This window comes from Sphingobacterium ginsenosidimutans (assembly GCF_039536865.1).
Taxonomy (GTDB): domain Bacteria; phylum Bacteroidota; class Bacteroidia; order Sphingobacteriales; family Sphingobacteriaceae; genus Sphingobacterium; species Sphingobacterium detergens.
Genome location: NZ_BAAAZK010000005.1, coordinates 96,521 through 211,863, shown reverse-complemented (window position 1 = coordinate 211,863; position 115,343 = coordinate 96,521). Strand labels below are relative to the sequence as shown.

86 protein-coding genes and 1 other RNA gene (2 of these 87 running past the window's edge) are annotated in these 115,343 nt (G+C 40.4%); 38 read left to right on the top strand and 49 right to left on the bottom strand.

From position 1 onward, the window contains the following. Positions 1-97, top strand: the final stretch of a protein-coding gene (gltB, locus tag ABFX33_RS09855; protein ID WP_346085828.1) for a glutamate synthase large subunit. Its footprint begins 4,418 nt before the window's first position; only the last 97 of its 4,515 coding nucleotides appear in the window; its start codon lies beyond the left edge, outside the window; it ends in the stop codon at positions 95-97. Between the two features lie 17 nt (positions 98-114). Further along, positions 115-1,575, top strand: a complete 1,461-nt coding sequence (locus ABFX33_RS09850) for a glutamate synthase subunit beta (RefSeq protein WP_346085827.1) — start codon at positions 115-117, stop codon at positions 1,573-1,575. Positions 1,576-1,718: 143 nt separating this feature from the next. On the opposite strand, the gene ABFX33_RS09845 is transcribed toward ABFX33_RS09850, so the two are convergent. Then, the gene (locus ABFX33_RS09845) at positions 1,719-3,011 is read right to left on the bottom strand and encodes an esterase-like activity of phytase family protein (RefSeq protein ID WP_346085825.1); all 1,293 of its coding nucleotides are present in this window, start codon (positions 3,009-3,011) and stop codon (positions 1,719-1,721) included. A 245-nt stretch (positions 3,012-3,256) separates the two neighbouring features. Here ABFX33_RS09845 and ABFX33_RS09840 point away from each other — a divergent pair, with 245 nt between their 5' ends. Next, positions 3,257-6,304: a VIT domain-containing protein gene (locus tag ABFX33_RS09840; RefSeq protein WP_346085823.1), complete on the top strand. Its 3,048-nt coding sequence runs from the start codon at positions 3,257-3,259 to the stop codon at positions 6,302-6,304. 141 nt (positions 6,305-6,445) lie between these two features. On the opposite strand, the gene ABFX33_RS09835 is transcribed toward ABFX33_RS09840, so the two are convergent. The 3 genes from ABFX33_RS09835 to tgt form a co-directional block, all read right to left on the bottom strand. Next, a complete protein-coding gene (locus ABFX33_RS09835; RefSeq protein ID WP_346085821.1) occupies positions 6,446-7,357 on the bottom strand; it encodes a DMT family transporter in 912 nt (303 codons plus the stop codon). A gap of 108 nt (positions 7,358-7,465) precedes the next feature. Continuing rightward, entirely contained in the window at positions 7,466-8,545 is a 1,080-nt protein-coding gene (locus tag ABFX33_RS09830) for an LptF/LptG family permease (protein ID WP_346085819.1), read from the bottom strand. 101 nt (positions 8,546-8,646) lie between these two features. Beyond that, the gene (tgt, locus tag ABFX33_RS09825; RefSeq protein WP_346085817.1) at positions 8,647-9,777 is read right to left on the bottom strand and encodes a tRNA guanosine(34) transglycosylase Tgt; all 1,131 of its coding nucleotides are present in this window, start codon (positions 9,775-9,777) and stop codon (positions 8,647-8,649) included. Positions 9,778-9,999: 222 nt separating this feature from the next. Between tgt and ABFX33_RS09820 the strand changes: the two genes are divergently transcribed. Together ABFX33_RS09820 and rsmG are read left to right on the top strand one after the other, a co-directional pair. Beyond that, positions 10,000-11,163 (top strand): glycosyltransferase, encoded by a 1,164-nt coding sequence (locus ABFX33_RS09820; RefSeq protein WP_346085815.1) that lies wholly within the window; start codon positions 10,000-10,002, stop codon positions 11,161-11,163. 22 nt (positions 11,164-11,185) lie between these two features. Continuing rightward, on the top strand, positions 11,186-11,821 hold the full coding sequence (gene rsmG / locus ABFX33_RS09815; RefSeq protein ID WP_120261509.1) for a 16S rRNA (guanine(527)-N(7))-methyltransferase RsmG: 636 nt from the start codon (positions 11,186-11,188) through the stop codon (positions 11,819-11,821). Here the strand turns inward: rsmG and ABFX33_RS09810 are convergent, their stop codons facing one another. Beyond that, positions 11,822-12,412 (bottom strand): hypothetical protein, encoded by a 591-nt coding sequence (locus ABFX33_RS09810; protein ID WP_346085813.1) that lies wholly within the window; start codon positions 12,410-12,412, stop codon positions 11,822-11,824. Between the two features lie 77 nt (positions 12,413-12,489). Beyond that, entirely contained in the window at positions 12,490-12,723 is a 234-nt protein-coding gene (locus tag ABFX33_RS09805; RefSeq protein WP_346085811.1) for a hypothetical protein, read from the bottom strand. A gap of 372 nt (positions 12,724-13,095) precedes the next feature. Between ABFX33_RS09805 and dprA the strand changes: the two genes are divergently transcribed. The 5 genes from dprA (at position 13,096) to accD (ending at position 17,340) form a co-directional block, all read left to right on the top strand. Then, positions 13,096-14,217, top strand: a complete 1,122-nt coding sequence (gene dprA / locus ABFX33_RS09800) for a DNA-processing protein DprA (RefSeq protein ID WP_346085810.1) — start codon at positions 13,096-13,098, stop codon at positions 14,215-14,217. Between the two features lie 85 nt (positions 14,218-14,302). Next, a complete protein-coding gene (locus ABFX33_RS09795) occupies positions 14,303-15,805 on the top strand; it encodes an MFS transporter (protein ID WP_346085808.1) in 1,503 nt (500 codons plus the stop codon). Continuing rightward, positions 15,798-16,025, top strand: coding sequence for a DUF6814 family protein (locus ABFX33_RS09790; RefSeq protein ID WP_104384975.1), 228 nt, complete (start codon positions 15,798-15,800; stop codon positions 16,023-16,025). Before ABFX33_RS09795 ends, ABFX33_RS09790 begins: the two co-directional genes overlap by 8 nt. A 150-nt stretch (positions 16,026-16,175) precedes the next feature. Further along, positions 16,176-16,273, top strand: an RNA gene (gene ffs / locus ABFX33_RS09785) — signal recognition particle sRNA small type. A 224-nt stretch (positions 16,274-16,497) separates the two neighbouring features. Beyond that, positions 16,498-17,340, top strand: a complete 843-nt coding sequence (accD, locus tag ABFX33_RS09780; RefSeq protein WP_120261504.1) for an acetyl-CoA carboxylase, carboxyltransferase subunit beta — start codon at positions 16,498-16,500, stop codon at positions 17,338-17,340. A 91-nt stretch (positions 17,341-17,431) separates the two neighbouring features. Here accD and ABFX33_RS09775 read toward each other — a convergent pair whose 3' ends face one another. Further along, a complete protein-coding gene (locus ABFX33_RS09775) occupies positions 17,432-17,767 on the bottom strand; it encodes a hypothetical protein (RefSeq protein WP_346085806.1) in 336 nt (111 codons plus the stop codon). A gap of 296 nt (positions 17,768-18,063) precedes the next feature. Here ABFX33_RS09775 and ABFX33_RS09770 point away from each other — a divergent pair, with 296 nt between their 5' ends. Together ABFX33_RS09770 and ABFX33_RS09765 are read left to right on the top strand one after the other, a co-directional pair. After that, positions 18,064-18,399 (top strand): MerR family transcriptional regulator, encoded by a 336-nt coding sequence (locus ABFX33_RS09770; RefSeq protein ID WP_077437903.1) that lies wholly within the window; start codon positions 18,064-18,066, stop codon positions 18,397-18,399. A 160-nt stretch (positions 18,400-18,559) separates the two neighbouring features. Beyond that, complete coding sequence (locus tag ABFX33_RS09765; protein ID WP_346085804.1) at positions 18,560-18,919, top strand: DUF488 domain-containing protein; 360 nt, start codon at positions 18,560-18,562, stop codon at positions 18,917-18,919. Positions 18,920-19,017: 98 nt separating this feature from the next. Here the strand turns inward: ABFX33_RS09765 and ABFX33_RS09760 are convergent, their stop codons facing one another. Together ABFX33_RS09760 and ABFX33_RS09755 are read right to left on the bottom strand one after the other, a co-directional pair. Continuing rightward, positions 19,018-19,512, bottom strand: a complete 495-nt coding sequence (locus tag ABFX33_RS09760; RefSeq protein ID WP_346085802.1) for a metallophosphoesterase family protein — start codon at positions 19,510-19,512, stop codon at positions 19,018-19,020. 3 nt (positions 19,513-19,515) lie between these two features. Next, positions 19,516-20,223 carry a tRNA1(Val) (adenine(37)-N6)-methyltransferase gene (locus ABFX33_RS09755; protein WP_346085800.1) on the bottom strand — a complete coding sequence of 236 codons (708 nt, stop codon included), beginning with the start codon at positions 20,221-20,223 and terminating at the stop codon, positions 19,516-19,518. 95 nt (positions 20,224-20,318) lie between these two features. Here ABFX33_RS09755 and ABFX33_RS09750 point away from each other — a divergent pair, with 95 nt between their 5' ends. Continuing rightward, positions 20,319-21,476 carry a hypothetical protein gene (locus tag ABFX33_RS09750; protein WP_346085799.1) on the top strand — a complete coding sequence of 386 codons (1,158 nt, stop codon included), beginning with the start codon at positions 20,319-20,321 and terminating at the stop codon, positions 21,474-21,476. A gap of 219 nt (positions 21,477-21,695) precedes the next feature. Here the strand turns inward: ABFX33_RS09750 and mutS are convergent, their stop codons facing one another. Further along, the gene (mutS, locus tag ABFX33_RS09745) at positions 21,696-24,302 is read right to left on the bottom strand and encodes a DNA mismatch repair protein MutS (RefSeq protein ID WP_346085797.1); all 2,607 of its coding nucleotides are present in this window, start codon (positions 24,300-24,302) and stop codon (positions 21,696-21,698) included. A 144-nt stretch (positions 24,303-24,446) separates the two neighbouring features. Between mutS and ABFX33_RS09740 the strand changes: the two genes are divergently transcribed. Together ABFX33_RS09740 and mtgA are read left to right on the top strand one after the other, a co-directional pair. Then, positions 24,447-25,973: a TlpA family protein disulfide reductase gene (locus ABFX33_RS09740; RefSeq protein ID WP_346085795.1), complete on the top strand. Its 1,527-nt coding sequence runs from the start codon at positions 24,447-24,449 to the stop codon at positions 25,971-25,973. Positions 25,974-26,025: 52 nt separating this feature from the next. Continuing rightward, the gene (gene mtgA / locus ABFX33_RS09735) at positions 26,026-26,790 is read left to right on the top strand and encodes a monofunctional biosynthetic peptidoglycan transglycosylase (protein WP_346085793.1); all 765 of its coding nucleotides are present in this window, start codon (positions 26,026-26,028) and stop codon (positions 26,788-26,790) included. Between the two features lie 169 nt (positions 26,791-26,959). On the opposite strand, the gene ABFX33_RS09730 is transcribed toward mtgA, so the two are convergent. The 16 genes from ABFX33_RS09730 to ABFX33_RS09655 form a co-directional block, all read right to left on the bottom strand. Further along, entirely contained in the window at positions 26,960-27,415 is a 456-nt protein-coding gene (locus tag ABFX33_RS09730) for an ABC transporter ATPase (RefSeq protein ID WP_257094063.1), read from the bottom strand. A 25-nt stretch (positions 27,416-27,440) separates the two neighbouring features. Next, complete coding sequence (locus ABFX33_RS09725) at positions 27,441-27,986, bottom strand: DUF420 domain-containing protein (RefSeq protein WP_120261494.1); 546 nt, start codon at positions 27,984-27,986, stop codon at positions 27,441-27,443. A gap of 8 nt (positions 27,987-27,994) precedes the next feature. After that, positions 27,995-28,723: an SCO family protein gene (locus ABFX33_RS09720; protein WP_346085790.1), complete on the bottom strand. Its 729-nt coding sequence runs from the start codon at positions 28,721-28,723 to the stop codon at positions 27,995-27,997. 12 nt (positions 28,724-28,735) lie between these two features. Next, entirely contained in the window at positions 28,736-29,113 is a 378-nt protein-coding gene (locus ABFX33_RS09715) for a cytochrome C oxidase subunit IV family protein (protein ID WP_120261492.1), read from the bottom strand. A 27-nt stretch (positions 29,114-29,140) separates the two neighbouring features. Next, complete coding sequence (locus tag ABFX33_RS09710) at positions 29,141-29,875, bottom strand: cytochrome c oxidase subunit 3 (RefSeq protein ID WP_120261491.1); 735 nt, start codon at positions 29,873-29,875, stop codon at positions 29,141-29,143. A gap of 9 nt (positions 29,876-29,884) precedes the next feature. Beyond that, positions 29,885-30,466 carry a cytochrome c oxidase subunit 3 gene (locus tag ABFX33_RS09705; RefSeq protein ID WP_120261490.1) on the bottom strand — a complete coding sequence of 194 codons (582 nt, stop codon included), beginning with the start codon at positions 30,464-30,466 and terminating at the stop codon, positions 29,885-29,887. After that, entirely contained in the window at positions 30,466-31,371 is a 906-nt protein-coding gene (cyoE, locus tag ABFX33_RS09700; RefSeq protein ID WP_120261489.1) for a heme o synthase, read from the bottom strand. Before cyoE ends, ABFX33_RS09705 begins: the two co-directional genes overlap by 1 nt. A 73-nt stretch (positions 31,372-31,444) precedes the next feature. Then, positions 31,445-32,488 (bottom strand): COX15/CtaA family protein, encoded by a 1,044-nt coding sequence (locus ABFX33_RS09695; protein WP_346085788.1) that lies wholly within the window; start codon positions 32,486-32,488, stop codon positions 31,445-31,447. An 80-nt stretch (positions 32,489-32,568) separates the two neighbouring features. After that, on the bottom strand, positions 32,569-34,440 hold the full coding sequence (locus tag ABFX33_RS09690) for a cytochrome c oxidase subunit I (RefSeq protein WP_346085786.1): 1,872 nt from the start codon (positions 34,438-34,440) through the stop codon (positions 32,569-32,571). A 28-nt stretch (positions 34,441-34,468) separates the two neighbouring features. Then, positions 34,469-35,806, bottom strand: a complete 1,338-nt coding sequence (locus ABFX33_RS09685) for a cytochrome c oxidase subunit II (protein ID WP_346085784.1) — start codon at positions 35,804-35,806, stop codon at positions 34,469-34,471. 43 nt (positions 35,807-35,849) lie between these two features. Then, positions 35,850-37,085 carry a quinol:cytochrome C oxidoreductase gene (locus tag ABFX33_RS09680; protein WP_346085782.1) on the bottom strand — a complete coding sequence of 412 codons (1,236 nt, stop codon included), beginning with the start codon at positions 37,083-37,085 and terminating at the stop codon, positions 35,850-35,852. Positions 37,086-37,104: 19 nt separating this feature from the next. Continuing rightward, complete coding sequence (locus ABFX33_RS09675) at positions 37,105-37,743, bottom strand: c-type cytochrome (RefSeq protein WP_404479136.1); 639 nt, start codon at positions 37,741-37,743, stop codon at positions 37,105-37,107. Continuing rightward, positions 37,727-38,263: a DUF3341 domain-containing protein gene (locus ABFX33_RS09670; RefSeq protein ID WP_223583837.1), complete on the bottom strand. Its 537-nt coding sequence runs from the start codon at positions 38,261-38,263 to the stop codon at positions 37,727-37,729. The genes ABFX33_RS09675 and ABFX33_RS09670 overlap by 17 nt, the downstream gene beginning before the upstream one ends. 6 nt (positions 38,264-38,269) lie before the next feature. Next, complete coding sequence (nrfD, locus tag ABFX33_RS09665) at positions 38,270-39,754, bottom strand: NrfD/PsrC family molybdoenzyme membrane anchor subunit (protein WP_077437920.1); 1,485 nt, start codon at positions 39,752-39,754, stop codon at positions 38,270-38,272. Positions 39,755-39,783: 29 nt separating this feature from the next. Then, positions 39,784-42,798: a TAT-variant-translocated molybdopterin oxidoreductase gene (locus ABFX33_RS09660; RefSeq protein ID WP_346085780.1), complete on the bottom strand. Its 3,015-nt coding sequence runs from the start codon at positions 42,796-42,798 to the stop codon at positions 39,784-39,786. Positions 42,799-42,835: 37 nt separating this feature from the next. Further along, positions 42,836-44,098, bottom strand: a complete 1,263-nt coding sequence (locus ABFX33_RS09655) for a cytochrome c3 family protein (protein WP_428835644.1) — start codon at positions 44,096-44,098, stop codon at positions 42,836-42,838. Between the two features lie 339 nt (positions 44,099-44,437). Here ABFX33_RS09655 and ABFX33_RS09650 point away from each other — a divergent pair, with 339 nt between their 5' ends. Beyond that, on the top strand, positions 44,438-44,914 hold the full coding sequence (locus ABFX33_RS09650) for a methionine-R-sulfoxide reductase (protein WP_428835643.1): 477 nt from the start codon (positions 44,438-44,440) through the stop codon (positions 44,912-44,914). On the opposite strand, the gene ABFX33_RS09645 is transcribed toward ABFX33_RS09650, so the two are convergent. Beyond that, entirely contained in the window at positions 44,904-45,914 is a 1,011-nt protein-coding gene (locus tag ABFX33_RS09645; RefSeq protein ID WP_346085778.1) for a LacI family DNA-binding transcriptional regulator, read from the bottom strand. The genes ABFX33_RS09650 and ABFX33_RS09645 overlap by 11 nt on opposite strands. A gap of 143 nt (positions 45,915-46,057) precedes the next feature. Here ABFX33_RS09645 and ABFX33_RS09640 point away from each other — a divergent pair, with 143 nt between their 5' ends. After that, entirely contained in the window at positions 46,058-48,340 is a 2,283-nt protein-coding gene (locus ABFX33_RS09640) for a GH92 family glycosyl hydrolase (RefSeq protein ID WP_346085776.1), read from the top strand. A 77-nt stretch (positions 48,341-48,417) separates the two neighbouring features. Then, a complete protein-coding gene (locus ABFX33_RS09635) occupies positions 48,418-48,744 on the top strand; it encodes a DUF493 domain-containing protein (RefSeq protein ID WP_120261478.1) in 327 nt (108 codons plus the stop codon). A 38-nt stretch (positions 48,745-48,782) separates the two neighbouring features. On the opposite strand, the gene ABFX33_RS09630 is transcribed toward ABFX33_RS09635, so the two are convergent. The 8 genes from ABFX33_RS09630 to ABFX33_RS09595 all read right to left on the bottom strand — a co-directional run bounded on the left by ABFX33_RS09630 (position 48,783) and on the right by ABFX33_RS09595 (position 61,186). Beyond that, positions 48,783-49,238 (bottom strand): hypothetical protein, encoded by a 456-nt coding sequence (locus tag ABFX33_RS09630; protein WP_346085775.1) that lies wholly within the window; start codon positions 49,236-49,238, stop codon positions 48,783-48,785. Between the two features lie 89 nt (positions 49,239-49,327). Continuing rightward, on the bottom strand, positions 49,328-51,514 hold the full coding sequence (pnp, locus tag ABFX33_RS09625) for a polyribonucleotide nucleotidyltransferase (RefSeq protein ID WP_346085773.1): 2,187 nt from the start codon (positions 51,512-51,514) through the stop codon (positions 49,328-49,330). Positions 51,515-52,231: 717 nt separating this feature from the next. Beyond that, positions 52,232-53,551, bottom strand: a complete 1,320-nt coding sequence (locus ABFX33_RS09620; RefSeq protein WP_346085771.1) for a cytochrome c — start codon at positions 53,549-53,551, stop codon at positions 52,232-52,234. Beyond that, positions 53,548-54,144, bottom strand: coding sequence for a redoxin domain-containing protein (locus ABFX33_RS09615; RefSeq protein WP_346085769.1), 597 nt, complete (start codon positions 54,142-54,144; stop codon positions 53,548-53,550). The genes ABFX33_RS09620 and ABFX33_RS09615 overlap by 4 nt, the downstream gene beginning before the upstream one ends. Before the next feature lie 18 nt (positions 54,145-54,162). Then, the gene (locus ABFX33_RS09610; RefSeq protein WP_346085767.1) at positions 54,163-55,839 is read right to left on the bottom strand and encodes a SusD/RagB family nutrient-binding outer membrane lipoprotein; all 1,677 of its coding nucleotides are present in this window, start codon (positions 55,837-55,839) and stop codon (positions 54,163-54,165) included. A gap of 25 nt (positions 55,840-55,864) precedes the next feature. Then, positions 55,865-59,209, bottom strand: coding sequence for a SusC/RagA family TonB-linked outer membrane protein (locus ABFX33_RS09605; protein ID WP_346085765.1), 3,345 nt, complete (start codon positions 59,207-59,209; stop codon positions 55,865-55,867). A gap of 381 nt (positions 59,210-59,590) precedes the next feature. Further along, positions 59,591-59,869 (bottom strand): 30S ribosomal protein S15, encoded by a 279-nt coding sequence (gene rpsO / locus ABFX33_RS09600; protein ID WP_346085763.1) that lies wholly within the window; start codon positions 59,867-59,869, stop codon positions 59,591-59,593. A 102-nt stretch (positions 59,870-59,971) separates the two neighbouring features. Further along, on the bottom strand, positions 59,972-61,186 hold the full coding sequence (locus ABFX33_RS09595; protein WP_346085762.1) for an acyltransferase family protein: 1,215 nt from the start codon (positions 61,184-61,186) through the stop codon (positions 59,972-59,974). Between the two features lie 215 nt (positions 61,187-61,401). Here ABFX33_RS09595 and ABFX33_RS09590 point away from each other — a divergent pair, with 215 nt between their 5' ends. From ABFX33_RS09590 to ABFX33_RS09565, 6 genes are all read left to right on the top strand, one after another. Continuing rightward, positions 61,402-62,565, top strand: coding sequence for an ROK family transcriptional regulator (locus tag ABFX33_RS09590; RefSeq protein ID WP_346085760.1), 1,164 nt, complete (start codon positions 61,402-61,404; stop codon positions 62,563-62,565). 26 nt (positions 62,566-62,591) lie between these two features. Further along, on the top strand, positions 62,592-65,963 hold the full coding sequence (locus ABFX33_RS09585; protein WP_346085758.1) for a SusC/RagA family TonB-linked outer membrane protein: 3,372 nt from the start codon (positions 62,592-62,594) through the stop codon (positions 65,961-65,963). A gap of 12 nt (positions 65,964-65,975) precedes the next feature. Continuing rightward, positions 65,976-67,574: a SusD/RagB family nutrient-binding outer membrane lipoprotein gene (locus ABFX33_RS09580; RefSeq protein ID WP_346085756.1), complete on the top strand. Its 1,599-nt coding sequence runs from the start codon at positions 65,976-65,978 to the stop codon at positions 67,572-67,574. A gap of 199 nt (positions 67,575-67,773) precedes the next feature. Next, entirely contained in the window at positions 67,774-68,940 is a 1,167-nt protein-coding gene (locus ABFX33_RS09575; protein WP_346085754.1) for an ROK family protein, read from the top strand. A gap of 24 nt (positions 68,941-68,964) precedes the next feature. Then, positions 68,965-72,060: a SusC/RagA family TonB-linked outer membrane protein gene (locus ABFX33_RS09570; RefSeq protein WP_346085752.1), complete on the top strand. Its 3,096-nt coding sequence runs from the start codon at positions 68,965-68,967 to the stop codon at positions 72,058-72,060. 19 nt (positions 72,061-72,079) lie between these two features. Beyond that, a complete protein-coding gene (locus ABFX33_RS09565) occupies positions 72,080-73,978 on the top strand; it encodes a SusD/RagB family nutrient-binding outer membrane lipoprotein (RefSeq protein ID WP_346085750.1) in 1,899 nt (632 codons plus the stop codon). 188 nt (positions 73,979-74,166) lie between these two features. Here the strand turns inward: ABFX33_RS09565 and ABFX33_RS09560 are convergent, their stop codons facing one another. Beyond that, the gene (locus tag ABFX33_RS09560) at positions 74,167-74,610 is read right to left on the bottom strand and encodes a hypothetical protein (RefSeq protein WP_346085748.1); all 444 of its coding nucleotides are present in this window, start codon (positions 74,608-74,610) and stop codon (positions 74,167-74,169) included. Positions 74,611-74,995: 385 nt separating this feature from the next. Between ABFX33_RS09560 and ABFX33_RS09555 the strand changes: the two genes are divergently transcribed. The 6 genes from ABFX33_RS09555 (at position 74,996) to ABFX33_RS09530 (ending at position 84,182) form a co-directional block, all read left to right on the top strand. Beyond that, positions 74,996-76,120, top strand: a complete 1,125-nt coding sequence (locus ABFX33_RS09555; RefSeq protein WP_346085746.1) for an ROK family protein — start codon at positions 74,996-74,998, stop codon at positions 76,118-76,120. 23 nt (positions 76,121-76,143) lie between these two features. Continuing rightward, on the top strand, positions 76,144-79,368 hold the full coding sequence (locus tag ABFX33_RS09550; protein ID WP_346085744.1) for a SusC/RagA family TonB-linked outer membrane protein: 3,225 nt from the start codon (positions 76,144-76,146) through the stop codon (positions 79,366-79,368). Positions 79,369-79,386: 18 nt separating this feature from the next. Continuing rightward, positions 79,387-80,967 (top strand): SusD/RagB family nutrient-binding outer membrane lipoprotein, encoded by a 1,581-nt coding sequence (locus tag ABFX33_RS09545; protein WP_346085742.1) that lies wholly within the window; start codon positions 79,387-79,389, stop codon positions 80,965-80,967. Between the two features lie 73 nt (positions 80,968-81,040). Continuing rightward, complete coding sequence (locus tag ABFX33_RS09540) at positions 81,041-82,477, top strand: alpha-L-fucosidase (protein WP_346085741.1); 1,437 nt, start codon at positions 81,041-81,043, stop codon at positions 82,475-82,477. A 207-nt stretch (positions 82,478-82,684) separates the two neighbouring features. Continuing rightward, on the top strand, positions 82,685-83,719 hold the full coding sequence (locus tag ABFX33_RS09535; RefSeq protein WP_346085739.1) for a sialidase family protein: 1,035 nt from the start codon (positions 82,685-82,687) through the stop codon (positions 83,717-83,719). Positions 83,720-83,774: 55 nt separating this feature from the next. Then, entirely contained in the window at positions 83,775-84,182 is a 408-nt protein-coding gene (locus ABFX33_RS09530) for a hypothetical protein (RefSeq protein WP_346085737.1), read from the top strand. On the opposite strand, the gene ABFX33_RS09525 is transcribed toward ABFX33_RS09530, so the two are convergent. Continuing rightward, positions 84,183-86,546, bottom strand: a complete 2,364-nt coding sequence (locus tag ABFX33_RS09525) for a glycoside hydrolase family 3 N-terminal domain-containing protein (protein WP_346085736.1) — start codon at positions 86,544-86,546, stop codon at positions 84,183-84,185. 382 nt (positions 86,547-86,928) lie between these two features. Continuing rightward, positions 86,929-87,429 (bottom strand): hypothetical protein, encoded by a 501-nt coding sequence (locus tag ABFX33_RS09520; RefSeq protein ID WP_257094204.1) that lies wholly within the window; start codon positions 87,427-87,429, stop codon positions 86,929-86,931. Positions 87,430-87,824: 395 nt separating this feature from the next. On the opposite strand from ABFX33_RS09520, the gene ABFX33_RS09515 reads away from it, so the two are divergent. The 6 genes from ABFX33_RS09515 to ABFX33_RS09490 all read left to right on the top strand — a co-directional run bounded on the left by ABFX33_RS09515 (position 87,825) and on the right by ABFX33_RS09490 (position 100,096). Continuing rightward, positions 87,825-90,215, top strand: a complete 2,391-nt coding sequence (locus ABFX33_RS09515) for a TonB-dependent receptor (RefSeq protein ID WP_346085734.1) — start codon at positions 87,825-87,827, stop codon at positions 90,213-90,215. Positions 90,216-90,490: 275 nt separating this feature from the next. Continuing rightward, a complete protein-coding gene (locus ABFX33_RS09510) occupies positions 90,491-93,712 on the top strand; it encodes a SusC/RagA family TonB-linked outer membrane protein (RefSeq protein WP_346085732.1) in 3,222 nt (1,073 codons plus the stop codon). A 13-nt stretch (positions 93,713-93,725) separates the two neighbouring features. Continuing rightward, complete coding sequence (locus tag ABFX33_RS09505; protein WP_346085730.1) at positions 93,726-95,429, top strand: RagB/SusD family nutrient uptake outer membrane protein; 1,704 nt, start codon at positions 93,726-93,728, stop codon at positions 95,427-95,429. Positions 95,430-95,431: 2 nt separating this feature from the next. Next, a complete protein-coding gene (locus tag ABFX33_RS09500) occupies positions 95,432-97,354 on the top strand; it encodes a heparinase II/III domain-containing protein (protein WP_346085728.1) in 1,923 nt (640 codons plus the stop codon). Next, a complete protein-coding gene (locus tag ABFX33_RS09495; RefSeq protein ID WP_346085727.1) occupies positions 97,351-98,613 on the top strand; it encodes a DUF2264 domain-containing protein in 1,263 nt (420 codons plus the stop codon). The genes ABFX33_RS09500 and ABFX33_RS09495 overlap by 4 nt, the downstream gene beginning before the upstream one ends. A gap of 226 nt (positions 98,614-98,839) precedes the next feature. Next, complete coding sequence (locus tag ABFX33_RS09490; RefSeq protein WP_346085725.1) at positions 98,840-100,096, top strand: glycoside hydrolase family 88 protein; 1,257 nt, start codon at positions 98,840-98,842, stop codon at positions 100,094-100,096. 151 nt (positions 100,097-100,247) lie between these two features. On the opposite strand, the gene ABFX33_RS09485 is transcribed toward ABFX33_RS09490, so the two are convergent. After that, the gene (locus ABFX33_RS09485; RefSeq protein ID WP_257094228.1) at positions 100,248-102,347 is read right to left on the bottom strand and encodes a polysaccharide lyase 8 family protein; all 2,100 of its coding nucleotides are present in this window, start codon (positions 102,345-102,347) and stop codon (positions 100,248-100,250) included. Between the two features lie 22 nt (positions 102,348-102,369). Beyond that, positions 102,370-103,779, bottom strand: a complete 1,410-nt coding sequence (locus ABFX33_RS09480; RefSeq protein ID WP_346085722.1) for a sulfatase-like hydrolase/transferase — start codon at positions 103,777-103,779, stop codon at positions 102,370-102,372. A 122-nt stretch (positions 103,780-103,901) separates the two neighbouring features. Between ABFX33_RS09480 and ABFX33_RS09475 the strand changes: the two genes are divergently transcribed. Beyond that, positions 103,902-104,513 (top strand): barstar family protein, encoded by a 612-nt coding sequence (locus ABFX33_RS09475; RefSeq protein WP_346085721.1) that lies wholly within the window; start codon positions 103,902-103,904, stop codon positions 104,511-104,513. A 51-nt stretch (positions 104,514-104,564) separates the two neighbouring features. Further along, positions 104,565-105,650, top strand: a complete 1,086-nt coding sequence (locus tag ABFX33_RS09470; RefSeq protein ID WP_346085719.1) for a Gfo/Idh/MocA family protein — start codon at positions 104,565-104,567, stop codon at positions 105,648-105,650. A 126-nt stretch (positions 105,651-105,776) separates the two neighbouring features. On the opposite strand, the gene ABFX33_RS09465 is transcribed toward ABFX33_RS09470, so the two are convergent. The 9 genes from ABFX33_RS09465 to ABFX33_RS09425 all read right to left on the bottom strand — a co-directional run. After that, positions 105,777-107,021 carry a YdcF family protein gene (locus ABFX33_RS09465; RefSeq protein ID WP_346085718.1) on the bottom strand — a complete coding sequence of 415 codons (1,245 nt, stop codon included), beginning with the start codon at positions 107,019-107,021 and terminating at the stop codon, positions 105,777-105,779. Positions 107,022-107,032: 11 nt separating this feature from the next. Continuing rightward, positions 107,033-108,553: a RagB/SusD family nutrient uptake outer membrane protein gene (locus tag ABFX33_RS09460; protein ID WP_346085716.1), complete on the bottom strand. Its 1,521-nt coding sequence runs from the start codon at positions 108,551-108,553 to the stop codon at positions 107,033-107,035. A gap of 75 nt (positions 108,554-108,628) precedes the next feature. Beyond that, positions 108,629-111,883 carry a SusC/RagA family TonB-linked outer membrane protein gene (locus ABFX33_RS09455; protein WP_346085714.1) on the bottom strand — a complete coding sequence of 1,085 codons (3,255 nt, stop codon included), beginning with the start codon at positions 111,881-111,883 and terminating at the stop codon, positions 108,629-108,631. Between the two features lie 138 nt (positions 111,884-112,021). Continuing rightward, a complete protein-coding gene (locus tag ABFX33_RS09450; protein ID WP_257094260.1) occupies positions 112,022-112,339 on the bottom strand; it encodes a hypothetical protein in 318 nt (105 codons plus the stop codon). A 35-nt stretch (positions 112,340-112,374) separates the two neighbouring features. Continuing rightward, positions 112,375-113,079 carry a hypothetical protein gene (locus tag ABFX33_RS09445; RefSeq protein WP_257094262.1) on the bottom strand — a complete coding sequence of 235 codons (705 nt, stop codon included), beginning with the start codon at positions 113,077-113,079 and terminating at the stop codon, positions 112,375-112,377. A 1-nt stretch (position 113,080) separates the two neighbouring features. After that, positions 113,081-113,452 carry a hypothetical protein gene (locus tag ABFX33_RS09440; protein WP_346085712.1) on the bottom strand — a complete coding sequence of 124 codons (372 nt, stop codon included), beginning with the start codon at positions 113,450-113,452 and terminating at the stop codon, positions 113,081-113,083. Between the two features lie 7 nt (positions 113,453-113,459). Continuing rightward, positions 113,460-114,221, bottom strand: coding sequence for a hypothetical protein (locus ABFX33_RS09435; protein WP_346085711.1), 762 nt, complete (start codon positions 114,219-114,221; stop codon positions 113,460-113,462). 4 nt (positions 114,222-114,225) lie between these two features. Then, on the bottom strand, positions 114,226-114,879 hold the full coding sequence (locus ABFX33_RS09430; protein ID WP_346085709.1) for a hypothetical protein: 654 nt from the start codon (positions 114,877-114,879) through the stop codon (positions 114,226-114,228). A 6-nt stretch (positions 114,880-114,885) separates the two neighbouring features. After that, on the bottom strand, positions 114,886-115,343 hold the 3' portion of the coding sequence (locus ABFX33_RS09425; RefSeq protein ID WP_346085707.1) for a hypothetical protein. The gene runs 1,324 nt beyond the window's last position; the window shows 458 of its 1,782 coding nt (coding positions 1,325-1,782); its start codon lies beyond the right edge, outside the window — the gene reads right to left on this strand; the stop codon is at positions 114,886-114,888.

Sequence of the window (115,343 nt, the reverse complement as noted above, 5' to 3'; positions counted from 1 at the left end):
CATCTTACAGAACTGGGCCCGGGAGAAAAGTAAATTTATAAAAGTGTTCCCTAGGGAATACAAAAATGTCATTCGTCAAAAATTAGTTGAAGCATAAAATAGGAAGCACAGATCATGGGAAAAATTACAGGTTTTAAAGAATTTGAGCGCGTGCTTCCAACAAAAGAAGCTGTTGAAGGCCGTGTACAGCACTTCAAAGAATTTAACAAAGGATATTCTGAGAATGAGCTAAATAAGCAGGCTGCACGTTGTATGGATTGCGGTATTCCGTTTTGCCATTCAGGCTGTCCACTGGGCAATGTTATTCCTGAATTCAATGATGCGGTATATGACGGAAAATGGGAAGAGGCATACCAGATCCTGACCTCAACCAATAATTTTCCAGAATTTACAGGTAGAATATGTCCAGCACCCTGCGAATCTGCGTGCGTACTAGGCATTCATAGCACTCCGATCACAATCGAAGAAATTGAAAAGCATATCATTGAGATTGCATTCAAAAAAGGCTATGTTAAAGCCCATAAGAGCTATTTAAAAACAGGCAAGCGTATTGCTGTAGTCGGTTCCGGTCCCGCTGGACTAGCTGCTGCGGCACAGCTGAATAAAGCTGGTCACGATGTCATTGTTTTTGAACGTGACGATCAGGTCGGTGGTTTGCTCCGCTATGGTATTCCGGATTTCAAACTGGAGAAGTCTGTTATCGACCGCCGGATTAATTTAATGAAAGAGTCAGGAATTGAATTTAAAGTAAATACAGAGGTCGGAAAAGACATAAGCTTCTACGAATTGAAAGCTTATGATGCCGTAGTATTGGCTACTGGATCTACTGTCCCTTGGCATATGCAACTACCGGGCCATGAAGCTAAAGGAATTCACTTCGCTATGGACTTTTTGAAACAGCAGAATAAAGAAGTAAGTGGCATCGACATTGATCAAGAACGCATTTTAGCCACAGATAAACATGTGGTCGTTATTGGTGACGGTGATACAGGTTCAGACTGCATTGGTACCTCCAACCGTCATCGGGCCAAGAGTATTACCCAAATTGCCCGTAAACCAACACCTGCGAAAGAACGTTTAAAAAATAATCCATGGCCAATGGACAAAGTGACATTTGGCACTTCCTCTTCACAGGAGGAAGGCTGTGAACGACTTTGGGCAACTGAAACACAAGAATTCATTCACGACGAAAATGGACATATCAAAGCCGTAAAAATTAAAGAAGTTCAATACGAGGTGGATGAATTTGGGCGTCGTACAAGATTGGGCGAATCTGAAGTTAGGGAAATTCCGGCCGATCTTGTTTTATTGGCAATCGGGTACAAACATACCGAGCAAAGACTGTTGGAGCAGCTTGGTGTGCGCGTTGACGAAAAAGGAAATATTCTAGCCAATGATAAAGATTACCAAACCTCTGTGGAAAATATCTTCACCGCAGGTGACTGTCGTAAAGGGCAATCATTGGTGGTCTGGGCGATTTCTGAAGGCCGGGAGTGCGCACGGAAAGTAGATGAATACCTTATGGGTTATTCCGAACTTGAAAGCAAAGATTTCCTAGCGGCCCAAAATGCTTAGCTATTGCTAATCTAATATATCCTTCTGCACAATGGGATTGTAAACCCATTGGCGAGAGTCGATGCTTTAGATTTTTCAATCAAATACAAAAACGCCTGCTGATTTATCAACAGGCGTTTTCTCGATACAACTAAAATAAATAATTACTTCAATGGAGTCTTTAATTTAATAAAATAGATGCTATTCTTATCAACGGTACTTATCGCTGGTAATATTTTAGATTTATAAATTCCCTCTCCCGTAACCCCAAAATCATCATCGTTACAAACTGCGATAAGTGATGAATTGATAACCGCCAAACCCTCTGCTTTGTCGTGTGGATATAATTCTTTGATATCCGTCATTAAATTGGCTACCAAAGTTTTGGTCACAGGTTTAATATTATATTTAGCCAAAGTAGTGACATCTTTTAATTCTTCAACGCTCTTACCATCAAACAGTCTCCCCTTATCGCCATTACTAGGGTCAGAAATATCTGTTGCTCCCGCAAGGTCTATATGGTAGATTTTTTTGAACACTTCACCACGTGTTGCCTCTGTTGCATATTTATCATCACGTTCCAACACAATAAAAGTTGAATTAGACACCGCAGCAATTTCACTTACCGCCTGCAAATCGGCACCTTCCATCATATACACATACTGCTTGGTGTTTCCTGTAGCGATATCCATCGTTACAATACGGATAACCAAAGAGTTTTTCACCGCATCTTTGGAAGGATTATAAAGAGGAAATTGCATAATACCGACCAAGGTCTTACCATCTGGCGTAATCGTTAGACCTTCCATTCCACGATTTGGGCGTCGCTTGGCAAATACCAATGGTAATTTCTTTCCCGTTGTCCAAGGATTAATCCGCTCAATCTCCTTTCCAGAAGCATCAAAGTGAACAATATGTGGGCCATACTCATCACTTACCCACCAGGAGCCATCGGCAGCTCTCACCAATCCTTCCGAATCAATACCGTCTTCACTTGGAGCCAATTTCTGACCGTCTGTCCCCCATGCCGTTTCTCCCGAACCACCTTTACCTTCAGGGTTCGGTAAGCCGTTCAATTTTACGCCGTTTTTATTCTTTAATTCAATTGCTGATTCAAAAACCAGCACATTATCCTTTAATCGAAATTTACCGATCTGAGGGGTAAACATCGGGTTAGCAAAAACTTTACTATTTTTTTCTGTACCATCGATATTCGGTCCCCGATCCGTTAATAGATAAAAGACTGTTTTATCATTCGGATCCTGAACCATAGAAGATCCATATCCACCATTATATACCTTTACTTCACCAACCGTACCCAATACTTTTGGATCTGTGGCTACGGCCTTATCCGGATAAATTAAATTGACAATTGGATCAATAATCTTTGACACATCGTCCTTACTACAGGAAGCACACAAAAGAGCAATCCCCAATGCACTGTATAATTTTCTCATAATTTGTTCTATTATCCCGCAAACATAAACCTCACATATTAGGCAATCATTAACAAATGTTTAAATAACTTACATCCACTGACCAAATCATAATGGTAAATAAAAATAGGTTGCCGTTATGGAATTTGCGTTTTCACTGCATCAAAGGAAAAATAGGCAGAGGAATTAGGGGACGAACAGTATTGACCATTGTCAAACACCAGCCCCTAATTCTGATGGAAACAAGCAGATAAACAATGATTCAAATGAAAAAGACAATATTAGCCCTCCTCACCCTTTTGGTATTTTCCAATGTGGATACAAAGTCTCAAATAAAACCCAGTCGTGAGGTACCCAGCTTAAAAATAAAAAATGAGCAACGTGTAGATGCAGTAAAACTCGTCGACCTAAAAGTGGCTGTCAGTATTTTTGGAAATATTGCCAAAACATCAATGACTATGACTTTCGAAAACACGACAAATCGGGATCTCGAAGGGGAACTTACTTTCCCGATGCCTGAAGGTGTTTCCGTTAGCGGTTATGCCCTGGATATCAATGGAAAACTACGCCAGGCGGCACCAGTGGACAAAAATAAAGGCACCGAAGTTTTTGAAAGTATAGAAACACGACGAGTAGACCCCGGATTGCTTGAAAAAGTAGAAGGAAACAACTTCCGAAGCCGAATCTATCCCCTACCCTCAAAAGGACGACGTACGATCCAGATTAGTTATTCGGAAAACCTAACACCAGAATCCGATCAGGCATTATATTATTATCTGCCTTTGAACTATAATTCCATTATTGAAAACGTCGAGCTGAGCATCAACGTATACCAAGGCAATAAAAAACCAAGCTTTACTGAGCAGCCTGATGGTTCCTTGGCATTTTCTGAACAAAACCATAACTACACTGCTACATTACACAAGCAACAGTTTAAATCCTCAAAAAATCTCGCGATTAAACTCCCTTTAAACGAAAACGCCGTCTCAGGATTAAAACAATTCAACCAAGATGGCAGTTTTTACTTTCTAGCCAATGCAAAATTGGAAATACCTAAACAAACGCAAAAAAAATGGGGCAACAGCATAGCCATTATTTGGGATCGTTCATTAAGTTCAAAAAATAGAGATCTAGAAAAAGAGTTCAGTCTCTTGGATCAGTTTTTCAATGAAAATCAGAATATATCAGTGGATCTAGGTTATTTAGATATTCGTTTCAGCAAAGCAAGGACATTTCAGATCAGTCAGGGAAACTGGGAAGAGTTGAGAAATCAGCTGAAACAAACAGTTTATGATGGTGGAACCGATTATAGCCAAGTAAAGAGCGGAGTACTGCATGGTGCAAATTATCTCTTTTTCAGTGACGGACTTTCTACATTTGGCCAGGGCAAAATTGTGCTTGATCAGCCTACTTATTGTATCACCTCTTCAACCAGCTCAGACTATGCTAATCTCAAACAAATTGCCCAGACTCATTATGGGAAAATGGTCAATTTGACAAATACAACGATCACTCAAGCCTATAACGCGTTAAATTCAATCGACCTGCTCTTTTTGGGAGTAAAAGAACAATATGCTTTTACGGAAATCTATCCGGAGAAAGGCTCACCTGTTCAATCCTATTTTTCTGTCTCGGGGCTTGGCAAAGACAGTGGGGCAAAAGAAATCACACTTTTAGTCGGTGATGGAGCACGGATAATTAAAGAGATCAAAGTTCCATTAAAACCCGACAATGGAGAGATCGATCTGCAACAGATCTGGGCACAAAAGAAAATAAATGCACTGGACATCCAATACGACGACCATCGGGATGAAATCGAAGCAATCGGAAAACAATTTGGCATTGTGACACGGAACACCAGTTTAATTGTTTTGGAAAATGTGGAAGATTATATACGTTATGCAATCACGCCACCAGCTGAGTTGCTTCCCGAATTCAATCGACTCATAAAAGAAGAGCGCATAGAAAAGGAAGAACGCGTAGCGGATTTATTGACACAGGCCCAGAATATCACTGAGCAACTTCAATCTTGGTGGAATACCGACTTTCAGCAAAAAACGAAATATCCACAACGGGATCGGTCAGGTCGGTCTACTGATACAGCTATTGCCCAAGACGCTCCCACTGTAAATATCGCTGTTCCCCCAATGCCATCCCGTCCCTCTGCAAGTCCAGTGTCCACACCGCCGGCCGTGGAATACAGATCAGCAGAAAGGGCTAGTGACGAGCGCGTGTATGCGGCAGCCAATTCAAGAGTTGCCAACGCAACATCCAGCGAAGTGGTACTAGAGGATATCTCATCCAACGACGCACTTAAAGAATCCGTTACTGTAAATGCTGTTCAAGCACTAGAAGGACGCGTTGCTGGAGTACAGCCCACCAGTACCCTCGGCAGCACAACCGGCAAAATAAGTATTCCCGAAATTAAGGAAGACAATGCTTACCTAAAGGAGCTCAATCAATCCAAAGATCCTTACAAAAGCTATCTTCAGCTACGGGATCAGTATATGGGAACACCTACCTTCTATTTCGATGTTGCCAACTTCTTTTTCAAAAAGGGAGATAGGCAAAAGGCCTTACTTATCCTAAGTGCGTTGGCAGACCTGCAAATTGAAAATGCAGATCTTTACAAGACCATTTCCTACAAGCTCCGGGAATGGGGAGATGTTGACAATGCGTTATATATAACCGCTAAAGTACTAAAATGGCGTCCAATGGATCCGCAAAGTCATCGTGATTATGCCCTGGCTTTACAGGATAAAGGTCAGTACAAAGAAGCCCTAGAACAACTTTATGGCATTTTGACACAAAGTTATTCACCCGAGGCCGCCAATCGGGACGATGGCATCGAGGAAATCCTTGTGATGGAGATCAACAACCTTATCAAACTCCAGAAAAGTGCAACAGCTAAAGCTGCTGTGGAAAAGAAACTTGTCGCTGACCTACCTGTTGACATACGGGTAGTCCTCAATTGGAATTCCCAAAATACCGATATTGATCTCTGGGTCACAGATCCAAATGGAGAAAAATGCTTTTACAGCAACCCCGCAACAGCAATTGGAGGTCGATTAAGCAATGACTTTACGGGAGGTTACGGTCCAGAACAATTCTTATTAAAAAAAGCATTGAAAGGGAAATATAAAATAGAAGCTGATTTCTATAACGATAGCTCCTTGACTCTGGCTGGCCCTGCGGCTGTCTTAGCTGAAATCTTCACCTATTATAGTTCAGGAAGACAGGAACGTAAACTCACCACAATCTACCTTGACCGTGACAAAGAAAGAAATATATTAGTGGGCGAATTTGTGTTTTAGTTCACCCGAAAGAAAGGATTACTGAGAGATTCAAAAAGAGCAAACCCTCTCCGAATTGAATAGTTGAAATAGAACTGCAAGAGAGTACGAGCAGAGTGAAAGAAAAAAGGTGTCCAGCTTTGCTGGACACCTCAGTAATCTTTAGTGCAATTTGCGGATGATAAGCTCTTTTTGTCTTTTCTCCAGTTTCGTCTTCACATAAGGATAGGTAAACACAGCACCAAGAACGATACAAGCTCCTAGATAAAATCCACCACTCATCGTTTCCTTCTGGCCAAAGATCAACATGGCTAAAAGTATACCATATACAGGCTCCAGATTAGTGGTTAATGCAACAGTAAAAGCGGATAATTCCTTCATGACTGCGACCCCCATCACATAGGCAACCGCTGTACAAACTACGCCTAATAATAATAAATAAATCAGATCCTGCTGTCCCAACTTCATCTCAGCGTTAAAATCTCCTGTAAACAACATAAGTATACTGATCCAAAAACATGCTCCTAGCATTTCATAAAATGTGATCAGCGTTGGACTGGATTTCTTGACCATTCTTGCATTGGCAATAGAAAATATACTTGCACAGAAAGCGCAACCGAGGCCAGCCAATAAACCAACCAGATAATGTGTCTCAAACGAAAATATGGTATAAATCCCTACAATAATCACCAGACCGACGACAATATCCAGTAATGCAATACGTTTTTTATTGACAATAGGTTCCAATATGGCTGTAAACAATGTCACCGAAGATAATGTGACCAGCGTTACCGAGACGGTAGATACCTTAATGGAATAGAAAAACAAAACCCAGTGTAAACCGACAACCGCCCCCACCATAAAAAACTGAAGAAACTGTTTTCTAGAAACCAATATCGATTGTTTAGTCAACAGAAAATAGACCAACAAGGAAATAGATGCAATCGCCACGCGATACCATACCAGATGAATAGCAGAAACAGAAATGAGACTACCCAAGATCCCTGTAAACCCCCAAATAAGGATTGTTAAATGCAGAATTAGAATATTCCGATTTAGTTGAATTTTAGACATATTCAATAGAATATAAATTATTTTGTAATGGCAATGAAACGTTTAGGAGCAGCACTTATTTTTCCCTTTGTTATAAACTGCTTAAGCTAATAATGATATGAATAGGAATTATTTTGGAGCTTTTATCGTCAGATAAATTGCCACTAACAAGAAAGTCACATTAGGGATCAATACCGCAACCAATGGCGGTAATCCTCCTTTCAGCGAAAACATGGTCGCAAATTGAATAAAAACAATATATGTAAAACTTAAGCCGATTCCGATACCCAAACTTAAACCAATCCCCCCTCTAACCTTTTTGGAAGAAAGAGCCACACCCATTAAGGTTAAAACAAAAGCGGAGAATGGATAAACATAACGTTTATATTTCTCCAGCAGCAGATCATTCATCACCCCAGTCCCCCTTGTTTCCTCTTTATGAATACGAATATTGAGTTCACGGGTATCCATTGCAGTAAACATATTATCCCGTAATTCAAAATCCGATGGTTTCATGTCCAAAGTCGTATCTTTGACCGTTCCTTTGTCCATTCGCTCATGTAGTCCGTTAATAACACGATTGGTGTATCCCTCAATTTTCCATTTTGTCGCTACGGAATCCCATGTGATACGGTCAGCCATCATCTTTTCCTTCAATGTATCCCCTTTGAAAATCTCCAATACAAAACCATAACCAGTCTTGGTTGTATTATCAAAATTATCAATATACACATAGCTGTTTTTATCCAGTTGCATATGCGTTGAGACACGAGAATTATCTTTCAATGGCTTCACATAGATGTTCTCAAAATCCACCTTCATTTTATTGGTATGCGGAATAATGAAGATATTGAACACCAAAGAAACGATAAAGATCAATGTTGCAGCTATCATATAAGGCCGTAGCAAACGGTTGAAACTGTATCCCGCACTTAATATCGGAACAATCTCCGTCTGATCCGCCATTTTTGAGGTAAAAAAGATAACCGCAATAAAATTGATCAGTGGACAGAGAAAATTAAGGTAGAATGGAATAAATCCAGCATAATACTCAAAGATAATCTTATCTAAAGGTGCCTTGTATTTCAGAAAGTCATCCAATCTTTCGGACACATCGAAAACAACCATAACCACGGTGAATATGGCCATCGTGAACACAAATGTTGTCAGGTACTTTTTGATGATGTAACGATCGATTAACGAAAGCATATTTTTAGATTTGAGTATTAAGATATGAGATTTGAGACTCTACTTCTGCAAGCCCAGACTCACATACTTTATCTATAATTTTATTTTTTTATGTGACTCTATTACAAACGTTGATCCAAAATTTTCACCATTTTATTTTTCCAGTCATAGAATGTACCAGCTATGATTTTCTCACGGGCTTGATTGACCAACCAAAGATAAAAATGTAAATTGTGTAATGAAGCAATTTGCGCTCCCAAAATTTCCTGTGATTTTATCAGATGTCTTAAATAAGCCTTTGAATAGAATTGATCGCTATGTAAATCACTTTCTGCTTCTATAGGAGAAAAATCATCCTTCCATTTTTCATTTTTAATGTTGATGATACCATTTTGTGTAAACAACATACCATTACGCGCATTACGCGTTGGCATTACACAGTCAAACATATCAACCCCTAAAGCGATATTTTCCAGGATATTTACAGGAGTACCTACCCCCATTAAATAACGTGGTTTTTCTTGCGGTAAAATATCACAAACCACTTCGGTCATCGCGTACATTTCCTCTGCCGGTTCACCCACGGATAATCCACCAATTGCATTTCCATCGCGATTAAAGGATGCTATTGTCTCTGCGGATTTTATCCTTAAATCTTTATAAACTGATCCCTGCACAATAGGAAATAATGTCTGATCATATCCATAAAGGGGATCAGTGCTATCAAAACGATCTACACAGCGTTTCAACCAGCGATGGGTCATATCCAAAGAACGACGTGCATAACCATAATCACATGGATAAGGTGTACATTCATCAAATGCCATAATGATATCCGCACCAATAATACGCTGCGTATCCATCACATTTTCTGGAGTAAAAAGATGTTTTGAACCATCAATGTGCGAACGGAAAGTAACTCCCTCTTCCTTAATCTTACGCACCTCTGTCAATGAGTATACTTGATAACCGCCAGAATCTGTCAAGATCGGACGATCCCAACCATTAAACTTATGTAACCCTCCGGCCTTATTCAGTACATCCAATCCCGGGCGCAGATAAAGATGATAGGTATTACCTAAAATAATCTGTGCTTCAATATCATTTTTCAACTCATGCTGATGAATGGCTTTCACCGTACCAGCGGTGCCAACAGGCATAAAGATTGGAGTTTGAATGGGACCATGTGCAGTTTCGACAACACCCGCACGTGCTTTTGATAGTGTATCTTGTGCTTGTAGCGTAAATTTCATTAATATTTTCCTCTGTGACTAATTATATTCCAGTAGACAGATTTTTGCGCATGTCTTTCATAACGCCAGTAAGACTGTTTTTCGTAACGGAAATAAGGTTCCGCTTACGGATATGTTTACGCCCGTCTTTTCCTAAAATATGTTGCAAAAATACTATAAAAAGATTTGCAAACAGGATGTTTCAGGAATAAATTATCATTTTCCTTTATAAAAAGATTGTGAATGCGCTTATCTTTGTGGGCTATGCTTGACCTACATGTATTTTTGGCCAATCTTCCATATATCATATTTGGGATATTAGGTCTTTTCCTATTGGCACAATTATATTACATCTTATTTGTTTACAGCAAATTGAGCAGGTATCAAATTGAACCGAATCAAACGGAAACCGATCTTCCTCCATTATCTGTCATTATCTGCGCGCATAATGAACAGGACAATCTTAGGGAATTTCTGCCCAGTATCCTCAATCAAGATTATACCAATTTCGAGGTTATTGTCGTAAATGATTTTTCCACGGACGAAACCCCTTGGGTACTTCAGGAATTTGATGAGCAATATGCCCATTTAAAGATTGTCGATATCAAAGAGCATATCCGGTTGAAACATGGTAAAAAATTCGCTGTGAGCATGGGGATCAAAGCTTCGAAATATGAGACTTTGGTCTTTACCGATGCGGATTGCGCACCTCAATCTGATCAATGGTTGAAAGAGATTGCTTCTGCCTTTAGACCAGAGACCGAAATCGTATTGGGCTATTCCCCCTATTTTAAGAAAAGAGGTTTACTCAACCTCTTAATCCGGTTTGAGACAAGCCATACCGCGATGAGCTACCTCTCCTATGCACTCAAAGGAGATGCCTATATGGGCGTTGGTCGAAACATGGCCTACAAAAAAGATCTCTTCTTTCGAAATAAAGGATTTGCAGCACACATGCATATTAAATCTGGTGATGACGATCTTTTTGTCAATCAAAATGCAACAGCAATAAATGTCAATATCGCCCTTGCACCAGCGGCTATTGTTTACTCAGCTCCCAAAACAACCTGGAAAAGTTATTATAAACAAAAAGCGAGACATTCTGGGGCATCCACCATCTATAAAAAACGCCATCAACGCATGTTGGGAACGCAACTGGTTTCTGCGGTATTATTTTACCTGACCCTGATTGCTACTACTATTGCATTTCCTGCTTTTTGGTACCTTCCCCTTACAGCTTACTTGCTGAGACTATTCGCCCAATGGGCCGTTTTTACATCTATTTACAAGAAACTTGAAGTGAAAGAGCTGATTTGGTGGCTTCCTTTGGTAGACTTCATCTACTATTTCTATATTTGCATCAATGGTTTGTTCAGCCGAAAAAAGAAAAAAATAAGCTGGAAATAATTCACCTTTAAAACATCACATTTTGAATCCTACAGTCGATATCATCTACGCCTACTTTCCGAAATTAACGGATATACAGAAAGAACAGTTTGCCAAACTTGCAGACCTCTACACTTTATGGAATAGCCAGATCAATGTAATTTCACGTAAGGACATCGATAGTCTATACCTTCATCATGTATTACATTCATTGGGTATTGCCAAATTTGTGCAGGAGTTAGCTCCAGGAACGCAGGTTTTAGACGTCGGAACTGGCGGTGGTTTTCCAGGTATTCCCATGGCGATCCTGTTTCCAGAAGTTAAGTTTCATTTGGTGGATTCGATCGGAAAAAAAATCAAAGTAGTTCGTGAGGTTGCAGCAGCATTAGGACTTAAAAATGTAGAAGCCGATCATATTCGTGCCGAACAATTAGACGACAAATACGACTTCGTTATTTCACGGGCTGTAACCAGACTCGGAGATTTTACACCTTGGATCCGAAACAAATTTGCAAAAAAAGACAAAAACGGAATTCCAAACGGGATCCTCTACCTCAAAGGTGGCGATCTAAGTGAAGAAATCAAAGAATCCAAATTAAAAGCTGAATTGCACCCACTCTCGAGTTACTTTAAGGAAGACTTCTTCGATACAAAATATTTGGTATACGTACCGATGTAGTTAAAGTTTTGCATTATCCATAGGAAACTGAAGTCGCCTATGGATAATGTCTACAGAATCTAGATAATATGTTAAGCACTTATGTATATAAGCGATCTTCTCATACCGATCATGCTCACGGAACCACTTTATAGCGGGTTCATAATATATTCTAAATTTGCGCAACGAATCTCCTGACAACTTACTGTATTCCTTCGTCAGCGGATACCATTCTTCCCGAATCAGATCCTGTTGGTATTCCTTTTCAAACTGTCGCTGAAGCTTTCTCGCATTCCGCCCTTTTCGACTTAACTTATTATAAAGCTTATTAATACTAAGCCCTACCCCACCTTTCTTGGGCAAGTTAACCATCTCCTTGCTATCCCCTAAGGCGTAAATGGATTTATAGCTTTCTTTTTTTTCGTTAAGCTTGTCCTCTGCCAGGCTATTTTTACGCTTAACCTGGATTGTATCTAATCGGAGTGTATCCTTTCCATTTTTCTTTTTTACGGTATCCTGCAAAACGAATTCAATAGGTTGAGCAAAAACCGGCCGATCAGAAGCCAAATAAACACAAAAAGCGATTAAAAACAGGAAACAAATACGTGCCATATCTATAATTGATTACCCGAAGATAATCAACAGGAAATAAGGCCGAAATGACTTTAACGATCTTTAACTTATACGACTTATTGCCCCAGTTCTTTTTTGATCTCCTCACCGATCAGGTTAACCTCTTCGTCCATGCCGAACATTGGCAACTCAGTTTCAGGATTCAGTTTCAACCAAGTGGTATCTGTATCCTTAATAATTTTCACATATTCCGTTCCATCTTTAAAGACAACATAGGTATCTTCCTCTTCCGGAAAAATAGAATAAATCACATCACCTAACTCGATATCAAAAGGTTCTTTCATTTCCATGCTAAAAATATTGTTAATCAAGCAAAGCTACCAAATACAGTACATTTTTTCCAAACAGGACCTCAATTTCTTCCCCATAAAAGAAAGTTCACATATTATTATTATCCCAACTGCAATAAGACAAATGAGCAATCCTGCTCAAAAAATCATCAGCCAGCGGCGATGATATGAAAGGTGCGGTACAGAAACTATGCACGACCTACCATCTCGTCGGTACAACAAAACCCAAGGGATGTCATGATCCAGCCTATTTCTGTAATGCTTTCATCTAATTAAAGATATTGTTAAAAACAACCTTCAAAACGAATTGCTTATTCTAATGAAAAGTCATACAAGATTTACAATTTTTCACTATATTTAAAGTACCCAATTATGAAACTAATCTATCCCATAGCTTTGACTAAGATCAAGGGCATTGGCCCTAGAACAGCCCGTAGTATCATAGCCCATAGTGATAGCTTAGCTGATTTCTTTTCTTATTCAAAAAAAGATCTGATGCAAATCCCCGGAGTACGGGAATCAATTGCAGACGCAATACGCAACAAAACATACCTCGAAGCCTGTGAAAAAGAACTGGCTTTTATTGATAAACATCGTATCAAAGCCTTATGGATCGAAGATAAGGACTACCCCGATCGACTCAAACAATGTGATGATGCTCCCCTCATGTTATATTACAAGGGACATGCCGCACTCAACTCAACAAAAGTGATCAGTATCGTTGGGACGCGGCATGCAACACATTATGGGCAGCAGCTATGCGAAGACTTTATGCAGGGCTTAAATGAAAATCAGGATCTACTGATTGTCAGTGGTCTCGCATATGGCATTGATGCATTGGCACATCGCAACGCCCTAAAGAAGAATCTACCAACGGTTGCTGTGCTCGGACATGGATTAGATCGGATATACCCTGCCTCGCACCGTGAGCTAGCATCAAAGATGCTCGAACACGGTGGCCTATTGACCGAATTTACATCCGAAACCATACCTGAGCGGGTTAATTTCCCGATGCGTAATCGCATTATCGCTGGAATGGCTGATGTTACGATTGTGGTAGAAGCAGCAATCAAAGGCGGAGCTTTGATTACCGCCGAGATAGCAAACAGCTATAATAGAGATGTATGTGCCTTTCCGGGATCCATTTACGAAAAGAGCAGTGAAGGAACCAACTATCTGATCAAAACAAATCGGGCACATATGATCAGGCATGTTCAGGATCTCGAATATCTGATGAATTGGGAAATCAGTAAAAAAAATGAAGCCAACCAACAATTAGCACTTCCTTTTAAGCTGGATAAGGATCAAGAGCGTCTTTTTAACCTCATTCATGCAACAGGACAACTGGAACTTAATCAGATGATCGATCAGCTTCAATGGCCACAGAGTAAATTGGCTTTGGTCTTATTGGAATTGGAAATGCAGTCACTGATCCATTCACTACCGGGAAAAGTCTATAAATCGCATGGACAACCACTCGTGGCAACCAAATAAATTATCTGGAGCTTACACAACAAGATTTTAAATAATACATATAATATTTCTAGAGTAAACAAACATAACACTAAACCAATTATTAATGAACGACAACAGTACAAAGAGCATCTGGAAAGTCATCGGTGCCTCTTCCATGGGGACACTCATTGAATGGTATGATTTTTTTATTTTCGGAAGTCTCTCCATCGTAATCTCAACGAAGTTTTTCCCTTCAGACAACCCGACAGCAGCTTTTCTATCTACATTGGCCACTTTTGCCGCTGGATTTGTCGTACGCCCTTTTGGCGCGTTATTTTTTGGTCGATTAGGTGATATTATAGGACGCAAATACACCTTTATGGTGACACTGATGCTCATGGGTGGTGCAACATTTTTGATCGGCTGTATCCCAAGCTATGCAAGCATTGGTTTTTGGGCGCCATTAATTGTACTGATCCTGCGTCTTTTACAAGGACTCGCTTTGGGGGGTGAATATGGTGGCGCAGCCACTTATGTCGCAGAACATGCACCAGTGGGACAACGCGGTTATTGGACATCCTGGATACAGACAACAGCGACATTTGGTCTATTTATATCCCTTGTAGTGATTCTTTTGACCAAAAACTTTCTGAGTGAAACACAGTTTGACAGTTGGGGATGGCGCGTCCCTTTTCTGCTCTCTCTAGTTATGGTCTACGTATCATATCTCATCCGTAAGAAGATGAAGGAATCACCCGAATTTAGCAAAGCCAAAGCTGAAGGGAAGACAAGTACAAATCCATTAAAAGAGAGCTTCGGAAATCGCTATAACCTCAAGTTTGTGTTATTAGCCCTATTTGGTGCAGCGATGGGACAAGGTGTCGTTTGGTACACCGGTCAATTCTATTCCATGAGTTTCATGAAAACAGTCATGCATCTCCAGTCCGACCAGGCTGATACCATTTTAGGTATTGCACTGCTGCTAGGCACACCTTTCTTTGTCGTCTTTGGATGGCTTAGTGACAAAGTCGGCCGTAAATGGATCATGTTGGGCGGCATGCTCCTTGCCGTGCTGACCTACCGTCCAATCTACGAATCCATGTACCAGCTATCGAATGTTCAACAGAAAACAAAATTAAACGAAACAACAGCATCGGGCACCGAACAAAATTCAGCCATTGTTACCGTCACCAAAAGTCAATATGACGATGGAACAGAAATGACCCGTTCAAAAATACAGCATCAGACAGGAGAGCTTAAAGGAAAAGAAACGATTAAAACAACCACCCATTTGGCCGGTAAAAATTATATCCTACTCATTGCCCTTATATTTATTCAGGTGATCTATATTACGATGGTATATGGACCTATAGCGGCATTTTTGGTCGAACTATTTCCCGTAAAAATCAGATATACGTCTATGTCCTTGCCCTACCACGTCGGTAATGGTATATTCGGAGGGCTCCTACCCGCAGTTTCCACTTACCTCACCACTAATGCTGAAGCTTCCAATACCCCACAATTCTATTTAGCGGGATTAGGATATCCCATCATTATAGCCGCTGTCTGCTTTATCATTGGCAGTCTATATATCAACAACAAATCAACACCTCCAAACCATGAATAATCTAAAAAAGCTTCTTGGTATTGTATGGATCCTTTTGGCCATATACACCGCATACTTTTCCATTTTTGAACTGGCATTACCCAAGATTTCAACAGGGCACCAAGAGGATCTGGTCTTTGGTATTATTATACTCTGTATTTTAACGCCGATCATTTCCCTCGGTTTGGGTCTGTTTGGATACTATTCTTTGTTGGGCGAGTATGACAGAAAGAAGATGTAGCGCGTTAAAAAATACTTTATGGCCATCTTAATGGATTATTTATGCCGGCAAGATGGCCCTCCGAACAATTTATTCTAATGAGAATCAGCACCCTAGAATAAAAAGGCATTTTTTCTTTCCTAAAACTATTTTTTTTTCTACTTTTGTGGCGGGTAAGTCTTCTACGACCAGCTCCCATTGACTCCCCCAGGTTGGGAACAAAGCAAGGGTATTTGGTTGAGCGGTGCGATAGGAGTAGCTTACCCTTTTTTTGTGCCCAAATTTTTGGTTCAATCCTCCTTCTTAACCTGACTTCAGCCCTTTTTTAACAAAACAATTTGCGTTCTAAACTGGTCTATTATTATACATCGGAATATTAACAAGTAAGCTTTTTTGACAAATCTATTGATTTACTGCCATTTACATTCAACACAATTATAATTGTATATAAAAGCATTTTTATCTAAGTTTGTAATCGAATAAGAACTATCGTATGAGTTGGTTTAAAAGAGAAAAAGCTGGTATTAGCACAGCTACCGCTAATAAAAAAGAAGCACCAGATGGCATGTGGAACAAGTGTCCCACTTGTAAAAAGCCGTTGTTGCATCTTGAACAAGTAGAAAACGACTATGTTTGTCAATATTGTGACCATCATTTAAGAATTGGCTCCAAAGAATATTTTTCAATTTTATTTGACAATAACGAATTTACTGAACTATTCCCTAATCTAAATTCTGGTGATCCACTGGAATTCTTCGATTCAAAACCATATCCTGAACGCTTAAAAGAAAGTCAAGCAAAAACAGGTCTGAAAGATGCGATACGCTCAGGTCACGGAAAAATGAATGGCAAAGACATCGTGATCGCTTGTATGGACTTTAGCTTCATTGGTGGATCAATGGGATCTGTTGTAGGAGAAAAAATTGCACGTTCGATTGATTACTGTATTGAACATAAAATTCCCTTTATGTTGATCTCAAAATCAGGTGGTGCGCGTATGATGGAAGCTGCATTCTCTTTGATGCAAATGGCAAAAACTTCAGCTAAATTAGCTTTATTGGCGCAAGCAGGACTTCCTTATGTTTGTCTATTGACGGATCCAACAACAGGTGGTGTCACTGCATCCTATGCGATGCTAGGCGATGTAAACATTGCTGAACCGGGCGCATTGATCGGATTTGCTGGCCCTCGTGTTATTAAAGAAACAATCAAAAAAGATCTTCCAAAAGGGTTCCAAACATCCGAGTTTGTCCTTGAACATGGATTTTTGGACTTTATTGTTGACCGTAGACAATTAAAAGACAAAGTAGCTACTTATCTCAAATTGGTCGGATAAAACGGACAAAAGGAAAGCTAAATATAAAAAAGCTCTTAAAATATATTTTAAGAGCTTTTTTATGCTCTAATTATTTCCAGATCCAAAATATTTATAAGTGATGCCAAAATGCCCAGATCTTCCTCTTTGACAAGTAATCGGGATCATCTTCGTGACGATAAGCTTCTCGCTCAAAAGAAATATGGAGATAGGCCTCATCAAAATCGCGCAAGCGAACAAAACGGATCGCAAATTCACACAAATACCAAAGGTAGAAAAACACAACCCCCAATTCCAATGCCTGGCGCAGATGGATGCGCTCATGGCGGATTAAAGCCCTATTATCTTTAAAAAAGCCGTATTTTAGAAATATAATAGGAAAGATAGTAATCGCATTAGCTTTACCAAAAGAGAATAAATTTGTCCAAAACTTGCTAACTATAATCATACGATCAATCAAAATAGGCTTCAAACCTATCCAAACTTAACTAATTTAGCCTTCATTTACAATGCAAACCATCCTGTACAAATAGCAACAGCATAGACTCAAGGTCTACAGCCCCTGCAATAAGGCATACAGGAGATGTTCATCACTTTTAAAAATCTGTTTGGAATCAGACAACAATTCGCTATTACCGACTCATTTTCATAGCTCTATTTCCTCCTGAGCTAAAATAAGAGGTCGCAAAATTTCTTTTTGAACTGGAATTTTTATTAAGTTTGCTATAGATTAATTGCGAAGATATGCCGTACAAAGAGCGTGAAATAAATAAATTGTATTATACAATGGGAGAAGTGACAGAGATGTTTGATGTAAATGCATCCCAGATACGTTTTTATGAGCGTGAATTTGATATTCTTCAACCCAAGAAAAATAAAAAGGGCAATCGTCTCTTTACGCAGGAGGATATCGCAAACCTCAAAATCATCTTCAATTTAGTAAAAGAAAAAGGATATACCCTACAAGGTGCAAGAGACTATCTCCGTGACAATAAATCCGAGGCAAAAGAAAATCAACGCGTAGTGGACTCTTTAGAGCGTTTAAAAAGCTTTCTTCTGGAAGTACGTGATTCCTTATAAGCAATCAAAGATACGCTGCCCTACGACTGACTACTGTATCCCAAAGATTGATTACTATCAAGAAAGAACACGAAATAAAACGACTTCTGCTTTTCACTTAAAATCATATATTTATAGTATTGTAATCCATTGTGTAATATAATCTATAAAAAGCAAGCCTATGAAGATCGTTATAAAAAGAATTTACGATCTACCGTCACCCGATGATGGTTATCGTATGCTTATTGACAGGCTTTGGCCACGTGGAATGACCAAAGAAAAAGCCAGTTTGTCTGAATGGAATAAAGACCTATCCCCCTCCTCAGAGCTCCGTATTTGGTTTCACCAAAACCCAGATCTATGGCATGATTTTGCAAAAAAATATAGAGAAGAACTGGACCAGCAGGGCTTTGGAAAAAAATGGCTGGAAGCCCATAGGCAACAAACCGTCACCACATTGCTGTATGCAGCTAACAACAAAATACACACACATGCCACAGTTTTGCAGCAATATCTACAGGACCTTCAATTGACGATGTAATCGATATGCTTACGGATTGCTGCATTGGGCTAACGGCAGCAATTTTTCTGGCAAATAAAATCTGATCTATAGCAGTCTATAAATAGCTCTTTTATTGGCTATCTCTCCTTGAGTTCAATAACTTCTAGGTTATCGATCTTATCTTTATTGATCTCAAAGCGCATGAGTGTTCTTACTTTATGCCAACCATGTTTTCCTGCAGCTCCCGGATTGAGATGAAGACAACTGATTTTCGGGTCAAACACAACTTTAAGAATATGGGAGTGTCCTGTGATAAACAACTTAGGTGGATTTGCTATTAACTCCGCCTTTATCCGTGCTGCATACTTGCCAGGGTAACCACCTATATGGGTCATAAAAACCTCTACCTCCTCACATGTAAACCGCAAATCTTCGGGAAAACGTAACCGCAGATCTCTTCCATCTATGTTTCCATATACCCCACGCAAAGGCTTAAAAGCTTCCAATTGATCTGCTACATTAGCCTCGCCAAAATCCCCTGCATGCCAAATTTCATCACAATCAGCAAAGTATTTGAATACAGATTCATCTAAATAAGAATGTGTATCCGAAAGAAGTCCAATTTTTGTCATAGTTTAGAAAGCTAAAAAATAAGGCGCCAAGGCATTTTTGTATGATTCCGAGTAAACACCCTTAGATTGATAAATCACAAATTCAGCTTGATCAATCGCTGTGGTTTGCAGACGCCCAAAGGTCACAATCTTCCGAATAACAGGAGCCCCATCAAATGATCTTATCTGAATTTCAGCAGTACAATGCAATCCATGATCAATCGCCAATGCGGTTAGGGTTTCTGCAAGTTGTGTAGGGAGAATCAAAACAAGTTTACCCCCGGAAGTTAAATGCAACGACGCGAAGTGCAGCAATTCACGGAAAAAATCCAGATCACTGTGTCGGGCCAATTTCTTCCGCGCATCTGGATTATGCAACGAATCTGTATAAAAAGGAGGATTCGATACAATTAGATCATAGTGTTCGCCTGTTTGCAATTGTTGAAATGACTTGGCATGCAATACAAGACGGCTCTGAAAAATCGAATTACTGAAGTTTCTGCTCGCCATCTCCGCGGCCAATGCATCTATTTCTACAGCCTCTATGTGGCTATCTATCAAGCGCTGAGCCAACATGAGAGCAATCACGCCAGTACCGGTACCTACATCCAACACACGCTTTGCACCCTTTGTATCAACCAATGATGCCAGCAATACCCCATCCGTATTGATCTTCATCGCACAATTGGATTGATCAACTTCAAATTGTTTAAATCGAAATATTGACGCCATGAGCCAAAGATAAAACTTTTGGAATGTTTGCTGCAAAATAACGGCGGCATCATACAATTAATTTGTTAATTTAGTCTCTGATAAATCCATAAGCCATGATGATCCGTCAGTTCATTTTTGCAGTATTCCTATTAATCTGTTTCCCTGCGACACAAAAGGTACGGGCACAAGAAACATGTGAAAAACACACCGCAGAAATCCTCCCCTTCCTAACAAATTCGCTGAACAGTAACGAATTCGACAAAATCGAACCATTATTAAATACACTACAAGCCAGTTGTGGTGTAACAGAATTTGGCCAACGTTTGCGGATTCTTCTGCTTATTATCGAAAAAAAGAATAGTTCCGCTGAAATTGAACGTTATATCAACAATCAATTGGATAAGAGATTTGTTCAACGCTTAGATGCAGCCGACCAGGATGACTTTATGGCTCAGTATGAACAAAATAAAGAAAAATACAATTTCTATCCCTTGCGACATCCCTTGGATAATTTAATCAAGATCAGAGCCAAGGCACTTTTATCATCAGACAATTATACCCTCAATAATGATGAAATAGATATTCTTCACCTATTTGCTGACACGGACACTCCGGAAAATGGGCAAGCAGATCAAAATTATTCCCAAAATGTGGAAAGACCTGTTAGCCCTCCTAAAACCTATGGGAACAGAAATAAATCCAAATTAGGTTATGTCCCTTTGGTCGGTGTAATGAGCCCCTTAGGTGGTTCAAATAAGATCTTTGGCAGTAATGTCACCTTCGGGTTTATGTTCATGAGTTCATTGGAACGTAAATTTATCTTCGAGGGCGGTTTCAAAGTACGGATCAATGCAAATGATAGAAATATCGACTATAATTATGAAGGATCCAATGTTACAGTCAATTCTTCCGCAACGGGATTTATAGGTGGTGCTGTTGGATACAAAATTTTTGATAATGAAAAATGTATTCTGATTCCCAAGGGGATAATAGGAATAGATATTACAGATACTGGTATTACCGAAAGTATTTATTCAGACGGATATTATGACCCAGACGGTTACTATTATGAAGGAGGCTACAACGATCGCATGGTAACCATTAACAATGTACACTTGGGATTAGGTTTTGCTTCTCTTTTTCAGATGAAGAATAAGAAATATATCGGTATTGAACTTGGTTATCACTATGCACCTTATGACGCGAGCAGCAAGGTCCTGACACCGATACAATCAAATTATGGAAGTGTAGAAGTCTTTTTCAGATTTTAGTCTAAAATAAAATGATCGTACTGTCACGAGACCCACAACAATGAAAATTTACTGAGAGTTCTTTCTGGTCAATAAACCGGACATAGCGAGTTCATTGATACCTTAATGAAAAATACGAATCAATAAAAAAAAGACAATTCGAAAAAAATACCATTCATTTAGCGACAACAATGGTTCTTGCTAAATGAATGGTATTTACTCAAGCGGCTATATCACTCCTTAATTTTTTAACAAACGCTGGATTTCATCCAGTTTCATCAATGCTTCCACAGGAGTCAGTGAGTTAACATCCAGGTTATTCAACATATCGCGGATTTTATTTAAAACAGGATCATCAATAGAGAACATCTGCAATTGGTAAGCCTGTTTCTGAATCTTACGCATACTATCTTTGATCTGCTCCCCACCAGTACGCTCCTGTTCCAATCGTTTTAAAATCTGATTGGCACGGTTCAACAACTTTGGCGGCATCCCCGCCAGCTTGGCAACATGGATACCAAAACTATGTTCAGATCCCCCTGGTACCAGTTTACGCAAAAAGATCACTTTATTATTGACCTCCTTTACGGTTACATTATAATTTTTGATACGGTCAAGCGAAGTTGACAGCTCATTCAATTCATGGTAGTGTGTCGCAAAGAGAGTTTTCGCTTTAGCAGCAGGATGATTATGCAAATATTCTGCTATTGCCCAAGCGATTGAAATTCCATCATAAGTACTTGTTCCACGTCCAATTTCGTCCAAAAGGATCAAACTCCGATCAGAAAGATTGTTCATGATACTGGCCGTTTCATTCATCTCCACCATAAATGTAGATTCACCGGAAGAAAGGTTATCTGAGGCCCCTACACGGGTGAATATCTTATCCACTAAGCCTATTTTAGCTTCCTTGGCTGGCACAAAACAACCGATCTGCGCCATCAATACGATCAAACCAGTCTGGCGGAGCAAAGCCGATTTACCGGCCATATTGGGACCAGTAATAATAATAATCTGCTGCGCTTTCGGATCAAGATAAGTATCGTTGGTAATATAGTCCTCCCCTATGGGTAGATTTTTTTCGATTACAGGATGACGTCCGCCCTTGATATCCAAAATCTTACTATCGCTAATTACCGGTTTAACGTAGTAGTTTTTCTCGGCGACGATAGCAAAGTTGAGTAAAACATCCAACTTAGCGATAAGTTGAGCATTTAGCTGAATAGGTTTGATATATTCTGCAATCGCAACCAATAGCTCGGCATACAATCTATTTTCCAATGCCTGAATCTTTTCCTCCGCTCCAAGAATCTGCTCCTCATATTCTTTGAGTTCCTCTGTGATATATCGTTCGGCATTCACCAAAGTCTGCTTACGTATCCACGTTGTTGGAACTTTGTCTTTATGCGTATTGGTTACTTCAAGATAATAACCAAAGACATTGTTGAATGCGATTTTTAAAGATGGGATACCCGTCAGTTCAGCTTCCCTTTTTTGAATTTCCAGCAAATAGTCCTTACCACCAAAAGAAATCTTACGGAGGCGATCCAATTCAGCATCAACTCCCGCAGCGATTACATTACCTTTATTGATTGCAACTGGAGGTTCAGCCTGTATTTGTTGTTCTATTCGTTCACGAATCGCCACGCAGGCGTCCAATTGATCAGAAATTAGGGCCAAAGACTGGGCGTCTTTACGGTCAGTCAATTCCTTCAGTTTTTCAATGGCATACAAGGCGCGTTTCAATTGGACGATCTCTCTAGGATTGGCCTTTTGGAGTCCAATTTTTGATATCAACCGTTCCAGGTCACCAACTTGCTTGATCTGGCCGATCAGGTCGTCACGCAGTTCAGGGTTGTTAAAAAAGAAATCCACGACATCCAAACGTTCCTGAATACCCTTTTTATCTTTCAATGGCATGACAATCCAGCGCTTGAGTAGCCGTGCGCCCATTGGACTGGCTGTATGATCGAGGACATCTGATAGCGTAACAGCATTTTCATTCATGGAACCGATCAGTTCCAGGTTACGGATCGTAAATCGATCGAGCCACATAAACCGGTCCTCTTCGATCCGTGAAAGCGTAGAGATATGTTGTAGATTGCGATGCTCCGTCTCATTGAGGTAATGTAGCGCAACCCCAGCAGCAACGATGCCAGCCGGCATCCGGTCCACACCAAAGCCTTTCAGCGAAGCGACTTCAAAGTGCTTTAGCAACGCTTCGGCAGCATAATCTCCGGTATAAGGCCACTCATCCAAAAAATAAGTGTAATAATGTGCCCCGAATTGCTCGATAAAATCCTTGCTCTGTTTCTTCGGCAAAATAATTTCAGTAGGTTTGAAGCCTTGAAGTAATTTATCAATATAAGATGTACTTCCCTGAGCAACCAGAAATTCACCCGTCGAAATATCCAAAAAAGCAATTCCGATCTTATCCTTATCCGTAAAAATAGAAGCGAGATAGTTATTCGATTTCTGTTGAACAATATTATCATTGTAAGAGACACCCGGAGTAACCAATTCGGTGACACCACGTTTAACGATTGTCTTGGTCGTTTTGGGATCCTCCAGCTGATCACAGATTGCTACCCGTTGACCTGCACGCACCAATTTAGGGAGATAAGTCTCCAGAGAATGATGCGGAAACCCCGCTAAAGCTGTTTCTGATTCCGAACCATTCCCTCGCTTGGTCAAAACGATACCCAAAATCTGAGCCGCCTTGATCGCATCCTCACCAAATGTCTCGTAAAAATCGCCAACACGGAACAACAATAACGCTCCAGGATACTTGATCTTGATCGCATTATACTGCTGCATTAACGGAGTTACTTTCTTTTCTTTTGCCAACTTCTAAAATCAAATTTGTGAAGCGTAAAAATAGGATAATATCGTCGCTTTGACAAATTACTATATCGAACAAATTTTAACATTAATTAAGAGGACTCGATTTTTTTAAATTAATATATTTGACTTACATATAAACCACTTGTTATGAAAGTCTATATTATTGCTTTATTGCTTCCACTATGGCTGCCATGTATGCTTTATGCACAAAAGAATCTCGAGCCACTTTCTCTAACGGATAAATCCTATGACCAATTGAATAAGAAGCAACCGGCGAAAGTGACCGGTAAAATCTTAAATGCAAGTCAGGAAGATCTATCCAAAATCCAAATCCAGTACAGTATCGTCAATTTAATAGGACCTCATCAAAGCAAAGCAACGATACCAGTCAACGCTGATGGCACATTCGAATTTAGACAAACGCATAACCTTCCCTATCAGCAGGTTTGGTTTAGCTTGGGTGACTACGTTTATACTTGTCTTTATCTTCACGAGGATTTAGAACTCATCTTTGATTTAGAGAAGCTGAAGAAGAAAAATGTTTACATGATCGGTGATGGTATTTCCTTCGCTGGAAAAGATGCAGAAGTCAATCGACAGATGAATGAGTATATTTTATTCGATAAGAAAAATAATCCCGATTTTTATAAACCCCTACAAAAGCTTGAAGCAAAGGACCCGCGCTTTCAGCAAAAATTAGACTCATTATTTACAATTCAAAGAAATACAAATACCGCCTTTTATAAAGCGTATAATACAACCTGTAAGCCGTTAATTGATGCAGCGACCAATGCAGAGTATACGTACAAGCTGTTGAGTTATTATTTAAGCAATAGAATCAGAAAAGATACTATTGAGGAAATACTAGTACCGATCTATTCTGTGTCGAATGAAACCGGCAACTATCTTCACATATTAAATACCTATACCAGAGCTTTACTCTATTCTGACAACAAAAGTCGTGGCGATTTTGCTAAAGTATCCGAATATATTGTCAAAACTTTTCCAGAAAACTATGCAGATATCCTCAACCTAAGATTCCAAGATGGAGATATTCAAACGCAAAATGCTATCTATAGTATCATCCTACCAAAATTAAAGAGTACATGGGCCAGGGAAAACCTCCGTATTGAAATCGGAAATTTAACTGCTAAACAGGCAAAACTGAAAGATATATTAGACTCCAGTCCTACCGAATTAAAGCAGACCTCTTTTGGCTCATTAATTAAAGAGCTCCCTTTCGATGCATCATTACTATTGAACAATACGAAAACAGGTGCCGAGCTTCTTCAAACCATCAAAGCAAAATATCCAAACAAACTAGTTTTATTAGATATATGGGCGACATGGTGTGGGCCCTGTCTTGATCAGATGCCCTATGGCAAAAAGCTACATCACCAAGCAAAAGAGGCAAAACTTCCTGTAGAATTTATTTATCTATGTACCGACGCTTCCTCTGATCAACAGAAATGGGTCAACAAAGTAGCAGAACTAGAACAGCCGGGTACACATCTGTTTGTCGGAAATACTGTGATTAGTGAACTATTCACTTTATTTAATCGTTCCGGATTTCCAACATATGTTGTTATAAAACCAAATGGCGAAATAGATACAAAAGCTATATCCTGGATGAGTGCTGTGACTTTAGAAAAATTAAAAGAAATGATGAATTAACGCATGGAAGTATAAACTTTTGATGTTATGTTTGCACAAATATTGTAGTGATATGGCCATCAAAAGATCTGGTAAGCAAAATACAGCCAGTAAACAAAAAAATACCTTTAAGAAAGTTTCCTTCAACCCGTTGAAGTCTATCAAATCACCTATTCTCCGCATCATAAGTAGAGTTGTTCTTTATTTTATCGGTATTAGTCTTTTTTGGGTGATTAGCTTACGCTTCATTAATCCGCCTATTACCTGGTTAATGATTCAACGTGGTTTTGAACTTAAGGAACAGGGAAAAGGGTTTAAACTGGAAAAAAACTGGTTGAGTTACGACGAACTTTCGGACAATTTAAAACTAGCGGCCATTGCGGGTGAAGATGCCCATTTTATGACGCATTGGGGTTTTGACCTCAAAGGCATTCAAAATGCCATTAAGAAAAATGCACAGGGTAAAAAACTGCGCGGCGGAAGTACAATCAGCCAACAGGTCGCTAAGAACGTCTTTCTATGGCCAGGACGCTCCTGGTTAAGAAAAGGTTTCGAGACTTACTTTACCGTTTTAATTGAAACATTTTGGAGTAAAAAACGTATTCTTGAAGTCTATCTCAATGTCATTGAAATGGGACAGGGAGTTTATGGAGCAGATGCAGCTGCAGCATATTACTTTAGCAAAACAGGAAGCAATCTTTCCAAAAAACAGGCCGCACTGATTATTGCGATCTTGCCAAATCCCCGCGAATGGGATGCCCGTAATCCTTCTGCCTATGTAAACAGAAGAGCAAATGCAATCGCAAAATATATGCATCATTATACCATTCCGGAATAGTAAAACCCGTATTGGATCCTAGCGTTAAATATGGAGATTTCAGTGATTTGGCGCAGCAGAAGATAGAATGTAGATCACTTCCTTTATCAAACAGTTTATTGCTATCTCCTAACAACATAAAAAAAACGCCATTGATGAAATGGCGTTTTTTTTATGTTGTTATTTTCTGCTATGCAAATAATCTTTTGTGCCAGCTCTCCTTAAAAGGAATCACCCAGGCATTATCCAATTGGTGCTCATAAGTAATTGTATTATCAAACACAAGCGTATTATCATTTATCTCACCTGTCGCCAATAACCTTTCAAAACCCGAACGGTTGACTACCGCCACGCCGCTCGCCGATTTATAGGCAAATTGCATGCGATCGAAGAGTTGTACCCTGAACTTTTCTTCTATACCTTTCAGAAAACGAACAGAGCTGTCTACAGAGCAACCCGAAGCAGCGGCAATATCCTCGTCAACCTTTAGGATAATAAAAAGATGATCACGGAGCTCAGCAGAAGCAGACAAAGGCTTTCCATGAACTTTCCACTGCTCAGCAAAAGTGGCTAGCTCCACCGAAATTTGCTTTCCTTCTTCAACCGAAAGTATACGGTCAGCCTGATAAATCCAAATACGTTTCATGAGTACACTCCTTTCCTTTGTTAAATTAACCGATATAATAAGGTGAAATCATCAAATAAACAATGACACCTGTCACGGCGACATAAAGCCACATGGGATAAGTAATCCGTGCCAACTTTTTGTGTCGCGCATAAGATCCCGAAATACCTCTTACAAAAGTAAAAAGAACAAACGGTATGATTATAATAGACAAGAGAATATGTGTGATCAATATAAAGAAATAGATTGGTCTCAAAATTCCCTCACCCCCATATTTTGTTTCAATAGACGTCATGTGATAAGCCACGTACATCGCCAAAAAAGCCAAGGAACAGGCGATACAACATTTGATCAAACGTTCATGCAGCGCTTTGTTACCTTTCTTTATTGCAGCTACTGCCCAAAACAACAAAATTGCAGTAACACCATTGATGGTCGCATAAATGGGTGGCAAAAACGTCAATGGCTTCACATCATAACCTAATTTTTGTAGATTGACAGTAAATAATACAGCCACGACAACTGGTATCACAACAGAAAGCACCCAAATCCACTTACTGTATTTTTTTTCTTTGATAAGACTCTCTTCCATGTTTCTAACTATCTCTTTTGTTCTATCGTAGCGGGATGATTTCGGATCTCCTCCACCAACAATAATTTAATTTCATCTTCCAATCGATCAATATCCGTCTTGACATTGATATCATAGATACCTCTGATCCGTCCCTTTGTGTCAAGCAAAAGATAGTTGGATCCGATGATAAAAGGTTTTGCTTTGTCGTTACTTACGATTGCATCCTGCAATAAACTCTCTTTGGCAAATTTAAAGATATCAACAGCAGGATCTGTCACAAAAAACCAAGATTTAGTCCAGGGTTTGTAAACTTTAGCATATTTCGCAAGTACTTCTGGTGTATCGTATGCGGTATCCACTGTAATGGAATACAGCTTTACCTTTTTGTTATGAATAAAACGATTGGCAATCTGATCCAATCTTTTAATCATCGTTCTCGACAGCGATGCGTCCCGCGAATACATCAGGTGAACCACTGAAAGTGTCGTATCATTATCCAATAAATGTACAGGCTTACGATCGTAATTAACAAAATTGACCGAAGGCACAGTATGATAAATCGTATCAGGGATATCCCGTCCCCATTTACGGTGCGTTGTTCCAGGAACTTCCTTCTTCCCAAAAATAGGTAGGGAAACGTAATTATTGGAACCACTTTTATTTAGTATAAAATATAAAAATCCTGGCAATAAAAGAATTACTGCCAGGATCAATATAGTTTTAATACCTTTCTTTTGTCCAGTATTATTATCCATTATTCACTTTATCTATTTATTTGGAAACAATTGATGCTCTTGAAAAGCACCAGCCAAGAAACCTCCCTCAACTAACATCAGGACGATAAAATAAATAATAAAAATAAAGACTATTGCTACGGTAACGATGAAACTCGATTTTTCGAATTTCAAGTGCATAAAGAATGCAACGATATAATATGCTTTAACCAAAGTTAAAACGATATAAATGGTATTTACCAACGCACCTTTGGCTAAAATTTGCCAGTGGTGAACAAAACCTAATGCAATTAAGAACTCTAGACAAGTAAGCGCCAAAAGTACGCCAAATACTCTCCAGATGGCCTTCTTATCCATCCCACCTTCGTGAGCATGCTCTCCGTGAGCGATATTATCTTGATATTGTGACATAGCGATCTAAAATTATTAATTCAGTGATTAGATTAAGTAGAAGAATGTAAATACGAATACCCACACCAAATCCACAAAGTGCCAATATAAACCTACTTTTTCAATCATTAAGTAAGAACCACGATTTTCGAATGTATTATTTAACGTCATGAAAAGAATGATGATGTTTAAAATAATACCAACTGTAACGTGGAAACCGTGGAAACCTGTAATCGTAAAGAACAAGTTTGCAAATTGCAACGCCGAAGTATAGGAAATATCGTGTGTAAAGTAAGGTAATAAGGCCGTCTTAATTGCATCACCTTCTAAACCAGTCGCCGGGTTTTTACCAAACCAGAATCCCATGTGGTGTAAGTGAGTCCACTCGATAGCCTGACAGCCTACGAAACAGATACCACCCAAAATCGTCCAAAGCATCCATTTAACGACTTCATTCTTTTGATTACGGTGACCAGCTTCAACAGCCAAAACCATTGTTACCGACGACATAATCAAAATAAACGTCATCAAACCAACGAATACCAAAGGTTGACCATGGTCAGCAATACCCGGGATAGATTGGAAAATCTTATCAGGATCAGGCCATGTTGGGTGAGAAAAGCGTTGCGCGCCGTAATAAACCAAAAATGCAGAAAATGTGAAGGCATCCCCTACCAAGAAAAACCACATCATGATTTTTCCATACTCTAAGTTCCAAGGTGATTTTCCACCATTCCATGGACCAGTTTTTACCTTATCCAATTGCGATACTGTTGTACTCATTGTTTACTATTATTGATTCAAAAGTAAGAAAACATATATATAAATCCATAAAAGATCGAGAAAATGCCAAAAAATACTGGCAAGATCCATGCGGAAAAGATTGCCGTCCTTAGGAAGTTTGTTAACCCCTATAATCGCGCCAATCAAAACGATCAAACCCGCAATAATATGTGCCAAGTGCATCCAAATAAAAACGTAAATAAACGATTGAGATGCATTGTTATTCACAAAATAAACACCTCTTTCGATTAATACGTTCCAAGCATGTACCTGTAACGCAAAAAACACGATGCCCAAAACAAAAGTGACTATCAAAAATGCCTTTTGTTTGGAAGAATCACCATTTTTAGCTGCCTTATGTGCTAAAAACATCGTAAGACTACTTACTGCAATCACAATCGTACTATACAATAGTGCATTTGGTAATAAAGTCTTGATCCCTTTGTCCACGCCACTCGCTGTGTATACAATGAAACCACTGGATAACGCAGCAAACATCATGAACATGCCCAACATACCCAACCAAAGGTTGAATTTCTGAGCTTTTCTCTGTACTAACTTCTCGTCAGTCTGTGCTTGTATATCTAACATTATTTCAAAGGAATAAAGTTAAGCAATAATACGAGTTGTGTAACAGGCAAATAAATGAACGATGTAAACATAACTTTCTTTGCTGAAGGAATATCACAATTCTTAAACAGCAAATAGCCATAATAACCAAACATCAATCCACCAATGACCGACACTATCGTAAACCAAATTCCACCAAAGCCAAAATAATAAGGTATAAATCCAGCAGGAATCATTAACAATCCGGTAATGAATACCATAAAGGCCGATATCTTATCACGTTTTGTAGTTGGTAACAACCTAAAACCAGCCAATTTATAGTCATCATCCACAACCCAAGCGATTGCCCAGAAATGCGGAAATTGCCATAAAAACTGAATCGCGAACAAAACAAAGGGAATAATAATAATTGCGGCTTCGTTGTGTCCACTGTAATAGGCCAGATCATCCTGTGAAAAGGCAGCATAATAACCAATTAATGGTGGAAATGCGCCCGGGAATGCACCTACAAACACGGCTATCGGTGATTTTCTTTTTAAAGGTGTATAGATGAATGCATAAAGTAGAATACAAAAAACCGACAGTAGGCCAGCGACAAAATTTAAGCGGACCAATACCAAGGTACCCAAGATGCCCATAAAGACACTCATTACCAAAGCTTGACCTGTTGTCATCCGACCAGAAGGTAGCGGTCTATCCTCTGTACGTTTCATCAACTTATCTAGATCTTTTTCGATGATTTCATTAAAACCATTGGCAGAGCCTGTTACCAGAAAACCACCCACAGTCAACAACAACCAATTGACCCAGAAAATTTCACCCTGTTGTTTTGATCCTATCAGAAAAGCAATTGAGGCAGAGAATACCACCGTCAACGTAAGTCTTAACTTAACTAGCTTTTTAAAATCTGAAATAAATTCTTTCATAATTAAAAGAGACCTCCTACTACCAGTGTATTCAAACACATAGTTTTTAACATAAACATCTCGAATTTCAAAATTAATGCCTTTGCTTATTTAACAGCAACAACAGATAAAATTGGGCACCAAATAAAAGTGTCCCAACAACCAGATGTGTTGTCTGCGCAAATGCAGGTATTGCAAATCGAGCTAAGATAATTCCTGATAGCATTTGGATACCCACGAGGATCAATGCGATTAAAGCAAATTTAAACTGCTTAGATCCCGTATTGAAACTTGTGCGGACCAAAAAGAATAATACAATAACTAAAATCAAAGAACAATATGCCAACCATCGATGTATTTCAAATTGTTGGCCAATAGCTGTTATAAAATCGGCGCGGGCAATATTGGAGCCAGTCAATAGATCAACTTCCTCCCGAACCCCCGTTCCGACGATCACCTGCGTTAACATCAACAAAATGGAGATCAACGCAAGACCTTTTAATACGCTTAAAGAACGATTAACCAATATGGTCTTGTCACGTAGTGTAACCGCTTTAAAGTATGTATATATACTGATACAAACAATTACAAGCGCCAAGAGCATATGTACGGTAATTATCCAGGGCATCAAATTGGTTGATACCACGATCGAACCCAACCAGGCCTGAATGACCACAACAAAAAGATTAACCACTGACCAAACAACGATCGAACTTTTTGATTTTATATACGTGAAGGAATAAATTGCAGTAAACAATAAACAGAATCCAGAAATAACGCCTACCAAGCGATTGATATACTCCGTCCAGGTCTTCGCAACATTAAATTCCTCATGCTGCAAAATACTTTTGTCGGTACGAAGCTTGTAAGCCATTTCCTTATCGCCAAAAAATTCGACAATCTTGGCGAAACGTTCATTCTTCTTTGCTCTCCCTTCAATATAATGTTGTTCGTATCCTTGTGGTAATTGGGAAATATCTGTGGGTGGAATAATACGGTTAAAACATTTAGGCCAATCTGGACATCCCATGCCTGAACCTGTACTCCGCACAACACCCCCAGCAATAATGACCATAAACAGTACGATAATCGTAATAAAATTGGTCTTTATAAATCGCTTTTCAGCAGCTGGAAACATAATACTACCCCTACCTCTTAAAATACAAACTTGTATAAAATAGAGTAGGTACAAGCCCTACTCTATTCTACTAAATCTTATTAGTCTTTTCTACCATTTTGAGCATTCCATTCTGCTTGGATACGCTCAGCTTCCTCATCTCCTTCAAAATCATGAGGCAAATTCGAGCTCATCGTTTCAGAGAAAGGAACATCTTGAGGAATGAAATCCTCAGCATGACCTGGCTTACTGTAATCGTAAGGCCAACGGTGCACTGTTGGAATTTCTCCTGGCCAGTTACCATGAATATGTTCTACCGGAGTAGTCCATTCCAAGGTATTCGATTGCCAAGGGTTTTGTGGTGCTTTCTTACCGAAGAAGATCGAGTAAAAGAAGTTCCATAAAAATGCAACCTGTCCCAAAGCAGCTACGATAGCAGCCCAAGTAACCAATTGATTCACAGAAACCCATTTTGCCATGAAAGCAAACTCAGTAAATGCATAATAACGACGTGGCACACCATCAATACCCATAAAGTGCATTGGGAAGAATACCATGTAAGCACCGACAAAAGTCAACCAAAAGTGTAAATAACCTAATTTCGTGTTCATCATACGACCAAACATTTTAGGATACCAGTGGTAAACACCACAAAGCATACCAAAGATGGACGCCGATCCCATTACCAAGTGGAAGTGGGCTACAACGAAATACGTATCGTGCAAGTTGATGTCCAATGCCGCGTTACCCAAGAACAATCCTGTCAAACCACCGGAGATAAAGAAAGATACCAAACCGATAGCAAACATCATTGCAGGCGTAAAACGGATATTACCTTTCCATAACGTTGCTAGGTAATTAAATGCCTTAACAGCAGATGGAACAGCAATAATCAAGGTTGTGATCATAAACACACCACCTAAGAACGGATTCATCCCCGTCACAAACATATGGTGACCCCATACGATAAATGACAACACTGTAATACCAATCAAAGAGTAAACCATGGCGTGGTAACCGAAAATTGGCTTACGTGAGTTTGTAGCAATAACCTCAGAAGTCAAACCTAATGCAGGCATAACTACGATATATACCTCAGGGTGACCCAGGAACCAGAATAAGTGCTGGAACAAAATTGGAGAACCACCTTCGTTAGGTAGAATCTGTCCTTGTACAACCAAGTCAGACAAATAGAATGACGTGCCCGCGGCACGGTCAAAAATCAAAAGAACCACTGCAGATACCAATACTGGGAACGACAACATACCCACGATCGCAGTTAAGAAAAACGCCCAAATTGTCAAAGGCATTTTCCATAGGTCCATACCTTTTGTACGCATATTCAAAATCGTACTTACGTAGTTGATACCACCGATCAACTGAGAAGCAACGAAAAGAACCATACTGACCAACCATAAAGTCATACCCGTTGCAGATCCGGAGATTGCAGTCGGTACAGCCGATAATGGTGGATAGATTGTCCAACCAGCAGAAGCAGGTCCGCTCTCTACAAAGAAAGAAGCAACCATGATAACTGATGCAATGAAGAACAACCAGTAGGATAACATATTCATAAAAGGTGACGCCATATCGCGCGCACCGATTTGATATGGAATTAATAAGTTACTGAATGTACCCGATAGACCCGCAGTCAACACGAAGAATACCATGACAGTACCGTGGATGGTCACCAACGAAAGGAAAAAATCCGGCTTAATACGGCCACCCTCAGCCCATTTGCCCAAGAATACTTCTAATATAGGGAATTCTTTATCCGGCCATGCTAATTGGATACGGAATAATACTGATAAAAGCATCGCAAAAACTGCCATGATGATACCAGTGATCAAGAATTGCTTGGCAATCATCTTGTGGTCACCAGAAAAGATATACTTTCTGATGAATGATTCCTCGTGATGATGTCCGTGCGAATCGTGATGTTCAGCGCTATGCGATATTACTGTACTTGACATATTCGATTTTATATTCAAAAATTCTTAATTAGTTCAAAGATGCTGTAACTTGTACGCTATCCTTTTTTACGTTAGCCGTTTTACCACTGAATTCTTTTTGTAGGTCTTCAGTAAAATATTTGTTTTGTTTAGCTAACCACTCTTTATATTGTGCCTCAGTTACAACAACCACTTTCTTTTGCATATTGTAGTGACCCATACCACAGATCTTGTTACATAACATCACAAAATCATAGTTGTAGTCTCCCAAACGATCACGCATTTCTTCTGTTGTTACAGTAGGTGTGAATTGGAAATAGTTGGTCATTCCCGGTACCGCATTGATTTGAACACGGAAATCAGGAATAAAGAAAGAGTGAATAATATCTTTTGAAATGATATGGAAACGAACTGACTTATTTACAGGCAATACAATATCTGACGCTTGAATATCATCCCACGAATTTTTATCGTTGAAATCAATACCGTAAGAGTTTGTAGGTGTCGTCATTTTGTAATTACGTTTACCGATAATACCATCCGTACCAGGGTAACGTACTTGCCATTGAAACTGCTCTCCCAATACTTCAACCTGCAATGCAGATTTTTGAAGATCCTCAGGAATATTTGTAATTGATCTCCATGTAAAGAAACCAAACAATACCAATACCGTCAAAACTACTGCAGGAACGATTGTCCATAGTTTCTCGATAGCATTGTTATGTGGATAATAATACGCTTGACGTTTTGCACGCATACGGTACAAAAATGTAAAAGTCATCAACAAAATATGTGTAATAACCAATACAAATGTTGTAATTGCTGTTGTAATGATAAACATGGTATCAATACGTTCACCATGTTCAGTTACCGCAGACCGCCAATATGCAGCCCCCCAGTGTACGTATGACCAGTAAACACCGTAAAGAAATACAACCAAGAAGATAAAGAACAATACCGATTGGAATGTGTTATTCGCAAATGGATTGTATCTACCGTTCATTTTACGTGTCAATTCGTAGATCGAAAGTACCTTGCCAATAACAGCAACGATTGTACAAATAACCAAGAACAATAACACATAGTATGTGAAGTTTTTATAAACCTGAGGGTCTATTTGCTTCACTTCTTCAACAGCAGGAGCAGCTGCGCTAGCTTCTGTAGTAGAGCTAGCAGATGCAACAGCAGCAGTACCTGCTGCCGCTGTTGTATCTTTTGCAACCGAATCCGTTGCTGCAGGGGCAGCTACCGCTGTAGTTGCCACTTTAGCAGAATCAGATGCTACTGTATCTTGTTGACTTGCAAGAATAGGATTTGCAAAAAGCAGCCCTAGTGCAAGCACAAAACCCGAGATGGATTTGAATCTATTATTTAATTTAAAGCTCATTTCTTTTATAACGTTTTTACGTAACCTTCCTTTAAAAGTGAAACTATATCTGGTGATGCAAACTCTCATCCAAGAAAGGATGATTTTTAGGCACCAATGCTTGTTTGCTCAATTTACTCATCACTAAAAAGATGAACAAACCTAAGAAACCAAGTGCAGTTCCGATTTCAATGATACCAAATCCTCTATGTTCAGCGACAGTACCCGGCATAACCATGATGTAATAATCAAGCCAGTGACCAGCCAACAATAGAATCGCTACGAACAACATCACATTTTGTTTACGTTTAGCATCGCGATCTACTAATATAAGCAGTGGAGACACAAAGTTAATGATAATACTCAACCAAAACCAAGGTTTGTATTCAGGTTCCCAACGTTTGTAGAAATAAACTGTTTCCTCAGGAATGTTTGAATACCAAATCAACATGAATTGTGCAAACCAAACATAAGTCCAGAAGATGGAGAAACCGAACATCAATTTACCCAAATCGTGCAAATGATTTTCGTTTACCCAGTTCATATAACCAGCTTTCTTCAATACAACAACGATGATCGTGATACAACAGATACCACTTACCCACATCGCTGCAAAGTTGTACCATCCGAACATGGTAGAAAACCAGTGCGCCTCTAAGGACATGATCGTATCAAACGCCCATATTGGAGTTGTGAAACCGAAGATAACCAAGAAGATAGCAGACAATTTAAATGACTTTTTATAAGAAGCCAAACCGCCTTCTAAATCCTCTTTGTATGAAAGTTTCGCAAGAATAATAGCAAAAATGCTATATATTCCTAAAAAGATAACTTGACGAGATAAAAAGAAAGGTACGTTCAAGTATGCAGACTTTCCTTCAATAATAGGGTCATAGTTTGGGCTATTGTGATCCAACAAACCTTCACCATGCCAATGGTGGTAAAGATTATGTGTAGATAAACCCAATCCAACAATAACCACTAACAAGAGTGCTGCGATAGGCAGGGTGCTTGCCATAGCTTGAGGTATACGTACCAGACCTGCAGACCATGCAGATTGTGTTACATATTGCAAAGCAACGAAGAATGCTCCAGCTGCGCACACACATGTAAAGTAATAACCCATCAATAACAAGTTGGCGTATGTACGCTCTACAGTAACGTGATCGCCCGAAAGCAACCCCATAGCTACAGCAGCTACGCCTAGTACAACAGCGATAATACTGAACATTTTAGCTTTGCCAGCAAACTCGTATCGCTCGTTGAAATTATAATCGTGATGATGACTGTGAGTTCCCATTTATATATCTGATGTTAGATTATTTCTTTTGTAATTCGTGAACATACATAACAACTTTCCATCTCTCTTCTGGAGACAATTGAGATGCATGCGATCCCATGGAGTTATGTCCATAATAAATCGTATGGTAAATCTTACCATCCGTCAAGTCAGCCATGAAACCACCTCTTGAAGAGTTCGCTTTATCCGTTCTGTGATAAGACGGTGGCGGCGGAAAGTTCTCTAATTGACGAGTACCTCTAGAATCAGTTACACTACGATCTTTCGTAAGAGGTCCATCTCCTTTACCTTCTACCCCGTGACATACTGAACAGTATGTAGTGAATAAAGCCTTACCTTTTTCAAGGTTTTCAGCATTAACAAGCAAAGGATTCTTCACCTCAGCACCCGCACGTACATAATCCTCTAATGTATTGGCATACTCAAAACGAGTGAAACCAATTGGATCTGTACCTTTAGGAGGTGCCTGTGCTGTTTTTCCATCAGCAAAATTCGCATTGGGTTGATCCGGATTGAAAGCAAGCGGATCGTACATGTTACGGGAAAATTCCAAACCTGTACTACGAGTCGTTTTGTCACCACAAGAAGAAACAAGTGCTGTCAATGCTACAGCTGCGCATACAGTTCCAAGTAAATTCTTCTTATTCATAGCTAACATATTTTCTATCATTGTACTTAACTTCAACAGCACCGGCTTCTTTCAATAAGCTATCGATCAAAGCGTGGTCTGCATTTTCTTTGGCATCTACTGCGAGGATGAAACGGTCATCTGTTGCTCTTAGGTCCATCACGCGAGGCGTACGTCCCGGGAACAAGTGGTTACGGAAGAAAAATGTAGCAACCATTCCCAAAGCACACAATAAGATCGTAACCTCAAATGTTACTGGAACAAAGTTTGGCATTGCAAATGATGGCTTACCACCGATATTCATCGGCCAATCGTATACCATTGTATAATACAATAAACTAAAACCTAATGTCGTTCCTAATGCTCCAAAGCAAAATGCTGCGATAGGCAAGCGAGAAGGTCTTACACCTAACTTCGCTTCGATACCGTGGATAGGCATCGGAGTAAAGCAGTCATAAATACTTATATTGTTTGCTTGCAATTTGTCGATCCCATGCATCATGTCATCCGGATCCGCAAAACTACCTAATATATATTTTGTATTGCTCATTGCTGATTATTTTCTAACTGATAATTCTTTAATCTCTTCTTCTGTCACTGAATCATATTTTTCCAATGATTCTTGGAAGTACTCAACTTGCTCTGCAGGGAATGCACCTTCTTGAGCCAATTTAGTTTTGTGTTGTAATGACGATGATTTCAACAACAATTTAACTTCGGCAATCGCGATACCTGGCAAGAAACGTAAGAACAACAAGAATAACGTAAAGAATAATCCAATTGAACCTACAAAGATACCTACGTCTGTCCAAGTTGGGTAGAACATTGCCCACGATGAAGGCAAGTAATCACGGTGCAATGAAGTCACGATAATTACGAAACGCTCAAACCACATACCGATATTTACCACAATAGATAGAATCCATGAGATCGGAATACTTGTACGGATTTTTTTGAACCAGAATAACTGTGGAGAAATTACGTTACAAGTCATCATTGACCAGTACGCCCAAGCGTATGGACCCAACATACGGTTCTCGAAAGCATACATTTCGTATTCTGAACGAGAGTACATTGCAATAAACAACTCTGTTAAGTAAGCCACACCCACGATAGAACCAGTCGTCATGATAATGATATTCATTGACTCAATGTGGAACATGGTGATGTAGTTCTCAAAGTTCATTACTTTACGTAAGATCAACAATAAGGTCTGCACCATCGCGAAGCCTGAGAAGATCGCACCTGCCACGAAATATGGAGGGAAGATCGTCGTGTGCCATCCAGGGATAACCGAAGTTGCAAAGTCCATGGATACGATCGTGTGTACAGAAAGTACTAGTGGAGTTGAAATACCTGCCAAGATCAAAGACACGATTTCAAAACGTTGCCAAGTCTTCACAGAACCATTCCAACCGAATGATAATACAGAATAGATCTTTTGTTTTAATCCAGTAGCACGGTCACGGATAGTCGCGATATCCGGCAACAAACCACAGTACCAGAATACCAAGGATACTGTAAAGTATGTTGAGATCGCGAATGCATCCCATACCAATGGAGAGTTGAAGTTTACCCAAAGTGATCCAAATTGATTTGGAAGAGGGAAAATCCAATATGCCAACCAAGGACGACCCATGTGAGCTACAACGTATGTAGCCGCACAGATTACCGCAAAGATCGTCATCGCCTCTGCGGAACGGTTGATTGAGTTACGCCAGTTCTGGCGGAAAATTAATAATACAGCTGAAATCAACGTACCAGCGTGACCGATACCAACCCACCATACGAAGTCGGTGATATCCCAAGCCCAGCCTACTGTTTTATTCAGACCCCAAGCGCCGATACCTGTCCAAAAGGTATAACTAACGCTAACTACCCATAATAAAGCACCCAATACAGCAACGGTAAAACCAATCCACCATGCTTTATTTGGTTTATTTTCAACCGGTAGTAAGATATCATCCGTAATTTTTGCATACGTGATGTCTTTACCGGTCATTAATGGTTCTCTTAATATTGATTCGTTATGCGATGACATAGTATTTTTATTTCAAATATTGTACAAGATTACGCCTCAAAAGTGTTTCTAACTTTTGTCATATAACCGATACCCGGTTGAACATTGATTTCCTCAAGTACGTAATAAACACGCTCATTGCGTAATGCTTTGGAAACTTCTGATTCTGGATCATTCGCATCACCAAAAATAATTGCATTTGCCGAACATGCTTGTTGACAAGCCATTTGGATATCGCCATCTTTAACTTTGCGATTTTCAATCTTAGCTTTCAATTTACCTCCTTGGATACGTTGGATACACATCGAACATTTTTCCATTACCCCACGTGAACGAGTTACTACATCTGGATTCAATACCAATTGTGTGAACTCATTGTTCAAGTAGTTATCAAAACGTGAATCATTCCAGTATGCAAACCAGTTGAAACGACGTACTTTGAACGGACAGTTGTTCGCACAGTAACGTGTACCGAAACAACGGTTGTAAGCCATATGGTTCAGACCTTCTGAAGAGTGTACTGTAGCCAATACCGGACATACAGTTTCACAAGGTGCGTGACCACAGTGCTGACACAACATGGGTTGGTGAACAACAGTGATATCTTCGAAATCCAATTCAGCTGAAGCTTTCGCAATCTCTTTCTCTTTTGTCAGATCTTGATCTTTGCCTTCGATTGTATAGTAACGGTCGATACGTAACCAGTGCATCTCACGACGACGACGAACCTCATCACGACCTACAACAGGGATGTTATTCTCTACGTTACAAGCAACGATACAAGCACCACAACCTGTACATGCGTTCAAGTCGATCGCCATCACCCATTTGTGACCCGGTTGCTCATATTTGTTCCACAAATCGTACGTTTTGTGATTATCTGTAAAGCGTCCTGCCTCAGAGTTAGGATCTTTCAAATACTTCGCAAACGTAGTCTCACGAATCACGTTACGACCTTCGATGGTGTGATGTGTTTGTGTTTGTGCCAATTGGTAAGTTCCAGAAGCTTTCGCTACAGTTGCTTTTGCAACACCTTGAACAGTACCGTTGATGATAGAAGCAAATGGGAATGCGTTTTTACCAACTTCATTACCTGCTTTACCAACTTTCGTACGACCGTAACCTACAGCAACTGAAACAGTTCCTTGTGCTTGACCTGGTTGTTGTACAACTGGCAATTCCAATTCAACACCATTTGCTTTTACAGTCACTTTACCATCTTCACCCAAACCTAGTTTTTCAGCATCTTTTGGATTTAGGGCAGCATAGTTGTCCCAAGTTACTTTAGATACTGGATCAGGCAATTCCTGTAAGTAAGCGTTGTTTGCGTAACGACCATCGCGAAGAGCAGAAGGTTCGTAAAGTTTCAATTCAAACTCACCAGTGATTGCTTTGCTAGAAGTTTCGATTGCAGCAGCGGCAGCAGCAGCATTTCCTGTAAATGCAGGAGCAGTTGCAGCTTTAGCGCCTTTATATTCAAAACCAGTTTGCAATACAGCATCCCAGTTTTTCGTAGAACCAGCTAAGATTTGTGTAGACCACAAGTTCTTAACAAAGTTGTACATATCTGTTGTGTTTCCTGCCCAAGTCAACAAGCTTTGTTCAGCTTGACGCGTTTGGAAAACAGGATTGATTGTCGGTTGAACGATAGAGTACAAACCTTCTTTCGGGTTAGCATCACCCCAAGACTCCAAGAAAGTACTTGCAGGAGCGATCGCAGTCAATTCTGACGCAGTCTCATCAGCACGTTGTGCGAATGATAATGTGAAAGGAATCTGTTTCAAAGCCGCTTTTACATCATCCGCTTTGAAGTAGTCATATACAGGGTTGCTGTTCAAGAAGAACGCCACACCCACTTGACCACCTTTAGCAGCAGCTAAGAAAGCTTGGAAAGAAGAATCCGAACCTTGGTATTGTTTAGAATAGTTATCTAAATCAATGATTGTACCGTAAGCGCCCAATGCAACGTTGATTGCATTGACCAATATCTGAACGTTCACATCGTTTGAACCAGCAACAACTACGGCAGCACCTTTGCTGTTTACCAATTCTTTCGCCGCTAGGGCTACACCTTTTTGCGCTTTTTTGTTTGCAGTCGCACCAGCCAATGTTTGACCAGTGATTGCATTATATAAAGCGATCAAGGTAGCACCTTCTTCTGAAGGTTTGATAGCAATACGCGCATCAGCATTTGTACCAGTCATTGAAAGACCAGACTCAAATTGCACGTGACGTGACATTTTTCCATTTTTCAATGATTTGTAGTCACGGTTTTTAGCGTATTGTTGTGTATGCTCTTCACCTGCCAACCAAGTTCCTAAGAAATCGGCAGCAACTGAAACGATTACATTTGCTTTATCAAAATTGTATGAAGGAACTACAGCTTTACCAAAAGAAGCTTTATTTGCTTCGATAATACCGCTGTAAGAAACAGCATCGTATTGTACATGATTCGCTGTAGGGAATTTCGTTGCGAAAGCAGCGATAGCTGCCAAAGTTGAAGGACTGTTTACTGTATTCGAAACGATCGTAATTTGTTTACCAGAAGATGCAGCAGCAGTCAATGCTTTAACAACTTCCCCATCCAATTTAGACCACTCCACATCTTGACCTTTCAATTGCGCTTGCTTCAATTTAGATTCATCATATAAATCCAATACCGAAGCAGCAGTCGTTGAATCCAAACCTTGGTTCAAACCAATTGCATTAGGGTTAGGTTCAACATTGATAGGACGACCTTCACGAGTTTTAACTAAGATACTTTGACCATTGAATGTCGACGTATAATAGTTAGGGATACCTGGAGTTACCTCTTCAGGTTTAATCAAATAAGGAACTGCCTTATGCACAGGAGTACGGTTACAAGCCGCTAAAGAAACAGCACCCAAACCAAAACCTAATGCTTTCAAGAAGTCACGGCGAGGAGTTTTTGTACTCAAGCCAGCTTCGTTTAATACATCTTCTACAGGAATAGATTCGGCAAACTCACCCTTGCTTCCCTCAACGAAAGCAGGAGTTTGATTTAACTCTTCCAAACCTTTCCAATATTTTTTATTGCTATCCATTTAAGCTGTATATAAGATTGCGTATTTCAAATAATTATTAATAGTGACATTTACCACACTCAAGACCACCGATCATGGCTGCAGTCATTTTCTCACCTTTCTTAATTCTTTCGTGTGCCTTGATCAAATCTTCATAATATTTATTATCTGATTTGATATCTGTCTTTTTGTGACAATCAACACACCATTTCATCGTCAATGGAGAGTATTGGTATACTTCTTCCATGTTTTGGATCGGACCGTGACAAGTCTGACACTCGACTCCTGCTACCACAACGTGTTGTGAGTGATTGAAGTAAGCGAAATCAGGCAAGTTGTGGATACGAACCCATTGAATTGGCTTAGGATTGTTACCGTAAGTACGTGTCTCAGGATTCCAATCCAATGCACGATAGATTTTAGCAATTTCTGGAGAGATCTCACCATCATAGTGCTCTGATGCAGTGACTGTATTGTGACAGTTCATACATACGTTAGCCGATGGAATAGAAGCATTTTTAGATTTAAATGCACCACCGTGACAGTATTGACACTCAATTTTATTTACACCAGCGTGGATTTGGTGTGAGAACTTAATTGGTTGAACAGGTTTGTAACCTTCGTGAACACCGACGTTCCACATCGTCTTCCAACCACCTACTGCCAATAAAGCAACAAGCATCAACACAGTGAATCCAACCAATTTTTTGTTTTTAACGAATGCTTTCGCAAACTTCACAAAACGTTGACTGTCTTCAGGTTCTTGTTGCGCCGCAATAGCTTCCTGATTCTTAGCAATAACATTTTCTAAGGTACGGATCACACGGTTCAACACCACGATCACAACAACTGCTAAAACAACAACCGCGATCAAGCCCAAGATCATGAACATAGACGCATTGTCATCTTTTGCAGCAGCGCCACCAGGAGTATCACCTTTCGGCTTCTCTACAGAGGCATCTTTGATAAACGCAATGACAGATTTAATCTGATCATCAGATAAATCCGTAAAAGAAGTCATCACAGATTTGTTGTACTCTTCGAAGATTTTAACCGCTTCAGCATCACCAGAAGCAATTAGAGCTTGAGAGTTACGGATCCATTTAATCAACCATTCTTCAGATTTAGTATCTGGAACTCCTTTCAAAGCAGGACCAACTACTTTTCTGTCAATGGCGTGACAGGATGTACACTTAGATTTGAAGATTTTTTCACCTTCCTTGACATCTTGCGCATGCAACGTCGTAACGGCAAATAATAGCATCAAACTCGTTGACACCACCCTCGCAAGGCTTCCCAAAACGGATGAGATAGTTCTCATATTTAGCACTTTATACTATTTATTTGTGAATGTAAAAAATTAACTCCCATGGTTAAAGGAGCCACTACCCCCCTAACAATGCCACAAAAGTATGATTTATTAACAAATCGCTGACAATTTTGTGACCTTTAATATCAATTTATAATCATTCTAAACAATTGCATTTAAACCACGTTAAATCCCTATTATACGAACGAAGTACATCAATTGCCTTAACTTTTCATCACGGTACGCCTATCAAATATAAGACATTACTATGACAATTTAAAATACCTGAATATCAAGATCATTCCGGGCTAAAAAAACATTTTCCGATATTAATTTCGTAACTTTATAGGTATGAAAACGCTATTATATAGCTACTGTATCTGCTTGTTCCTAATGGGCTATTCCTGTCAGGGTCAGCAGAACATTAAACAGACTACGAAAATGGAAACGAATAAAAAACACAACCCGTTAAGCAAAGAAGAGGAATATGTGATTGTGCATAAAGGGACGGAGCGTCCTTTTACGGGTGCACTTTTGGACAACAAAGTGAAAGGAACTTACATTTGCCGACGTTGCGATAGTCCACTGTACCGTTCGGAGTCAAAATTTGAATCTGGTTGTGGCTGGCCTAGTTTTGATGATGAGATCCCTGAAGCAATCACGCGGATCACGGATGCAGATGGACGCCGTACAGAAATCCTCTGTACCAATTGTGGTGCGCATTTGGGGCATGTTTTCCTTGGCGAAGGTTTCACGGCAAAAAACACGCGCCATTGCGTCAATTCTATTTCAATGAAATTCGTAGCGGATACTGATACTACAAAGTAACCTTTGCTTTTGTCGACTCACGAATTTTCAATTCACAAGGCAACACCATCTTACGTGTTGCTTTTATTTTGCCCTGTAGACGGAGCAAAAGTATATTGATCAGATTTTCTGCGATCTCCTTGATCGGCTGTGAAACAACAGTGATGGATGGTTCTAGTAATTTAAATACGGTATGATCATCGAAGGCGATCATTGCAGGCATGGCAAAATTATATTTCTTCGAAGCCTTTAACCCGGAAATCGCCAGATAATTGGTTGAAAATAAAACAGCATCCAAACGATTTTCACAAATAAAATCTTTTAGTGACTCCATTGCTTCGTCATCCGAAGCATCCATTTGCACCTTCTGGATAAAACTTTGTTGCTTATTATTATCCATCGCTTTCAGATATCCCTCCGAACGCTCCTTCATCTGGGTCTGATCCGAGTATAAAGACACAAAGCCGATACGCTTATAGGCTTGTTGACACAAATGGCTGGTCGCATCGAAAGCCCCCTGAAAATTATCTGCGCCGACATAGTCTGTCTCCAGGCCCGGAAAGTAACGGTCGAAAAGTACAACAGGAATATTACTTTGCTGCAACTGCTTGACAGTATCCTCTAAACCGTCCGAAGGCGTAATGATAAAACCGTCGACCTGACGATCGTAAAACATCTGGATCAGCTCCTTCGCCTTCTCGACATCATTGTTGGTACTACAGTAAATAATGCGATATCCCTGCTCGTAGACTTTACTTTCGATCAGACGCGCGATATTACCAAAAAATGGATTCGAGATGTCTTCGATAATCAAACCTAAAATCTTGGTTTTTCCGGTTCGCAAGCTTTTCGCCAATTCATTTGGCTTATACCCTACTTTCTTGACATAATCCAATACGCGCTTGGTCAACGCCTCGCTGATACGCTTCTCTTTTGCCTTGTCATTCAAAATAAAGGATACTGTAGTTACAGAAATTCCCAACGCCTTTGCGATATCACTGATCAGAATACGTTTCTTCATGTAGAGTAGGTTTGTTAAGTTTTTATTTCGAAGATTACTAAAGTAAAAAATTTAACGACAATTTACTAAAATAATAATAAAATTGCGCTAAAAGGTTTTATTTACTAATTTTAAGCAGTTTCAAATACCCGAACACAAAACCTATGACAGGAAATAAACTCATCACAACAGTGTTGGGCACGCTAATTTTACCATTTTGCGTTCAAGCTCAGCAAAATTTAACACAATATGTCAATCCATTTATTGGATCAGCAGATCACGGACACGTGTTTGTCGGAGCCAATGTACCTCTAGGTGCGGTACAACTTGGCCCAACGCAGATCCCACAGATCTGGGACAAATTCAATGGCTGGGATTGGTGCAGCGGCTACAATTACAAAAGCCAGGAAATATTGGGTTTTACCCACACCCACCTGAGCGGAACAGGCATTGGTGACCTCAATGATCTTATGATCGTTCCGGCGAATGGCAAGCTACAATTAACACCTGCAGAATTCAACAAAATGAATACAGGCTATGGCTCATCATTCAAAAAGGAAAATGAAGTCGCTAAACCCGGATTTTACAGTGCCTATCTGGATGACTATAAAGTTCAGGCCAATCTCACAGCAACAGAAAGAGTTGGTTACCACCAATACCGATACGAAAAAACAGACAATGCCCATATTTTAGTTGATCTGGGTTATCACATCAATTGGGATAAACCAACTGATACCTATATCAAACAGATCAATGATTCTACATTCGTTGGCTATCGTTTCTCCACAGGCTGGGCCAGTGACCAAAAGCTATACTTTGCTATAAAAACTTCGCAACCTATCCAAAAGGTTAGATTCTTTGATGGCAAAGATGAAAAATTCGGTCAGACAACCTTCAAAGGACAAGCGATCAAAGCAGCACTTTTCTTCGATGCGGCTAAAAACAAGAACATTGAACTTAAAGTCGGTATTTCACCAGTCAGCTCTACCAATGCCTTAAATAATATCAATGCGGAGATTCCAGGCTGGAATTTTGAGAAAGTAAAGCAAGAAGCAGATCAACGTTGGAATAAAACCTTGAACAAAATCCAGTTTGAAGCAGATAAGGATACAAAAACAATCTTCTATACAGCTTTATACCACACCTACTTCGCCCCTACAATTTTCAACGATGCAAACGGTGATTATTTGGGTACGGATAAACAGGTTTACGAAAAGCAAGATTTTGTCAATCATACCGTATTCTCCCTATGGGATACCTATCGTGGGCTTCATCCACTGATGACCATCCTTGAAGACCGTAAAATCAATCAGGATTTTATCAAAACCATGCTTGCTATATATCAACAACAAGGGAAGTTACCGATGTGGCATTTGCAGGGTAACGAAACCAACACCATGGTTGGCCTGCCGGCCATTCCGGTCATCGCAGATGCCTTCTTAAAAGGAATCATCGATGAGAAGGATTATCCTTTGGTATGGGAAGCTGTCAAAACAACCGCTATGGGCAATGACCATGGGTTGAAATTTGCGCGCGACCTGACGTATATTCCCATCGACAGTATGCCGAATGAATCCGTTGCTTGGGCATTGGAATATGCTATCGCCGACTTTGGCGCTTATAAAATTGCCGAGAAATTAGGAAAGACAGAAGATGCTGCTTATTTCAAAAAACGCTATAAATTATATGAGCAATATTTTGACAAAGAAGTTGGTCACTTCGTTGGTAGGAAAGCCAATGGTGACTTCCGCAGACCTTTTGATCCATTAATGGCCAAGCACCGTGAAAATGATTACTGTGAAGGGAATGCATGGCAATATACGTGGTTGGTACCACAAGACGTGACAGGTTTGATCAATCTTTTTGGCGGCGAACAGCAATTTTTAAAGAAACTAGATTACTTCACAACCATGTCTTCAGATCTCGGTGGAGAAGCTTCCCCCGATATCTCAGGACTAATCGGCCAATATGCACAAGGTAACGAGCCTAACCACCACATTCCTTATCTATATGCCTATGCAGGACAGCCATGGAAAGGTGCTGCATTGGCGCGTAAAGCGATGACCGATTTCTATACAAATACACCGGCAGGACTTTGTGGTAACGATGACGTCGGTCAGATGAGCGCATGGTACGTATTCTCGGCGATGGGATTCTATCCATTGAATGCTATGAGCGGTGTGTATGTATTTGGTTCGCCGATGATGGAACATGCCAACATCAATTTGCCAAATGGCAAAACTTTAGCGATCACGGTCAAAAACCAAGGTAAAGCAAACCAATACATCAAATCGATCAAATTGGACGGAAAACCTTATACCAAGACTTTCATCACACATGCACAATTGCTACGGGGTGGCCAGATGGAAATTGAGATGAGCGCTACGCCGAATAAAAACTTTGGAAAAAACAAAGCGGACAGACCTACAAGCGTTGACAATAATTAACTGAAAAATTGTCAGCAAAACATTCATGGATTAATATTTGTTAATACCTTATTATATAAATTTAAGGAGAACAAAAAATGGCAGATTACAAAAACATCAATATACAAGACATCCCTGATGGTGGCGAGAATCCAAAAGACTTCTATGAAAGCTTCAAAGAAAGATTAGAAGATTTGGAGACCTTTCCAAAAGACTATACCTATAAGTTTATCTTACCAAAGGATCAGGATCATTTCAACCAGATCCAACGTGTATTTGATGATACTGATGCACGGTTTGACTTCAAGGATTCCAAAACAGGAAAATATACCTCAATCACGGTCAACCTGAATGTAAAAGATGCAGATCAGGTCATTTACTTCTACAAAGAAGTTGCCAAGATAAAAGGTGTTATTATGTTATAAAAACTAAAAGAGGCTGTCGAAATGACAGCCTCTTTTGTTTATGATCCAAGAAGTTCCTGCGTGACCAAATCCCCTCGAACAATCAATTCCCCCATTTTTACCTTATCAAACAATTCTTTCGGAACTTTGAGTTTCAAAAGATAACATATCGGGCGCCCGGATTGAATCCCTGGGCTCCATCTTTTTTGCTTTCTTAGAAAATCAATTAGAACAGGATCTTTAGAATCACTTTTCCTATCCAATAGTATCCCGTCTTTTGTGACGATTATCTCAAATATATGATCAGCATATATCGCTTTATCCAACCGACCTTCCCTCATAACTTCCTTTAGATAGTTTAGCCAATGGGTCTTAAAATTATGCATCCCCCCCTTCGGTTCAAGAAAAATTTCCACCGCATTATACATACGGACTGTATCCGTATTTTTTAATACTTGTGCCCCAACAGGACCATATAATAACAATAAGAAGAGAAAACAATATATTCGAACCATAATTTAAAGAATATCAACGAGTTAATCAAATAAAGCCCACAAAAAAGCCCGCTAATAGCGGGCTTTTATATATAAGTTCAAGAATAAGCTTATTCCTGACCGGCACCAGCTACGGGAGCTTCGCCATTGGCGTTATCTTGTTTTGGCTTATCTTCTCTTGGAGGACGAGGCAATAAAGCTTTACGTGAAAGTTTCATCTTACCTTGCTTGTCGATATCCAACAGTTTAACCGTTACTTTATCACCTTCTTTGAAGATTCCGTCCATTGTTTCAAGACGTTTCCAGTCAATTTCAGAGATGTGCAATAAACCATCTTTACCCGGCATAATCTCAACAAATGCACCAAATGGCATAATTGATTTTACTTTACCTTCGTAAGTTTCACCGATCTCAGGTTTAGAAGCAATCGCTTTGATACGACCTACAGCATCATCAATTGCAGCTTTATTGTCTGCAAACACCTGAACGACACCTTTGTTATCAACCTCCTCGATAGAGATTGTTGCACCAGTCTCACGTTGCATTTCTTGGATGATCTTACCACCTGGACCGATCACAGCACCGATAAATTCTTTATCGATCAACAATTGAACGATACGAGGTGCATGTGGTTTGTAGTCTTCACGTGGAGCAGAAATGGTTTTCTTCATTTCACCTAAGATGTGTAAACGAGCTTCTTTCGCTTGATCCAAAGCCTGTGTCAACACTTCCCATTTCAAACCATTGATTTTTAAGTCCATCTGACAAGCAACGATACCTTTCTCCGTACCAGTTACCTTAAAGTCCATATCACCTAAGTGATCTTCATCGCCTAAGATATCCGATAAAATTGCATATTTACCAGTTTTCTCATCAGAGATCAATCCCATTGCGATACCAGATACAGGAGCTTTCAACTTCACACCAGCATCCAAAAGAGCCAATGTGCCGGCACATACCGTCGCCATGGAAGACGAACCATTGGATTCCAAAATATCAGAAACCACACGGATTGTATATGGGTTTTCATTATCTGCAGGTAATACTTGTTTCAATGAACGCATCGCCAAGTTACCGTGACCAACTTCACGACGACCAGGACCTCTATTTGGTCTTACTTCACCTGTAGAAAATGCAGGGAAGTTGTAGTGAAGTATAAATTTGTTATAACCGTTGATAAAAGCACCATCAATCATTTGCTCATCGTCTTTAGCGCCTAAAGTAACTGAAGTCAAAGATTGTGTTTCACCACGTGTGAATACAGCAGAACCGTGTGCTGCTGGCAAGTAATCCACTTCAGACCAGATCGGGCGTACAGTACGTACATCACGTCCATCTAAACGCATGCCTTCATCTAAAACTAGATTACGGACAGCATCATACTGAACATCGTGGAAATATTTTTTGAATAAGAAAGCTGTGTCATCATCCAATTCTTCAGGCATTGTTGCTCTGTATTCCTCCGCAATTTTTGCAAAGTTTTCAGAACGGTCATGTTTCGCAGAAGCTGATTTTGCAATTGCGTATACTTTATCATAAGTAGCAGCAAAAATAGAATCTCTCAATTCAAGATTTTCAGGCTCGTGATTATACTCACGTTTCACAGTTTTACCAACCAAATTAGCCAATTCTACCTGTGCAGCAACTTGTTTTTTGATAGCCTCGTGAGCAAAAGCAATTGCTTCAACCATTTCAGCTTCTGAAATTTCTTTCGCTTCACCTTCCACCATACCGATATCCTGAGCAGAACCAGCAACAATAAATTCTAAAGTTGCATTTTCAAGTTCAGATAATTTTGGATTGATGACCAATTGACCGTCAATTTTCGCTACACGAACTTCTGAGATAGGACCGTTAAAAGGAATATCAGAAACTGCAATTGCAGCAGATGCTGCCAAACCCGCTAAAGCGTCAGGCATGATATCTTTATCAGCAGAGATTAAGCTGATGGCAACTTGTGTATCTGCGTGATAGTTTTCAGGGAATAATGGACGTAATGCGCGATCTACCAAACGAGAAATCAATACTTCATAGTCTGACAATCTAGCCTCACGACGTAAGAAACCACCTGGGATACGACCTGTGGCCGCATATTTCTCTTGATAATCTACTGAAAGGGGTAGAAAATCGACACCAGATTTAGCTTCTTTGGCAGAAACGACAGTTGCAAGCAACATCGTATCACCTTGTTTTAATACTACAGCACCATCAGCTTGTTTCGCTAATTTTCCTGTAGACAATTCGATTTGGGTGCCATTACCCATATCGATGGTTGTTTTAATTTCGTTGTAATTCATTTAATCTTGTTTTTGACACGCTTTTCATCTTGTTGGCAGCGTGCCGATATTTTAAATACGTTAGATTTCAGCACAAAGGTAAATTAAAATATTAAGATTAATGCAATTAACATAATGCTAAATCATCAAAACGACCAAGATACGACAAGCGATTATCCTTGCACCCAGAACAATAAGCATATCGAAGTCCCTTCAAGTCCCCTCAAGTCCGCTTAAGTCCCTTCAAGTGCCAACAGTGTTCGAATCCGCTAGGCAACCGCTTCGGGACAACTGTGACACTGCCTCGGGAATGCTTCGCCCCTTGTTTGACAGTTGCTCGGTAACGCGTCGGTTGTTTACCAACAACAAGGCAAACAACAGCCGAAGAACAGCCGAACGAGTCCCAAAGTTGTCCCGACTCAGTCCCGAAGCAATCTCAATGCACTCACGAAGAATCGCCGAACAGCGCCCGAATCCCCGTCGAACGGTTGTTGCTGGATCAATCAATATGAGTTGCCAAATGATCTTGTTCCACAGTAAAAACTTCCGCGATTCAAAAAGAGCTTGCACAAGCTTTCTGGACTGTTCCCATAGTTAAAAACAAACAATGGTTTAATTAAAACGAAGAAAGCCATCCAAAATTTGGATGGCTTTCCTAAAAACCTTTGTACAAAAGCTTATTTGATGATATCACGTAGACCTAGACCTTTGATGATCGCACGGTAACGGTTAAAAAACTCATTCCAATAATATATTCTCATCACCTAACTCATAGGGAGCATAAATTAAAAGAAAGGTTAGCATTTCATCCGTAGACACCATATTTCCTGTAGAAAAAACAGTCTTAGGTGGTGAATTCGGATTTTGTGGATTATCACTTGTATTGTCATAAGTCCCTATAACGTGGATCGTCGAACCAGCCGGTATCTTGACCAATTTTCTCATACGATACATTTCTTGCCATTCAAAATTCCAATTGGGAATATGAATTAACGGGATCGTATCGTTGTTGGCGGTCACTGCAAAAGCACGAAAATCTTTTCCGAGATAATGCATATGCGGCCAAACATATAGTAATGATTGATCCTCAGGAGTCCGAACTTTCAGTGAAAAAGTAGAAACTTGATTTGGTGGAATAACAAATCGGGGATAGATATCTCTTTCACCAATGCCACCTGATCCCAAACTAATAATACGGACCGGTCGCTGGATAGGCTTATTCTTAAAATACAAGTTAACACCAATAGTCGACTCTTCATCAGCTGCTACAGCGGAATAATGCACAGTAAAAATTACGCAGCCTCTTTTAGGCAATACCCATCCAAAGTCCTTTGGATAATATTCAACAGAGGCTCCTGGAACCCATCCTGTATAAAAGACAGGATTTGTTTGGTAAGATTCATACTGCATCAACTTTTTCATATCGGTTTCTTGGGTATTATCTATGTAAGGATCGCCAGCAGCAAGATCAATGGAGTTATCAGGAATGGCACTAAACATATAATTCACATGATGTACCACTTTTTTGTTATCGCTGTAGAATTCCACGGCTTCAATTGTCTTCTCCTCGAGTAAATCAAACGGAACTTTAAACAATACAAAACGCTCTTTGTTATTCCCTTTAACAACAAATGGCTTGTCTATTTTTAATATTAAATCCGGCGCACGACCAGCTAAACCAACCTTTTCTAATGATCTCCTCTTTGATTTTACATTTTTTTTCCCTTCCACAGCGCCAGCATCAATCCACTCGATAATCTTATTTTTTTCCTCCTTTGTTAATTGACGATTATTCGCGAAATCCTGATAATGAACATCTGGCATCCATGGTGGCATATAATTGGTTTCAATAACCTCTTTAACCATCCGGATCCGCTTTTTAAAATCCTGATAGTTCGCCAAGGGAAAAGGAGCTTCGCTCTCCTTACTTTTATGACAGACAGCACATTTACTAATCAGTATTTCTCTGACATCCTGATAGGTCTGGGCATTAAGGAGCTGCATAGAGCCAACAACTCCTCCGATGATAGCCCATAAAAGAAAAAATAAGTATTTCATCGCTCGATATAGCATCCAATAGGTTTTATATAACTTGACAGTATCTTGGTATTATTGAGTAAATCCTCAATTGCATTTTCTAAATAATTGACTGTTGCTACTTGTTTTGTTTTTCCTAGTTTCACAACCCAATCGTCTATGGCCCCGTGATAAACAATCTTACCAGAGCGATCAAGTAGGAAAGCTTCAGGTGTCACAGTAGCCTGAAGTGAACCAACCAGCACCATTTTATTATCTTCAATAAGCGGATAGGTTATCTGGTATTTTTTTTTAAAATGCTCAAATTGTCCCGAGGTTTCTTCAACTCCAGGAAATACGCCAACAAACTTAACTTTGTTGGCGTATTTGATATTGAGGTTTGCAATTGTCAGGGTATATTTTTGACTAAGCGGACATGTTGTTGCATAAAAAACAAAAACATGTGGCATATCCTCCAATCTTGAAAGATCATATTTCTGCCCAGTTACAGTCGCCAACGATTGTGTTGCCTTTACCCCATATTGGGCTTGTACCTGGAAACTACATACTAATGATACTAAAAATAAAATATGTTTCACAAAGTCGATCGTAGAATATGTTTTTTGCTTAATCATAATAAATATACCACTAAATTACGGCATATCCCACCACACACGCCCCCTGATATCATTGGGTGAACCAAAACCAGGTACTTTTTCCATTGCGTCAATAGCATCATTGATGTTCTTCGCATTCATATCCGTCACTGTAGGTCGGGTAATGGAAAATCTTCTTGGCATCTGCAAAACTCCTCCCGAACTCATAAAGATTTCAGATTTCATGATATTACCATTTACTGCAGGAAAGCCTGTACGCTTTACCAATGCCCAAGCCTCATTGTTATTCTTATAATAATTGATGTATTGTTGGACACAAATTTGCTCTAGTGCATTTGAAGCATTATATACTACACCTGGCTTGGCTTTATAAGCAGTTGCTTCTTCTGGGTTTAGGGCGCGATAATCAGCTACCTTTGCCCGCGAAGCAGCACGATCCGTTTCAACCAAAGCCGAATCAATTCCGCGATAATACAAGGCCTGTGCATCAGCAGGGCTTCCAAAGATATTACGTTGTGCCAATTCAGCCCGCATAAATAAGACATCAGAACAATTGATAATTGGAAACGTCATCAATCCATTATTCGGCGTAGAATTAAAGAAACTTGGTCGTATGGAGGAAGGTAAACGACCTGTGGTATCGCGACCGTTGAATTTATAAGCTATTGCTGTAAAATATGCTGCTTTATCTGTTTCTTGTGCTGCATCGGGGCTAATATACTGTCCGTAATATTGCTGCCATTTAAAGTCCGCAGGTATTTTACCTTGCGCCTGTGCCGCATCAAAACGCTCTTTCGTAAAGTGCGAAGGTTGAAAATAAACACGTATCCGAGGATCACTGGTATTCCACATAAAGTCTACCATACTTTTCGATCCTGATACAGACCGCTGATTAGCAGGATTATCTTCAGTATTTGTAAATCCAGTTCCGGCAATAAATTTCCAGGACTCAGCATCACTCCCTATCACCCCTACTTCATCATTGAGCACTTCTGCAGCCACAGTTCGCAATTTTTCAGGATTTCGTTTCATCAAACGCATCGCCATTCTGAGGCGAAGACTATTAGCGGCTTTTATCCACTTTCTAATATCACCATTGTAATAAATATCAAAGCCATCAAGCTTCACCTGAGTCACTGAAGTGGGCGCTTTTAGTTTTGCTACTGCCGATTTCAATTGCTGATCCAATAATTCATATAACTGCTCCTGTGTATCATACTTTGGAGTCAACATGGGAGGCGTGGTGTAACGTCCTCGGAACGCTTCGCTGTAGGCGATACTCCCATATACGTCAGAAGTATACCAGGCAAAATAAGCTAATGGAATATCTGCGATTGCATCGAGATGAACATAAGTTGCTTGTTTATCAGTAGGAAGCTTTTTAATCAGCTCCTTCACATCAACAAGTCTGTTACCAACACCATTATAAAACATCCCCCAGCGCGCCCCAATATTACCAGTAGCCTGGTAAGATCCTTCGGTATTACCAGAACCGATTGAAAAGGTCTGGGACCAATAATATATCCCTAAATATAGGTCATAATACCGTTCACCTCGATGAATCGATAACAAGCCCGTAGGAAGTTCATATTCGGGTGGTGGATTGAGAACAGCATCCGGATCCGTGTTTAAATCCTTGAATTTATCTTTGCTACACGCGGCCATCATCGCTAATACCAAGATCGCGGCCCATATATTGATTTTCTTTTTCATTTCCATAAAATTAATTATCTAAACTTTAGAAGCTACCATTAATGCTGAATCCGAAGCGGCGGACATACGGCATCGCTGACCCCTCATTCATGGCACCAGAACCACTATCACTAACACTATATGGATTAAAGCCATCTGGAGCACTATTATAGAGGAAGAACAGATCATTACCGTATACCCCAACACGCAAGCCATTCATTTTTAATCGTTTTGCTATATGACCTGGTAAATCGTAATTTAAGCTCACCTGTTGTACAGAAATCCATGAAGATTCATACATCGCTCTTTCACGAATACCACTAAACCAAGAATGCGAGTTTGCATAATAAGCTAGTGCACTTGCTGGACGCATATAACCGGCATCTACGGCTTGCTGATGCGTCATTCCTCCCAAATCTATTGTTTTACCACCAACTGTTGTTGTTGACCCTTGTTTATAAACACCATCCATTATCACTCCGTCATTTCTTTGCACCCCCGCAGCCGTTGTGTAAGCAACTCCACCAAATTCTTCCGAGCGTCCTGGCAATGTGCTAGCCAAAATCCCTGTCCAAGAACCAAAATCCTTGGTTGATGAATAAACCATTCCACCATATTTCGCATCTAGACCAACAACCAACTGTAATGACTTATAATTAAATGTATTACGCCAGTTTCCTAAAAATTTAGGTAGAATAGATCCCAACACCGGTGCCTTGTCCAATCCTTCTTTGTAATTTGCCGCACGTTCGTAAATGGTCGATGCTCCATTTGGTGTATAAAGCACTCTTTTCCCATTTAATTCACTATCAATAGGCTTATTACCCCCATCTACAGCTTGATATTTTGCATAACCATAAGGTGCGATAACCGTACCATAATCGCCGCCGACTTTAGCAATAGCCTGATAACCATCACCCCCACCTACTTGAGTATATTCTAAGCCAAATGGCAATGACAAAATTGTATTGCGGTTACGTGTATAATTGAAACGGGTATCCCAAGAGAAATTATCGGTTTTAATTGGCACCCCATACACGACCAGTTCAATACCACGATTACGCACCTCACCTCCATTTAAAAGTGCTTTCGTAACCCCCGATGTCATAGGCGTTCCAAACTCAATAATCTGGTCTCTGGAATCTTGGGAATAAAACGAAAAATCAGCTCCTAGTCTATTCTTCAACATTCTGAACTCTAAACCTGCTTCAATTTTTGTCGAACGTTCAGGTTTTAATGCCTGATTCGGAAGAGTATTACTTTGATATCTGTAATTCAAAATCGATCGGCCCAAATAGTCAAGATAAGGCCCATCCGTACCATAAGCACCAGTATTCGTTGTATAGGCTCCCGTGCCATTTCCTGTTTGTACATAAGAGAGCCTTAACGCACCATAATTAAATAGCGACCCAAGCTTCTCATTAAATGTTTCATTGAATTTCCAAATCGCATCTACACCTGGATAAAAGTAAGAATAGCTACCATGGCCATCATTATAAACCAAAGAAGAATTCCAGTCATTACGACCATAAACGTTCAGTGTCAGCTCATCCTTATAATCCACAGATCCTTGATAAAATAGCGATCCCAAATTTCTGGAATTAGGTTTATCTTCACCTGCAATGGCCCTATTTCGCGAATTACTTAAGCGATAAATATCGGGATAGATCGCTCCGTCTATACGTGCATTTTGCCCTTTTCCGCTAAAGCTATAATACTCACCTCCTCCCATAAACATAACGTTAAAATCATTGATCTTTTTCGTATAGTGTAAGGTCCCGCGGAATTGTTTCGTAAAACGGCTACTTATACTGGTTGAATATTGTGGGTTATAGAATGCCGAATCTCTTCCTCTACTTTTATTTTCGTAGTTACTTCCTAAATAATTTATATTCGCAAAACCCTGAAACTTGAAATTATCATTGATTGGAACTTGTACATCTATCGCTCCCCTGAAATTATCATCATTAACGACACGATTGTTTTGATATAGATTGTACAGCACACTTGAAAAGTTAGTTCCATCCTCGCGATTCCAACCTCCTTGTGGTGAAATATAGTTTTCCATCCAATACTTAGTGTCATAATATCGAGGTAGCCCAGCCACGAAGTTAACAAGTACACTTCCTACGTCAGTATTGCCAGAAAGCATGGAATTGCCAGCCCCCACATCAGCCGCATTTCGGGCCTTACTCTTAACATAGGTTACATTTGCATCCACGATAATTTTCCCCAATAAGCGTTGTGTTCCCCTGAAATTCACACTATTCCTGTTGAAATTATTATTGGGAGTAACACCTTGGGAGCTATTATTGGAATAAGCCAAGCGAAAAGAACCTTGCGCACTACCTCCCGATATACCCACAGTAGTATTGGTACTGATGCCTGTGCGGTATGCATCGAGCATATTATTTGGAATTGCCGAATAGGTTATATCTCGGCCATCGTAATCTTTTACGGTTTGCCCTGTAAATTTAGGTCCGAAATTATATACAGTTGCAGGAACCTGTAAAGCCCCATCGGGCGTTTTCACAAAATCCCGATCACCGCCTGTAGTCCCCGGTCCAAAATCATTCTGAAAATCCATGGTTTTATAGGCTTGATCCCATTGCGTATTTTGCGTAACGGTAACTCCCAATCCCCGTTGCCCAAAACCACTTTTGGTTGTAATTAGGATCACACCATTTTGCGCACGACTACCATACAATGCCGTCACTGCCCCTCCTCTGAGGACAGATATATTTTCAATATCATCTGGATTTAAATCCTTTAAAATATTTCCAAAATCTTGGCTACCGCCGCGGTTTGGCAGCACCATATCTTGATCCATAATAATATTGTCTATAACAACAAGTGGCTGATTATTATAAGGATCTAAGGAGGCGCTTCCCCGAATTCGGAAAACAGGTGTGGATTGAGGTCCTCCTACACCGGGCTGAACCTGTAATCCGGGAACCAGTCCTTGTAGTGCGGCAATTGGATTAACGGCACCAGTACGCCGAAGGTCCTCACCAGATACCATTGTAACAGCTGAGCCAATCTGACTTCTCTTACGTGTGGCGAAACCAGTTACCACGACTTCCTCAAGGGAACCGTCTTCAGGTTTAAGGCTCACGTTGACCATTTTCGCATCACCGACAATAATTTCTTGTGCAATGTAACCGACGGTAGAGAATCGTAGTGTTTCTCCTTTCTGTGCCTGAATGGAGTAGCTGCCGTCTTCTAGGGTTTGGGTAGCTCGGGAAGAGCCCTTAACAGATACTGTGACTCCGCTGATGTTCCCTGTTGCATTCGTCACCCTACCGGTGATCGACTGCTGCGCATATAGACTGGATATCGATGTAAGCGACAACGCAGCTACTATGCAACATGACGAATAAAGTTGCTTCATATGACTATAGGTCAATTATTTGGGTTAGTAATTGCGAGTAAAAATAATGCAAAAAATTTTACGAAACAACAATCTTTTTATTTTTTTTTAAAAAGATCGTTAATGTTTATGTAATTACATAGCAAAGAATAAAAACAAACGAAAACGCTTTATACAATCAATAGGCTTATTGAAATGCTATAAAAAGACCATCTATGTTTGCATAGTGACACAATAAAGGCTCAAAGTAAAAAGAGTGTGTTTTTCATTTAAATAACCTTATTGGAAAGGCCATGTATAGATTGGGATTGTAATCTGATTTTAGGTTATCAAGATATTGGTTTACAACAAAAAAGCCATCCAAAATTTGGATGGCTTTCCTAAAAACCTTTGTACAAAAGCTTATTTGATGATATCACGTAGACCTAGAGCTTTGATGATCGCACGGTAACGGTTAATATCGGTTTTGTAAAGATAAGCCAATAATGAACGACGTTTACCTACCAACATTTGTAGGGCACGTTGTGTACCGAAATCTTTTCTGTTCTTTTTCAAATGCTCTGTTAAGTGAGCAATTCTCTTAGTGAATAAAGCAACTTGACCTTCTGTAGATCCAGTGTTAGTAGCTGATCCAGCAAATTCTGCAAAGATTCCAGCTTTGTACTCTTTACTTAAATACATCTCTTGAATAATATTAAAGCGTTAAAAAATTTATTAATTGCCTGCAAAGGTAGTATTTTTTTTTTGATCAGCAAATACACCTTCATAACCTCTTCGCTTTCACTATACTTTTACATATATTTTTTTCTTGTCCAACCAGTAACAGATTACCCACATCAACGTCAAAAAACACAGTGAATAGGCAAAAGAACCAACTTCAGGGATACCTGGAACTTGGGCACAGACATATTTATAAAACCAGCCAAAAGCGTCAATATATTTTTTTGTTCCATCGTCAGCCAATCCATCCGGGATCCGGAATAGCCCCAGAAAACGAGGTAAAATTCCGCTCAGTACAAATATAAATAAAGGGTTTTTTCCGAACACATCAAAAAATTGGGTTAATTTATTTTTAACACCCTGTACCTCTATAAACCAGATCATACCGCCAATGGTCATTGTAGCAAGTCCTGTGGTATAGAGCACGTAGGAACTGGTCCAAATTTTTTTATTGATCGGAAAGCCAAGCGCCCAGATCCATGCCAAAACAACAAGGATAAAACCAGTCACAAACATCCCCGACAACAGCTTAAAATGAGGTTCGTTTGAAGCAGGTACCTTAGACCAGAGCCAGTCCACCTGCCCTTGTTTTTTTATAAACACCCCCACCAGATAACCAAACACAACCTGAACTACTGCCGGCAAAGTACTCATCAATCCCTCCGGATCGAATGGAACACCTTCACCTTTATAAATATGCGGCACTCCTAAAATATCGATATCGTACTTTGTACCAAACCACCCTTCTAAACTATATGGGTCCGCTCCACCCGCCAATGCACAAACAGCCCAATACAGCAATAGTATACCAGCAGAAATCCAGATAATTGCCTTTTCTTTAAAATAGTACGCTAATATAGAAGCAAAACAATAAGCGATGGCAATACGTTGCAATACCCCAAGAATACGAATACCTCGACTTGGGTCATTTGGATCTACCCATTGTTTAAAAACCAGTTCTGCCCCCTCCCATTTAATAAAAGGCCACCAGTTAATAAAAAGACCAATTGCAAAAATTAACACTGTACGCTTAAGCACTTTTTTCCAGAAAACTGCTGGACCAGCTTCCTGCAAGCGAGGAATCACAAAGGACATCGCATTCCCTACAGCGAATAGAAAAAACGGGAAAACCAGGTCCGTGGGTGAGCATCCATGCCAGGCTGCATGTTTAAGCGGTGCAAACATATGTGCCCATGTCCCTGGATTGTTTACCATAATCATCAGTGCTACAGTAGCCCCACGAAACACATCCAAGGAATAATAACGTTGTTTCATCATAAATTAAGTGATTAGCTAGTAAATATAGATATTTTGAACTCATTTTTATGCCTAATTTAACCAACCACTGCACAAACAGGAGGTATTTAGCAGTAAAATAGTGGTTTAGACGGTTTCTTTTTAAAATTATTTAAAAAGTATTTTGAACTTATACACAAAATACTTTATCTTTATATTACAATTATAACCGATTCTTTCACAAGCCAATTATACCGATGAAAGCCGACATATTAAGATTATTATATTATAATGAGACGCAATCAATTGCGGATATCTCAAAAAATCTTTCAAAAAGCACTCCAATCGTTACAAAAAACATTAACGAGTTGGTTAAACAAGGACTTATTCTTGATAACGGATTAGGCGAATCAACCGGGGGACGCCGCGCTTCCAAATATGGTCTAAATAATACACTTCCCTACCTTATCATCAGTATCGCCATAGATCAACATTATAGTTCCTTCGCGATTTCCAATTTGGCCCATAACATCATTGCCCAACAAAAAGATGTACCTATTAATCTCAAAGAACAGAATGCTGGCGAAATTATCCTCCAAAAGCTAGAAGATATTGTCAAGGAAAGTAAGATAGAAGAAAAGAAAATCATCGGCGTAGGCATCAGTATGCCAGGATTCGTTAATCCCGAAGAAAAAATCAACGACTCTTATCCTAAAAATTCCTCCCTTCACCACCTCTACAAACAAATTGAAGAAAAACTAAATATAACGACTGTCATCGACAATGACTCCCGCTGTATCGCTTGGGCAGAAAAAGAATTCGGCCACGGTGTGGACATAGCGCATACACTCGTTATCAATTTAAACTGGGGTGTTGGTTTAGGAATCATTATAAATGGTGAGATCTTTAAAGGTGCAACAGGTTTTGCAGGCGAATTTAGCCATATCCCGCTATCTGACAAAAATACGCTCTGTTCTTGTGGGAAAAGAGGCTGCCTAGAGGTTGAAGCATCTTTGAACGCTGCAATACAAAACACGGAATCCGATATTGAGAATGGCGAATATTCAATTTATTCAACATTTGTTAAAGTAAATTCCAACAAAGCAGATGCATTGATCGAAGCAGCAAAATTGGGTGACCAAATTGCAATTAATAACCTCGGGAAGATTGGCTATATGCTAGGGAAAGGTATTTCCACATTACTCCATATTCTCAATCCAAACAAAATAATCATTAGTGGCCGTGGAGCAGAAGTAGGTGACATCATAGCACCCCAAATTCAAGTTGCTATTAATGAATTCAGTATTCCTAAGATAGCAAAAATGACGAAAATAGAAATTTCGTCACTACACAAAGATGCGCAGCAAATGGGAACTGCAGCATTGGTTGCTGATCACTTGATTGATAATATTATTAACTAAACTATTTTCATACAAACACCTACATTATGAGTCTATTTCAAAAACGAGCTGCAGGTTTAGCGTTGTGCACCATATTTAGTGTCACATCGCTATATGCACAGCAGTCCATTACGGGTACAGTAAGGGACGCAAACGGACCAATTGCTGGGGTATCAGTCTCTGTAAAAGGAACAAATCGAGCTACCCAAACCAATGAAAACGGAAGTTTTACGATCCAAGCAAGTCAAGGAGAAACGTTACGTATATCCATAGTCGGATATAAACCTCAGGAAATTCAAGTCAATGCAACAAAGACTATCGATGTAACCCTCTCTAACGATGATTCAAGCCTGGATGAAGTTGTCGTTACAGCATTAGGAATCAAACGTGAAGCCAAATCACTGGGCTATTCAGTACAAAAAGTTGGTGGTCGTGAACTTACCCAAACAAATGCACCAACTGTTGCCACTGGACTAATGGGAAAAGTTTCGGGAATGAACATCAGCATGTCGAATGGTGTTGAAGGGGGATCGCAACGCGTGGTTATACGTGGTGCAGCCTCATTAACCGGAGCAAATCAACCGCTCTATGTCATTGATGGTATGCCCATAGATAACAATCAAATTACAAGTAAAGGAAATGACATTACCAAAGCAAGTGGATCCTATCAGGACTGGGGTTCGATATTAAATTTTATCAACGCGGATGATATTGAAGATGTAAGTGTATTGAAAGGACCAACTGCGGCCGCACTGTATGGTGCGCGAGGTGGTAATGGTGTTGTTTTAATAACAACAAAAAAAGGAAAACTGAAAGAAGGACTTGGAATTGACTATAACTATTCATTTCGTTCCAATGACCCCTATCGTTATCAAGAAATGCAAAACAAATACGGATACGGCGGAGCGATCGCGCTATATTCGGCCATTCCAACCTTACCTGTAGACGCTAATGGTCAATTAAGATACCCAGGTGCAGACCCTTGGTCCGGAACAAATATTACTGACCAGAAATGGCTTAGTCACGGTACTGTCCCGGGAGGGAAAAATACCTGGGACTACTTTAGCTGGTACGGAACAGGTGCTTCATGGGGAGCCGAAATGAAGGGTCAAGAAATCCTATGGTGGGATGGCACCAAGAGAAACTACTCACCACAACCGGACAATATTCAATCATTTTACCGTACAGGGAATACACAAACCCATAATGTCGCATTTAGTGGTGCAAATGAACTAGGAAGTGTACGTTTATCTTACACACGCCAAAACAACACCTCTATCATTCCCAATAGCAACTTTAACAATAACACCTTCAATCTAGGAACTAACGTCAAAATATCGAAGAAAGTAACAGCAGACGTCTCGGCTAGTTATATTAACTTTTATCGTCTTAATTCTCCAGATGTCGGTAATAGTGATAACTCCTGGGGTAAATTTTCAACCTACGGTATGTCCCGGGATTATAAAAATCTTGAAAAAGACATTTACAGAAATCCCGATGGCAGTAAAAATTTATTAGATGGCTCTGTCTACAATATGGGGTATCCTTATGGTGGATATGGAAGAAATCAATATTGGAACATTTTCATGAACAATACTGAACTGAACCGTGATCAGCTATTAGGAACCGTAAAGTTAAATGCTGAATTAACAGACTGGTTAACTTTAATGGGGAGAGCCTCAGGAAATTTCTCTTCTGACGAATTCGACAAGAAATCCTACCCAACGGACAAAGAAGGCTTACAAGGGAAATATGGACACGAACTTTATAAAACAACAGACCGAAATCTTGATTTTTTAGCGACTGTGCATAAGGAGAACTTAAATGGATCCAAATTTAGTGGGAGTTTTTCGTTCGGAGCAAGTTCCTGGAAATCCAATTATCGCGGTATACAAGGATTTAATGACGGTCCGTTCAATGATCCATTCTTATTTTATTTAGCAAATATCAATAAAAACGGTTCGGTTTCAGGTTTTATACCTACCGAAGAACGGATGGAACAGCAAATAAATTCTTTGTTTGGAATCGCCAATATCTCGTATGATAACTTCCTGTTCTTTGAGGGAACATTCAGAAATGACTGGGCTTCAACTTTGCCCAGCAAAACAAGGAGCTATAATTATCCAGCAGCTTCCTTAAGCTACGTCTTTACCGAAAAATGGGCAAACAAACCCAGTTGGTTCGACTATGGAAAATTAAGAGCCGCATTTGCGAAAAGCGCGATTGGAACAAAACCTTACCAGACCTCATATATCTATGGTACCGGAACATTTAATGGCCAACCGATCCGCAAAATTTCAAATAATTTATTGCCTGTAGATTTACTGAAACCACAACGTTCAACTTCCTATGAACTTGGAACAGATCTGAGCTTTTTGAAAAACCGCCTGGGATTGACCTTTACTTACTACAAAGTTAATTCCACTGATCAAATTATTGACCTAAACGTTGCTCCTTCCTCAGGTGTTACTGGTGTACGAACAAATTCAGGAGAACTCCAAAACCAGGGTATTGAATTTACTTTACGGGGAACACCGATTAAAACGCAGGATTTTTCGTGGGATCTGACATTAAATGGCGCGCATAACAGGAACAAGCTTGTTAAATTGGCTCCAGGCATTAACGAGTATTACTTAGATGAGATGTTCGGGAGTTATGGAGTCACGATGAAAGTGAAAGTAGGTGACAATTTTGGAACAATCTATGGATCAGACTTCGAATACTATGAAAACAGCGATAGACGGCTTGTAGAACGTGTATTGGATGGAAAAGGAAATCCTACTGGGACGAGGTATAAAGTAACTGGCGATCAGGTACCAATTGGTAATGCTAATCCAAAATTAACGGGTGGTCTGGGAACCAATCTACGCTATAAAGATTTTTCACTCTATGCATTGGCTGATTTCAAATGGGGTGGTGATATTTGGAGCGGGAGCTATTCGACAGCCATGGGTAATGGTCTTTCACCACAGACCCTATTGGAACGCGATGGCGGAGGCTTGCCATACACCTATCCAGATGGATCAAAAGCAAATCATGGTGTAATTTTGGACGGTGTATTTGCTGATGGAACGGAAAATAAAGATGTCGTTCACTATATGTGGAAATATGCTGGATCTTATGCTGCTTGGTCAGATATCAAAATGCCTAGAAGTTTGGCTGTTTTAGAAAATTCTTGGGCTAAACTACGCGAAGTCAGATTAACCTATCAAATTCCAAAATCTGTGGTTCAAAAAACTAAATTCTTCCAAGGGATGTCCGCATCGCTCATTGGTCGTGATCTATTTTACATTTACACGAGTTTACCAGAGAATTTAAATCCTGAAGCGATCAATGGTATTGGTAATGCACAAGGCATCGAATTTGGCGCTCTTCCGGGTGTCCGTTCCTTCGGATTTAGTATTAGTGCATCATTTTAAAAATTGGAAATCATGAAAAGAAAATATCTAAAAACACTCTTATATAGTTCACTATTTTTGGGGACAGCTATAGTAACATCATGTACCAAAGATTTTGATGAAATGAATGCGCCCTGGAAAGACGCGCAAACAGCAGACATAAAAAGTCTCTTTAATGGGGTTGTGGCCAGCTTGGAACTTGGAGCTCAAGAACAAGCGACTTCCAACACTTGGATTTATCCAATCACTCAATTGGCGACTACTGTAGGGAATTCGGCTTATTCGAGACAGAATGCAGCTAACGAGCTATGGGAAAATTACTACCGGGCGCTTATTTCCATTCGATTGACTGAAAAATTGATCAATGAATCTCCGGATAAGGCTAAGTATCAAAATTTGCAGGCCATGCTGACGATCCTAAAAGCCTACAAGACATTCAAGATGACCGACATCTTTGGTGACATCCCTTATACAGAGGCGGGGAAAGCTGATCAAGGGCCAAATAACTACAGGGCAGCATTTGATAGCCAAAAGAGTATTTATGAAAGCTTATTGAATGACTTAAAAACTGCGGTGGCAAGCCTAACAAGCTCCTCCGATCAAATCTCCATCGGTGCATCCGAATCGCTCCTGAATAGTGATATTGCCTTATGGAAAAAATTTGGCAATTCTTTACGTTTACGCTATGCACTACGTATGAGTGACGCAAATGGAACAGTTGCAGCCACCCATGTGCAAGAGGCTTTGGCCTTACCACTTCTAGAAAATATTGAAAATATAGGATTGACACCCGCTGTCCAAAATTTTACTGGCGAATGGCGTGAATGGTCATTCCACGCCGGAATATATTTACGCATGGGGAGTACCGCATGGGAAATGCTGAGCAACAATAACAACAAAGATGGTTCTGGAATCTTCGATCCAAGAGCCAAAATCTTTTTTGAAACAAATGCCAAAAATGAATGGACGCCCAAACCGCAAAACGTCGCCATGTCCGATGGTGGCGAACCTTATAACCGAAGAAGAGATGATGACTGGTCAGATAAGGGCGCCGGCAATTTATTGTCAAACGTTAATTATTATTTTGGCCGTGATAAAAATATCCCGGAATTGATTATTACTGCAGCAGAAGTCTACTTTCTAAAAGCAGAAGCAGCGGCAAGAGGGATTGGATCTTCTGCAAACTTAGCTGCAGCTAAAACAGAATATGAAAATGGCGTCAAGTCATCAATAAATTTTTGGACGACGATGGCAATGAAAAGCGTGGTCTGGAAAGAGAATAAACCCACTTCTTTACCCTCCGCGGCACAACTAAATACCATCTTAGCCAATCCGAAAGTTGCATTTTCAACTTCGGCTAGCACTACGAATGCGTTAAAATTAATTTATGCGCAACGTTGGTTGGACAACTTTAGACAACCATATGAGGCCTGGTCGCTTCTAAGACAAACGGATGCCACGCCAAAAGCAACTCTAAGTGACAATCTGTATGAGAATGACTTCGGCATAATAAAAAGATTAAATTATGCAGAAAAGGAATACCAGTACAACTTGGACAATGTAAACGCTGTCACTAAAAAAATGGATATTAATGACTGGCAAAAAACAAGGGTTTGGTGGGATGTAAAATAAAACCATAGATACCTATTCATTCTAAAACGTCCCAAAATTTGGGGCGTTTTTTCTTTTATACAAAATAAAATTAGGCACATAAAATAAAATACTTTTTAAAAATATTCAAAAAGTTATTTTCACTTAACACAAAAATAACATATCTTTAGCGCTCACTAAATGGGAAAACACTAACGCATCCCCACATAACGTAATGGAATTGAAGGAGAAAATCCTTGTACATCTGTATTATCTGAAGGAGTTATCTATTGCAGAACTTTGCAAAAGTCTGGCAAAAAGCACCCCTATAGTTACAAAGGCAATTAATGAATTGTTAGATCAGCACATTATTACAGACAAGGGTTTAGCCGCATCCACTGGCGGCAGAAGAGCTGCATTATATGCATTAAATGATGAGGTCGATCAACTCATTGTAAGCATATCCATTGATCAATTCTATACATCCATCCATATCAGCAATCTGAGACAGGAGATCCTATATGAGCAAGTAGACATTCTAATAGACCTCAACGAGTCCGCTGCTGGCCCTAAGATTATTGAAGCGCTCAAGATGCTTATCAATAGTCACAATGTAAACAAGACCAACATTATAGGAATAGGAATTAGCATGCCTGGTTTTGTCAATACGACCCTCGGTGTCAATGATTCATTTGCTGATCATGAACCGATCCATCATCTCAAGGATTTAATTGAAAATGAATTAAATATTCCAACAATAATCGACAATGATTCTCGTTGCGTCGCTTGGGCCGAAAAGGAATTTGGTGGTGGAGTCGACAGTACTCATACCTTAGTCATTAATCTGAATTGGGGAGTAGGTTTAGGGATTATCATTAATGGTGAAATTTTTACTGGTGCTACGGGTTTCGCTGGTGAGTTTAGTCATATCCCGCTTTCGAACACCAACAGCCTATGTTCTTGTGGAAAAAGGGGCTGCCTCGAAGTAGAGGCATCTTTAAAATCTGCCATAGAGCAAACGGAGATAGCCATCCAACAAGGAGAATACTCTATCTACAGTACGCTCATCAAAACCATGAGCAACAAAAATAACGCACTCATTGAGGCTGCAAAAATAGGCGATCAATTGGTTATTTACAATATCGGAAAGATCGGTTTTATGATCGGGAAAGGCATCTCTACGCTGCTTCACATCCTCAATCCGAATAAAGTTATTATCAGTGGTCGAGGGGCCGAGATCGGAAATATATTAGGACCGCAAATCCAGAATGCCATCAATGAATTTAGTATTCCGAGAATAGCAAAAATGACCGAAATAGAAATTTCCGGACTACACAAAACTGCACAACAAAAAGGGACAGCTGCATTAGTTGTCGAACATTATATCAATCGCATTTTAACGAATTAAACTCTTTACTTAATTACCTAAAAAATGAGTCTATTTTACAAAAAAGCAACGGGCCTAGCATTATGCACTATATTTAGTGCTTCCGCCCTCTATGCACAACAAACTATTACGGGTAAAGTATCTGATGACAAGGGACCTGTTTCAGGGGTTACTGTAGCAGTCAAAGGAACTACAAAGGCAACACAAACGAACGCCAGCGGATCATTTGCTATCGATGCTGCTCCAGGAGAAACAATCCGTCTATCAATCGTTGGATACAAAACTCAGGAAATCGTTGTTGGCTCGACTAAAACGATTAATGTTACATTGACCGCAGATGCTTCGACATTAGGAGAAGTCGTTGTGACGGCAATGGGTATAAAAAGAGAAAAGAAAACATTAGGTTATTCTTTTCAAGAGGTTAAATCCGAACAACTTACAGATGCCAAAGAAACCAACGTTGCGAATGCTTTAGTTGGTAAAGTTTCCGGACTTCAGGTGATCAAAGGTTCTGCAGGTCCAGCATCTTCAACTAAAATTACGCTTCGTGGTAACAACTCACTTACAGGAGATAATCAGCCATTAATCATTGTTGACGGTGTGCCGATGAATAATTTCCTTGGCGGTATGAAAGGAAATGGTGATAAAAACAATGACATGTGGAATCCAGCGACCGATATGGGTGGCGGATTGGGCGATATCAACCCCGACGATATCGAGAGTATGTCCGTCCTTAAAGGCGGTGCAGCATCAGCGTTATATGGATCAAGAGCTGGTAATGGTGCCATCGTCATCACAACCAAATCAGGTAAAGCGCAAAAAGGTGCTGGTATTACATATTCTTCCACCATTGGTCTTGAAACTATATTCATGACACCAAAGCTTCAAAATAGCTATGGCCAAGGAAAAGATGGTGTTTATAATCCAATAAGTACAACGAGCTGGGGCGATAAAGTAAGCAAGGTATATGACAATATTGGTGCATACTTCAATACGGGGGTTAATCATACACAAAACCTTGCTTTTCAACAACAGCTGGGCGAGACCAACATCTATTCTTCTGCGACCTATCTAAATGATCAAAGTAAGATCCCGGGTTCTTCATTAGAGAGAATCAATTTGATGACTAAGGTCACTTCATCATTTGGCCCTGATAAACGCTGGACGACAGATGTCAAGGTGCAGTACATGAATATGAATGCCAAAAACAGACCTATCTCTGGACAGAATAATTCAAATGTGTATAGCACATTGTTTACCATGCCTCGTTCCATGAATATTCTGGATTTTAAAAACCCATTGAATGCAGTGGGTGATATGGCTTGGTATGGAACAAGTGAAAATAAAACAATGAACCCGTACTGGTTGGAAAAATACCGTTTAAATAACGATATCCGTGACCGTTTTATCATGAATGGAAACATCAAGTACAAATTCAATGATTGGTTGGATGCGGAAGCAAGATTTGGGCGTGATCAGTATACAACCAATTATGAAAACAAAACTTACGGCGGTAGCCCATTGATTACAGGTGGTAGTTATGGAGTTGGTAAAAATACATTCTTTGAAAACAACTTCACTGTAGCTTTAAATGCACGTAAAGATAATTTGATTGGAAAATGGGGTGGATCTGCTTCTGTATTCGGACAAATTATGAAAACGAGATCTACTGGGATAGATGCAAGTACAGGAGAACTTCAGGTTCCAAACTTGTTCTACATCAACAACAGTAAATCTTTTCCTACGATCGAACAGAGTTTATTGCAAAAGCAGATCAACTCACTATACGCTACCGCGGAAATCAATTACGACAACTACCTATTCTTTAATGTGACTGGAAGAAATGACTGGTCATCAGCGCTAGGATTGGACAACAGATCTTTCTTCTACCCTTCCGTAAGTGGATCATGGGTAATTTCGGATATGATTAACAAAACTGGGGGCTCATTACCTAGCTGGTTATCTTTTGCGAAATTGAGAGGATCTTATGCTGAAGTTGGTAACGATCTTCCATCTTTCCAATTGTATAATGTTTACAACATTGGAAAAGATCCAAATGGTAATACCACCGCTGGTATGGGGAATACCAAATATAGCCCTAGCATCCTGAGCGAGCTAATCAAAACCATCGAATTTGGTTTCGACACCCGGTTATTCAACAGCCGATTAGGATTAGATTTTGCCTGGTATAAAACCAATGCAACCAACCAGTTGATTGATCTTCCAATGAACCCTTACAGTGGTTATGAATACGAAAAAATCAATGCTGGAAATATTCAAAACTCGGGTTTTGAAATCGTATTGGACGGAAGAATATTGACCAATAAAGATCAGTTAACATGGAATTCCAGCCTGAACTTTTCAAGAAACAGAAATAAGATCATCAGTCTTGCTGACGGTGTAGATATGTATCCATTAGGATCTTATGACAACGTTTCTATCCGTGCACTTGAAGGTGGATTATATGGTGATATTTATGGCACAAAATTCTTACGGGTTGAGGATCCGAACAGTGAATTTAATGGTCAATTGATCTTAAATGGCAGTGGACTGCCACAGGCTGCAAGCGGTCTTCACAAACTTGGAAACCAAGCACCTAAAGCATTGGTAGGCTGGAACAATAATTTTGCTTACAAAAACTTTGGATTAAGCTTCCAGGTAGACGGAAGATTTGGCGGTGAATTTTTCTCTGGGACAAATCTAAATCTACAGGCAAATGGTAGTGCTGCAGTTACAGCTCCAAATGGTGAGCGCAATCCATTTGTCGTGGATGGTGTGATTGCCTCTAATGGATCTTACACAAAAAATTCCGTGCAGACCACGCAACAATTATATTGGACACAAGTGACTACCACATCAGGAAACTACGGTATTACAGAACAAAATGTGTATGACGCAACCAATATCCGTTTGAGAAATGTGACATTAAGCTATAATTTCCCAAAAAGCATACTGGGCAACAGCATTGTACAACGCGCTAAAGTTAGCTTGACAGGAAATAATCTTTGGATGATCAAAAGTTATGCAAATGGTGTAGATCCAGAATCTGTATTTGCAATCAATTCGAATGCGACAGGCTTTGAGAACTTCTCTACACCAACATCCAGATCATTCTTCCTTAATGTCACTTTAGGCTTCTAATCAACAAAAACGATAAATCATGAAAAATATCATATCAAAAATAGGTTTTGCAGTACTTCTGGGAGGAGTAATCAGCTCATGCTCTAAATTTGAAGAGATGAACGTCAACCCTTATAAGGCCAATGACGATCAGGTCAAAATAGAATTCTTTTTTAACAATTCACTTACGGGCGCACAACAAGATCCCAATATCGCTGAACGTATCTTTGTCCTCGACTGGAAGACTACTGGAAGACAGCATATGACCAACGGTTTAGCTACTGGAACAGTAAATGATGATTGGTCTAAAGAGTATTATAGATATTCAGCTGAATGGATCAAAAATGCAACCAAAGGAATTGAAGTTGCTACCAATGAAATCAACGCTGGATCCGCAAAAGATTATACCAATAATTTATTACAGATTTCCCGTATCTGGAGAGCATACCTGATCAGTGAGGTAACGGATAATTTTGGTCCTACCCCTATTGCATTTGCAGAAGGCGTTAATCCTAAATACAGTTCGGTGAAAGATGTTTACTACTATCTTTTCGAGGAACTTAAAGATGCAACTTCCAAGATAAAACCCGGCATAAAGGTTCCTGACGATGTTGTCAAGTTTGACCGAGCGTACGGCTTTAATGACGAGAAGTGGATCAAATATGCCAACTCAATGCGGATGCGTTTGGCGATGCGCCTATCTGAAGTTGATGCAAACAAAGCAAAATCAGAGTTTGAAGCCGCTGTCGCTACCAATAAGTACATTAGCAATACAGCGGACAATTTCACTGTTGCCGAGAAAGACGGTTGGGATCCATTGACGGGTGTCATGAGTCGTAGCTGGAACTACCAGGCCCTTTCGGCGACATTAAATAATCTATATCTTGGATTAGGTGGTATTCAAACAGAAAAGCAAGTTGCTCAAGATTTGAAATCTTCAATCAAAGCCGAGAACTACATTGGCAAGCGTTACAGTAACCATTTCACCAGCATGACTAATGATCCTTCTGCTGGTTACTGGCTGGATGGTCTTCCAAATAAAATAGATCCGCGTGCGTTAAAAGCATTCTTTATCCCTGGAGATTTTAACAATCAAAATTTCTTTGATAATGGAGATGACTCTAAAAAAACGGTAGATACCTTAGTGAATGGTAATGCCAAAATTGCGATAAATACAAAATATACCTGGAATGCATTTTCATTAGGTGACTGGGCTGCAAAGGGAACAAACAACCGTTTAAGAAGCACATTAGTTGGTAAAGTTCCAGCAATCGCGGTTCAGTTCAGAAGAAGTGCAAATAGTCGCATCTTCTTTGCCAACTGGGAAACCTATTTCCTTTTAGCTGAAGCATCTCTAAAAGGATGGATCACAGGGACATCCGCGCAGGCAGCCTATGAGAGTGGTGTCAGAGCCAATTTCGATTACTGGGGCGTAGGTCAGTTTGCTTCGGAATACCTAAGCTCTACAGACTATAACAGAGTAGGTACATCAGTTAGTTTCACACATATTGCGGAACCAGGTGATGCACATACCATGGATTATATCGATGGTTACACCAATGCTGCCGGTACAGTAAGCATTAAATACCCAGTCAACTCACTTTACAAAAATGGTACAGTACGCAATGACTTATTGACGAAAATTATTACTCAAAAATTCATCGCTAATTTACCTTGGTTACCTTTAGAGTCCTGGAATGATCAAAGAAGATTGGGTTTACCTTTCTATGAAAATCCTGCGATTGAAAATGCTTTACCGAACTTACCTGATCTTACATCAGCAAACTTTATGACAAGCAATATCAAATTCTTTCCGCAACGATTAGCATTCCCTTCTTCATTTAGGGATACTGATCCTGCTGAATACCAAAATGCGGTATCGCTATTGGGTGGTGCTGATAAAGTCTTGACACCACTTTGGTGGGCAAAACAGAAATAATTTTTTTAGACGACAAGTCAAATTTAAAGGAGGTGTATCTTATGTTACACCTCCTTTTTTTATATAGCCTTTCTGCCCGAATTTTTCAATACGACCATTTTGAATTTATCTGAGTCATCAATCTAATCATAATGATGCGGATATCCGATATGTTACCAATTAGATCGTCCTGAAAAAATCATTTGAGTCTACATCTTGGTAATTGTCGTATAAGCCCAATTCGTCCAAACCCCATCTTTATTTTTTACCCGCGCCGAAACTGTATATGTACCGCTATTAGAAAATTGTATCCGTACACCAGTATGGTTTTCCAAGAGACAATCCAATCCCGAATCGTATGTAATTGTTGCCGAAGGTGAAACCTGCCATTCCGTATCTATGGCATCTGTACATCTATTGGGGTATAAAGCAACGAAATTCATAGCCGGCATCGGACCTGAACCTATTGTGGCCGATTCGCTCCATATCCCATTCAGTACCGTTGGCAGAGTTGCCTTAATAACCATTTTCGATTTTGAAGAAGGAGCCGTTAAATACCGTTCGGCATTAGAATTTAAATCTGCCTTTGTGAAGCCAAAGCTTAGGATAGCTCCTAAGCATAGCAAGCTTTTGAAAACTTGATTTTTTTTCATAATTGTTTATTTATAATTGAAGGTAATCGGCTTGAAATCTGATCAAACCCTATATAAATATAAACAATTTGTTACATATTATATTCTCAATTTTACAATAAGACATAGCCATCTTATGTATTATGTGTATAATTTTAACATTTCTTTTTAAAAAATTTAAAAAGAATTTTGAACTTAATAGAAATACTACATATCTTTATCACATCAACCTAGTCTGGATCGCAGCTCATTCAGTTATTCGGACTTGGGAAAGACTAATGTTGTGCATACTAACTTAGATATTAGGTAAAATAATATCTGTTTAAACTTACAAACCAAAATCACTATTCACTGAAGTTGAACTAATATGGTTGTCGATATATTAAAAAATTTGTATTACCGGCCGATGCAACCGATTGCGGAAATTGCAAACACCCTATCCAGGAGCATACCTTCCGTTACAAAACAGCTGAATGGTTTGTTGACAAAAGACATCATCGTCGAAAAAGGATATGCCGCATCTACCGGGGGGAGAAAGGCTATTCAATATATGTTAAATGAAGACTTACCTCATATTGTCATCAGTATATCGATTGACCAGTTTTACACTTCAATAGCATCAACGAATTTAAGAGCGGAGGTACTTTGCGCTGAAAATAACATTCCAATTGATCTAAAGGATCCAAAAGCTTCGAACTTAATTATAGACGGCCTGGCTCATTTTCTTTCAACACATCAAATAAATACGCAATTGATTATAGGCATCGGAATTAGTATGCCCGGATTTGTCAATTCTGAAACTGGACTAAATGAATCATATAACGAATATTCTCCCTTATACAACATCCGTGAGCAAATTGAGTTTAAATTCAATATTCCTGCTACTATAGACAATGATTCCCGTTGTGTTGCACGGGCTGAGAAAAAATTCGGCGCAGCACAAGCTTCTCAACATTCGCTGGTTATTAATCTTAATTGGGGTGTTGGTCTAGGTATCCTTATCAACGATGATATATTTAAGGGAACTTCAGGATTTGCTGGCGAATTCAGTCATATCCCGCTTTCTGATACATTGACATTGTGTTCTTGTGGAAAAAGAGGATGTCTCGAAGTCGAAGCGTCCATTAGTGCCGCTATTCGCAATATTCAAAATGACATCAAAAAGGGTGAATATTCAATTTATGAAAAACTTGAAGGGGAACATAACAATAAAATTGAAGCACTCATAGAGGCCGTCAAAATCGGAGATCAAGTTGCCATTAATAACACGGGAAAAATCGGTTATTTACTAGGGAAAGGAATATCCACACTAATTCATATCCTCAATCCTCACAAAATAATCATAAGCGGAAGGGGGGCTGAGATAGGTCAAATATTAACACCGCATATCCAAGTTGCTATCAATGAATACAGCATTCCAAAAATTGCAAAAGAAACAATGCTCAGTATCTCCAACTTGCACAAATGCGCTCAACAACTGGGTACAACAGCATTGGTAATCGAAAAATATATAGCACGCATAATAAACTAATAATTTACACAAATACCTAAAACATGAGTCTATTTTACAAAAGAACTGCCGGATTGGCCTTATGTACACTATTTAGTGCCACATCCCTTTACGCGCAGCAAAGCATTACTGGAATTGTTTCAGACGCTAATGGGCCTATCTCTGGGGTGACCGTAACAGTAAAGGGAACGACAAAGGGTACACAGACAATCGCCAATGGATCTTTTACTATTCAAGCTGCCCAAGGTGAAACATTAAGAATTTCAATTGTTGGATACAAAACACAAGAAATTGTCGTTGGATCAAATAAAGCGATCAATATTACATTGACCTCCGATGCAGCGGCACTCGATGAAGTCGTTGTAACAGCGATGGGCATAAAACGCGAATCTAAGGCCCTGGGATATGCGGTAAGCAATATTAAGGCTGATGAAATTACAAAAGCCGGAAATACCAACTTCGGTTCGGCGTTATATGGTAAAGCACCTGGCGTAAAAATTACCACCGCACCCGGTGGTTCAGCCAGTGCTGTAAATGTGCAGATTCGTGGTATTAATTCATTAAACTACCAACGCCAACCGCTTTACGTTGTGGACGGAATTATTATCCGAAACGATCAACAAAATGGTGCCGCCGGGGCCAACAACAACAACTTCGATCGCGATCAACGAATCCGAGGAAACGGGATGCTGGATATCAATCCTGCAGATATTGATAACATCTCCATTTTAAAAGGTGCAGCTGCCAGTGCATTATATGGTTCGGATGCTGCAAGTGGGGTGATTGTGATTACAACAAAAAAGGGAACAAAAGGACGTGGTCTAGGAGTCGATTTTAATTATACTGGATCATTGGAGCGCGCAGCGTTTTTACCAAAATTTCAAAATGAATATGGCCCAGGCTATGATGCAGGTATCAATGTTACCAATGGCGCTACTGCAGAAGGTTGGATTCTTGATCCTAAATCCCCGAGCGGCCGGAGACCTTACTTTAGATCCTACGCAAGTTTTGGTCCAAAATTTACGGGAGAAGACGTCCTGTGGTGGGATGGTCAGGTTAGACCTTATGTCGCACGCAAAAACAATTACTATGATGTCTTCGACAAAGGATACAACTCCACCGCAAACGTTGGAATATCAAATCAGACTGAAAAACTCAATTATCGTTTGAGTGCGACCCGTATGGATTACAAAAGTACCAGTCCTGGAAGCAAACAAACAAAAAACACGTTTAATTTAAATAGTTCCCTAAAGCTAAGTAACCGTTTATCCACTGATATCGTAGCGAATTATATCAACACCAATACACATAATAGAACATATTTATTGGGTCAGGTACTTGGTAGTTTTGACGGCTTCTTCAGTCGAACTGAAGATATGGCCGCTATGAAAAAAGCGTATCAAACATCAGATGGTTATAAGTATTCTAAATTAGGAACAGGACGACCAGAAGATTTTATCTACACGATGCGTGCATCAAATCTATTGGATTATTTCTGGAATCAATATAAGAACAGTTATGATGAAGTTGAAAACCGTATCTTAACCAGTGCTACATTAAACTGGGATGTGGTTGATCACCTCAAATTCAGAGGTAGAATAGGAAATGACTTTACGTCAGCAACCAGTACAAATAAGCAGTATACTGAGAATGCAACAAAGTACAATTCGCCATCAAGCAGCACGGGAGGTTATTCAACCACCAAAGGAGCCTACTCAATTTTATATGGCGATTTAATGATGACATATAGCAATAAGATCAATGAGAATTTCGACTATTCTGCTAGTGTTGGTTTTCAATCTCGATCAGAAAATTATGATGATCAATCATCAAGCACCGCTTCCGGACTTGTAACTGAGAATTGGTTTAGTTTAAGTAATAGCTTAGCGCAGGCAACCACGACGAATGCTCGAAAAGAAATGCTTAAATACGCTTACTTTGGTTCATTAAACATTGGTTACAAAGGCTTTGCTTATCTAGACGGAACATACCGTTCAGAATATTCATCAACTCTTCCTACACAAAACAACAACTATCAATATGGTTCCCTTAGCGGTAGTTTTATTTTTAGTGATGCATTTAATATCAAATCCGACAAGTTTACCTATGGTAAGTTACGTGCTTCATATGGTATCGTAGGTAATGATGCGGCTATTTATGAGGCAAATATCGCCTACACTCAAGCTCCTTTATTAACTGTGAATGGCGCTATACCAGCATTAACCTACAAAAATCGATACGGTAATCTAGATCTCAGACCAGAGAGGAAATACGAAATGGAATTCGGTTTGGAATTGAAATTTCTAAAAAATAGATTAGGACTAGATGCTAGTTATTACAACAACTACATCGAAGATCAAATTCTTGGGTTGACAACACCTGCATCAACAGGAGCGACATCTCAACTCCTCAATATTGGAAAAATAGCCAACCACGGTTTAGAACTATCTATTAACGGAACACCTATCCAAAATGAAAATTTCACTTGGACTTCTAGACTAAATTATTCTTTCAATCGCTCTAAAGTCAAAGAACTATTGTCTGGTGTTGACGAATTGGTTTTTTATTCGGCTGATGCCAATTCATTAAAAATTACGGCAAAAGCAGGAGAAACTTTGGGAAATATCTATGTATACGATATCGCTAAAGACGCCAATGGCAATAATCTTATTTCGGATGAAGGATTCTATGTAATGGATAAATCCAAATACAAAATGGTCGGCAATATTATGCCTAAAGCGATTGGTGGATGGACGAATACCTTCAATTATAAAAACTTTAGCTTAGATTTCACGGCTGATTACCGTTTTGGTGGTAAAATGGTCTCTGAAAACCTTAAATATGGAATGGCTTCGGGGCTTTATGAGAATACGCTTCCATACAGAGAAAGTGGCATTACACTCCCAGGTGTTAATGCGAACACAGGAAAAACCAACGATGTACATTTAAGCGGGGCAGAATACTATTTCAACACGTTTAACTGGGGCGATGATTCTTGGTCTGAAAAAGGTGCGGTCTATGACAATAACTTTATCAAATTAAGAGAACTCACCATTGGATACCAGATACCGGACAGTTTTACAAAGCGTATCAAAATGAACAATCTTAGATTTTCATTAATTGGAAGAAATCTATTCTATTTCTATAGAACATTGAAAAATCTCGATCCGGAAGCTCCAGTAGGAAATGCATGGTGGGCTCAAGGTGTCGACGTAGGTTCTTCTGCCGCTACAAGAAGCTTTGGCTTTTCATTACACGCTAATTTTTAATCACTTTTTACTGAAATCATGAAAAAAATATTTTTTACCATATTTACACTGGCAACTGCATTGACCTCTTTGGTGGGTTGTAAAAAACAATTGGATGAAAAATTTCAAAATCCAGATGCTACTGAAAAAGCCAGTATTTCAGCGTTCTTTGCTGAATTGTTAAATAATGACCGAGTGAGACCTTCCTATTGGCATTATAGAACCTTCATTTTATCAAATCAGGCAATCTATACACAAACCGCATCATTTATCCCTTCTAACTCAATGTATCAGCCAAATGATGGTTATTCATATGATTATTGGGTAGATTTCTATTCGCCGGGTGTATTGGGTATTTACAGAGCGATGGAAAAAGCCTATGCCGCACTTCCTATAGAAGAACAAGCCAATGCCAAAATTATCTTACAAGCAGCAAAAGTAGTTGTCGTAGACGAAGCTTCGAAGCTAGTAGACAACTATGGCGATATTCCGTTCAGCGAAGCTGGTAGCCTGCCTGCAACAAATGTGATCAAACTTCCAAAATTTGATGAGCAAAAAGAGTTGTATTATCAATTTATATCAGATTTAAAAGAGATAAACAATTATTTCGGCACCGTAGAATCTAATCCAGAATTTGCAAAATATGACATACTAAACAGCGGTAATGTTAGCAAATGGAGGAAATACACAAACTCCTTGAGACTTCGTTTATTAATGCGAATCTCCAATGTTGATGAAGCCAAAGCTCGCACAGAGATTTTAGAGATCCTAAATAATCCAAGCCAATTCCCGTTAGCAGATGGAAATAATGTCGGCAGTTACGATCCAAAAACAGAAGATATCCTTTTAGCGCCGTTGACAAACTATACGGGTACATTAAGACAAGGGCTGATAGAGGGGCCTAATCACTATGCTACTGATCATATGTTAAACAAGGTGATGTTACCATCAAAAGACCCTCGTATTCCAGTATTCTATGACAAATTTGGGGTAACCGTAAATAACAAATTTATACCGAACAAGGAGTATAAAGCGATGCCGATTACCTTCACGTCTACTGAAATGGAAAAGAACTATCAAAGTTATTCTGTTTTGGACTCCACAACATTTGCTGACAATAAAGAACTTCCTGGCATTGTATTTTCTGCCAGTGAAACCAACTTTATTAAAGCTGAAGCTCAATTAAGATGGGGATCGAGCGCAACAGCAAAAGAGGCTTATAACACTGCCTTAAAACAGTCCATATCTTTCTACTACTATTTGAACAATATAAATAAGTCTGGTTTAAAAACCGAAACTAAACCTGCTGAAACTATAATCAATGATTTCATTGACAAATCCACGGTAACATTCACAGGTGATAAAAATAAAGACCTTGAGTTAGTCTATACACAAAAATGGCTACACTATGGTTTTCTACAGGCACAGCAAGCTTGGTCTGAATTAAGACGGACAGGCTATCCAGTTTTAACCTTTCCGGTAGCCGGACTTGTGAACTTTGCAAATCCACCTATGAGGTTGAATTATCCTTCTTCTGAAGTCTCAAACAACAGTAAAAATTATGAGGCTGTGAGGGCAAAAGACACAAGAACAACCAAAATTTTCTGGGACGTCAATTAATCGACACTACATCTACCAAATAGAAAGCCACTCTCGGGTGGCTTTCTTATGTTCATTTTCATTATATTTATACATGCAAAAACTGACAACCATTATATCAACCGCACTACTGGCAGCAACGGCTACATTTGCCTTTGGACAAGCACACAATGTATCGGGTGGCTACCAAAAACCCACAGACCCCTTAGTGATCGAAAACCTCGAACAATGGCAGGACATGAAATTCGGTCTTTTCATGCACTGGGGAACCTACAGTCAATGGGGAATTGTTGAAAGCTGGAGTATCTGTCCCGAAGATGAGGGCTGGACACAACGCAAACCAGAGCATGGCAAAACCTACTTTGAATACCTCAAGAATTACGAAAATCTGCAGACAACATTCAACCCGACAGATTTCAATCCTCAAAAATGGGCCGACGCAGCAAAAGCAGCCGGAATGAAATATGTGGTCTTTACAACCAAACATCATGATGGATTTGCAATGTTCGACACCAAAGAATCAGATTATAAAATTACTTCTACCAAAACACCTTTCTCCTCCAATCCCAAGGCAAATGTGACCAAAGAAATCTTTAATACATTTCGCAACGACGGGTTCAAAATCGGAGCCTACTTCTCCAAACCAGATTGGCACTCCGAATACTATTGGTGGCCCTATTTCCCACCAAAGGACAGAAATGTAAATTATGACCCGAAAAAATATCCTGAACGTTGGCAGAAATTTAAAGATTTCACCTACAACCAGATCAATGAACTAACGTCGGAATATGGTCAAGTGGATATTCTATGGTTGGATGGTGGACAAGTACGTCCCTTAGAAACTGTAGACAAGTCAGTAGACTGGCAGCAGACGATCAAGGTGGATCAAAATATTGACATGGACCGTATCGGTGGTATGGCCCGAAAAAATCAACCAGGTCTTATCGTGGTAGACCGTACTGTTCCCGGAAACTGGGAAAATTATGTGACACCCGAACAGGCTATCCCTGAACATCCATTGGATATTCCTTGGGAAAGCTGTATTACTATGGGAGACTCCTTTAGCTATGTTCCCAATGACAATTACAAACCAACAAAGAAAATCGTCGAAACGCTTGTCAAGATTATTTCCCGTGGTGGCAACTATTTACTTAACATCGCCCCAGGCCCCAAAGGTGACTATGACCAAGCAGCATATGATCGTCTAAATGAACTATCAGCTTGGATGAAAATCAATCAAAGCGCAGTATATGCAACACGTACCGTTGCCCCTTATCATCAAGGTGACTACTATTACACCAGAAGTAAGGACAGCAAGATCGTCAATGTATTTCACCTTTCAGCGGGAGACGCTTATCAACAGCCTAATGAATATGTCTTTCAGGTACCCGAAAATTTTAAGGTAAAAAAAATCACAATTTTGGGCCATAAAGGCCGATTGGATTGGTCGCAACGTGATAACCAGATCACCCTGAGAAGCCCAAGCACAAGATTTAACTATGCTACCGCGATTCAATTGCAAAGCAAATAATAAAAAAGCAGCTGATGTAATTCAGCTGCTTTTTTATTATCCGATAATGATGATCGACTTCAGGTATTTGCAAAGGCTTTCATTTGCCTATTGAAAACAAACAAATACAAATCGTCACGATCTCAATCCTCAATTGATATCCGAATAACTAAAAACACTAGCTATAAAAAAACAGCACTTGTGAACCTAGCAGCACATACTAACCGAATGAAACAAATAACCTTATTTTTAGCAATATTACTCCTAACATTTTATTCATGTAAAAGCTATAAGCCCCAGATAATCTCGTCCCAGCAGATCTTCCAAGAGGGACAGGTCAGTTTCAAACAATGCCATGCCTCGACCATACAATCCATCGGCAAAGACAGCCTCCTGGCCTGCTGGTTTGGTGGTACACATGAATCCAATCCCGATGTGGTCATATGGAGTTCTCATTATACAAATGGCAAATGGCAACCAGCAGTCCAAATCGCAGATGGGATTCTTGCAGACAAGCGTTATCCAACCTGGAACCCTGTACTCTATCAACAGCCAAAGAACGATACCCTCTATTTGTTTTATAAAATCGGTCCTAATCCACGCGAATGGAGAGGCTACGTCAAATATTCCATAGACAAAGGTCATCGCTGGTCTGCAGCACAGGCATTACCCGATGGTATTTTGGGTCCAATCAAAAACAAACCATTTACATTATCTAATGGGGATATACTATCCCCTTCCAGTACTGAATCAAAAGACGAAATCTGGAAAGCACATATGGAAATCAGTCACGACCACGGCAAAACCTGGTCTGTTCATACAATTCGGCCTGACACAAGTATTCAAGTCATTCAGCCGAGTATTGTTCAACATAAAGATGGCCGCCTCCAGGTACTCTGTCGCAGTAAAGAAAATAAGGTAATGAGTGCTTTTTCCTCTGACCATGGCAACAGTTGGGGACCTTGGAAGGCGACCAACCTGCTTAACCCCAACTCGGCTACTGATGCCATTCGATTGAAAAATGGACTATTTATGATCGTATACAATCCAGCAATCGCTGGGAATGACTGGTGGGAAGGACGCACAAAACTCCATGTCGCAACGTCCCATGATGGTCTTCACTGGCATGATACACTAACTTTGGAAGATGGTGTCAAAGGAGATGAATATTCTTATCCGACCATTGTACAGGATAAAAGTGGTCTAATACATATCACTTACACGTGGAATAGAAAGAGTATCAAGTATATCCGATTAAAATAAGTCATCAGTCTGTAGCGAATTAGGCATCATTACGTTATGCTATAAAAAACTAATTATGACCCCATTAAAAAAATCTTTTTTTCTTGTGGCTTCGCTCGTTTTTATCAGCTGCTCAAAGGAAAAATCCGAAAAAATAACACAGCTTGAGGGAAGTTATTCAGGAATATTTACTGCCTATAACAAAAGTAGTGAAGAAGCAGTCACAGGAGAAGTCATCGTAAAATTTAAAGCGGATAGTTTCTTTTCCTCCGCAAATAATAACAGACATCCAGCTGGTGGCTCAGGAACCTTTGAAATTTTTGACAACAAGATTATTTTCAAGGATCAAAATGCTTGGACAGCAGAGTTCGATTGGGGATTGATATTGGCTCATGAATACAGCTATATCTTGAAGAGTAAAGAGCTTACTTTGACAAAATCTAACAAGTACACTACCTATACCTATAAGCTAAAGAAGGATTAATTAATAATCCTTCTTTAGTTCCATCTCCCCTTTCAGTCGAATATCATCGGATGATGTACCTACGAGCAATTTGAATTTCCCTTTTTCTGTTTTCCAGGCATTAGTTGCATTCCACAGTTTGAGGTCTTCTTTGCTCAACTGGAAAGTATACCGCTCTTTCTTTCCTGCTGGAATAGCTCTACGTTCAAATTGTTTTAACTGCATAATGGGTGTTACTACCGAACTGACTTCATCGACAACATATAATTGTGCTACCTCGTCGCCAGTCACACTACCCCTATTTTCGACATCAAAGGATACTGTACAGACAAAATCATCTGCGCCTTCGGTCAGTCCCACCTGTAGGTTGCTGTATTCAAACTTACTGTAACTTAACCCATAGCCAAAAGCATACAAAGGTTTGGCGGACATCTCCACATAATCATGATGTTTAGGTTTTGTATGATTATAATGTACCGGAAGTTGACCCACAGATCGTGGTACAGAAATCGGTAACCGGCCGGCCGGATTATAATCACCAAACAAGACATCAGCAATGGCTAATCCCCCCTCCTGCCCGGGATACCAGGCATTCACAATTGCAGGAATATGCTCGGCGGCCCAATTTAGATTAAGCGGTCTTCCCATAATGGTCACCAACACCACAGGCTTGCCTGTTGCCTGGATCGCTTTCATAAGTTTTAGTTGATCGCCCATCATATCCAACGAAACACGGTCAAACCCTTCACCACTTTCCATATCACTAACCGTATTGGGATCTACATTCGCCGCTCCAGTTGCCTGGTAGGAAGTTTTGAAATCCCGTGCACTGGAACCGCCGAGAATCAAAACCACAGCATCGGCTTGCTGTGCTGCTGCCACCGCAGCCGCAATATCAGAATTTGTCGTGTCACGGATAGCGCAACCTTTTACATAATCAACTTGCGTACCTTTACCTACCGCTGCGCGAATGCCTGTCAATACCGTCTGTATCTTACCATCAGCCTGTGGAGCCGTATAGTCCCCCAGTTGATTGTAAGCATTGTCGGCATTCGGTCCGATAACCGCAATGCGTTTCAACGATTTGCTTAATGGTAAGATATTTTTTTCATTTTTTAGCAAGATAATAGATTCTCTAGCAACCGCTCTGGCAACAGATTTATTCTGCGCGGTGGCAACTTTCTGGATCACCTGCTTCTCGTCTACATAGGGGCGATCAAATAGCCCCAGATTAAACTTCATCCGTAATACACGGGCTACTGCAGTATCTAATACAGCAGGCTCCACTAGACCTTGTTGCACAGCTTTTAAAAGATGCGGACCATATCCCGATCCGCTCAGGTCAACATCCAATCCCGCATGTATACTTTGCGAAGCAGCTTCCTCCGCTGTAGCGGCTGTCGCATGTCCCCCATTAAGGCCGGAGATGCTCAATAAATCGGATACCACAAATCCAGTAAAGCCCCAATCTTTACGGAGAACATCTTTTAACAACCAGGGATTTGCGGAGCATGGTATTCCATCAATACTATTATAAGCTGTCATGACCGAACCTGCGCCAGATTTAACTGCCTTTTCGAAAGGTGGTAAAAAATAGTGTCTTAGACTCCGTTCACCAAATGATACCGATTCACCGTTGTGTCCACCATCTGGTGCAGCATACGCGACAAAGTGTTTTAATGTACCAATGATTTTATCCTGTTGTCCAAGTTTCTCACCCTGAAAACCACGGATCATTGCAGTTCCCATCTTGCCCGTTAAATAAGGATCTTCGCCATAAGTTTCTTCTGTCCGCGACCAGCGTGGATCGCGCGCAAGATCCAGGACTGGCCCATAACCATTTTTACCCCCGACAGCGTAGGTTTCCAGCGCTATTGTTGATGCCATACGTTGAATCAGATTTGGGTTCCAGGTACTCGCCTGTCCTATTGCCGTCGGAAATACCGTAGCACCGATAGCCATATGTCCATGTGGAGCCTCTTCCGACAGCAGTAATGGGATTCCCAAACGGGTACTATCCAGCATATACCGCTGAATGGCGTTGGTCGCACGTGCAGCTTCAATCGGATTAAGACCATTCAAGAGTGTTTTTTGCGTCCAGGGATCAGCACGCAGTGTTGCCCACAACAACCCGATGTGCTGCTCTTTGACCGCTTTCTTTAATTTGTCGCTCACCCCTACATGCTTCCCCTTCTTCTCATACATTTCCCATCCAAGCAATTTGCTCAGCTGCCCCACCTTCTCCGCTACGGTCATTCGCCCCAAAAGATCATTGACACGTTGTTCGGTAGTGAGACGGCTATCCTTATAAGGCAATTGTTGCGCTTGGAGTTGTGGATAAAGCAATGTTGACATCGCTGTCAAAAGTAATATTCGGAGTTTCATTTAGTTTAAAGTTAATGGAGTTATGCAACCGGTTTCCAAAAGACTAAAATAAGGATTTAAAGATAATAATCAAGATAATTTTTCTGTTATAGAAATTTAAGTAATAGCGTCAATAGAACCAATCAACTGCCAACATTTATGCAGTAATTAATAATGATTTTCAATATGAATATTCAAAATTATGGTGAATATGGTTAAGAGATCAGTAGCAAACATGTATAAATTACGAAACCGCTTCTGATATAGTAAATTCAGCAATGCATTAAAAAGATTATTAACCGTTCTTAACATGTACAATTCATAGCATGTAAAAAGAGATCGTTTACATCCCTAAATAAAAAAAGACGGCAAGCCGTCTTTCCATTCAGGTGTTATAGGAATGCTACTTATTTTTTTCTTTACTTTTTCCTTTAAAATAATATTCCATGGGAATAATATTAGCCATGGGATTGTTATTTCGATAGGTTAAGACCAAATAATCTCCGTCCACAAGGACACCATAGCTTTCGTACTGATCGCTATCAGCAAACTTAATGCTCTTTTTCTCTTTGTCATAGGTAAAAGACCGTTCAGACTTTCCATCTAAAATAGACTGTTCAAAGGTTTCCTTATTGGCTCCACAAAGCTCTTTTCCTGGCTGCAGCTTTAATTTTTGAAAATCATTGCCAAAAGAAAAAGAATAATTATTATCCTTTTCGCAATCTTCCGGTTTATAATGATACAGCTCATCTTTCGTATCACTCGTAGAAAATGCGGGAACCCAATCGTAGGCTTCCAATTGTTTTTTCACATCCTCTGGCGCTATTTTTTCTGGACTAATGGTATCCTTACTGCAACTGCAAAACAAAATCAAGACTAGAATTCCGTTAAATAATTTATTCATACTGGTTCTCATTTAGTTATAATTTCATAACGTTTCAATATAGCTGGCCGCTACAGCGCACAGATACTTTTTAACCAAATAGATAAAAAATAGTTATTTTTTGAATAAGCTCGTCCTGTGGACTGTCCGCAGGCAACGCACAAATCTAAACGGAGTAATATATGGCTAAGAAATCACCAATTAACCCTCGTCTTTTTCCAAAAAATCATCTCATCAAAAACAGAATAAAAATGTTAATAACAATGTTAATTAACTGAATATAAGAATCATTTTTGTTAATAACATTCCAGCAATTTGAAGTTTTTGACGAGGAAAAGAAACCAGTTAAAAAAAATTGTACTGATCACTAAGGGTAAAGTGAAAGTTAGCTGTCATAGAGATAAAGCTTAATCAATATGAAACTAACATCAATCTTAATAATTGCGCTGGCGACTCAGGCCACGCAATCACTTGCCCAGGCACAAGATTCGACGAAGACAAACCGACGGGTCGTGACCGAGACTGTTAAAGGTACTATCCTGGACAAAAACACAAGACTTCCGATTATTGGTGCCACTATTGTACTGTCCTCCAATGGTAATACAAAATCTGTGAGTACAGATCAGCAAGGCGAATTTAGGCTGCTGCAAGTTCCTGTAGGACGCCAGGTCCTACAAATACGCATGGCAGGCTACAGGCAGGAAGAATTATCAGAGTTGCTTATTACCTCAGGGCGCGAGAATGTACTCAACATTGAAATGGAACCACAGGCAAACACGTTGAACGAAGCTGTCGTCTACGCCAATACGGGAAAACAACCTTTAAATCAAATGGCCATGACCAGTGGACGCTCATTTTCACCTGAGGAGACCAATCGATATGCTGGCGCTTTTTTTGACCCCGCAAGAATGGCACAGAGTTTTCCCGGAGTCGTTGCTGGAGGTGATGACAATGAGATAATTGTGCGTGGAAATTCGCCTAAAAGCCTACAGTGGCGATTGGAAGGGATCGAAATTGTAAATCCCAACCACTTTGGAGCCGAAGGAGCCGCTGGTGGTGGTATCAGTATGCTCAATACGATGGTTTTGGGAAAATCTGATTTCTATACAGGCGGACTGGCCGCTGAATACAACAACGCGATATCGGGGGTGTTTGACCTTAGATTTAGAAAAGGAAATACCGATAAACGCGAATACACATTCAATGTCGGCGTGTTGGGGGTAGGTGCAACGTTAGAAGGTCCTTTCAAAAAAGGGAGCGATGCATCGTATTTAATCAGCTACCGGTACTCCTCATTGAGTCTATTGGAAAAAGTAGGTGTAAAAGTCTCGGATACCGGTATCCCAAAATATCAGGATCTCTCCTTTAATTTTGTATTTCCAACCAAGAAAGCTGGAACATTTTCGCTGTTTGGGATTGGCGGCCTCGGAAAAATAAAGGAAACTGCCAAACGCAATTTCCAAGAATGGGAGGAACGAACAGATGCGCAGGACATGAACTTGGGATTTAACGCTGGTAGTGCCGGGCTAAAACATCAATATATCGCTAATGATCGATTGTATTTCACCAATATTATTTCGGCATCAGTCAGCCGCAATTCCAATAAAACAGATACCCTGACACAGGATTATGTCACTAGCCTATATCACAAAGATAAATTTACAAATACCGCAATCCGTTATGCTGGAAGCCTCAATTATAGAGCCAGCAGCAAAAATACGATCCGTGCAGGTATCAATGCCAGCCTGCTTCGCTATGATCTCTATGCGCTAACCTACGATACCGAAATCGCGGCATTAAAAGAAAGGATCAACGAAAATGGAAGTACCAGTACGTATGACGCCTTTGCACAACTCAAAACTGAGTTATCCGACCGTCTGACCTTAAACACGGGTGTACATGCCAACTATTTTGCCTTAAGTAAAAGCTGGACTGCAGAGCCCCGATTGGGATTAAACTGGAAGGTCGCTCCAGACCAGACGGTATCCTTTGGTACCGGACTTTACAATCGTTTAGAACCCCTCAGCTATTATTTTGCCAAGAGCGGAACCGGACAAAATACAACAGATAATACCGCGCTATCTCCTACCAAGTCTGCTCAGGCTGTCATTGGATATGAAAAGAATCTGAGTCGTACACTCCGGGTTAAGACCGAAGTCTATTATCAACATTTATATAATGTCCCGGTTTCTTCAGATCCAGCAATGAATTTCTCCCTGCTGAATGTGTCAGATATTTCGGCAATTGGTACATCGACCTATCGTCAACTCGTCAATAAAGGTACAGGCAGAAATTATGGCGTTGAGTTAACGGTTGAAAAATCACTTAGCAAAGGCTATTATTTTATGGCCACCACTTCGGTATTTGATTCCAAATTCAAAGCGCTCAATGGGAAAGAATACAATACAACATTCAATACACGCTATGTCGGTAATCTATTATTGGGAAAAGAATGGACAGTAGGAAAGAATAAAAATAACCTATTTGGTATGAATGCCAAACTGATCTATGCCGGTGGAAGAAAATACTCTCCGGTATTGGAAGATGAATCCTTGCGTTTAGATGAGGAAATCATTGATCAAAGCCGGATTAATACCTTAACTGCCGATCCTTATATTCGACTTGATTTTTCATCGACCTATCGAATAAATCGTAAAAAGGTGAGTCATCTCCTTATTCTGGATATTCAAAATATCCTCAATAGAGAGAACACTGTCGGGATGCATTACAATTTCAGCAAACGTATCATCGAGCCACAAAAATGGACCGGTATCATACCCACCATTAACTATAGGATCGAATTCTAAACGCTGTATATAACAGCACTTACAAAGAATTGATACGAGAGCCCATTCCCAACTGGGCTCTTTATATTTACCCCTATAGTCCATTCTCTGAACGAAAAATATTTCCTTTAAAATCATAAGCCTTTTCGCATTGTAATTCCTAGAGAATACTTCGTTATTGAAGGCTATTGTTACGAAAACGATTGCGAGGAAATGACAGAATCGTTCATACTGAATGCTGTAAATTCACAGTACAGAAAATTCATTTTTTCATCCAATTAAATCTAACAAAGCCTATGATCAAGATCCAAAACGCATCCGTTGCGAAAAATCGCTGGGTGCATGCGGCAATCCCATTATCCTGCCTGTTGGTCGTATCCAATCTGGCAACTTCCCACGCCGCCCCGTTGGCCCCTAAATTTACACACAGCAAGCTTTCGCTAGCCATACAACAGAGTTCCATCCAAGGCAAAGTCGTAGATAGTGAAGGTAAGGCCATAGCAAACGTGACGATCCAAATCAAAGGAACCAATCAAGCCACATCGACTAATGCAACCGGTTCATTTGAACTCAATAGCCAACAGAAAGATGTCACTTTAGTGGTAAGAAGTATTGGTTACAAAACCATCGAAACTGTTGCTCATGCCGGTTCACCCTTAACAATCACCCTGGATAAAGAATCAAAAGGGCTTGAAGAGGTTGTTGTCGTTGGTTTCGGTACGCAGAAGAAGGAGAATGTGACAGGTTCGGTCTCCTCTGTTCAAATGTCTGAAGTCCTGGAAAGCAGACCCGTTACCTCCCTATCTGCGGGTTTAGCAGGTCAGGCTCCCGGTCTGTATGTCAATCAAGGTTCAGGCCGTCCGGGTAGCGATGGCGGTACTCTTCGGGTGCGTGGTCAGGGTACATTAAACAATGCGAATCCACTTGTTGTGATCGACGGCGTGATCGGTGATATGAACCTGATCAACCCGCAGGACGTCGAAAGTATGTCGGTATTGAAAGACGCTGCTTCGGCTTCTATCTATGGTTCACGCGCAGCCAATGGTGTCATTCTCATCACGACAAAAAAGGGAAAGATCGAACAGTTTAAGGTTACCTATAATAATTATTTCTCCAGCCAGAAACCATCCAATACCATCCAAATGGTTTCCAACTATGCCAATTATATGGAGCTGATTAATGAAGGCTACAAAAATGGCGATCCGAATGCAAAACCTACATTTTCACAGGAGAAAATAGATCTTTGGCGACAAAATTCAGGACAAGATCCTTTGAAATATCCAAATTCAGACTGGGTGTCTGAACTCTTTCAGAATAAGATCAGTCAAAACCACAATCTGTCTTTTACAGGTGGAAGTGAAAAAATCAAATTCTTTGGTTCCTATGGTCTACTGAACAATCCCGGCGTTATTGAACAGGCTACCTACAAACGTCATACGGGTCGCATTAACCTAGAAGCTGATGTAAAGCCTTGGCTTACGCTGGGAGCGAATATCAATGGAGTCGTGTCAAAGACCGATATCGGCACCAATATCATTGATGATGTATTTACATTTGCGGGCGCTAGTACACCGGGTATGGTGCTAAGGGCTCCAGATGGCCGATTTGGTTCGCCCAGCAATCCGGAAGAGAACCCTCAATCCAACAATGTGCTCCACCGCCTGTATGCTCAAAAGGGTAATATTAATAAAAATCGCTTTGTATCCCGCTTTTATGGAAAGTTAAAGCCTATTGAAGGCCTTTCTATCGAAGGATCATACACCTACACTTATGATGACGATTTTATCTATTCACAACCTGTGTTCAACGATCGTTGGGACTTCTTGACTAATACAGTCGCCATTGCAGGCACTGGACGTTCCTCTGTTACCAACGAATCCGTTAAATCATACCGTTATTATATGGATGGCGTTGCCAAATACAAGAATAAGTTATTTGAGAAATTAAATTATGAAGTGATGGTGGGGGCCAGCCAGGAATATTTTAAAGATGGCTGGTTTGCGGCATCCAAAATGGATCTCGTTGATCCTTCTCTGACGGTATTAAATGCGGCGACAATGGATGCTTCGGCCTTAGGGAACACCACGGATTGGGCCATGCGCTCCTTCTTTGGGCGGCTCAACCTTTCTTGGGATGACAAATACCTTTTGGAAGCCAATCTCCGTACCGACGGTTCATCCCGCTTTATGACCGGAAAAAGCAGATGGGGGACCTTCCCTTCGGCATCCTTCGGTTGGAAGATCTCTTCGGAAGAGTTCTACGATGTCAAATGGATGCCGAGTCTTAAGTTCCGCGCCTCCTATGGCGCATTGGGTAACAATGGTACTTCGGATGTATCCTTCCGCAGGGATGAACAGCTCACAGGAGCAAATAAAATCAACAACTACGAATATCAGACACTGTACAATCCGGCCAACTACGTCCTGAACAATCAACTCTATGTCGGATTTGCACAGACGGTGTTGAGTAACCCGTTTTTGACTTGGGAAAATACCTATATCCTGAATGCAGGTCTGGATTTTGACCTTTTCAACTACAAATTGAATGGTTCAATTGATGTTTTCAATAAAGTAACAAACAATATCCTGATTGACCTTCCAGCGCCTTTAGTTGTCGGAAATGCCACCATACCACGTACGAATGCAGCAAAAGTTCGCAATAATGGTATTGAGCTTAACCTCAACTACCGTGATAAGATTGGCGATGACTTCAAATTCAATATCGGTGGTAACTTCACCTTCATTGACAATAAGGTGGTCAAATTTAAAGGCAACGACCGATCTATTTCAGGAGCAAATCTTCTACAGGAGGGCTATGCCATCAACACGCAGTATATTCTGTTGACCGATCGCATCTTGCAGACAGACGCAGATATGCAACTCGTGCAACAAATGATTGACAATGCGCCTATTGATCCAAATACGAATCAAAAAGTAAATCCATTTGCGTCCTATGGGACACCAAAAAAAGGTGATTTACTCTATAAGGACGCCAATGGCGATGGTATCATTAACGACAATGATCGGGTACCTGTCGGACATGGTACAGCACCGAGGATCACTTATGGTTTTAATATGGGATTTGATTATAAAGGTTTTGACTTTTCGGTTTTCCTACAGGGTAATGCAGGCAATAAGGCTATTTGGATAGATAATTATTACACGCCAACTGTACGTTGGGGCTACCAGATCAACCAGGAAATCGCGGATGGCAGATGGACAGAAGGAGCTACTGATGCTAAATATCCCCGACTCTTGCCATATACAGATACAAGAAACACCAGAAACAGTGATTTTTGGTTACAAAACAAAGCTTTTATCCGTGTAAAAAATATTCAGCTCGGTTACACGATCCCGAATGAAATTACCAAACGGATACAGGTACAGAATCTACGTGTTTTTGGATCACTGGAAAATTTCTGGACGATTACCAGTTACAAAGGATTCGACCCTGAGGTGAGTGGCACCAATTACCCAACAATGAAACAGGCTGTCTTCGGTCTTAGTTTAACATTTTAAGTTGTCAAATATCATGAAAAAGATTTCCCTACTCATAGCTGGATGCATTGCATTATCATCTTGTTATAAGCTCGATACAACACCCTACAGTCAGGTCAGCGCCGATACATTCTGGCAAAATGAAGACCAGGCACTCGCAGGCATATTAGGTTGTTATAATGATCTCAAGAAGGAACCGACCTTCGGTTTACAATTTTCTTATGATGGGCTCAGTGATATTGGACTGGGCTATGATCCTCCAGGGCTGGGCGAAGTCATCAGCGGTACATTTACAGACCGCTCATCCATTGTCGTAGATAGGTGGCAGGCCGGATATGACCTGATCCAACGCTGTAACCATGCCATCGCCCATATTCAGCCGATGACCATAGATAAAGCTAAGCAGGAAGGGTTTATTGCCGAAGCAAAATTTCTCCGTGCGCTGATGTATTTTCAATTGACAAACCTCTATGGAGCTTTACCGATATATGACGAGACGGTTGATCTGAACAGAGATTTTAGTTCACTCAAAAATAGCCGATCTTCCGTTGAAGATGTCAAGAAATTCATTCTTGCGGACCTCAACTACGCTGTCGATAAATTACCTGTAACCTATGAAGCAAAACACTATGGCCGAATTACAAAGGGCGCAGCCTATGCATTAAGAGGTAAAGTAGCCCTGTACAATAAAGATTGGACTTCGGCAATCCGGGATTTTGAAGAAATTGTCTATAACAAAACCAACAACTACGGTTATAGCCTCAGTGCTAATTATGCGACATTGTTTACCATGGAAGGAGACCAAGCTCCTGAGATGATCTTTGCCATACAGAACATGGGCGGAACAGGATTTCCTTATGGGATGCCTATGGCCTGGTATATGGGGACAAGAGCAACTTTTGGCAGTGACTGGAACAACTGTATGCCAAGCACGCGGCTTGCAGACCGTTATGAAAACCGGGATGGTAGTCCTTTCAACTGGAATGACCATTTCCCAAATTATAACACAGACAATGCCGTTAAAAAGCAAGCGATGGAATCCACTCAATCCGGCGGTGTGCTGACTAAAGTACCTGACACCGCCAAGCTACGTCAGATCTATGCCAACCGGGATCCACGGTTGAATCAGACACTTATTGTACCTTATTCACACTATTTGGGCTGGAACGCCAACAAAGAGCGTGACATGCAATTTATTCTTGCCACAGGGGTAAATGAAAATTTTGGGCAGATCCGTAATAATCGGGGCTGGTATACCTACCTATGGCGCAAATTTGTACCTGAAGGTAACCTGAAAGGAGCGATTACGGATCGTACCCATACACCGATCAACTTCCCGATCCTTCGTTTGGGGGATGTGTTATTGATGCTCTCCGAAGCCTATAATGAAACCAATCAGCTGGACAAGGCAATCACGGAACTGAATAAGGTACGTGCACGTTCAAAAATGCCGGGTTTAAACAGCGGCAGTTCATTCCTGGTTGTGAACAGTAAAGCGGAAATGAGTAAACGCATCCAACAGGAACGCGCCGTAGAACTCGCGGGTGAGGGTTGGCGTTATTTTGATCTCAAGCGTTGGAATTTATTGGAAGAAGTGTCGAAGGGCTTTATTGAAAAAGGTATTACAGGTGATAATCTCGTGACCAGAGGGTATCAACCCCGACATAAGCTTTGGCCAGTACCGGGACAAGAAATAGAGATGAATGCGGCTCTTCTGCCACAAAATCAAGATTGGTAAACATGAGAATATATCTAATCCTATTCTTCTTTCTCAGTAGTCTCTCTTTTCAGGGGCTACTGGGAAAAGAATTAAAGCTACTCACAGGGACTTTTAAACAGGAAGATCTCAAGCTCAACCTGAGCCGGGACAAGTCCTGGGTTCCCTATCCAAGTTATTCCGATCGTAAGGCATGGGATCAGCTGATAGCCCCATTCCGAGAGGAGGTTATCGCGAAAGGCGACAAAGCACTCGACTATCAATGGCAGGTGGTAAAGGCAACAGATTATCTGGAATATGAACGCTCAGGCAATCGCGGCATGATGGAAAAGCCGATGAACGAAAACTGTACAGCGCTCACAAACCTGCTCTTAGCTGAATTAGCAGAAGGAAAAGGACGTTATATCGATCAGATTCTAAACGGCACCTGGCACATGACCGAGATGTCTACCTGGTCATTATCGGCCCACCTACCTGCTTTCCAATCCAGCAAAAGATCCCTCCCGCAAGAACGGACACATGTCATTGACCTCATGGCCGGTGATGTAGGATCCTTACTTTCGTGGATACACTATTTTTTTCGGGACACCTTCAATACCATCAATCCGGAAATAAGTCTACGCTTAAAACAACACATCCAACAACGCATTATACTGCCTTATCTTGACCGTAATGATATGTGGTGGCAGGGCTTTGAGCTCAAAGGAAACCAATTGGTCAACAACTGGAATCCCTGGTGCAATTTTAATGTGCTCACCTGCCTGCTACTGGTAGAAGACAATCCGGATGTTCAACTGGCTGGCATCTATAAAACAATGACTTCGGTCGATCGCTTTATCGATTACATTAAAAAAGATGGTGCCTGTGAAGAAGGTCCGTCCTATTGGGGGCACGCCGCTGGTAAATTGTACGATTACCTTAAGATACTTGCCCTTGCAACACAGAACAAGGTCAGTATCTTTGACAAACCTCTTATCCGCGATATGGGTGAATATATCGCACAATCTTATATTGGTGGTGACAGATGGGTGGTCAATTTTGCGGATGCCTCAGCCAAAGGTGGTGGAGACCCGCTTCTCATCTATCGTTATGGGCAAGATGTACACAGTACCGAAATGATGCAATTTGCGCGATATATGACAGATCTTGGCGGTAAAGGTGCGGACTTCAAACCCTCACGGGATATCTTCCGTGCATTTGAAGACTTACGCTGTTTTCCACAGCTTCAGCACACACAGGCAGCACTTCCTCAAAATGCATTTAAGTGGTATCCGGAAACGCAGTTTCTCTATCTGAAAAAGGGAGGTTTTTTCTTCGCTGCCAAAGGTGGTTTTAATAATGAGAGCCACAACCATAACGATGTCGGCAGTTTTATTCTATACCAGGATCAGCAGCCTCTCTTTATTGATGCCGGTGTGGGAACCTACACAAAGAAAACATTTAGCGACGATCGCTATAGTATCTGGACCATGCAGGGTGCCTACCACAACCTGCCCCAGATCAATGGTAATGATCAGGCATTTGGCAAAGAATACAAAGCCGAAAATGTGGTATTCCTACCTGAACAGAATAAATTCCAGCTCGATATCGGGAATGCCTATCCAAAGACAGCCAATATTGAACTTTGGAATAGAAGCTACAGCCTCACAGCCGATGGTCTGACCATAGCAGACGAGTTCAAGATCAAAAATCCGACCCAGTCTAATATAGTGCATTTTTTAGTTTCAAAAGAACCTCAGATTACCAAGGGAGTGATTGCCATGGGCGACGGTCTGGCCGCATTGCATTTTAATCCTGCACAGTTCGTTGCTTCCTACGAGCCCATCACACAGGATGACCCTCGTCTGAGCCAGGTATGGGGCGAGCGGCTTTACCGCATCAGCCTCAAAGCCAAAAGCATCAAATCGACAGGAAAATATAGTTTTATCATTAAAAAAGCCAAATGAAAAGAAGAAATTGGATTCAAGCCGTAACATTAACTACCGCAGGAGCGCTAATGAACAGTCCCTTGCTTGGTCGCAGTCAATCCAGGGGTTCATCGGCGCAACCTTCTACTGACGACCGTGCGTATTGGGTGTCTATTTTAACAAAAATGGCCAGTCCTATTCTCGATCGTATCAGCAAAGAGCGTTTTCGCGCAGAGATGCCAATTGTTAAAAGTGAAACTTATGACTATATAGATCCCAGTGTGGGTTATCTGGAAGCCTTTGGCCGATTATTGGCCGGTATGGCACCATGGTTGGCTCTGCCAGACAATAAAACCGCAGAAGGAAAATTGCGTGCTAAATTTAAACAACAAGCCTTACTGGGCATACAGCATGGTGTAAACCCTGCTTCGGCAGATTATTTCTCCTGGCGTAGCAAGTCCAAGCAACCTCTGGTTGATGCGGCACATTTAGCCCAGGCATTTATGCGTGCCCCAAAAGCATTATGGGATCCACTACCGCAGGTGACAAAGCAACAGGTTATTACCGAATTTAAACACTTACGCTGGATCAAACCCAACGAAAGCAACTGGCTATTGTTTGCCGCAATGACTGAAACTTTTCTCTACAGTATCGGTGAAGACTGTGTCCGTGAGAAAATAGACTATGCGGTAAACAAATTTGATCAGGAATGGTATGTCGGCGACGGATGGTATAGTGACGGTGCGCGATTTAGTTTTGATCATTACAATGGTTATGTCATCCATTGCATGCAAGTGGAGACCTTAAAAAATAATCTTAGCGCTGATGCGAAGTACCAAACCATGTATGACCGCGCCTACAAACGAATGCAACGTTATGCACATCATCTGGAGCGCATGATTTCACCGGAGGGTACCTATCCTGTCGTTGGGCGGAGTGCAACGTATAGAAATGCGGCCTTTCAACCGCTCGCTGCAGTCGCACTCGATGGAAAGCTCCCCACGGACCTCTCCAATGGGCAAGTGCGCGCAGCATTGACAGCAGTCCTCAAGCACATCTACGCCGATCGCATTTTTCATGAGGATGGCTGGATGGCCTTGGGATTTCTCAATGCCGATCAGGGAAATATAGCAGACAGTTATACAAACTCGGGTTCGCTCTATACTGCTTCCCTCTCATTTCTACCCTTAGGCCTTCCACCAACGCATGCATTTTGGTCTGACGCTGCTGCGCAATGGAGCTCACAAAAAGCTTTTGCAGGTTTACCCTTTCCAAAAGATTATTATGTAACTTACTAAGAATATACGCTGTTAGGAATTCTTAGGTGGTCGTATGAGCCGTGTGAAACGAACGATTGAGCTCACGAATACCTTAAAATACCAATTTAATGAGTAAACGAGTTTATTTATACCGACGAGGCTAACACATATACCGCCGAAGGCAGCGTGAAACGAGTGAACCAAAGGACGAGAGTTCATAAATACCCTAATCCTAAAATAATAGATGAACAAATAATTTATGCAGATGAAAAAAAGAAAAACCAGTTTAAAAACAATCCTTCTTATCGCTTCGGGACTTTTTGCGCTCAGCTTTATTGACCAAAAGGCAAACTTTATCGATGCTAGCTTCAACGCTGCGGAGAAACAATATCAATTTTTGGCCAAGGAAGCTGACAAAGACCATAAGTTCCCACGTACATTGACTCCTTCAGGACAATTGCGCGGAACCGACGAATGGGATTGGACAGGAGGTTTTTTCCCTGGCTCACTATGGTATATCTACAACCACACACACAATAAAGAAACAGAGAAAGAAGCGATAAAATGGACCGAAGCGCTCGAAAAAGCGAAGGACCTGGATCAACATCACGATATTGGTTTTGTCATGTATTGTTCCTATGGAACAGCAATAAAATACCTCAAGGATCAGAAAAAAATTGCCGATTATAAAGCCATCCTGGTCCATTCGGCCAATACCGCATTAAAGCGCTTTAACCCACAGGTTGGTGTCATCAAGTCATGGAATGAGAAAAAGTCATGGGATGGCAAAACACTTTGGAAATACCCTGTCATCATTGACAATATGATGAACCTTGAAATGCTGTGTTACGTTTCCGATCTGACAGGTGATCCTAAATATAAGGATGTCGCTATCAGTCATGCAACGCAAACCATGAAAAACCATTTCCGCACAGACTATAGTACCTACCATGTTGTAGACTATGATGCCAGCGGTAAAGCAATCCATCAACAGACAAATCAGGGCTATGCCGATAATTCAACCTGGGCACGTGGACAGGCTTGGGCTATCTACGGATTTACCATGATGTATCGGGAGACAAAAAAACCAGAGTTTCTCAAAACAGCACAGGCAGCAGCTAAATTTTACATGACCCACAAAAATCTTCCAAAAGATAAAATCCCTTACTGGGATTTCAATGCTGGACAACAGGGATATAAATCAGATGCTGATTTTTCAACGTTAAAGCTCAATTACGTTCCTCGTGATGCCTCCGCAGCAGCTATTGTCGCTTCGGCACTCGTTGAACTATCGACCTTAACTTCAGGAGCAGAAAGTAAATCCTATTTAGCTTTTGCGAAGGAGAGTCTACAGACACTGTCAGGAACAGGTTATTTTGCCAAATATGCAAGCAACGGTGGTTTCTTGCTCAAACATAGTGTTGGCAGTCTGCCACATCATTCTGAAATTGATGTCCCTTTGACCTATGCAGATTATTATTATCTCGAAGGTTTAACACGCTTGGAACAACTCAAAAAATAATAAAAACAGGCTGTATCAAAAGCTAAACTTTGGTAAACAACGCCAACTAATCTTTAGAAACCTCAGCCGAACGAATGAAGAAGGTCCAAGTTCTTTACAGATCCTGGACCTTACTTTTTAATATTCACGGCAATTCGAAAGAATTAAAACCTTATTTATTATCGGTCGGGATTGTTTCTGATACGGTACTACCCGCGTACTCAGCCTGTGGAAGCTTTATCTCGACAGTTTTATTTACTTGTGCACGTTTATTGATGAGATGAATACGTACGGCTTTTTCCTGTTGCATTGGATCTGCCACATCCAGTTTGAAGGCTTTATCTCCCTTTGTGATCTGCAGAATGACCGGCTTATCCACCTGAATAGACCAAGCCCCAATTTGATAGGTACCTGACTGATGAAACACTGCCTGAATAGCGACCAGCCCCTGATGTTCTACGGCTTGAACAGCAGACGTATTGTGCCAGATTTTTAACTGCTGCATAGCCTGCTTATCGATCTGATCCACACCAGGCACCACGATATACCCATAACTCCCATTGACAGGTTTCGCCGCATGTTCAATCCATAACTTAAATACCTTACCATGGACAGCATCTTTTGATCGGGAACGATTGATGCGGTACCAGGAGCCCGATTGTTCTTTTGCCGTCAGAACGACTTTTATGGCTTCCGGAAAATAATAGCCAACCTGATTGTGCATCACATATTCACCTTGTTTTACATTTCGAACCAGTGAATCGGTTGAAATCTTCTCTTTTCCATTCCATACGACAGGGCCATTCAACCAAGTCTGATTCAATGTTGTGACGACCGGTTCAGTAGCACTACTGCTAATTCCACTACCTAGGCAAACAATCTCCTTATCAAAAAAGAACCATGCTTTTTGTGCAGTCAGGCCATCGTATTGAACAGACATGGCCGATGCACCGATTGTACCATTGCTGACCCCACCAGAGAAACTGTTGGCAGCCAGTACACCCCACTGTTCTTTGAGTTCCTGATCACCCTGATAATCTCGGGTAGTTGTCCCCGGAATTTTGTCCCACTCCCATACCGGCATGATATTATAGTATTCCGGACCAAATACCTGAATATTGGTTACACCATCTGTCATATTTTTACCAAGCATATTTTCACCATTTCCTGATTCCGATTTGTTGGTTCGCTTGCTTGCCAGACGCAGGTTAAAATGAAACTGTTTTCTGAGGTGTGTTGTATAGTCTCCTTTCCAATAATGTCGATGCAGGGATTGATCTTCCGCATTAAAATCCTGTACACTATCTAATTTTGCCAATCCTCTCTTCCAGACCTCACTTTTAGCCGGATCGATCAACTGCATTTGCTGCAGTATGGCAACTTCCTGATCCTTGCGCAATATATCTGGTCGCGATATCCCACGTCCATGCACATTAAAATCAATATAACGTGAACGTATAATCGGCAGATAAGTTTCCAAAAGAAATTTTTCAAAGAGATGCAATTTCTCTTTATTAACTGCATAAGGCGTCTCGCGGACATAGGCCATTACCTTAGAAATTCCCTTTAAAAACTCTTCGCCATAGCCCGCAATATACAATTGTGGGCCGTGCTGTAAGTAGGAGAAATCATATTGTAAACCCTCTTTGCCATCCACCAACTGGATAGGAAAAAGTAGTTGTTCCATAGCAGCTGCCAATAGAGCGGCATCTTCCAGGATCAGTGCACGATAGAAATAATGCATGGCAATATCACTTTTGTTCGCGCCCGTTTTCTTATAGGGGTCCCCTTTTTCCATCAATTTGACCAGTGCTGTTTCCACTGCAGCCGGGATTTTCTCCTGACCAAATTTCATCAGGATCAGACAGACACCTATTGCTTTGGGAGAGGCAATTTCATTGTGCCACCAATTCGTGGATTCAAATCGGTTATTTGCCCAGTACTGAGCTACCCGTACAATCTTGTCATACAGCGACTTTTGCTGATAAGATTTACTCTTGGGAGATACATAAGCTATGATCAAAGCTTTCAAGCGATCCAAGTGTTCTCCTGGAGGCCAAAGTGAAATTGATTTACTCGTGTAATCTATATCAGACCAAGTACCGGCTTCAGTCAGCTGATTGCTCCAGATTGTGGTTTTATCACCGTGCGTGGACGAACTTTGCAGTTCGTCTTCGTACACATGTTTTTTGATGCGATCAAATGTATGCTTGTCCTGTGCCCTTGTCATGACCAGTCCAAATGATAATAAAAATATAAGTATAGCTTTCATTCGTTTTCCAATTATAATCCGATTAAGGGTATTTCTTTTCTGCTGCCCGTCCAATGACATCCATTCGATGTTTCATCATTTGGTTCTGATCATTATCCAAGACTCCACTTAACCATTTGGGAGCTGCCATCTTTTTTTCCCACTCAGCCAATTGACCCAACATTTCCTTCACGTTATCGGGATATTTTTCAGCTAGATTATGTTGTTCTTTCAGATCGTTTTTCAAGTTAAATAACAATATCGGATCATCCTTGACAACAATCAGTTTCCATTCGGCATGACGGACCGCTTTCGCGACTCCCCGTCGCCAAAATAAATATTCATGCCCATTCTTCGCCGCCTTATAGGATGATAACAGACTTAGCCCATCGATCGCTTGTCCGGGGATGTTTTTCCCTTGTATGGCATCCATACTTGTTGGCAAGATATCCATACCCGATACCATCGCATTGACTACTTTTCCTTTCGGTAGCTTTGCTGGCCATTGCATAATCATTGGTACCCGTATACCGCCTTCCCATTTCGACCCTTTCAGACCGCGCAGCTGGCCATTATCGGCACCATTATTTGTCGCCGCACCATTATCATTCATAAAGATAATCAGCGTATTTTCATAAAGTCCATCGCTTTTCAGTTGTTCTATCAAACGGCCAATGTTACTGTCCATATTTTCCAGCATGGCCAGATAAGCACGGCGCAAAGGATCTGCAATATGATTATATTTACTATTCTGCGTCAGCGGAGCCTCCACAGGAGTATGTATAGCATTAAAAGCCAGATACATAAAAAAAGGCTGTTGGCGATAACGATGAACATAGGAGATTGCCTTATCGGTCAATGTCTCTGTCAGATAGCGAATAGAATCTTCGGGAAAAATGCGCCCATCATCGACCAACATTTGTGTTGGTTTTACCTTTCCGGGGATCGGAAAATAAGAGCGATCTCCGCCGATAAAACCAAAGAAATGATCAAAGCCACGCTTAAGCGGATGAAATTGGGGACCGTCCCCCTGATGCCACTTGCCGATGCCAACGGTTTTATAGCCGTTGTATTTCATAAAATCAGCTATGGTTGCCACCGAGGTATCCATCCCAATATCTTCCAATGCTGTTCCATTGGTCGGCCGTTTGGAAATATTGTGTTCGAAGCCAAAGCGTTGTTGGTACCGACCCGTCAGTAGGCCGGCACGTGAGGGTGCACAAACCGATGCAGATGCATAAGCACACTGAAAACGAATGCCCTGTTTAGCCAGCTCGTCGATATGCGGTGTATGCACCTCCTTACCACCATAGCAACCAAAATCATCGTAACCGCCATCATCGCTCAAAATCACAATGACATTGGGCCGCTGCTGTGCAAAAACAGAAATTTCAACTAGAGAAAGTACACTCAGCAAAGTGAGTATACGATAGAACGTTATCCGGTAGATCATCGCATTAGATTTATCCCTAAATGTAAACCTAAATGTATTGGATTTTTTGTAAAAAAACCGAAAACGATTTCGTTAAGTCAATTTTTTTTAGTCCTTTAGCGGGGAAATCCAATCCGAAGCAGATGGAAATAAACGAGAGAAATCAACTAGCAGCTATTGCTAAAATTTTGGTCAGGAATGATCATGATAAGGCATTAGATGCCCCCCTGGTGCGGCTCCTCCAAAGTGGGCAAAATACTGTTCGACCCGACCTTTTTAGCTTTGCAGAAAAATGGTCAAAGGCGACATCCCCCAGAGCATTAGCCGAACTCTGGGAAGAGTTCAAAATCCTCCTAGCCCTTCACCCTGATCTTGGCTTTGTTGTTATTGAAGGCGCACGTATTGCGGATATCCCGAGCTTTTATGCTGAAATCAATCGAGTTTATATGGCTGATGAGAGTTGGCAAATTGGGAGTCTGGATGGTTTTGATGATCTGCTTTATGGTGGCTTTGGAAAAGTACAGGATGCAAAAAAAAAGACGATCATCTGGAAAGACATCGCCCATAGTAGAGCGGCATTAGGAGTAACAACCACCCTCGCCTACTATCAGGAAAAACTTGCAGCCAATTCACCATTCAATCATACCTATTTCCAACAAAAGCTAGCCGATTTACAAGCTGGAAAAGGACAGACTTATTTCGATATCGTAGCGGAAATAATACAATCGCATCCAAAGATTGACTGGATTTACTAAAGGATTTAAAGAATTCAAAATGGTATCTTTATTGAACCTAAACAGAATACCATGAAACATATAGTAAAGATATTTTTTTTGTTGACGATGCTATTTCAGCATGTTGCTTATGCGGACAGTCCTCTTAAAGTCGCTGTTGCGGGACTCAATCACGACCATGTATACCTCCTATTGAATTTATATAAAGAGAAGAAGGTTGAGATCATTGGGATAGCAGAGGCCAATAATATCCTCGCAGACAAGATTCAGACCCAATATAACCTTCCGAAATCCGTTTTTTATCCAGATCTCCCTTCATTATTGAAAAGAGTAAAGCCCGATGTCGTTCTTGCTTACAACCCCACCAATGAGCATATCAATGTAGCGGAAATCTGTCTACCGCTCAAAATACCTGTCATGGTAGAGAAACCGATGGCAACCACCTTGGCTGATGCCAAACGCATAGCAACTTTATCCAGGGAAAACAAAACGGCTTTTTTGGTCAACTACGAAACGACCTGGTATAAGAGCAACCAACAGCTCAAGCAATTGATTGATCAAAATGCCGTGGGTCGAGTGACACGGATGATTGTAAAGGATGGGCATGAAGGGCCCAAAGAGATCGGCTGTAGCAGCTATTTTCTCGATTGGCTAACAGATCCACAGAAAAATGGCGGTGGTGCATTAATGGATTTCGGCTGTTATGGGGCCAATCTTATGACCTGGATCAAGAATGGTGAACGGCCTATTTCTGTCAGCGCAATTACACATCGACTGAAGCCAGAAACCTATCCAAAGGTAGAGGATGACGCGACGATTATCTTAAACTACCGGGATGGTAGCACAGGTATTATCCAGGCATCTTGGGCTTGGCCTTACAGCGTGAAAGACCTACAGGTATTTGGGACCAAGGCTCAACTTTATGCACAAAACGATAAAACATTGTTAAAATACGTCCAGCATAACGATAAGCCAATAGTTATTCCAACCGATCAAACCTATTTTGAAAATCATATCCTTTATCTGGAGGATATACTAAGGCAAAAACAGTTCCCAGAGAATGATCTGGGCTCCATCAGCAACAATGTGACTGTGGTCGAAATATTGGAGGCTGCGAAACGTTCAGCAAAGGAGGGAAAGACGATTGTATTAAATTGATATTTCACAGAAAAAGGTATGTGGATAACCATTTCCACATACCTTCTTCCATATAATACCAACATTGTTGACAAGGACATGTCGGATTTGTTTCATATTGTTCAATCGGAGTTCTGAGGCGAACCGTTAGGGATCCAGCGGTTCGTCCGGATCGATTGTGAATGCTTCATCTTTCGCCTGAAATTCGATGATAACATCGGAAATTCGTTTTCCAAGGCTATAGGGTACATAACCCAATTCGCGAATACAGCGGTCGGCCATTTTTTCTACCGCATCGATATGTGCCTTACTGCTGTTGACAATGGCAAATTTATCTTTAGGAAATCCATAGTTCAATAGTATACGGGCAGTATTGCGCAGATTTGTTGTTGTATGGCGGGCATGCGGATCGATCAAGATCGCCTGTTCAGGGACTCCCATGACATTGATCAAGTACTTTTTCATCTCGATTGCCTCGATATACGCCGTTTTATAAGGGTGTACCTTTCCACCGGAAAGTACAATAAAAGGGGCCAATTTTTCAAAATAACTACGGGCAGCCATGCGTGCTCGCAACATACCGCCAGGACTGATCGGCTGTCCATAGATTTCAGGGCCCGCCCCCAGGGTCAACAACAGGCTGTAAGGGTAGACTGAAAAATTTGTTTTTTTCACTTGTTCAAACGCCTTTTTATTTTCCAGTGCTATCAGTGGCTCCAATTGTGCAGCGTCCCAACGCTCATTGATCTCAAGCAGCCTTACCGCTGTCATCATTGTCATAAAAAGCGCCTCCTTACCAGTCGGAATATCTTTTAGCACATCCTGACGTACATCATCTAAAAGCTGAAAATAAGCCTTACGATTTACATCAAAAGAAATTGAATCAATCCTGGGATAGTTGGGCCTCTTGCCGCCACCATAGACATCAACAACATAGTTCATGGCGCCAAAGTCCTGTAACAGCGCTTTCTTAAGATACACTTTTGCGGTCTCATCCCTTGGTATACCATAGGTCTTTGATGGCATCAACGTTGATTCAACCAGTTCTGCCAATTTCCTGTTGCCCTTGATCTGACTTGAAATTTGTTCAGCCATGAGTTCGATCTCAGAATATTTCCATTTAAAAGCTTCCAGAAAACAGCCGAGATCCGCGCAATGATCACTACCCTTGAACCGGTCAAATCGCTGTTTCAACATTGTTGAAACAGCTTGGGATGCACAAAGCTGCTGTGTTAAGGCAGGATCCTTTAGCAACAGATAAGTCGCGTAATAATTCTTGCGGATGACCCAATCCTGCGGACCGGGAAGATTGGATTGGGGTTGGCGTTTGGAAATGTGCATTACGCATATTCCCAAAGTCAACAAAATGATCTTTTTAATGATACCGCTCATATCCGATTCTATTAATAGCCAGGATTTTGATACATACGCTGTGGATCCAATTTATATTCATCAAAAGGAATTGGATAGTACCGATCCTTTGTAGTTATATTGGAGATTTTAGCATTCCCATAATCTGCCTGGTTTTTAGTTTTAAAGTACGTCACCAATTCCTGTGGATTATAGTTCCGGATTAAGTCAAACCAACGTTGATTTTCGAAAGCCAGTTCCACTCGACGCTCGTGCAAGATCGCTAACTTTAATGTTGGGTATTTTGTACGATAGTCATTGTTTAACATTGAGGCTGCATAAGAAGGCAAGCCTGCCCGTTCGCGCACCTGATCCAATAGCGCAATAGCTTCAGCTTCTTTACCCAGATGATATTTTGTTTCGGCCAACAATAGCATCACATCGGCATAGCGGATCAAGATCCAGTCATTTCCGCCCCAGCCAGCACTGCTTGCTTTCACGCTATTATCTCTAAATTTAGTCACAAACCAATCATTTACCTGTGGGTCTTTTGCAAATTTGACTGAGAAATCCTTTCTTAAATCACCTTCTTCATAGTCTTTGATCAGGTCCAATTTAACAACCTCGCCAACCCCGGTTGCTTTGTTTTGCGAATTAATAAATTCACCTTTTGCCTGATAATTCCGTGCAATACTCGAACTGTAGTTCTGATCCCCCTGTAGGTACTGAATTTGAAAAACCAATTCTTTACATTGCATTTTCATCCCGACATCAAACACTTGGGCATATGGTATTTCTTTCAATTGACCGAAAGTCCGCATGCCATAAGATGCGCTAAGGTACTGCTCAGCTTTTGCGAAGTTTTCAGCACTTCCTGAAGCCTGAGTAGCACCCAAAGTCAAATACACCTGTCCTAAAATAGCATTCACCGCAGCTTTCGATGTCCGACCCACGGCATATTCCATCTGTGTGTTCGGCAAATCACTTGAGAGGGCGTCGGTAAGATCCCGAATGATCTGTTGATAAATGACCGATTCTTTTTGACGAAACGCAAGTTCATTTGCCTGTTCTTTGCTGGTTACCTGAACGGTTGACATGGGAATATCGCCGAATTTACGTACCATATGGAAAAGCAGTAATGCACGTACAAATTTTGTTTCGGCCATATACCTTTGTTTCAGCCCTTCGCTAGAGAAAGAGACTTCATCAATATGTGTAAGGATTACATTGCAACGACTAATGCCCGCAAACATTGCCGCCCAATGTGTTTTTAAATAGGTATTGCTCGGCAGCAATGAAAAGTCATTGAACTGAAAGGGCTCTCCTGCGTTGGACTGATTATCATTACGTCCGGTATTATCGGACCGTTCTTCGTTGTATAGTGTACTGCCCTCGCCGATTGTACTCCCCGAGCGCAAAGTTTGATATAAGCCGTTGACAGCTAAAAGCACGTCATTCTCCGACTTAAAATAGTCTTGAATCTGAATCGCGTTCGGATCTTTTTGGTTTAAAAAGTCTTTACTGCACGAAGAAAGTGCAAACAACACAAGCGGTAATAAATATCTTTTTTTCATTGAAGTATTTTTTAATAGTGCTTCCATTCGAGATTTCGTGATTGAAAAATCATAAGGGCGCTATGAATATGTATATTAGAAAGTTACTTTTACACCAAGATTATAGGATCTGACCAATGGGTACAGTCCATAATCGACGCCCGGAGTCAGATTTCCCCGTTGGTTATAATCTGGTTCGGGGTTATAACCTTTGTATTTGGAGATCGTAAAAGGGTTGTCCACTGTTGCATACACCCGTATTCCGGATAAACTCAATTTTTCAGCGATGTTTTTTGGCATATTATAGCCCAGGGCAATATTGGTCATACGTAAAAACGAACCATCCTGCAGGTAGAAATCTGACAGACGCGTACTGTTACTTTGCGTGCCACCCCTGGAAGCACGGTACACCTTACCATTACCTGGGTTTTGTGCTGATCGGTAGCGTTGTGCGACATCGGCATACTGATTGCCTGATCCCTCCATGTTATAGAGATAGTAATCATAACCATCCAATACTTTATTGCCTTGTGATCCATTGAATGATGCACGTAAATCAAATTCTTTGTAGCGTGTACTCAGCGCAAAACCATAGGTAAAATTCGGATGCGGATTACCGATCACCCGCTTGTCGGCATCATTGACAATACCGTTTCCATCGACGTCCTCAAAATAAAGATCACCTGGTTGCAAAGGCGTAGATGAAGCTGCCGATGGCGCTACTGTCTTGTAATTTTCCTCTGTTGCCACGCCAAGAACTTTAAAGCCATAGAACATACCGATTGGGCTTCCTTCCTGTGTGATATGGGTCAGATAAGAACGTTCGGCACCGTTGGTTAAGATCGTTGACGATCCACCCAAATCCAATACTTTATTGCGGTTGACATTAATATTTCCACTGATACTCAATTCAAAGTCACTTTTACGGATCAATGTCGCATCTACCTGTAAGTCAAAGCCTTTGTTTTGTACTTTAGAATTTGGTAAATTGGTCAATATTGTCGTTGATCCGGATACCGCAGAAATCGGTTGGTCAAACAATAAATTAAATGAGCGGCTCAGATAAAAATTCGCCATTACATTCAAACGCCCCTTCAAGAGTCCAAGATCCAACCCGGCATTATATTGAGAAGTCGTTTCCCAGCTCAAATTAGGATCGTACAGATCACCAGCAGTATATCCTGTACTGACTTTATCACCTAAGATCACACCAGCGGGGGAATTAAATACAGATACTGAGCGATACTCTCTGATATTATTGTTACCGCTACGCCCCCAACTTGCCCTCAGTTTCAGTGTAGACTGCTGCCCTAGCCAATCCGTATAAAAGTCCTCTTTGGAAATTGTCCAGCCTCCAGAAACCGAAGGGAAAGTTCCCCATTTATTATTTGGGCCGAAGCGCGAAGAACCGTCTGTACGTATGGAAGCTGAAAGGAAATATTTCGAATCGAAACTATAATTTACACGACTAAAATACGATTGAAGTGTTGTGATACGTTTGAAGGTATCGTCTTTCAAGAGCTGAAAATTGGAGGGGTCAGCACCTTTATCAGTGATTTCACCAATAGCATTGCTATTAAATCCATTAGCTCTCACACCCTGATAATCGAAATCCGTCCGTTGTGCGGAGTAACCTAACAAAGCAGAAATCTGGTGTTTCTCACCAAAAGTCTTGTTATAATTTAATGTCGTTTCCAGAAGCTTATCCACCTCATTTTTGGTTTTGGCATCCGCATAGGCAGCTGTGATTGCTTGTGGAGAATAAGGTCGATCATTTCCGTTAGAAATACTTGTTGGGCGGAAATAATCGTATTTTTCATCGTATGTGGAAAATCCACCATTCACTTTCAGATTCAGCCCATCGATAATCGTAAAATCTGCGAAAGCATTATACAGCCCTTTTTTTCCTCGCCGATTGTTTTTGATCTGAGTCACATAAGCCAACGGGTTTTCGGGGTTCTGAATACCATAATTATTTGCTGAAAGATCGGCCATCAGGTATTGTGCATAAGAACCATCCTCGTTATATACGGGCAATGTAGGCAGATAGATTAACGCTGCCATGGAAGGACTTCGGTCATATCGACCAGTAGTCACTTCGTTGTTGTCATTGTATGTAAAGGAAACATTGGCACCAACGGTGAGTCTTTTACTGACTTTACTATCAATATTAGCTCGAAAGTTAAATACTTTTTGATCCGTACCCAACATGATACCTTGTTGGTTTTGATACGAACCACTTAGAAAGTAGCGATTTTTTTCATTGCCACCATAAGTAGAGAGGTTATGGCGTTGGAAAGGCGCATTACGGTAAAGGGCATCCTGCCAATCGGTATCGTATTTTGATTTTTTAGCGGTACCCGTTGCAAAATCGTAATATTCTTCAGGGATAGTTATCGACCCTGCGTTGCCGGGAGAATTCAATACGCGTGTTTTGTTATCATCGAGACGTCTTGCATCCGACCATGCAATGTTGGTTTTTGCCAGAAGGTCTTTATACGAATTATTACGACCATCAATCAAAAGGTCAATAAACTGTTCGGCATTTAAAACATCTATTTTCTTGGAAAGCTGACCAAAGCCACCCAACACTTCATAATCGACATTGTTTTTACCTTCTTTACCACGTTTGGTGGTGATCAGCACAACGCCACCAGCTGCACGCGATCCATAGATGGCAGCGGATGCCGCATCCTTGAGAATATCAATGGATTCGATATCATTGGGATTAATATTTAAATTATTTCCGGCGGGATAGCCATCGATAACATAGAGTGGATCCGAACCGGCGTTGATAGATCCCATACCACGTACGCGGATCTTGGTTCCATCATAAGGGGCACCGCTTGTTTGCATCACCTGTACCCCGGCCACTTTACCAACTAAAGCTTGTGATAGTTTTGGCGCACTGAGATTTAGTTCTTCGGCTTTTACGCTGGCGATCGCACCGGTAACATCGGATTTTCGTATTTTCTGATAACCGATGGAAACCGTCACTTCTTCAAGCGTATTTTCATTGGGCTGTAAGACAAAGATCTGTCCATTGGATTGCGCTATAGGCTGGACAAGATTGTTAAATCCAACATAGGAGATACTGAGTCTATCACCGACCTCCGCATCGATATGGAAATTTCCTTTTTCATCGGATTGAACAGACTTTTTACTTTTTAAATTTTGAATTGTTGCTCCTGAAACTGCATTGCCCTGCGCATCGACCACGCGGCCGCTAAGGGAATGCTGTACCTGTAAGAAATGCGGTTTGGTTAGCGATAGAGGTTTAGCTTTGACAGCCGATGAGCTCGCTGCAATGGCACATAACAACCAAAAGACATTGTTGGCTTTAATTTTCATAAGTAGTGCATTTGATTTATGGGTACAAGGTTACAAATGCAATATGAAGGTAGTATCAATAAAAGGTTAATAGTTTTTAACTAAACCGCGTTAGCATATAAAATAGTCTTAACAAAAGGCTAACAATAACGACAGAAATTAGCGCTTATTTTTTCCAAAAAGAGGGCGAAGAGACAGGTGTAAAACAAGGTATATAGCTAGTGCGACAAGGATATTGCCCATCAGTTTAAGTGGTTCAAAATTTTCGAAACTGGCGTATTCATCACGTTCAGGATTATAGCCCGTGCCTTCGGAATAGAACTTCCAGGGAAATCCGATTACCAGTTTGCCGTCTACAGGCAGTTGATTCTGATAAGAGAGCGCTGTCAAAACAGCAAAAACAGCTATCGCACCAGCTATTCCTTTTAGAAGGGCTGGTACGATGGCTGTCTTATGTCCGGGAATCATTTTATTCATTGGGATAAATATAATGATTGTTTTTTTACTCAATGCTAGCCATTTAATAAATAGTGTTTCCGGTCAGCCAGTTGAAAATCCGTTAAGAAAAAAGAAAAGCTATTTTCTATATTTCTGACAACGAGTTTGTTTTGTTGGATAAGCCCGTACAAGACATTTTTAAGGTGACGGGGAAAAATCTGTAAATGAACAAGACCGGTATGTTCGACCTTACGAAACATTTGCAGTGCTGTAGCACCATTTTCAAAGTAATTACCGTCCAATAATACGTCCAGTTTTTGCCGAACATGGAGCATGGCATCCGATTCAAGTTGCAGATCTTTCTCGGCTTTCCATTCCTCAAATTGCAATTCTGGTGCAGGAGGATGTTCCTCTCCCTTCTCAAACTGCCAGGGTAGTTCAATAGTATAGTTCCATTTCACCTCATCCTCTTCGATTTTAAGACGCACCAAACGCTCCTCAGAAATCTCATATTCTTCTCGATGGAATTCCATTGCTTCGATCCACGAACTCGCATATATCCGATCCAATAAAATGGATTCTTGCGTTAAAAACTTTTCGACTTGAAACATCCGCTCAAAATCGAGATAAGCATGATTGGGCTTGCCCAGTAAGAACGAAAGCTCTTCGGGCCGCCATTCTTTCTTTATCCGCCGCTTGAGATAGGTATACCAAAGTCGGAAATCATGCGAATACATCATTCCACCGTGGGAAGTTTTTATTGTAGATTCGGTATTCATACTACGTATTTTCTTCTTTGTCATCATTTTTCATAATCTCATGAATTCGCTTCTCCAATACTTTTTTATGCCAGTTATCAAGAAGCTCCTTAGTTTTCCCGATAGGATCATCATCACCAGTTTCCATCATTTTCACCCATCTTTTCGCAAAGTCCTCATATTCAAACATTATACCCTTAGACCGTGTATATTGGATCATATATTCCATAGCAAATAAGTTAGCCCATCGGTGAGGATCGAGGAATTCACACATATACTGGGCAATATCAATTTTATTGATAAATTCCTGAACCACCTCTTCGGGTGTAAAATTGAAGATGTCACAGAACTGTGTAAATTCGGTGGTTAAATTAATGTTTTCTAATGTTTTCATTGGTTTGTTATAATGTGTTATCCTCCACTCTATTTTCCAAAAAATCATCCAGCCATCGCTGATAGATCGCAACCCGCTGCTCAAGCCCACGATAAAAAAAATACCGTTTGTTCAACTCCTGAATCTCCATAATAAAATTTTTGAATCTGGCTGAATTACGGTATTCCAAATCGACAATATGACCATACCCATCATGAACCCGAATAACAAATCCAAGAATGGGATTATATTCGCCTTCATCCAAATGAAGTACAGCAAGATAACCCGGTATGGAAACCAGCTTCATCATCCCATTGATATAATGAGACGGATGCGTATTGTTTAGAATGCAGGTCAATAAGAAGTCCTTGCTCAGTTTGAAACAGGTATTTTCATCCAGATAAATGATATCTTTCATTTTCCTTCCTTTTGATAAGATATCATAAATTTGCCCTGTGATTACACGCCCCCTATTCCGACGTTCCGTGGTACTGTAATTTCTATTTAGGCCCAATTTCACCTGGCGTTGTATCAATTTTGTACCACGCTCCTTTTCCCCTTTGTCCAATTTGGTAGGAAGAGGATCTGTTCCCAGCTTTAACTTATCATCAATAAAGCGAATACCCTTGGTGACAAGATTGTAGCTTGATTTATCTGTAAAATTTTGATCCATAAAAGAGTAATGATCCAAAAAAAGCTGTATAAATGCAGGAACCGCTATACCAAAGAGTTCGCAGATCAGCTTAAAATTCCGAGGTACCACTAGAGGTACAGATTGCATATCTTCCATTTTTCTATTTGTGTTGAATATAGCGGTAACCAAAACTTCTGGCCTTAGATTTACGAAGAGGTGCTACCCCTTTCTTTCCTACCATGGTCTTAAGTGCTTGCATTAAAATGTTTACCCGAATTCCGTCCCCGATATTTTTTTTAGCGCAACGCCAGAGCTGAAGAGCCGTACAATATTTCTTAAAGTGCCCCTCTTCCAGTAAACTCATCAGCAGCAACTCCGTAGCAAGGCGATCTATTTCAATTGTTTCAGCATCACGAAATTTATCTTTATTTATTGCTTCCATAAGTCGAAAAAAAACGATGGTCTCCACCCCATTGATAAAATATTCCATTTGATAATAGCGGACACCTTCTTCCTCCCAGATGGACATTTCAAACAGATAAGCGGATCGACTATCAAATACATCGATCTCCAATTTTCCTTGATCAAATACCCAATGGAGATGAGCCATGACCTCCAGATTTCTAATGGGAATTTTTAATTCCTCCATATCCTTGATATAGTTTTCATCTTTCCCCATTAAAAAGGCCAGCTCTTCTCGGGTATAGCCACTACTTATCCGATTCAGTATCAAAAGATAAATTGTGCCTGCATAATCCATAGAAAATTCAGCTCGAAATTTTCCAATTACAGGGTTGGTAGTTACATTATCCATCTTCCTTTAATTTCGATTTACTATCAGCCCCGATTTCGCTTCCATATATTTCAGACTCTGTTCGCAGAGATCCAGGAAAATATTGCCAATATCACTTGCTTTCGCACTAAAAATGCTCATGTCCAATTGGGCCAGTTCGGGAGGTAGCTCGTAGATCCTTGATTTCGTCTGCCGAATTAATTCGGCATTTAGTACACCATCGATATTATTTTTAGGCACAAAGAATTCTTTCAACCTACTGTCACAGATACAAGTCCAATCGATCAGCTCTTCCAAATTGGCATTGTTTGGAGCATGACCGATGCGCAGATAGAGATAGCTATACAGTCCAATCGATAGCAGTTGGTTAAGCAAGGAGACAGCCAATAACCTGCTCGAAATATGTTCTTCAATAAAAAGTTGTACCAGATCCTGCATAAGTTTTGAATTACGTTCACAACAATTTGCAGCTTTCAATAAAGTAT

What these genes read in the sequence shown, in the direction of transcription:
- ABFX33_RS09850 (WP_346085827.1), top strand. Translation starts at nt 115, where the DNA reads ATGGGAAAAATTACAGGTTTTAAAGAATTTGAGCGCGTGCTTCCAACA.
- ABFX33_RS09845 (WP_346085825.1), bottom strand. Translation starts at nt 3,011, where the DNA reads ATGAGAAAATTATACAGTGCATTGGGGATTGCTCTTTTGTGTGCTTCC.
- ABFX33_RS09840 (WP_346085823.1), top strand. Translation starts at nt 3,257, where the DNA reads ATGAAAAAGACAATATTAGCCCTCCTCACCCTTTTGGTATTTTCCAAT.
- ABFX33_RS09835 (WP_346085821.1), bottom strand. Translation starts at nt 7,357, where the DNA reads ATGTCTAAAATTCAACTAAATCGGAATATTCTAATTCTGCATTTAACA.
- ABFX33_RS09830 (WP_346085819.1), bottom strand. Translation starts at nt 8,545, where the DNA reads ATGCTTTCGTTAATCGATCGTTACATCATCAAAAAGTACCTGACAACA.
- tgt (WP_346085817.1), bottom strand. Translation starts at nt 9,777, where the DNA reads ATGAAATTTACGCTACAAGCACAAGATACACTATCAAAAGCACGTGCG.
- ABFX33_RS09820 (WP_346085815.1), top strand. Translation starts at nt 10,000, where the DNA reads ATGCGCTTATCTTTGTGGGCTATGCTTGACCTACATGTATTTTTGGCC.
- ABFX33_RS09810 (WP_346085813.1), bottom strand. Translation starts at nt 12,412, where the DNA reads ATGGCACGTATTTGTTTCCTGTTTTTAATCGCTTTTTGTGTTTATTTG.
- ABFX33_RS09805 (WP_346085811.1), bottom strand. Translation starts at nt 12,723, where the DNA reads ATGGAAATGAAAGAACCTTTTGATATCGAGTTAGGTGATGTGATTTAT.
- dprA (WP_346085810.1), top strand. Translation starts at nt 13,096, where the DNA reads ATGAAACTAATCTATCCCATAGCTTTGACTAAGATCAAGGGCATTGGC.
- ABFX33_RS09795 (WP_346085808.1), top strand. Translation starts at nt 14,303, where the DNA reads ATGAACGACAACAGTACAAAGAGCATCTGGAAAGTCATCGGTGCCTCT.
- ABFX33_RS09790 (WP_104384975.1), top strand. Translation starts at nt 15,798, where the DNA reads ATGAATAATCTAAAAAAGCTTCTTGGTATTGTATGGATCCTTTTGGCC.
- accD (WP_120261504.1), top strand. Translation starts at nt 16,498, where the DNA reads ATGAGTTGGTTTAAAAGAGAAAAAGCTGGTATTAGCACAGCTACCGCT.
- ABFX33_RS09775 (WP_346085806.1), bottom strand. Translation starts at nt 17,767, where the DNA reads ATGATTATAGTTAGCAAGTTTTGGACAAATTTATTCTCTTTTGGTAAA.
- ABFX33_RS09770 (WP_077437903.1), top strand. Translation starts at nt 18,064, where the DNA reads ATGCCGTACAAAGAGCGTGAAATAAATAAATTGTATTATACAATGGGA.
- ABFX33_RS09765 (WP_346085804.1), top strand. Translation starts at nt 18,560, where the DNA reads ATGAAGATCGTTATAAAAAGAATTTACGATCTACCGTCACCCGATGAT.
- ABFX33_RS09760 (WP_346085802.1), bottom strand. Translation starts at nt 19,512, where the DNA reads ATGACAAAAATTGGACTTCTTTCGGATACACATTCTTATTTAGATGAA.
- ABFX33_RS09755 (WP_346085800.1), bottom strand. Translation starts at nt 20,223, where the DNA reads ATGGCGTCAATATTTCGATTTAAACAATTTGAAGTTGATCAATCCAAT.
- ABFX33_RS09750 (WP_346085799.1), top strand. Translation starts at nt 20,319, where the DNA reads ATGATGATCCGTCAGTTCATTTTTGCAGTATTCCTATTAATCTGTTTC.
- ABFX33_RS09740 (WP_346085795.1), top strand. Translation starts at nt 24,447, where the DNA reads ATGAAAGTCTATATTATTGCTTTATTGCTTCCACTATGGCTGCCATGT.
- mtgA (WP_346085793.1), top strand. Translation starts at nt 26,026, where the DNA reads ATGGCCATCAAAAGATCTGGTAAGCAAAATACAGCCAGTAAACAAAAA.
- ABFX33_RS09730 (WP_257094063.1), bottom strand. Translation starts at nt 27,415, where the DNA reads ATGAAACGTATTTGGATTTATCAGGCTGACCGTATACTTTCGGTTGAA.
- ABFX33_RS09725 (WP_120261494.1), bottom strand. Translation starts at nt 27,986, where the DNA reads ATGGAAGAGAGTCTTATCAAAGAAAAAAAATACAGTAAGTGGATTTGG.
- ABFX33_RS09720 (WP_346085790.1), bottom strand. Translation starts at nt 28,723, where the DNA reads ATGGATAATAATACTGGACAAAAGAAAGGTATTAAAACTATATTGATC.
- ABFX33_RS09715 (WP_120261492.1), bottom strand. Translation starts at nt 29,113, where the DNA reads ATGTCACAATATCAAGATAATATCGCTCACGGAGAGCATGCTCACGAA.
- ABFX33_RS09710 (WP_120261491.1), bottom strand. Translation starts at nt 29,875, where the DNA reads ATGAGTACAACAGTATCGCAATTGGATAAGGTAAAAACTGGTCCATGG.
- ABFX33_RS09705 (WP_120261490.1), bottom strand. Translation starts at nt 30,466, where the DNA reads ATGTTAGATATACAAGCACAGACTGACGAGAAGTTAGTACAGAGAAAA.
- cyoE (WP_120261489.1), bottom strand. Translation starts at nt 31,371, where the DNA reads ATGAAAGAATTTATTTCAGATTTTAAAAAGCTAGTTAAGTTAAGACTT.
- ABFX33_RS09695 (WP_346085788.1), bottom strand. Translation starts at nt 32,488, where the DNA reads ATGTTTCCAGCTGCTGAAAAGCGATTTATAAAGACCAATTTTATTACG.
- ABFX33_RS09690 (WP_346085786.1), bottom strand. Translation starts at nt 34,440, where the DNA reads ATGTCAAGTACAGTAATATCGCATAGCGCTGAACATCACGATTCGCAC.
- ABFX33_RS09685 (WP_346085784.1), bottom strand. Translation starts at nt 35,806, where the DNA reads ATGAGCTTTAAATTAAATAATAGATTCAAATCCATCTCGGGTTTTGTG.
- ABFX33_RS09680 (WP_346085782.1), bottom strand. Translation starts at nt 37,085, where the DNA reads ATGGGAACTCACAGTCATCATCACGATTATAATTTCAACGAGCGATAC.
- ABFX33_RS09675 (WP_404479136.1), bottom strand. Translation starts at nt 37,743, where the DNA reads ATGTTAGCTATGAATAAGAAGAATTTACTTGGAACTGTATGCGCAGCT.
- ABFX33_RS09670 (WP_223583837.1), bottom strand. Translation starts at nt 38,263, where the DNA reads ATGAGCAATACAAAATATATATTAGGTAGTTTTGCGGATCCGGATGAC.
- nrfD (WP_077437920.1), bottom strand. Translation starts at nt 39,754, where the DNA reads ATGTCATCGCATAACGAATCAATATTAAGAGAACCATTAATGACCGGT.
- ABFX33_RS09660 (WP_346085780.1), bottom strand. Translation starts at nt 42,798, where the DNA reads ATGGATAGCAATAAAAAATATTGGAAAGGTTTGGAAGAGTTAAATCAA.
- ABFX33_RS09655 (WP_428835644.1), bottom strand. Translation starts at nt 44,098, where the DNA reads ATGAGAACTATCTCATCCGTTTTGGGAAGCCTTGCGAGGGTGGTGTCA.
- ABFX33_RS09650 (WP_428835643.1), top strand. Translation starts at nt 44,438, where the DNA reads ATGAAAACGCTATTATATAGCTACTGTATCTGCTTGTTCCTAATGGGC.
- ABFX33_RS09645 (WP_346085778.1), bottom strand. Translation starts at nt 45,914, where the DNA reads ATGAAGAAACGTATTCTGATCAGTGATATCGCAAAGGCGTTGGGAATT.
- ABFX33_RS09640 (WP_346085776.1), top strand. Translation starts at nt 46,058, where the DNA reads ATGACAGGAAATAAACTCATCACAACAGTGTTGGGCACGCTAATTTTA.
- ABFX33_RS09635 (WP_120261478.1), top strand. Translation starts at nt 48,418, where the DNA reads ATGGCAGATTACAAAAACATCAATATACAAGACATCCCTGATGGTGGC.
- ABFX33_RS09630 (WP_346085775.1), bottom strand. Translation starts at nt 49,238, where the DNA reads ATGGTTCGAATATATTGTTTTCTCTTCTTATTGTTATTATATGGTCCT.
- pnp (WP_346085773.1), bottom strand. Translation starts at nt 51,514, where the DNA reads ATGAATTACAACGAAATTAAAACAACCATCGATATGGGTAATGGCACC.
- ABFX33_RS09620 (WP_346085771.1), bottom strand. Translation starts at nt 53,551, where the DNA reads ATGAAATACTTATTTTTTCTTTTATGGGCTATCATCGGAGGAGTTGTT.
- ABFX33_RS09615 (WP_346085769.1), bottom strand. Translation starts at nt 54,144, where the DNA reads ATGATTAAGCAAAAAACATATTCTACGATCGACTTTGTGAAACATATT.
- ABFX33_RS09610 (WP_346085767.1), bottom strand. Translation starts at nt 55,839, where the DNA reads ATGAAAAAGAAAATCAATATATGGGCCGCGATCTTGGTATTAGCGATG.
- ABFX33_RS09605 (WP_346085765.1), bottom strand. Translation starts at nt 59,209, where the DNA reads ATGAAGCAACTTTATTCGTCATGTTGCATAGTAGCTGCGTTGTCGCTT.
- rpsO (WP_346085763.1), bottom strand. Translation starts at nt 59,869, where the DNA reads ATGTATTTAAGTAAAGAGTACAAAGCTGGAATCTTTGCAGAATTTGCT.
- ABFX33_RS09595 (WP_346085762.1), bottom strand. Translation starts at nt 61,186, where the DNA reads ATGATGAAACAACGTTATTATTCCTTGGATGTGTTTCGTGGGGCTACT.
- ABFX33_RS09590 (WP_346085760.1), top strand. Translation starts at nt 61,402, where the DNA reads ATGAAAGCCGACATATTAAGATTATTATATTATAATGAGACGCAATCA.
- ABFX33_RS09585 (WP_346085758.1), top strand. Translation starts at nt 62,592, where the DNA reads ATGAGTCTATTTCAAAAACGAGCTGCAGGTTTAGCGTTGTGCACCATA.
- ABFX33_RS09580 (WP_346085756.1), top strand. Translation starts at nt 65,976, where the DNA reads ATGAAAAGAAAATATCTAAAAACACTCTTATATAGTTCACTATTTTTG.
- ABFX33_RS09570 (WP_346085752.1), top strand. Translation starts at nt 68,965, where the DNA reads ATGAGTCTATTTTACAAAAAAGCAACGGGCCTAGCATTATGCACTATA.
- ABFX33_RS09565 (WP_346085750.1), top strand. Translation starts at nt 72,080, where the DNA reads ATGAAAAATATCATATCAAAAATAGGTTTTGCAGTACTTCTGGGAGGA.
- ABFX33_RS09560 (WP_346085748.1), bottom strand. Translation starts at nt 74,610, where the DNA reads ATGAAAAAAAATCAAGTTTTCAAAAGCTTGCTATGCTTAGGAGCTATC.
- ABFX33_RS09555 (WP_346085746.1), top strand. Translation starts at nt 74,996, where the DNA reads ATGCAACCGATTGCGGAAATTGCAAACACCCTATCCAGGAGCATACCT.
- ABFX33_RS09550 (WP_346085744.1), top strand. Translation starts at nt 76,144, where the DNA reads ATGAGTCTATTTTACAAAAGAACTGCCGGATTGGCCTTATGTACACTA.
- ABFX33_RS09545 (WP_346085742.1), top strand. Translation starts at nt 79,387, where the DNA reads ATGAAAAAAATATTTTTTACCATATTTACACTGGCAACTGCATTGACC.
- ABFX33_RS09540 (WP_346085741.1), top strand. Translation starts at nt 81,041, where the DNA reads ATGCAAAAACTGACAACCATTATATCAACCGCACTACTGGCAGCAACG.
- ABFX33_RS09535 (WP_346085739.1), top strand. Translation starts at nt 82,685, where the DNA reads ATGAAACAAATAACCTTATTTTTAGCAATATTACTCCTAACATTTTAT.
- ABFX33_RS09530 (WP_346085737.1), top strand. Translation starts at nt 83,775, where the DNA reads ATGACCCCATTAAAAAAATCTTTTTTTCTTGTGGCTTCGCTCGTTTTT.
- ABFX33_RS09525 (WP_346085736.1), bottom strand. Translation starts at nt 86,546, where the DNA reads ATGAAACTCCGAATATTACTTTTGACAGCGATGTCAACATTGCTTTAT.
- ABFX33_RS09520 (WP_257094204.1), bottom strand. Translation starts at nt 87,429, where the DNA reads ATGAATAAATTATTTAACGGAATTCTAGTCTTGATTTTGTTTTGCAGT.
- ABFX33_RS09515 (WP_346085734.1), top strand. Translation starts at nt 87,825, where the DNA reads ATGAAACTAACATCAATCTTAATAATTGCGCTGGCGACTCAGGCCACG.
- ABFX33_RS09510 (WP_346085732.1), top strand. Translation starts at nt 90,491, where the DNA reads ATGATCAAGATCCAAAACGCATCCGTTGCGAAAAATCGCTGGGTGCAT.
- ABFX33_RS09505 (WP_346085730.1), top strand. Translation starts at nt 93,726, where the DNA reads ATGAAAAAGATTTCCCTACTCATAGCTGGATGCATTGCATTATCATCT.
- ABFX33_RS09500 (WP_346085728.1), top strand. Translation starts at nt 95,432, where the DNA reads ATGAGAATATATCTAATCCTATTCTTCTTTCTCAGTAGTCTCTCTTTT.
- ABFX33_RS09495 (WP_346085727.1), top strand. Translation starts at nt 97,351, where the DNA reads ATGAAAAGAAGAAATTGGATTCAAGCCGTAACATTAACTACCGCAGGA.
- ABFX33_RS09490 (WP_346085725.1), top strand. Translation starts at nt 98,840, where the DNA reads ATGAAAAAAAGAAAAACCAGTTTAAAAACAATCCTTCTTATCGCTTCG.
- ABFX33_RS09485 (WP_257094228.1), bottom strand. Translation starts at nt 102,347, where the DNA reads ATGAAAGCTATACTTATATTTTTATTATCATTTGGACTGGTCATGACA.
- ABFX33_RS09480 (WP_346085722.1), bottom strand. Translation starts at nt 103,779, where the DNA reads ATGATCTACCGGATAACGTTCTATCGTATACTCACTTTGCTGAGTGTA.
- ABFX33_RS09475 (WP_346085721.1), top strand. Translation starts at nt 103,902, where the DNA reads ATGGAAATAAACGAGAGAAATCAACTAGCAGCTATTGCTAAAATTTTG.
- ABFX33_RS09470 (WP_346085719.1), top strand. Translation starts at nt 104,565, where the DNA reads ATGAAACATATAGTAAAGATATTTTTTTTGTTGACGATGCTATTTCAG.
- ABFX33_RS09465 (WP_346085718.1), bottom strand. Translation starts at nt 107,021, where the DNA reads ATGAGCGGTATCATTAAAAAGATCATTTTGTTGACTTTGGGAATATGC.
- ABFX33_RS09460 (WP_346085716.1), bottom strand. Translation starts at nt 108,553, where the DNA reads ATGAAAAAAAGATATTTATTACCGCTTGTGTTGTTTGCACTTTCTTCG.
- ABFX33_RS09455 (WP_346085714.1), bottom strand. Translation starts at nt 111,883, where the DNA reads ATGAAAATTAAAGCCAACAATGTCTTTTGGTTGTTATGTGCCATTGCA.
- ABFX33_RS09450 (WP_257094260.1), bottom strand. Translation starts at nt 112,339, where the DNA reads ATGAATAAAATGATTCCCGGACATAAGACAGCCATCGTACCAGCCCTT.
- ABFX33_RS09445 (WP_257094262.1), bottom strand. Translation starts at nt 113,079, where the DNA reads ATGAATACCGAATCTACAATAAAAACTTCCCACGGTGGAATGATGTAT.
- ABFX33_RS09440 (WP_346085712.1), bottom strand. Translation starts at nt 113,452, where the DNA reads ATGAAAACATTAGAAAACATTAATTTAACCACCGAATTTACACAGTTC.
- ABFX33_RS09435 (WP_346085711.1), bottom strand. Translation starts at nt 114,221, where the DNA reads ATGGAAGATATGCAATCTGTACCTCTAGTGGTACCTCGGAATTTTAAG.
- ABFX33_RS09430 (WP_346085709.1), bottom strand. Translation starts at nt 114,879, where the DNA reads ATGGATAATGTAACTACCAACCCTGTAATTGGAAAATTTCGAGCTGAA.